Origin of the sequence: Rhodococcus sp. IEGM 1341 (assembly GCF_030056895.1) — a bacterium.
Lineage (GTDB): Bacteria > Actinomycetota > Actinomycetes > Mycobacteriales > Mycobacteriaceae > Rhodococcoides.
In genome coordinates this window covers 168,583-283,925 of sequence record NZ_JASHKV010000005.1, presented here as the reverse complement: position 1 = coordinate 283,925, position 115,343 = coordinate 168,583, and the positions used below count along the sequence as shown (strand labels likewise).

Annotated in this window: 109 protein-coding genes (1 of these 109 running past the window's edge); 50 read left to right on the top strand and 59 right to left on the bottom strand. The window is 65.2% G+C overall.

Annotated features, from left to right (window positions below; translation table 11 throughout):
• The first annotated feature begins 273 nt into the window (after positions 1–273).
• The 5 genes from QM615_RS14410 (at position 274) to QM615_RS14390 (ending at position 6,934) form a co-directional block, all read left to right on the top strand.
• Positions 274–2,100: a DUF4012 domain-containing protein gene (locus QM615_RS14410; RefSeq protein ID WP_283347478.1), complete on the top strand. Its 1,827-nt coding sequence runs from the start codon at positions 274–276 to the stop codon at positions 2,098–2,100.
• 25 nt (positions 2,101–2,125) lie between these two features.
• Positions 2,126–2,794 (top strand): SGNH/GDSL hydrolase family protein, encoded by a 669-nt coding sequence (locus QM615_RS14405; protein WP_283347477.1) that lies wholly within the window; start codon positions 2,126–2,128, stop codon positions 2,792–2,794.
• A gap of 161 nt (positions 2,795–2,955) precedes the next feature.
• Complete coding sequence (locus QM615_RS14400) at positions 2,956–3,819, top strand: DUF559 domain-containing protein (RefSeq protein WP_283347476.1); 864 nt, start codon at positions 2,956–2,958, stop codon at positions 3,817–3,819.
• A gap of 451 nt (positions 3,820–4,270) precedes the next feature.
• Complete coding sequence (locus QM615_RS14395; protein WP_283347475.1) at positions 4,271–5,380, top strand: GGDEF domain-containing protein; 1,110 nt, start codon at positions 4,271–4,273, stop codon at positions 5,378–5,380.
• Between the two features lie 339 nt (positions 5,381–5,719).
• On the top strand, positions 5,720–6,934 hold the full coding sequence (locus tag QM615_RS14390; RefSeq protein WP_269595040.1) for an EAL domain-containing protein: 1,215 nt from the start codon (positions 5,720–5,722) through the stop codon (positions 6,932–6,934).
• A 144-nt stretch (positions 6,935–7,078) separates the two neighbouring features.
• Here the strand turns inward: QM615_RS14390 and QM615_RS14385 are convergent, their stop codons facing one another.
• From QM615_RS14385 to QM615_RS14345, 9 genes are all read right to left on the bottom strand, one after another.
• Complete coding sequence (locus tag QM615_RS14385) at positions 7,079–7,300, bottom strand: ANTAR domain-containing protein (RefSeq protein ID WP_269595039.1); 222 nt, start codon at positions 7,298–7,300, stop codon at positions 7,079–7,081.
• Between the two features lie 135 nt (positions 7,301–7,435).
• The gene (locus QM615_RS14380) at positions 7,436–7,744 is read right to left on the bottom strand and encodes a WhiB family transcriptional regulator (protein WP_037193923.1); all 309 of its coding nucleotides are present in this window, start codon (positions 7,742–7,744) and stop codon (positions 7,436–7,438) included.
• A 105-nt stretch (positions 7,745–7,849) separates the two neighbouring features.
• A complete protein-coding gene (locus QM615_RS14375) occupies positions 7,850–8,977 on the bottom strand; it encodes a cation:proton antiporter (RefSeq protein WP_269595038.1) in 1,128 nt (375 codons plus the stop codon).
• A gap of 15 nt (positions 8,978–8,992) precedes the next feature.
• Positions 8,993–9,193: a hypothetical protein gene (locus QM615_RS14370; protein WP_068055050.1), complete on the bottom strand. Its 201-nt coding sequence runs from the start codon at positions 9,191–9,193 to the stop codon at positions 8,993–8,995.
• Between the two features lie 152 nt (positions 9,194–9,345).
• Complete coding sequence (locus QM615_RS14365; protein WP_269595037.1) at positions 9,346–10,380, bottom strand: zinc-dependent alcohol dehydrogenase family protein; 1,035 nt, start codon at positions 10,378–10,380, stop codon at positions 9,346–9,348.
• A complete protein-coding gene (locus tag QM615_RS14360; RefSeq protein ID WP_283347474.1) occupies positions 10,377–11,849 on the bottom strand; it encodes a bifunctional aminoglycoside phosphotransferase/ATP-binding protein in 1,473 nt (490 codons plus the stop codon). The genes QM615_RS14365 and QM615_RS14360 overlap by 4 nt, the downstream gene beginning before the upstream one ends.
• Positions 11,850–11,894: 45 nt before the next feature.
• Positions 11,895–12,491 (bottom strand): Rv1733c family protein, encoded by a 597-nt coding sequence (locus QM615_RS14355; RefSeq protein WP_283347473.1) that lies wholly within the window; start codon positions 12,489–12,491, stop codon positions 11,895–11,897.
• Positions 12,492–12,609: 118 nt separating this feature from the next.
• The gene (locus QM615_RS14350; protein WP_283347472.1) at positions 12,610–13,494 is read right to left on the bottom strand and encodes a universal stress protein; all 885 of its coding nucleotides are present in this window, start codon (positions 13,492–13,494) and stop codon (positions 12,610–12,612) included.
• A complete protein-coding gene (locus QM615_RS14345; RefSeq protein ID WP_283347471.1) occupies positions 13,488–13,793 on the bottom strand; it encodes a three-helix bundle dimerization domain-containing protein in 306 nt (101 codons plus the stop codon). The genes QM615_RS14350 and QM615_RS14345 overlap by 7 nt, the downstream gene beginning before the upstream one ends.
• A 197-nt stretch (positions 13,794–13,990) precedes the next feature.
• Here QM615_RS14345 and QM615_RS14340 point away from each other — a divergent pair, with 197 nt between their 5' ends.
• Positions 13,991–15,469: a DUF4389 domain-containing protein gene (locus QM615_RS14340; RefSeq protein WP_283347470.1), complete on the top strand. Its 1,479-nt coding sequence runs from the start codon at positions 13,991–13,993 to the stop codon at positions 15,467–15,469.
• Here QM615_RS14340 and QM615_RS14335 read toward each other — a convergent pair.
• The gene (locus tag QM615_RS14335; RefSeq protein ID WP_283347469.1) at positions 15,395–16,168 is read right to left on the bottom strand and encodes a sulfite exporter TauE/SafE family protein; all 774 of its coding nucleotides are present in this window, start codon (positions 16,166–16,168) and stop codon (positions 15,395–15,397) included. The two genes, QM615_RS14340 and QM615_RS14335, sit on opposite strands and share 75 nt — an antisense overlap.
• Positions 16,169–16,298: 130 nt before the next feature.
• Between QM615_RS14335 and QM615_RS14330 the strand changes: the two genes are divergently transcribed.
• The 4 genes from QM615_RS14330 (at position 16,299) to QM615_RS14320 (ending at position 18,875) form a co-directional block, all read left to right on the top strand.
• A complete protein-coding gene (locus QM615_RS14330; RefSeq protein ID WP_283347468.1) occupies positions 16,299–17,678 on the top strand; it encodes an MBL fold metallo-hydrolase in 1,380 nt (459 codons plus the stop codon).
• A gap of 29 nt (positions 17,679–17,707) precedes the next feature.
• A complete protein-coding gene (locus tag QM615_RS22460; RefSeq protein ID WP_502941880.1) occupies positions 17,708–17,881 on the top strand; it encodes a DUF8730 family Cys-rich protein in 174 nt (57 codons plus the stop codon).
• A gap of 65 nt (positions 17,882–17,946) precedes the next feature.
• The gene (locus tag QM615_RS14325; RefSeq protein ID WP_143536621.1) at positions 17,947–18,378 is read left to right on the top strand and encodes a hypothetical protein; all 432 of its coding nucleotides are present in this window, start codon (positions 17,947–17,949) and stop codon (positions 18,376–18,378) included.
• Entirely contained in the window at positions 18,375–18,875 is a 501-nt protein-coding gene (locus QM615_RS14320; protein WP_283347467.1) for a flavodoxin domain-containing protein, read from the top strand. Before QM615_RS14325 ends, QM615_RS14320 begins: the two co-directional genes overlap by 4 nt.
• On the opposite strand, the gene QM615_RS14315 is transcribed toward QM615_RS14320, so the two are convergent.
• Positions 18,850–19,302 (bottom strand): DUF1003 domain-containing protein, encoded by a 453-nt coding sequence (locus QM615_RS14315; protein ID WP_094670288.1) that lies wholly within the window; start codon positions 19,300–19,302, stop codon positions 18,850–18,852. The genes QM615_RS14320 and QM615_RS14315 overlap by 26 nt on opposite strands.
• A 256-nt stretch (positions 19,303–19,558) precedes the next feature.
• Here QM615_RS14315 and adhP point away from each other — a divergent pair, with 256 nt between their 5' ends.
• The 3 genes from adhP (at position 19,559) to QM615_RS14300 (ending at position 22,187) form a co-directional block, all read left to right on the top strand.
• Positions 19,559–20,569: an alcohol dehydrogenase AdhP gene (gene adhP, locus QM615_RS14310; protein ID WP_283347466.1), complete on the top strand. Its 1,011-nt coding sequence runs from the start codon at positions 19,559–19,561 to the stop codon at positions 20,567–20,569.
• A 115-nt stretch (positions 20,570–20,684) separates the two neighbouring features.
• Entirely contained in the window at positions 20,685–21,449 is a 765-nt protein-coding gene (locus QM615_RS14305; RefSeq protein ID WP_094670287.1) for a GAF and ANTAR domain-containing protein, read from the top strand.
• Positions 21,450–21,599: 150 nt separating this feature from the next.
• Positions 21,600–22,187 (top strand): hypothetical protein, encoded by a 588-nt coding sequence (locus QM615_RS14300; RefSeq protein ID WP_283347465.1) that lies wholly within the window; start codon positions 21,600–21,602, stop codon positions 22,185–22,187.
• A 22-nt stretch (positions 22,188–22,209) separates the two neighbouring features.
• Here QM615_RS14300 and QM615_RS14295 read toward each other — a convergent pair whose 3' ends face one another.
• Genes QM615_RS14295 through QM615_RS14280 form a run of 4 tightly spaced genes read right to left on the bottom strand, consistent with a single transcriptional unit; the run spans position 22,210 to position 23,900 of the window.
• Positions 22,210–22,635, bottom strand: coding sequence for a VOC family protein (locus QM615_RS14295; RefSeq protein WP_283347464.1), 426 nt, complete (start codon positions 22,633–22,635; stop codon positions 22,210–22,212).
• Between the two features lie 10 nt (positions 22,636–22,645).
• Positions 22,646–23,089, bottom strand: a complete 444-nt coding sequence (locus QM615_RS14290; protein WP_283347463.1) for a universal stress protein — start codon at positions 23,087–23,089, stop codon at positions 22,646–22,648.
• Complete coding sequence (locus QM615_RS14285; RefSeq protein ID WP_283347462.1) at positions 23,086–23,643, bottom strand: flavodoxin domain-containing protein; 558 nt, start codon at positions 23,641–23,643, stop codon at positions 23,086–23,088. The genes QM615_RS14290 and QM615_RS14285 overlap by 4 nt, the downstream gene beginning before the upstream one ends.
• A gap of 38 nt (positions 23,644–23,681) precedes the next feature.
• Positions 23,682–23,900 carry an SHOCT domain-containing protein gene (locus tag QM615_RS14280; RefSeq protein WP_283347461.1) on the bottom strand — a complete coding sequence of 73 codons (219 nt, stop codon included), beginning with the start codon at positions 23,898–23,900 and terminating at the stop codon, positions 23,682–23,684.
• A gap of 263 nt (positions 23,901–24,163) precedes the next feature.
• On the opposite strand from QM615_RS14280, the gene QM615_RS14275 reads away from it, so the two are divergent.
• Together QM615_RS14275 and QM615_RS14270 are read left to right on the top strand one after the other, a co-directional pair.
• Complete coding sequence (locus QM615_RS14275; protein ID WP_283347460.1) at positions 24,164–24,658, top strand: DUF5994 family protein; 495 nt, start codon at positions 24,164–24,166, stop codon at positions 24,656–24,658.
• Entirely contained in the window at positions 24,655–25,551 is an 897-nt protein-coding gene (locus tag QM615_RS14270) for an alpha/beta fold hydrolase (protein ID WP_283347459.1), read from the top strand. The genes QM615_RS14275 and QM615_RS14270 overlap by 4 nt, the downstream gene beginning before the upstream one ends.
• Here QM615_RS14270 and QM615_RS14265 read toward each other — a convergent pair.
• The 5 genes from QM615_RS14265 to QM615_RS14245 form a co-directional block, all read right to left on the bottom strand.
• Positions 25,548–26,186, bottom strand: a complete 639-nt coding sequence (locus tag QM615_RS14265) for a hypothetical protein (RefSeq protein ID WP_283347458.1) — start codon at positions 26,184–26,186, stop codon at positions 25,548–25,550. The two genes, QM615_RS14270 and QM615_RS14265, sit on opposite strands and share 4 nt — an antisense overlap.
• A gap of 31 nt (positions 26,187–26,217) precedes the next feature.
• A complete protein-coding gene (locus QM615_RS14260; protein ID WP_283347457.1) occupies positions 26,218–27,057 on the bottom strand; it encodes an ABC transporter permease subunit in 840 nt (279 codons plus the stop codon).
• Positions 27,054–28,001 (bottom strand): ATP-binding cassette domain-containing protein, encoded by a 948-nt coding sequence (locus QM615_RS14255; RefSeq protein ID WP_283347456.1) that lies wholly within the window; start codon positions 27,999–28,001, stop codon positions 27,054–27,056. Before QM615_RS14255 ends, QM615_RS14260 begins: the two co-directional genes overlap by 4 nt.
• 51 nt (positions 28,002–28,052) lie before the next feature.
• Positions 28,053–28,337 (bottom strand): DUF4342 domain-containing protein, encoded by a 285-nt coding sequence (locus QM615_RS14250; protein ID WP_094640774.1) that lies wholly within the window; start codon positions 28,335–28,337, stop codon positions 28,053–28,055.
• Between the two features lie 87 nt (positions 28,338–28,424).
• On the bottom strand, positions 28,425–29,360 hold the full coding sequence (locus tag QM615_RS14245) for a universal stress protein (protein ID WP_283347455.1): 936 nt from the start codon (positions 29,358–29,360) through the stop codon (positions 28,425–28,427).
• Between the two features lie 196 nt (positions 29,361–29,556).
• Here QM615_RS14245 and QM615_RS14240 point away from each other — a divergent pair, with 196 nt between their 5' ends.
• The 4 genes from QM615_RS14240 to QM615_RS14225 all read left to right on the top strand — a co-directional run bounded on the left by QM615_RS14240 (position 29,557) and on the right by QM615_RS14225 (position 33,768).
• Entirely contained in the window at positions 29,557–30,225 is a 669-nt protein-coding gene (locus QM615_RS14240) for a response regulator (RefSeq protein ID WP_068055658.1), read from the top strand.
• The gene (locus QM615_RS14235; RefSeq protein WP_283347454.1) at positions 30,218–31,924 is read left to right on the top strand and encodes a sensor histidine kinase; all 1,707 of its coding nucleotides are present in this window, start codon (positions 30,218–30,220) and stop codon (positions 31,922–31,924) included. Before QM615_RS14240 ends, QM615_RS14235 begins: the two co-directional genes overlap by 8 nt.
• Positions 31,925–32,044: 120 nt before the next feature.
• Positions 32,045–32,887, top strand: a complete 843-nt coding sequence (locus QM615_RS14230; protein WP_283347453.1) for a universal stress protein — start codon at positions 32,045–32,047, stop codon at positions 32,885–32,887.
• Positions 32,884–33,768 (top strand): universal stress protein, encoded by an 885-nt coding sequence (locus QM615_RS14225; RefSeq protein ID WP_283347452.1) that lies wholly within the window; start codon positions 32,884–32,886, stop codon positions 33,766–33,768. The genes QM615_RS14230 and QM615_RS14225 overlap by 4 nt, the downstream gene beginning before the upstream one ends.
• A gap of 17 nt (positions 33,769–33,785) precedes the next feature.
• On the opposite strand, the gene QM615_RS14220 is transcribed toward QM615_RS14225, so the two are convergent.
• Together QM615_RS14220 and QM615_RS14215 are read right to left on the bottom strand one after the other, a co-directional pair.
• Positions 33,786–36,176 carry a phosphoketolase family protein gene (locus QM615_RS14220; RefSeq protein ID WP_283347451.1) on the bottom strand — a complete coding sequence of 797 codons (2,391 nt, stop codon included), beginning with the start codon at positions 36,174–36,176 and terminating at the stop codon, positions 33,786–33,788.
• Entirely contained in the window at positions 36,173–37,051 is an 879-nt protein-coding gene (locus tag QM615_RS14215) for a universal stress protein (RefSeq protein WP_068055612.1), read from the bottom strand. The genes QM615_RS14220 and QM615_RS14215 overlap by 4 nt, the downstream gene beginning before the upstream one ends.
• A gap of 151 nt (positions 37,052–37,202) precedes the next feature.
• Between QM615_RS14215 and QM615_RS14210 the strand changes: the two genes are divergently transcribed.
• The 3 genes from QM615_RS14210 (at position 37,203) to QM615_RS14200 (ending at position 39,717) form a co-directional block, all read left to right on the top strand.
• The gene (locus QM615_RS14210; protein WP_283347450.1) at positions 37,203–37,598 is read left to right on the top strand and encodes a DUF6153 family protein; all 396 of its coding nucleotides are present in this window, start codon (positions 37,203–37,205) and stop codon (positions 37,596–37,598) included.
• A gap of 76 nt (positions 37,599–37,674) precedes the next feature.
• Complete coding sequence (locus tag QM615_RS14205; protein WP_283347449.1) at positions 37,675–38,301, top strand: DUF305 domain-containing protein; 627 nt, start codon at positions 37,675–37,677, stop codon at positions 38,299–38,301.
• A 108-nt stretch (positions 38,302–38,409) separates the two neighbouring features.
• Positions 38,410–39,717, top strand: a complete 1,308-nt coding sequence (locus tag QM615_RS14200; protein WP_283347448.1) for an NAD(P)/FAD-dependent oxidoreductase — start codon at positions 38,410–38,412, stop codon at positions 39,715–39,717.
• Between the two features lie 79 nt (positions 39,718–39,796).
• Here the strand turns inward: QM615_RS14200 and QM615_RS14195 are convergent, their stop codons facing one another.
• A complete protein-coding gene (locus tag QM615_RS14195; RefSeq protein ID WP_094687134.1) occupies positions 39,797–40,192 on the bottom strand; it encodes a hypothetical protein in 396 nt (131 codons plus the stop codon).
• Positions 40,193–40,491: 299 nt separating this feature from the next.
• Between QM615_RS14195 and QM615_RS14190 the strand changes: the two genes are divergently transcribed.
• On the top strand, positions 40,492–41,457 hold the full coding sequence (locus tag QM615_RS14190) for an alpha/beta hydrolase (RefSeq protein ID WP_373455116.1): 966 nt from the start codon (positions 40,492–40,494) through the stop codon (positions 41,455–41,457).
• Positions 41,458–41,562: 105 nt separating this feature from the next.
• On the top strand, positions 41,563–41,859 hold the full coding sequence (locus tag QM615_RS14185; protein ID WP_032376174.1) for a hypothetical protein: 297 nt from the start codon (positions 41,563–41,565) through the stop codon (positions 41,857–41,859).
• A 49-nt stretch (positions 41,860–41,908) separates the two neighbouring features.
• On the opposite strand, the gene QM615_RS22375 is transcribed toward QM615_RS14185, so the two are convergent.
• From QM615_RS22375 to QM615_RS14165, 4 genes are all read right to left on the bottom strand, one after another.
• Complete coding sequence (locus tag QM615_RS22375) at positions 41,909–42,499, bottom strand: CsbD family protein (protein WP_317810000.1); 591 nt, start codon at positions 42,497–42,499, stop codon at positions 41,909–41,911.
• A 186-nt stretch (positions 42,500–42,685) separates the two neighbouring features.
• Entirely contained in the window at positions 42,686–43,708 is a 1,023-nt protein-coding gene (locus tag QM615_RS14175; RefSeq protein WP_283347447.1) for a YdcF family protein, read from the bottom strand.
• 19 nt (positions 43,709–43,727) lie between these two features.
• On the bottom strand, positions 43,728–44,372 hold the full coding sequence (locus QM615_RS14170; protein WP_283347446.1) for a TetR/AcrR family transcriptional regulator: 645 nt from the start codon (positions 44,370–44,372) through the stop codon (positions 43,728–43,730).
• 73 nt (positions 44,373–44,445) lie between these two features.
• A complete protein-coding gene (locus QM615_RS14165; protein WP_283347445.1) occupies positions 44,446–44,604 on the bottom strand; it encodes a hypothetical protein in 159 nt (52 codons plus the stop codon).
• Positions 44,605–44,801: 197 nt separating this feature from the next.
• On the opposite strand from QM615_RS14165, the gene QM615_RS14160 reads away from it, so the two are divergent.
• The 3 genes from QM615_RS14160 to QM615_RS14150 are packed head-to-tail and all read left to right on the top strand — an operon-like array spanning position 44,802 to position 47,854.
• Positions 44,802–46,337: a flavin-containing monooxygenase gene (locus tag QM615_RS14160; RefSeq protein WP_283347444.1), complete on the top strand. Its 1,536-nt coding sequence runs from the start codon at positions 44,802–44,804 to the stop codon at positions 46,335–46,337.
• 21 nt (positions 46,338–46,358) lie between these two features.
• Positions 46,359–47,180 carry an alpha/beta fold hydrolase gene (locus QM615_RS14155; protein WP_283347443.1) on the top strand — a complete coding sequence of 274 codons (822 nt, stop codon included), beginning with the start codon at positions 46,359–46,361 and terminating at the stop codon, positions 47,178–47,180.
• Positions 47,177–47,854, top strand: a complete 678-nt coding sequence (locus QM615_RS14150) for a TetR/AcrR family transcriptional regulator (protein WP_283347442.1) — start codon at positions 47,177–47,179, stop codon at positions 47,852–47,854. The genes QM615_RS14155 and QM615_RS14150 overlap by 4 nt, the downstream gene beginning before the upstream one ends.
• A gap of 4 nt (positions 47,855–47,858) precedes the next feature.
• On the opposite strand, the gene QM615_RS14145 is transcribed toward QM615_RS14150, so the two are convergent.
• Entirely contained in the window at positions 47,859–49,268 is a 1,410-nt protein-coding gene (locus tag QM615_RS14145; RefSeq protein ID WP_283347441.1) for an ABC1 kinase family protein, read from the bottom strand.
• Positions 49,268–50,356: a ferredoxin--NADP reductase gene (locus tag QM615_RS14140; RefSeq protein ID WP_283347497.1), complete on the bottom strand. Its 1,089-nt coding sequence runs from the start codon at positions 50,354–50,356 to the stop codon at positions 49,268–49,270. The genes QM615_RS14145 and QM615_RS14140 overlap by 1 nt, the downstream gene beginning before the upstream one ends.
• A 217-nt stretch (positions 50,357–50,573) precedes the next feature.
• Here QM615_RS14140 and QM615_RS14135 point away from each other — a divergent pair, with 217 nt between their 5' ends.
• From QM615_RS14135 to QM615_RS14105, 7 genes are all read left to right on the top strand, one after another.
• The gene (locus QM615_RS14135) at positions 50,574–51,476 is read left to right on the top strand and encodes an alpha/beta hydrolase (protein ID WP_283347440.1); all 903 of its coding nucleotides are present in this window, start codon (positions 50,574–50,576) and stop codon (positions 51,474–51,476) included.
• Positions 51,473–52,351: an SDR family NAD(P)-dependent oxidoreductase gene (locus tag QM615_RS14130; RefSeq protein ID WP_283347439.1), complete on the top strand. Its 879-nt coding sequence runs from the start codon at positions 51,473–51,475 to the stop codon at positions 52,349–52,351. Before QM615_RS14135 ends, QM615_RS14130 begins: the two co-directional genes overlap by 4 nt.
• A gap of 1 nt (position 52,352) precedes the next feature.
• On the top strand, positions 52,353–53,273 hold the full coding sequence (locus tag QM615_RS14125) for a reductase (RefSeq protein WP_094686922.1): 921 nt from the start codon (positions 52,353–52,355) through the stop codon (positions 53,271–53,273).
• Positions 53,270–54,805 carry a flavin-containing monooxygenase gene (locus QM615_RS14120; protein ID WP_283347438.1) on the top strand — a complete coding sequence of 512 codons (1,536 nt, stop codon included), beginning with the start codon at positions 53,270–53,272 and terminating at the stop codon, positions 54,803–54,805. Before QM615_RS14125 ends, QM615_RS14120 begins: the two co-directional genes overlap by 4 nt.
• Before the next feature lie 80 nt (positions 54,806–54,885).
• Complete coding sequence (locus tag QM615_RS14115) at positions 54,886–55,620, top strand: MerR family transcriptional regulator (protein ID WP_256980747.1); 735 nt, start codon at positions 54,886–54,888, stop codon at positions 55,618–55,620.
• Between the two features lie 79 nt (positions 55,621–55,699).
• A complete protein-coding gene (locus QM615_RS14110; protein ID WP_094640793.1) occupies positions 55,700–55,906 on the top strand; it encodes a hypothetical protein in 207 nt (68 codons plus the stop codon).
• Between the two features lie 50 nt (positions 55,907–55,956).
• A complete protein-coding gene (locus QM615_RS14105; protein ID WP_283347437.1) occupies positions 55,957–56,532 on the top strand; it encodes a YdcF family protein in 576 nt (191 codons plus the stop codon).
• 10 nt (positions 56,533–56,542) lie between these two features.
• On the opposite strand, the gene QM615_RS14100 is transcribed toward QM615_RS14105, so the two are convergent.
• Together QM615_RS14100 and QM615_RS14095 are read right to left on the bottom strand one after the other, a co-directional pair.
• A complete protein-coding gene (locus tag QM615_RS14100) occupies positions 56,543–56,908 on the bottom strand; it encodes a CrcB family protein (protein WP_283347436.1) in 366 nt (121 codons plus the stop codon).
• Entirely contained in the window at positions 56,905–57,309 is a 405-nt protein-coding gene (locus tag QM615_RS14095; RefSeq protein ID WP_283347435.1) for a fluoride efflux transporter FluC, read from the bottom strand. Before QM615_RS14095 ends, QM615_RS14100 begins: the two co-directional genes overlap by 4 nt.
• 125 nt (positions 57,310–57,434) lie before the next feature.
• Here QM615_RS14095 and QM615_RS14090 point away from each other — a divergent pair, with 125 nt between their 5' ends.
• The 3 genes from QM615_RS14090 to QM615_RS14080 are packed head-to-tail and all read left to right on the top strand — an operon-like array spanning position 57,435 to position 60,068.
• Entirely contained in the window at positions 57,435–57,770 is a 336-nt protein-coding gene (locus QM615_RS14090) for an STAS domain-containing protein (protein ID WP_394855405.1), read from the top strand.
• 24 nt (positions 57,771–57,794) lie between these two features.
• Positions 57,795–58,247, top strand: coding sequence for an ATP-binding protein (locus tag QM615_RS14085; RefSeq protein ID WP_283347434.1), 453 nt, complete (start codon positions 57,795–57,797; stop codon positions 58,245–58,247).
• Positions 58,248–58,277: 30 nt separating this feature from the next.
• Positions 58,278–60,068 carry an ABC transporter ATP-binding protein gene (locus tag QM615_RS14080; RefSeq protein ID WP_283347433.1) on the top strand — a complete coding sequence of 597 codons (1,791 nt, stop codon included), beginning with the start codon at positions 58,278–58,280 and terminating at the stop codon, positions 60,066–60,068.
• A 15-nt stretch (positions 60,069–60,083) separates the two neighbouring features.
• Here QM615_RS14080 and QM615_RS14075 read toward each other — a convergent pair whose 3' ends face one another.
• Both QM615_RS14075 and QM615_RS14070 read right to left on the bottom strand, forming a co-directional pair.
• Entirely contained in the window at positions 60,084–60,467 is a 384-nt protein-coding gene (locus tag QM615_RS14075) for a hypothetical protein (RefSeq protein WP_283347432.1), read from the bottom strand.
• Positions 60,468–60,557: 90 nt separating this feature from the next.
• Complete coding sequence (locus tag QM615_RS14070) at positions 60,558–61,067, bottom strand: arsenate reductase/protein-tyrosine-phosphatase family protein (RefSeq protein WP_283347431.1); 510 nt, start codon at positions 61,065–61,067, stop codon at positions 60,558–60,560.
• A gap of 142 nt (positions 61,068–61,209) precedes the next feature.
• Between QM615_RS14070 and QM615_RS14065 the strand changes: the two genes are divergently transcribed.
• On the top strand, positions 61,210–62,568 hold the full coding sequence (locus QM615_RS14065) for a DUF7159 family protein (protein ID WP_283347430.1): 1,359 nt from the start codon (positions 61,210–61,212) through the stop codon (positions 62,566–62,568).
• 22 nt (positions 62,569–62,590) lie between these two features.
• On the opposite strand, the gene QM615_RS14060 is transcribed toward QM615_RS14065, so the two are convergent.
• Positions 62,591–63,529 carry an endonuclease/exonuclease/phosphatase family protein gene (locus QM615_RS14060; RefSeq protein WP_283347429.1) on the bottom strand — a complete coding sequence of 313 codons (939 nt, stop codon included), beginning with the start codon at positions 63,527–63,529 and terminating at the stop codon, positions 62,591–62,593.
• Between the two features lie 358 nt (positions 63,530–63,887).
• Here QM615_RS14060 and QM615_RS14055 point away from each other — a divergent pair, with 358 nt between their 5' ends.
• Complete coding sequence (locus QM615_RS14055) at positions 63,888–64,892, top strand: DUF1839 family protein (RefSeq protein WP_094686915.1); 1,005 nt, start codon at positions 63,888–63,890, stop codon at positions 64,890–64,892.
• On the top strand, positions 64,889–67,309 hold the full coding sequence (locus tag QM615_RS14050) for a glycoside hydrolase family 2 protein (protein ID WP_283347428.1): 2,421 nt from the start codon (positions 64,889–64,891) through the stop codon (positions 67,307–67,309). The genes QM615_RS14055 and QM615_RS14050 overlap by 4 nt, the downstream gene beginning before the upstream one ends.
• Before the next feature lie 43 nt (positions 67,310–67,352).
• Here the strand turns inward: QM615_RS14050 and QM615_RS14045 are convergent, their stop codons facing one another.
• The 12 genes from QM615_RS14045 to QM615_RS13990 form a co-directional block, all read right to left on the bottom strand.
• The gene (locus QM615_RS14045; RefSeq protein ID WP_269595004.1) at positions 67,353–68,315 is read right to left on the bottom strand and encodes a glycosyltransferase family 2 protein; all 963 of its coding nucleotides are present in this window, start codon (positions 68,313–68,315) and stop codon (positions 67,353–67,355) included.
• Positions 68,312–69,163 carry a glycosyltransferase family 2 protein gene (locus tag QM615_RS14040; protein ID WP_411567339.1) on the bottom strand — a complete coding sequence of 284 codons (852 nt, stop codon included), beginning with the start codon at positions 69,161–69,163 and terminating at the stop codon, positions 68,312–68,314. Before QM615_RS14040 ends, QM615_RS14045 begins: the two co-directional genes overlap by 4 nt.
• 219 nt (positions 69,164–69,382) lie before the next feature.
• A complete protein-coding gene (locus QM615_RS14035) occupies positions 69,383–71,632 on the bottom strand; it encodes a hypothetical protein (protein WP_269595002.1) in 2,250 nt (749 codons plus the stop codon).
• The gene (locus QM615_RS14030) at positions 71,613–72,899 is read right to left on the bottom strand and encodes a glycosyltransferase family 2 protein (RefSeq protein ID WP_255183129.1); all 1,287 of its coding nucleotides are present in this window, start codon (positions 72,897–72,899) and stop codon (positions 71,613–71,615) included. Before QM615_RS14030 ends, QM615_RS14035 begins: the two co-directional genes overlap by 20 nt.
• Before the next feature lie 47 nt (positions 72,900–72,946).
• Positions 72,947–73,927: a glycoside hydrolase family 16 protein gene (locus QM615_RS14025; RefSeq protein WP_283347426.1), complete on the bottom strand. Its 981-nt coding sequence runs from the start codon at positions 73,925–73,927 to the stop codon at positions 72,947–72,949.
• Positions 73,924–74,634 (bottom strand): DUF998 domain-containing protein, encoded by a 711-nt coding sequence (locus tag QM615_RS14020; protein ID WP_283347425.1) that lies wholly within the window; start codon positions 74,632–74,634, stop codon positions 73,924–73,926. Before QM615_RS14020 ends, QM615_RS14025 begins: the two co-directional genes overlap by 4 nt.
• The gene (locus QM615_RS14015) at positions 74,631–75,911 is read right to left on the bottom strand and encodes a hypothetical protein (RefSeq protein WP_283347424.1); all 1,281 of its coding nucleotides are present in this window, start codon (positions 75,909–75,911) and stop codon (positions 74,631–74,633) included. Before QM615_RS14015 ends, QM615_RS14020 begins: the two co-directional genes overlap by 4 nt.
• Positions 75,908–77,590 (bottom strand): lipopolysaccharide biosynthesis protein, encoded by a 1,683-nt coding sequence (locus QM615_RS14010; protein ID WP_283347423.1) that lies wholly within the window; start codon positions 77,588–77,590, stop codon positions 75,908–75,910. Before QM615_RS14010 ends, QM615_RS14015 begins: the two co-directional genes overlap by 4 nt.
• Complete coding sequence (locus QM615_RS14005; RefSeq protein WP_283347422.1) at positions 77,587–79,359, bottom strand: alpha/beta fold hydrolase; 1,773 nt, start codon at positions 79,357–79,359, stop codon at positions 77,587–77,589. The genes QM615_RS14010 and QM615_RS14005 overlap by 4 nt, the downstream gene beginning before the upstream one ends.
• Before the next feature lie 43 nt (positions 79,360–79,402).
• A complete protein-coding gene (locus tag QM615_RS14000; RefSeq protein WP_283347421.1) occupies positions 79,403–80,350 on the bottom strand; it encodes an amino acid--[acyl-carrier-protein] ligase in 948 nt (315 codons plus the stop codon).
• On the bottom strand, positions 80,350–81,504 hold the full coding sequence (locus QM615_RS13995; protein WP_149407377.1) for an acyl-CoA dehydrogenase family protein: 1,155 nt from the start codon (positions 81,502–81,504) through the stop codon (positions 80,350–80,352). The genes QM615_RS14000 and QM615_RS13995 overlap by 1 nt, the downstream gene beginning before the upstream one ends.
• Positions 81,505–81,508: 4 nt before the next feature.
• On the bottom strand, positions 81,509–81,766 hold the full coding sequence (locus QM615_RS13990) for an acyl carrier protein (protein ID WP_032396368.1): 258 nt from the start codon (positions 81,764–81,766) through the stop codon (positions 81,509–81,511).
• A 268-nt stretch (positions 81,767–82,034) separates the two neighbouring features.
• Between QM615_RS13990 and QM615_RS13985 the strand changes: the two genes are divergently transcribed.
• Together QM615_RS13985 and QM615_RS13980 are read left to right on the top strand one after the other, a co-directional pair.
• Positions 82,035–83,435, top strand: coding sequence for a DUF7159 family protein (locus QM615_RS13985; RefSeq protein WP_283347420.1), 1,401 nt, complete (start codon positions 82,035–82,037; stop codon positions 83,433–83,435).
• A gap of 175 nt (positions 83,436–83,610) precedes the next feature.
• The gene (locus QM615_RS13980) at positions 83,611–85,581 is read left to right on the top strand and encodes an Hsp70 family protein (RefSeq protein WP_269594995.1); all 1,971 of its coding nucleotides are present in this window, start codon (positions 83,611–83,613) and stop codon (positions 85,579–85,581) included.
• A gap of 6 nt (positions 85,582–85,587) precedes the next feature.
• Here the strand turns inward: QM615_RS13980 and QM615_RS13975 are convergent, their stop codons facing one another.
• A complete protein-coding gene (locus QM615_RS13975; RefSeq protein ID WP_068055430.1) occupies positions 85,588–86,112 on the bottom strand; it encodes an Lrp/AsnC family transcriptional regulator in 525 nt (174 codons plus the stop codon).
• A 116-nt stretch (positions 86,113–86,228) separates the two neighbouring features.
• Between QM615_RS13975 and ald the strand changes: the two genes are divergently transcribed.
• The gene (gene ald, locus QM615_RS13970; RefSeq protein ID WP_269594994.1) at positions 86,229–87,311 is read left to right on the top strand and encodes an alanine dehydrogenase; all 1,083 of its coding nucleotides are present in this window, start codon (positions 86,229–86,231) and stop codon (positions 87,309–87,311) included.
• Positions 87,312–87,381: 70 nt separating this feature from the next.
• Here the strand turns inward: ald and QM615_RS13965 are convergent, their stop codons facing one another.
• A complete protein-coding gene (locus QM615_RS13965) occupies positions 87,382–88,743 on the bottom strand; it encodes a YibE/F family protein (RefSeq protein ID WP_269594993.1) in 1,362 nt (453 codons plus the stop codon).
• Positions 88,744–88,968: 225 nt separating this feature from the next.
• Positions 88,969–90,219, bottom strand: a complete 1,251-nt coding sequence (locus QM615_RS13960; RefSeq protein WP_094686906.1) for a pyridoxal phosphate-dependent aminotransferase — start codon at positions 90,217–90,219, stop codon at positions 88,969–88,971.
• A gap of 87 nt (positions 90,220–90,306) precedes the next feature.
• Here QM615_RS13960 and QM615_RS13955 point away from each other — a divergent pair, with 87 nt between their 5' ends.
• Positions 90,307–91,011: an SOS response-associated peptidase gene (locus tag QM615_RS13955; RefSeq protein WP_269594992.1), complete on the top strand. Its 705-nt coding sequence runs from the start codon at positions 90,307–90,309 to the stop codon at positions 91,009–91,011.
• Between the two features lie 4 nt (positions 91,012–91,015).
• Here QM615_RS13955 and QM615_RS13950 read toward each other — a convergent pair whose 3' ends face one another.
• Entirely contained in the window at positions 91,016–91,243 is a 228-nt protein-coding gene (locus QM615_RS13950; RefSeq protein ID WP_149407371.1) for a DUF3263 domain-containing protein, read from the bottom strand.
• A gap of 100 nt (positions 91,244–91,343) precedes the next feature.
• Between QM615_RS13950 and QM615_RS13945 the strand changes: the two genes are divergently transcribed.
• Positions 91,344–93,257, top strand: coding sequence for a dipeptidyl-peptidase 5 (locus tag QM615_RS13945; RefSeq protein ID WP_283347419.1), 1,914 nt, complete (start codon positions 91,344–91,346; stop codon positions 93,255–93,257).
• Here QM615_RS13945 and QM615_RS13940 read toward each other — a convergent pair.
• From QM615_RS13940 to QM615_RS13930, 3 genes are all read right to left on the bottom strand, one after another.
• On the bottom strand, positions 93,250–93,519 hold the full coding sequence (locus QM615_RS13940) for a hypothetical protein (RefSeq protein WP_068055411.1): 270 nt from the start codon (positions 93,517–93,519) through the stop codon (positions 93,250–93,252). The two genes, QM615_RS13945 and QM615_RS13940, sit on opposite strands and share 8 nt — an antisense overlap.
• 89 nt (positions 93,520–93,608) lie before the next feature.
• Positions 93,609–94,601, bottom strand: a complete 993-nt coding sequence (locus QM615_RS13935) for a type IV toxin-antitoxin system AbiEi family antitoxin domain-containing protein (protein ID WP_269594990.1) — start codon at positions 94,599–94,601, stop codon at positions 93,609–93,611.
• Between the two features lie 170 nt (positions 94,602–94,771).
• Entirely contained in the window at positions 94,772–98,032 is a 3,261-nt protein-coding gene (locus tag QM615_RS13930) for a (Fe-S)-binding protein (RefSeq protein ID WP_283347418.1), read from the bottom strand.
• 587 nt (positions 98,033–98,619) lie between these two features.
• Between QM615_RS13930 and QM615_RS13925 the strand changes: the two genes are divergently transcribed.
• Together QM615_RS13925 and QM615_RS13920 are read left to right on the top strand one after the other, a co-directional pair.
• Complete coding sequence (locus tag QM615_RS13925) at positions 98,620–99,282, top strand: DUF8020 domain-containing protein (RefSeq protein ID WP_094686903.1); 663 nt, start codon at positions 98,620–98,622, stop codon at positions 99,280–99,282.
• Between the two features lie 170 nt (positions 99,283–99,452).
• Positions 99,453–100,571 carry a GNAT family N-acetyltransferase gene (locus QM615_RS13920; RefSeq protein WP_094686902.1) on the top strand — a complete coding sequence of 373 codons (1,119 nt, stop codon included), beginning with the start codon at positions 99,453–99,455 and terminating at the stop codon, positions 100,569–100,571.
• Here QM615_RS13920 and QM615_RS13915 read toward each other — a convergent pair.
• The 6 genes from QM615_RS13915 to QM615_RS13890 form a co-directional block, all read right to left on the bottom strand.
• Positions 100,568–101,689, bottom strand: a complete 1,122-nt coding sequence (locus QM615_RS13915) for a S1 family peptidase (protein WP_283347417.1) — start codon at positions 101,687–101,689, stop codon at positions 100,568–100,570. The two genes, QM615_RS13920 and QM615_RS13915, sit on opposite strands and share 4 nt — an antisense overlap.
• Before the next feature lie 87 nt (positions 101,690–101,776).
• A complete protein-coding gene (locus QM615_RS13910; RefSeq protein ID WP_068055327.1) occupies positions 101,777–103,075 on the bottom strand; it encodes a S1 family peptidase in 1,299 nt (432 codons plus the stop codon).
• 75 nt (positions 103,076–103,150) lie between these two features.
• Positions 103,151–104,791 carry an Hsp70 family protein gene (locus QM615_RS13905; protein WP_283347416.1) on the bottom strand — a complete coding sequence of 547 codons (1,641 nt, stop codon included), beginning with the start codon at positions 104,789–104,791 and terminating at the stop codon, positions 103,151–103,153.
• Complete coding sequence (locus QM615_RS13900) at positions 104,788–105,927, bottom strand: hypothetical protein (RefSeq protein WP_283347415.1); 1,140 nt, start codon at positions 105,925–105,927, stop codon at positions 104,788–104,790. Before QM615_RS13900 ends, QM615_RS13905 begins: the two co-directional genes overlap by 4 nt.
• 42 nt (positions 105,928–105,969) lie before the next feature.
• Positions 105,970–108,480, bottom strand: a complete 2,511-nt coding sequence (locus QM615_RS13895) for a helix-turn-helix transcriptional regulator (RefSeq protein ID WP_283347414.1) — start codon at positions 108,478–108,480, stop codon at positions 105,970–105,972.
• A gap of 7 nt (positions 108,481–108,487) precedes the next feature.
• A complete protein-coding gene (locus tag QM615_RS13890; RefSeq protein ID WP_231893841.1) occupies positions 108,488–110,302 on the bottom strand; it encodes an Hsp70 family protein in 1,815 nt (604 codons plus the stop codon).
• Between the two features lie 210 nt (positions 110,303–110,512).
• Between QM615_RS13890 and QM615_RS13885 the strand changes: the two genes are divergently transcribed.
• The 3 genes from QM615_RS13885 to QM615_RS13875 form a co-directional block, all read left to right on the top strand.
• A complete protein-coding gene (locus QM615_RS13885) occupies positions 110,513–112,942 on the top strand; it encodes an IniB N-terminal domain-containing protein (protein WP_283347413.1) in 2,430 nt (809 codons plus the stop codon).
• A gap of 165 nt (positions 112,943–113,107) precedes the next feature.
• Positions 113,108–114,916, top strand: a complete 1,809-nt coding sequence (locus tag QM615_RS13880) for a dynamin family protein (RefSeq protein ID WP_068055887.1) — start codon at positions 113,108–113,110, stop codon at positions 114,914–114,916.
• On the top strand, positions 114,913–115,343 hold the beginning of the coding sequence (locus tag QM615_RS13875) for a dynamin family protein (RefSeq protein ID WP_094669503.1). The gene runs 1,030 nt beyond the window's last position; 431 of the gene's 1,461 nt are visible here — the first part of the coding sequence; the start codon lies at positions 114,913–114,915; its stop codon lies off the right edge, out of view. Before QM615_RS13880 ends, QM615_RS13875 begins: the two co-directional genes overlap by 4 nt.

Sequence of the window (115,343 nt, the reverse complement as noted above, 5' to 3'; positions counted from 1 at the left end):
TCGTAGGTCCGTCTGTATCCCGTCGGGGGTACTTCACAACAGGAGTAGTTATGGACGCATTCATCGCCAAGATCATCGTCGACGTCATCCTCGGGCTCATCGGCAGCGGAAGCGCCGAGAGCGGCAGCACCGCAGTGAGCGCATTCCTCGGTTCCTGACGTTCGAGGGCTGCGCCGGTGCGACGCCGGCGCAGCCTGCTCCGACAGAGTCGTGTCGCGCTGCGACGGCACCGTTTGTACTCTTGGCCGGAGCGAAAGGGGCCCGCACCACGCCATGGGCTACGACAGCGACAACCTGGACGGTGACGGCCCTCGCGGTCGCAGTAGGCATCGACGAGCCGGGAAGAAGAACTCCGGTCGACGCATCCTGCTCGGTTTCGGTGTGTTCGTCGTCGTGGCGCTCGGACTCGGTGCCTGGCTCGCTTACACTGCCAATGCCGCATACACCTCCCTCGATCAGGCCCGCGAGCATGCCCAGGCGGCAAAAAGTGCACTATTGACCGGGGATACGCAGAAGGCCGACACCTCCGTGTCCGACGCGGTGCGTACCTCGACCCAGGCGAAGGACGCCACCGATTCGTTGATCTGGACGGCGGCCGCCGCAATTCCGTACGTGGGCCAACCGCTGGACGTCGTCTCGCAGATCACCGACGTCGTCAACGGGTTGAGCGTGGATGTGCTGACACCCTCGGTGGAGGTGGGCACCACCCTCGATCCGAGTCGGCTGCGTGGGCCCGACGGTTCCATCGACATCGCCGCCCTGCGCGACGCCTCGCCTGCGCTGTCTCGGGCGGCGGCTGCAGCGGAGGTACTCGATGCCCAGGCCGAGGCAATCGAGGAACCGACATTCGTCGATCGGGTCGGTGAGGCGCGAACTCGGTTGCAGGATCAGACGCACGAGCTGACGTCCCTGCTGACGAACACGAACATCGCGGCCGAGGTTCTTCCGGCGATGCTCGGGGCGGACGGCCCGCGCAATTACTTTCTCGCCTTCCAGACACTGTCGGAATCCCGCGGAACAGGCGGATTGATAGGCGGATTCGGCATCGTGCGCGCCGTGGACGGGAAGGTCGCGGTCGACTCGCTGGCCAGCAATGCCGAGCTTCGGATTCCGTACGACCCCATCGATCTCGGCCCGGACTTCTTCGACTTCTACGAGAGCCGCTTTCAGCCCACCCAGAACTGGCAGAACAGCAACGTCAGTCCGCACTTTCCGTACGCGGGTCGGATCTGGCAGTCGATGTGGGAGCAGGAAACAGGCGAGCGTCTCGACGGCGCGTTGGCCACCGACCCGGTCGCCCTCGGTTACATCCTCGACGCCGTCGGACCCATCACGATGGGCGACGGCGAAGTGATCGACGGATCCAACGTCGTCCGGATCACGCAGTCCGACGCCTACTTCCGCTTCCAGGACGACAATGCCGCACGGAAGGCCTACCTGCAGGACATCGCCGCCCGGGTGGTCGCGAAGATGCAGGGCAACATCGGCTCTCCCAGTGCGCTGCTCGAAGCGCTCGGCAAAGCCACTAGTGAGGGCCACATCTCCGTGTGGAGCGCGGACCCGGCACTCCAAGCGATCCTCGGTCCGACCGAGATCGGCCACGAAGTTCCCGACAGCCCCGACCCGTACGCCGCGGTGGTGGTGAACAACGGTGCGGGCGGCAAGCTCGACTACTACCTGCAGCGCAAGGTCACCTACTCCGCGCAGTCCTGCGACGGCCCGACGCGTACCACCCGCGTCGTCGCCGAGACTACCAACAACGCTCCGCTGCAGGACTACACCACCTACATCGCCGGCAGACAGAACGACTCCACCCGATACGACGGACCTCCGGGAACCAACCGATCGGTGGTGGCACTGTACGCAACTCGGGGCGCAACGTTGACCGACGCCACGATCAACGGAACTCCACTGTTTCTGCTGACCGCTGCCGAACGGGGCCATCCGGTGTTCTACGTGCCGGTCGTCATCGAACCGGGACAGACCAAGACCATCGAGTACAACCTCGTCGAACCGACTGTCGCCGGCGAAGCGCAGGCACCGGTTCAGCCGCAATCGGCTCCAGCACCGACGGAAGTGGACTTCCCGGACTGCTCGTGATCGCCGGTAGGGCAGAATCCCCGGCGTGCGAAGAACTCGACTGTGGATCGCCGGGGCACTCGGGGTGGCTCTGGTCGCCGCGCTCGTGGCAGGACCACTGAAGAAGCCGGCGCTGACGGTCCGCAACGCACACTGCTTCGGGTGGAGCGTCAACGACACCGGCCCACGATTGGTGACGCTGGGCGACTCGATGGCGCAAGGCAATTCACGCGTCGACTGGGGGATTCACGGCAACACGTCGTGGTACTCGTATCTCGTGTGCGGAGACGATGCCCGCGCAGCCGACGGTGGCAATCTGGGAATCAACGGCGCGACGACGACGCAGATCCTCGCCCGAACCGACGACGCACTGGCGGCGAACCCGGACATACTCGTCGTCAACGGAGGCACGAACGACCTCGCCCGGTCGGTTCCGCTTCCCCGGATCGTCGACAACCTACGCACGATCCTGGACCGGGCACGCGACGTCGACACGGTCGTGATCGCCACGGTGCCGTCGTCGCGCACGGTCAGCGCCGACGACCTGAACGACGACATTCGAGCACTGGCCGCCGAGCGCGGCATACCCGTCGCCGAATTCGCGCCGCTGCTCGACCGGCCGGGAGCCACCTTCGACGGGGTGCACCCCACCGCGAGTACGGCTGCGGCCATGGCGGCCGCGGTGGCTGCGGCAGTGGACGCATCGCGGACGTAGCCGGTTGGCAGCGTTCAGAAGCGTGCGCCGAACGCGGGATTCCGCCGATGAGAGTCGGTACTGAACGCTGAGGTGCGGGCTGCCTGTGGATAACCCCGAACTATCCACAGGTTTCGAAAACAGCACTGGCGCAGGCGTCGTCGATCGTTCACCGTATCGGCATGGGGGTACACACAGCGGTCGACCTGATGGCTCGGGGGATGAGCCGCAGCACCATCTCTCGGAGAACGGCGTCCGGGCAGCTGATTCGAGTGCTGCCCGGAATCTATGCGACCAGCAAACCCGAGTACATCGACCTGTGCACAGCGGTTGCTCTGTGGAAGCCCGGCGCTGTGCTCAGTCATCTGACCGCTGCGTGGGTGTGGGGGTTGATCGACGAGGAGCCGACGCAGGTCACGGCGACAGTGCCGACCTCGACCCGGCAGCACGCGCCGGAGTGGGTGAAGATCCATCGACGACGCGTCCCCGAGGCGGACCGGTGCCGAGGTCTTCCGGTGGTGACGTTGGCCCAGGTGTTCGTCGACGTGGCGGCCACTCTGACGGGTGAGGAGTTGGAGCGGTTCTTCGACACGGCGATCGCGCGGCCGGCTCTGCGACGTCGAATCGCGACGGAATGCGAACGATCTCGCGGGATGCACGGCATGAAGGCAGTACGGAGACAATTGCGACTGTGCTGCCTCGGCACCCGATCCGAGGCCGAGCGAGTGGTGGCTCGGGCACTGTCCGCTCGACAGTTCTTCATGGAGATCAACGCGCGGGTTGGTCCGTATTTCGGCGACCTCGTGGACTTCCGGGCACGGGTGATCGTCGAAATCGACGGACGCGAGTTCCATACGTCGAGCCGAGCGTTCGACGGCGATCGTCGACGCCAGAACCGGCTGGTACTTCAGGGGTGGCTGGTTCTGCGCTACTCCGCTGTACAGGCCTTGGGCGAAACGCGACGCGTGGTCGACGAGATCATCGAGGTGGTCCGGCGTCGTCGACGTTCGATCGATGCAGTCGGCCGAGCGCTGCCGCGGACGTGAGCGTTCAAAAGCGTGCGCCGAACGCGGGATTCCGCCGAGGAGAGTCGGTAGTGAACGCTGAGGTGCGTGATCAGAGGCGGCCCTGTTGGACCGCGATGACGACGAGGGCGATCACAGCAATCGTGAGGATTGCTAAGAGCGCCAAATGAACTGGATCAGTGGAACCTGGCGGTCGAACCCCGTTCGAACCCCTTTTCTGGAGCATGTCACAGACTGTAGGTCACTTTCTCGGTTTGTGCACAGTATGAGTGGTACAACCGAAAACCACTCCTTTGCGAGCTCGCACATATGTTCGACAATAGGTACAGTCGAGTGCGGCGGAGCTGGGAGGGAAGCCCGGCTCCGCCGCCCGATCCGTGCCCCGCAGGCAAGTTCTCGAGTTCGCAGACCGGGTGATTCGTCTGTGGTTGACTTGGCCCTCCAGGTCGGGATACCAGGAAAGCTCTGCAAGGTGAACGGTCTTCGTCAGTGGTGGTCGCTTCCCGTCGACTACGGGTGGAACGTTGCGTATGCGCGTTCGCAACGAGGATTGGACATCACCAGGGTTCTCATCGGAATCCTGTGTTGGCTCTACGGCGGTGCCGCGGCGATCGCTCTGACCATTCCGGGGTTCGCCGACAGCAACTTCGCGCGCTGGCCCCTGTGGTTCACCGTCGTCACAACGGTCCCGGTGGGGTTGATCTGGTTGATCGGCGGCTGGCCGAGCTGGCGCGTGTCGATCGCATTCGTGCTGTACGCCGACATCGTGCTCGCGGCTGTTCTGCTCACCACCGATGGACCGTCCGCAGTCCTGCCCATTGCAGCCCTGTTCACGGTCATGGGCGCTTATGTCGCGGGGTTTCACGGGCCCAAGTTGTTGGCGGTCCATCACGGCTTCGCATTCGTCACCGCCGTCACCATCTACGTCTCGGCAATGGTGAACGACCCGGCGGAGCGTCTACAGACCAGTCTCTACTTCGTCATGCTGATCCTGGTGATGTTCGCGGGACCGTTGATCGGGCATTCCTTCCTCATGCTGTTGCGCCGAGACGCCACCGGCGCGTTCTACGATCCGCTCACCGGCCTGCGGAACCGTCGGGGATTCGATGCGGCGATCGGCAACCTGGAATCTCGATCCGGTGCGAACATGTCGCTGGTCGCCGTGGTCATCGACATCGACAACTTCAAAGCGGTCAACGACCGATACGGCCACGAGCATGGAGACGCGGTCATCCGGACGACCGCGAATCGCATCCTCGAGGTCTTCCCGGCACCGGCAGTCACGGTTCGACTGGGCGGCGAAGAATTCGCGGCCGTGTGTGTCGACGGCCTCGATACGGTGGTCGAACAATCCGAGCGATTACGAGTTCGTCTGTGCGACGGCACCGACCCTGCACCGTTGACCGCGTCGTTGGGCATTGCCCGTGCCGTGGTCGAGACGGGGGACGTCGAGTCCGCTGTCAACGAACTGCTGGGCCGCGCCGACGAGGCGATGTATCAAGCGAAAAGGCTCGGCGGCGACCGCGTCGCCCTCTACGGAGGCGATTCGCTGTCGAGCGGTGACGTGAACGAACTGCAGTGACGACGCCGAGCCGAGGTCCGCGTCGAAATAGTCACAATGCGGTCGGTACGTTTGTTGTTTGCCGTGGTAACAAAATTGGGCTTCGGTTCTGAAAGTCCACTCCGTCATGGGTTTTCGGCCCGATTTCGAGCCCTGAGGGTTCCGAGCCGCGCGGTCGACTCTGGGAAAGTTCCGTTATCGGAGCGTTATGCAAAGTTATCCAAACGAGATAGTTGTGGTGTCTGTCGTGACACCTCCGTCGTCCACCATTAAGACAGCGAGAAGAAACTACGGAAATCAGGTTTGAAGATCAGCCAACCCCCACGTGACGGGGGTCGTTTTTTCGTGTCAAACTGTGGTGTGACGTTCGCGCTGGCCGAAGCAGGATCTGCAGTCGACACGGACACGGGAGAGCTGACGGTGCAACCGTATTTCGCCCCGGTCTGTCGGCTGGACAACGGCGCGCTCGCAGCGATCGAAGTTCAACTGCGAGGTCCGCAGAACGGCCCGCTCGCCTCCGCCGACGCGCTTAAGCGCGCCGCGAGAGCAATGGACGCCAAGCGGGAACTCGACGCCCTCGCGTGGGGAGTGGCTCGGATCAATCAGTCGGTGCGGTTGCCGATGCTCGTCTCCATGGACGTCGACTCCCTTGCTGCACTCGATTCCGCCACCGAGGAACAGTTGCGCCGCGACATCGTGGTCGTCACCGAGGCGGCACTCGTCGACAGTCCGGCCCGCACCCTCGCCGCGATCGACAAGGCCAGGCGTGACGGCAAAGTGGTGGCCGTAGACGACGTCGGTCGTCGGCCGCAGTCGATGACCCTGCTGCCGCTCATCGAACCCGATGTGATCATCCTCGCCGGATCGATGGTCTCCCGGCGTCCCGATCTCGCCACCGCACGTACCGCGCATGCCGTCTCGGCTCAGGTGGAACGAACCGGCGCGGTGGTGGTGGCCAGCGGAGTCGACACTGCACTGCACCGCACTCGCGCACTCGGACTCGGAGCGACCTACGGGGTGGGTGAGCTGTATCCGGCGGCCGAGACCACCGAGGAGCTCCCCGCGGACGCCGCGGAGGTGATGCCGCCGTTCCCGACCTCGAGTACGCCCGCTGTCGCCGCCGAGTCGCCGTACGCCATCGCGTCCGCAGGAAAGACAGCCACCCGCAGCACCAAGCGTCTACTGGTGGCGATGAGTACGTCTCTCGAGATGCAGGCTGCGGCCGCAGGGCCGGAAACGTTGGTGCTCGGTACTTTTCAGCGAGCAGAGCACTTCACCTCGACCACCCGTGCTCGTTGGGTCTCGATGGCCGAGCAGATCTCGTACGCCGGCGTGTACGGCGTTGGCATGGGCTACGTACAAGAGGGCGGCATCATGCATGCGCCCCTCGATCCGACGGATCCGCTCGTGGAGGAGTGGAACGTGGTGGTGTTGGGTCCGCACTTCTGTGGAGTGCTCGCAGCGATCGATCTGCACCGCGGGGAAATCGACGCCGATCGTGAGTTCGACTATGTGATGTCGTACGACCGCGCGACAGTAGTTCGTTGTGCGCGTGCGATTCTCGCGCGTTTCTGACACGACGACGACCGCGTTCCCGGACGGAATGTTTCGGGCAGCCATGGCAGGGCATACGGCACAGCAGGTAATGAAGTAGTCCGGACTGCCGCATTGCTCAGGCCCCGTGCGTTGAAAAAGCAGCGTACGGGGCTGCCTGAACAGTTACCGCGCCGACGAAGCCGTGTCCACCAACTCCTGCGCGATGTCGCGAAGCTTTCGGTTTGTGCCCTGAGATCGGTCGACGAGCAGCGCGAACGCCGCATCGGCGGTGATGCGATGTATTGCCATCAACATTCCCTTGGCCTGTTCGATCGGTGCTCGTTGCGAGAGTGCCCGTTGAACATCGTTCGGTAGCCCGAAGTCGGTTGCGTTCGCTGCGGTCATGCAGACATTGTTGCGCGACTTGCTCCGACGCAGGTCAGGCCCGAGAAGACGCGCCGAAGACCTGCCGAACAGAGCTGTCCACGTTACCGACTTCGTATTGTTCCGTGATCGCGGTGTTACAGAACCTCGGCGCTGTCAGGCGGCGGGGTTGGACAGCGGCCGTCCGATCAGGAACTCGAGAGTGCGGTAGGCGTCGGTCCGCCGCCCGTTGCTCGCATTGTCGTGATACGCGGCACCGGCGACGACCACGCCGACCGGAATACGGCCAGACTCGATATCGCGCGCGGTCTGCTCGGCGCAATTGCGCAACACCGGGCAGTCGGCGCACAAGCGCCATGCCTTCTCTGCGCGCTTGCGTCCGTGCCGAGGAAGTTGTTGCGAGTCGTAGGCATCCATGTCTTCGATGCACGCACCCTTGAGGCGCCAGACCTGGTCATCCGTCATCGTCATGATCCGTTTCGCGTCGTGCCGATCGTTCCAGGACCCATGTTCCCCGTCACGCGGAACTCGAAACACCCAAATGCCTTGCGCCGCCGCAGGCCCGCAGGGTCAGACAGGACGACGAGCGGCGACCCGCGACGCTGCGGCGGCCGCCGCGATGGTCACCAGTGCGCCGAGCACGATGGCAGGGCCTTCACCGGGAGCCAGGACTCCGCTCTGCGCGCCGAGTGTCACGGCCGAGACCGGAACGCCCAGCTGGGCTGCCGCGAGTATCCCGAGTCGGGTGGGCTGGCCGGTCAGGCGCATCGCACCGTGCACCGCGATGGCACCGAAGCCCAGGACGAGTCCCAGCACGATCATGTTCGGGTGACTGGCAAGTGCACGCAGATCGAGGGATGCACCGAGCCAGACGAAATACAGTGGTCCCAGGAATCCTTCGGTGATGGCGAACAGCTGTTTGGCAAGGCGTCGCGGTTCTCCGATGGCGGCAACCGCAACGCCGAAACCGAAACCGGCCAACATCACCGAGGCGTGGGTGTGGACGGCGAGTGCCGCGAGGCCGAAGAGCAGAACCAGGTTGAGTCGCAGTTCGAGCGCGAGTTTGCGCTGAGCAGACACCCGATGCACGCGGCGGCGCAGTCCCGAGATGTCGAAGTGTCGCAGGACGACGAAGATCACCGCGGCAGCGAGCAGAACCGTCGCAGATCCGAATGCGGCCGGACCGGCCCGCTGTGGATCGATCACGAGGGGCAGCGCGACGATGCAGACGGCATCGGCGAGCGCGATCTGCGGCAGGAGGGCCATCAGGCCCGGAGCGGTCATCGCGGTGGATTCGACGATCGGCATGATGACTGCGGCCGAGGACGACGCCATCAACACCGCGTACAGACCGAGGTGAGGCGGATCGAACGCGGCGGACACAGCCCAGCCGAGCGCGGTTGCCAGCAGCCCGACGGCCACCGCCCGTGCAGTACCGACCCCGAGGCCGATGCGCAGTCGCGGATCGCGAATCGGAACCTGACTGCCGGCCACGAACATGACGAGCGCAAAGCCCACCTGCGCGAGGAAGCTCAGCGTCTGCTCGCTCGGGTCGACTACGCCGAAGCCTGTGTAGCCGAGTGCAATTCCGGCGACGAGTTCTCCGATGACGACGGGTATCCGAAGCCCGCGTGGAAGCGCCAGCAGTGGGCCGAACAATCCCACCGCGGCACACAGGGCGAGCGTCTCGAAGGTCATGCGCCCGCGCCGGTGTCAGGCAGAGTTCAGCGTCGGGCGTCGACTCGACGGCAGCGCCGACGCAACGAGATCACGAGGATGCAGCGCCCCCTGCTCGGTCATCATCACCCGCATCCGATACTCGACCACACGCAATTGCGCAGCCAACGGGCTACGCATCAGCGCGAACTCGTAGTCCGTACCGGCGGAGCGGAATTCGGTGTCGAGATCGGTCATGTCATCGTCTCCTCGAACGTGGGTGATTCGTGTCGACGAGTTCAAGGACGACAGTCTCGAGCGTACGACGGCACACGCGCCGTGCCGTCGGCACAAAGGCTCTCTTTTCGAGGACACTCGGCCCTTCTCGTGGTGATCGGCGTTGCCGACGTTCACATCACGATGACTGCGGCGCCCGCGAACCGGCCGTGCCGCAGATCGCGCAGGGCATCCGGTGCTCGCGAAAACGGGTACTCCGTGGTCTGCACCGTCAAGTCGATTCGACCGCAGATCTCGAGGAATGCCCGTGCATTCTCCCTGGTGTTCGCCTCGACACTGCGCAAACGTTTTTCGTGGAACAGGTGCCGCTGGTAATCCATGGCAGGGACATCGGTCATGTGGATACCGGCCAGGACGACGGTTCCGCCCGGCACGAGTGCCTCGAGCGCTGCGGGGACGATCTCACCGACCGGAGCGAACACGATCGCTGCATCCAGTTGCTGCGGCGGGGCGGCGTAGGTGTCCTGTGCCGAGTCGAGACCGAGGGACAGCGCGAACTCGCGCGCAACAGGATCCCTGGTCATCACATGCACCGTGGCACCGGCCGAGCGGGCGAGCTGCGCGACGATATGGGCGCTGCCGCCGAATCCGTAGAGGCCGAGTACGCCTTGTTCGGGGAGCTCGGCAAGCAGCAACGCTCGGTAACCGATGATTCCCGCGCACAACAGGGGCGCGAGTTCGGCATTGCGGTATCCGTCCGGCAGCGTGAGAGCGTAGTCAACGGGGACAACCGCCCACTGCGCGAAGCCTCCGTCGTGATCCCAACCGGTGTAACGGGATTCGGCGCACAGATTCTCCTTTCCAGCGGTGCAGAACGAGCAGGTCCCACACGTGTGCCGAAGCCACGGAACCCCAACTCGATCTCCGATGCGAAAGGCAGTGCCGCACTCCTCGCCGAGGGCGGCAACGACCCCGACTATCTCGTGCCCGGGGACGACGTGAGGTTCGTGTACCGGAAGATCGCCCTCGACGACGTGTAGATCCGTCCGGCACACCCCGCAGGCCTGCACCGCGATCAACAATTCTCCCGATGTGGGGACGGGACGAGGTTCGTCACACAGATGCAGCGGAGAGTCGTCGACGGAGCCAGGAACGCTGGTGCGCCAGAGCTTTCCGCGTTCTTCCGTACCGGGGATCGAAGAGTTCACGAAGTGGCCACCGCGGCAAGTGAGTCGGCAATCGTCCCGGAGGTGTCGATCACGGTTGCACTCGGCCAGGGGCGTCGGGCACCGGCCATGGCGTCGTACACGGCCTGCGACGCGTCCGAAGCGCCGCGTGGGCGGGTCGCAATACGTTCGAGGGCAACATGTTCGGGCGTTCGGCATTCGAGCTCGACAAGATCGCTGTGGGTGCCGGCGGCCAGTTCGAGCGCGTGCTCGCGCGACTTCTCGTCGTTCCACGAGGCGTCGATGACGACCGAACGGCCCATCCCTACCTGCTCGCGCGCTCGGTGCATCAATTCGGCATAGGTGGATGCTGCCTTCTCGGGGGTGTACAGCCCGCATCCGACTGCCGACGGATGCGGAGACCGTGGATCGAGTCCCGCGCTCTCCTTGCGCACCACATCGCTCGACAGCACCACCGCCCCGGTGCGTTCCGCGAGTGCGGCGGCCACCGTGCTCTTGCCGGTGCCGGGCAGGCCTCCCACCAACGTGATGGTGATGGCCGACGACGCCAGGTGGTCCAGCGCGAGTCGCATGTGGGCGAGCGCGTCGGTCTGCGAGGCCGGATGACCCTGATGAAAGCGAAGGCAGGCGACCTTCGCGCGAACCGTTGCGCGGTAGGCGATGTAGTGATCGATCAGAGAGCAGGGAGGATTGTCCTCGGTCGCCTCGAGATACGACGCCACGAAGCGGCGAGCCGCGTCGGGGCGTCCTTGGAATTCGAGATCCATTGCCAAGCAGGCGACGTCGTCGATTCCGTCGAGGAAGCGCAGTCGGTCGTCGAAATCGAGACAGTCCAGTATTCGTGGGCCGTCCGGTAGGCAGAAGATGTCGTCCGAAAGAAGGTCCCCGTGCCCGTCGACTATGCGGCCCCGCGAGATCCGATGGTCGAAGAGGGCCGCACGACCGGCGACGTAGCGAAGAGATCGATCCTCGAGCTCGTCGACGAGTGCGGTGTCGATGACGCCGACCGCGAGTGTGCGCAGCTCGCGAATGTTGTTGCGCCACCGCTCGTCCAGAGCGCTCTGTCGCCCCTCGTCGTCGATGCGGGTACTTCGAGGACTGTTCCGATGGGCAACCGCGACAGTCTGCGCGACGAGGTCGACGACGGTGCCGATATCGTCGCCTGCCGCGGCGCGGGTGGACAACCGGGTGGAATCGGGGAGGCGTCGCATCTTCAGCAGTGGTTCGGCAGGCCCGCCGCCCGGATCGGTGAGCTCGGCGATACCGATATATACATCGGGCGCGAATCGGGAATTCAGTACGAACTCGCGGTCGCATGCGGTCCATCGGGAATCGACGGTACGGAAGTCGAGGAAGTCCGTCTCGATCGGCTTCTTCATCTTGTAGGCGACATCACCGAGTAGAAACACGTAGGCGCTGTGCGTTTCGTGGACCTCTGCGGTGCCGACGACCGCCGGGCCTGTTCGGTCGCAATCAACTACTGCAGGCATTGTGCATCCTTCGATGGTTTATGGAAAAGAACAAGATCGACGGCACTACCGCGAAGGATGGTCGCGGTCCTGTAGAAAGTGTTGCCAGTCCCTGTCCCACTGCCGCATTCGTGAACGTTCGCCGGCCCTGGTGGTGAGATAGACGAGACCACCGACGACGACTGCACCGAGGAACCACACGAACACGGCCGTGGCAGTTCCGTTGACGACGGCACCGGCGGCGGTCTCGGGAGCGCGTACGCGGTTTCCGTCCGCGTCGCGCCAGATCGGAGTCGTCTCACCGATCTGCACAGCGGACGGCACCTGGGCCGATCCCGACCGGATGGAGCCGTCCGGCGCGCTCCACTGCACAGTCGCGGTACCGCTGGCGGGCACGGCACCGTCCGTCTCGGACCGCTCGGTCCTGACGGAGTCGACCACCCGGGCATCGACTCGAACGTATTCTGCGCGTTGCTGTTGCGCCCGCAACGACAGGTCGCTGTACGTCACCGAACCGATCGTCGCTGCCACGGGAATCAGCAGCAGGAGCACCGCGATCCCGACGGCGAAAGCCGCTCGTTCGATCCTGTCCGGCAGCCGCATCAGTGGATTGGAGATCCACGGACTGTGTCGCCACCACCGGTGCGCGAGTTCCGAGAACATGGCCGTCACCTACTCCCACCCGAAGTGCATTCGTCTACTACGAGTCTCCGGCGTCGAGCAGCGGATCCGGAAGGGCACAAGGTCCCGATGACCCGGGGGCTGTCGGCAGTTCGAGGACTCAACGCACCACGAGAATCGGGCAGCCCGACGCATGCACCAGCGACTGGCCGACCGATCCGGTGAACGGACCCGTCCATGGCCCTGGCCCGCGGCTGCCGACCACGAGGAGGTGTGCGGTGGCCGATGCGAGTCGAAGCTCGTGCTCCGCGGACGCGTCGAGCAGATGCAGGTGCACGTCGACCGTGGGATGCATGGACTTGGCAGCGTCGAGGCGTCCGCCCAGCCATTCGAGTGCTCGGATCTGTTCCAGCTCAGCGTCGTTCGTGACAGGCCGACGGTGGGGCGATCCGACGTGCAGCGCGGTGAGTGGGACCTCGAGTGCATCGGCGAACCAGAAGGCCGCCTCGATCGCTCGGGTGCACGAGTCGGAGTGATCGACGCCGACGACAACCGGAGAGGTCGGCGTGAGATCCGCGTGCTGGGGGCGCCACACCAGGACCGGACACGACGATTCTTCGACGATGCGAGTTGCATTGCGGCCGAACAGCACATCTCGGATCGGGCCCGATTCACGACCTCCGATGACGATCAGATCAGCAGTGTGCGACAGCGCGCCGAGAACGGAGGCGATGGGATCGTCCGTCAGAATCGAATCGATTGCGATGCGGGGATCGAGACCGAAGAGTTCACGGCGAGCCGATCGGAGAAGGCGTCGACCGTGCAGTCGCTCCAACGACCGGGCCGATTCGCGGGAGGTGAGTGCGTGCACTAGCCGAATGCGTGCCCCGGTGACAGAGGCCAGGCCCGCGGCCCAGGACAGGGCGTCGCGGGACTTCACGGTGCCGTCGAGCGCGACGACGATGTCACCCCACTCGTGCTTCGTCCAGAAGCCGGGGGCGACCGGGTTGTCCGTGGGTTGGTGTCGCGGCTCTGCGCTCACCATGACCGGCCTGCCATGGGCGCCAGGGTACGGCGTATCTCGGCCGAAACGGTCTTCAGATCGTCGTCGATTGTTCGTTCCGCGTGCAGGCGCTCTAGTTCGACACGGGCACGATTGGACGTCAGTGGGAACAGGTGGCCGTGGACGCGCGCGGTGGCGTACAGGCGGTCGTAGGTGGTGCGGACTGCGTCGTCGACGACTGCGCGCGTCAGATCGGGGAACCTCGCGGCGAGCATCGCGGCAATCGATGTCAATTCGTCGTGCAGCAGTCGGGTGGTCGGTGGTGCGTCGGTGATGGTCATGAAGATCGGTTACCTCGCGCTCGTGGAGATGGAGTGCTCCTGCCTCGAGCGTGCCCGGCGCGCGTCGTGCGATGTAGGGCCTTTTGTCGACGAGCTCGTTACCGAAGGCCCCTCTGTCCTGTGATGCCGCCTCGTAGCGTCGTCCACGCTGCACGATGACCCGCGCCTCACGAGCTGTACCGACCGAAGGGCCCGTCATGGGAACGAACAGAGTTTTTGCACTCGTCATCGGATGTGTGGTCTCACTCGTCGCCTTCGCCGTGCTCGGCGTCGGCGTGCTCCTGTTCTTCGGTTACGTCGCGCAGGACGACGAGGGGCGAATCAGTTTGCCGACTGCACCGTTGACGACGGCCTCGAGCGCACTCGTGTCCGAGGATGTCTCCCTTGTCGATTCGATCGACCCGCAGGTATCGGACCGGGTGACGGTCTCGGTCCGAGTCGCTTCGTCCGATCCCGCGCGTGAGGTGCTGATCGGGATCGCTCCCACTGCCGATGTCCGCGACTACCTCCGCGGTGTGGCACACACCGTGGTGACCGATGTCGAGTTCTTTCCCTTTCGGGCCGGATACGACAACGTCACCGGAAGTGACACCGCTGCTTCGCCGCTGGATCAGCCGTGGTGGTTCGACCGTGCAAGTGGCACGGGGACAACAGAACTGGAGTGGAGGCCGCAGGGCGGCTCGTGGACGATGGTCGTCATGAATGCCGACGGGAGCGCCGGCGTCGACGTGGACGTGAGGGCAGGCGTTCGAGTGCAGTCACTCGGACCGGTGGCTGCTTCCGTACTGGCAGCGTCGGCGCTTCTTCTGGTGCTCGGTGTCGGGGCGATCGTCTTCGGCGCCTCCGGGCTCGGCAGGCGAACGGCTTCCGAGACCGCGGCTGAATCGAAGCCGCTCGACGAACCGGACACCCTGCTCAGCGCTACCGAACAGTCTCGATATCCGGTGGTGCTCACAGGCACACGCCCGGAGTCGCTGTCCCGGGGGCTGTGGCTCGTGAAATGGATTCTGGCAGTGCCGCACTACATCGTGTTGGTCTTTCTCCTGGCAGGCTTCTTCGTCACGACCTTCGTCGCAGGGTTGGCGATCCTGTTCACCGGGAGGTACCCGCGTGGGTTGTTCGACTTCAATGTGGGAGTTCTCCGCTGGGTGTGGCGTGTGCAGTTCTACTCGTACTCCGCGCTGGGTACCGACCGCTACCCGCCGTTCACGCTGCACCGTACGGATCATCCCGCCGACCTCGTGGTGGACTACCCCGAAAAGCTATCGCGCGGCAAAGTTTTGGTGAAGTGGTGGCTGCTGGCGATCCCGCACTACCTGGTGCTCTCCCTGCTGGCGGGAGGCTGGTACGCGGGCTTCCGCATAGCGGGTAACGGCGGGGACGCCGGGGTTACGGGCCAGCCGTACATCTTCGGCTCCGTTCTCGGCGTGCTCGTCCTCATCGCCGGAATCACGCTCCTGTTCACCGGGCGCTATCCGCGAGGCCTGTTCGACCTGGTGCTCGGCATCAACCGGTGGGTGTTTCGCGTCGCGGCCTATGCGGCTCTGATGACCGACGAGTACCCGCCGTTCCGGCTCGATCAGGGGCCGGACGAGGTCGAATCAGCTCAAAAAGACCGCGTCGACGACGACGTATCCGGCCACGGCGAACACGAGGTAGGCGAACAAACGTTGTAGCCGTGCGGTATCGACTCGACTTCCGAAGTGCGCGGCCACGAGGGAGCCGACGATCGCGGTGCCTGCGAAGGCGAGGGTGATCGACCAGTCGATGGTCGTACCACTCAGGTGTGAGAACAGACCTGCGACGGAGTTCGCGACGATGATGACCAGCGAGGTTCCGACAGCGACCGACATCTCTATGCCGAGCATCAGCACCAGTACCGGAATGATCAGGAAGCCGCCTCCGACGCCGAACAGCCCGGTCATGAATCCGACGGCAAGACCGGCCGGAATCGAACGTGGTGCGCAGCGTCTCCAGTTGATGCCCGATGTCGATGTCTTGCAGGCTGTTCCGATATCTCCCCGCTCGGCGAGCATCCGCGCTCCTGCGGCAACCATCACGGCGGCGAAGCCGAGCAGCAGAACCCTGTCCGGAAGCAACCGGCCGAGTGCACTGCCGGCGAACGTGGCGGGAATGCCGGTCGCAGCGAACACGGCCGCCAGCCGCCATTCGACTCGGTGGGCTCGCAGCTTCGGTATCACTCCTACTGCGGAGGCGGTGCCGACGACGATCAGCGAGACGGGGATCGCTTCCTCCACGCCGAGGCCGAGGGCGAACACGAACACCGGGACCGCAAGAATCGATCCGCCTCCACCGAGTAGGCCGAGCAGAATTCCGATCACTGCACCGAATCCGAGCGCCAGCGCCAACGTCATCGTGTGTTCACTCCCATGGTTGCTGTTCTCTTTATACCCCAAGGGGGTACTTGACATACCCTAGGGGGTATTGCACACTGTGTCTACCGCCCCGCGAAATTCGCCCGGAGACAGCCAGATGGAGGAAATCATGATTCTCGAGCAGTACTACCTCGAATGCCTTTCCCACGCTTCGTATCTGATCGGTGACGAGAGCACCGGACGCGCGATCGTCGTCGATCCTCGTCGCGACATCGCCGAGTACCTGGACGATGCGGCGAAATACGGCCTCACGATCGAGGGCGTCGTCAACACCCACTTTCATGCAGACTTCGTCTCGGGTCACCTCGAATTGGTCGACGCGACCGGCGCGTGGATCGGCTTCGGTGAATCGGCCGAGACCGACTACCCCATTCGAAGACTGCGCAACGGGGAACGTCTGTCCCTCGGCGAGGTCGAACTCGAGATCTTGTCCACTCCGGGTCACACCTGGGAGTCGATCTCGGTCTTGGTTCGCGAGCATCCCGGGGCCACCCCGACCGCCGTGCTCACCGGAGACTCCCTGTTCATCGGCGATGTCGGGCGACCCGATCTCGTCAATCTCGGGGACGGGTCCACCACCGACCTTGCCAGAGCGATGTATCGGACGGTCCACAACACACTGCTGACGCTGCCCGCCGAGGTCGTCGTCATGCCCGCCCACGGAGCCGGCTCGTCCTGTGGCAAGAACCTGTCCACCGAGTTGACCTCCACCATCGGCGAGCAGCGGGCGACCAATCCGTCGGTGCAGCCGATGACCGAGGATGCTTTCGTTGCGCTGGTCACCGAAGGTCAACCGGCGGCTCCGTCGTACTTCTCCGCCGACGCCGCGATGAACAAGCAGGTGCACCCGCTGCTGTCTCCGAGCCGCACAATTCCTGCGCTGACGCCGGAGGAGGTCCGAGGCGAACTTTCCGCCGGCACCCGAGTGCTCGACGCGCGGAGTGTGGACGACTTCGCGGCCGGTCATCTTCGGGGATCGGTCAACGTGGGTTTCGACGGTCGCTTCGCCGAGACCGGCGGCATGGTCGCGGAGATCGGCGGACGGATCGTTCTCATCGCGTACCCGGGGGACGAGCAGGAAGCCGCGCTGCGGTTGGCCAGAGTCGGCTCGGACAACGCGATCGGCTACCTGGTGGTGGACCGAGACGGAACCTTCCCTGCGGAGCTGACCGAACTGGTCGAGACCGCTCCACGCACCACGGTGGAGCAACTCGACGCCATGCTCGCAGCGGACGAGGTGACATTGGTGGACATCCGTAATCCGGGTGAACGCGACCTCGGCACGATCCCGGGAGCGACACCGATACCCCTGGCGCAGCTGCGAACTCGACTCGAACAAGTTCCGACGGGTAAGCCGATCGTGGTGCACTGTGCAGGCGGCTGGCGTTCGAGTGTGGCCGCATCCTTGCTCCGTGCTCAGGGATTCGAGGACGTCTCGGATCTGCTGGGTGGCTACAACGCCTGGGCCGACGCCCACGTTCCGGCCTGATATTTCACCGAATCGTAGAGGAGAGAATCATGTGTTATCCCGTCACTTGCAACACCTGCAACAAGACCGGCTGGGGTGGTTGCGGCAACCATGTCGACGACGTCATGGCCACGGTGTCCGTGGCCGACCGCTGCACCTGCGGTGAGGCATCAGCGTCACCCGTCTCTGAGCGTCCGAGCATACGGTCGTTGTTCGGTCGCTGAATCACCCTGGGCAGCAGGGACCTTGTGCCCTAGTTCAGGCGGTGCGCTGCAGCCAAGCTGAACCGATGATATCGACAACGCGGGTGGCCACCGAACGCACTCGACGCTGGCCGTGGCTCGGCGCAGTCTGCGGAGGTGCATCGATCAACGCGTTCGGTGCCGCGATCGGATTGGTCTCGGGTGCAATCGATCCAAGTCCTTACGTGCAGGGGACGTTGCCAGTCACGCTCACAGCGCTCTCACTGGTGTTGGTCGTCGGCATACCGATGGGGCTTGCTGCGGCGTCTGCCTTCGCAGGCGGCGGACGGTCGGGCCCGATGGCTCACATCGCCGGCGTGCTCCTCGTGGCCTGGATTGTGGTTCTAGCGGCCGTGACCGGTGAGACGAGTTGGCTGCTGGGATCGTTCGGTGTGCTGGGTCTCGTCATTGCTCTGCGCGGTTGGCGGATGACGGTTGCCGCGGGAAAGTCCGCGTATCTTTTGTCGGACGACGTATGAGGTTGCTGATCTGCACCGCGGGTCGGCATGGCGCGACCCACAGTCTGGGCCAGGAAATGGGGCGAGTCTTCGAGCACGAGGGCGTCGACGTCGACATCCAAGCCCCGGAATCCGTGACCCGCGTGGACGGTTACGACGCGGTGATCATCGGAAGCGCCGTCTACTCCGATCGCTGGGTTCCGGCCGCCAAGGCTTTGGTCGACAGGGTGTCGAGATCCGAACATCCACCCATCTGGCTGTTCTCCTGTGGACCGCTGCACTCGAGCGACCGGCCGGTCAACGTCATTTCCGACGCGGCACACGCGGTGTCGGTGTTGCATGTCATCGCTCACCGAACGTTTCCCGGAAGGCTTGATCCCGACAAACTTTCGGTGGGGGAGCGTCAGATCTTCGACAACTCCGGTGCAGTCGCCGGAGACTTCCGCGACTGGGTGCTCGTATGCAACTTGGCCCGAGAGATACTCGCCTGTCTCACGGCTGGGACACCGGGCTCGTGACCTTCTGAGATCTGCCTGTACCGAGACGCTGAGCGGATGGGCAGACGTGCTCGTGTATCTCGGCTGCCAACTGCGCCACCGATTCGGTCAAGACCGTATTGGCCTCGATCATGTCCTGGAGTAGCGCGGTGTTCGAAAGGGTATGTACGGCAACCTCACTGCTCACCGAGTCCGCACGTTTTGCCGAGATCAGCAGAATCGCTCCCTGTAGTCCCGCGATCATCGACAGGAACAGGTTGAGCAGGATGAAGGGGTAAGGGTCGAATCCGTCGCTCTGGTTGTAGGCGGCCCACAGCGCCATGGTGCCCAGGAACAGGAACACGAACGGCCAGGAGCCCATTCCGTTTCGGACGTAATCCGCCGCTCGCTCACCGGTGGTCAGTGCGTCACCGGTTCGGACCCCGGGGTGTCGTCGCCACAGGTTCATTGCTCGCAGGTGTTCGATCGGGAGTGTGCAGCAGTATCCATGCTGCCGAGTGTGGCCGAGGTCGGCGACCAGTGCCAGGGACGAAAGCCCCTGCTTCTCGGGCCTTTCTGCTCCCGACCTGTCGGTTCGGGATACGTCCCGAACCTGCGGTGACTTCCGGCCCTACATGCCGAGTGTCGCAGCGCCGACCATCGACGGTGTGCATTGCTCGATGGTCGAGAACGGCATTGGTTTCGATAGTTGGAGGAAGTCCACGATGAAAGCTGCTGTTGTCACCGAGTTCGGCGGACCCCTGGTCGTCAATGACATCCCGATTCCGGAACCGGCACCCGAGCAGGTGCTGGTGAAGATGGAGACGTGCGGGGTCTGTCACACCGATATCCATGCTGCGCAGGGGGATTGGCCGGCCAAGCCGACCCTGCCGTTCGTTCCCGGGCACGAAGGCGTCGGAGTGATCGAAGCAGTCGGATCCCAGGTGTCGAAGGATCGAATCGGCGAGCGGGTCGCGATCGCGTGGCTCGGTTCGGCCTGCGGCGAATGCGATCATTGTGTATCGGGCTGGGAGACACTGTGCGAGAGGCAGCAGAACAGTGGCTACTCGATCGACGGGGCATACGCCGAATACGCTGTGGCCCATGCGAAATACGTCGTCCGCGTTCCCGACGGCATCTCCTCGTTCGATGCCGCTCCGCTGACCTGCGCCGGCGTCACCACGTACAAGGCAGTCAAGGTCGGTGGCGTCACACCGGCACAGCGCGTGGCCATCTTCGGCGTCGGCGGACTAGGTCACATGGCAGTGCAGTACGCCAAGATCGCCGGAGGATTCGTCACCGCCGTGGACATCGAGGACGAGAAGCTCGAACTCGCTCGTGAACTCGGCGCAGACCACACCGTCAACTCGGCGACGACCGATCCGGTGGCGGCCATCCAAGATCTCGGCGGAGCCGACGTCGCCATCGTGCTGGCCGTCATCCCCAGCGTGTTCGATCAGGCATTCCGGTCCCTGCGACGCGGCGGACGGCTGGTGTGCGTGTCGATGCCCGCGCACGGTGTGTTCCCGGTTCCGATCTTCGAGACGGTGGTCGGCGGTATCTCCGTCCTCGGTTCGATCGTCGGCACCCGAAAGGACCTGCGTGAGGTGTTCGCATTGCACGAGGCCGGGCGCACCACGGTATCTGCCGTCTCGCGCAAACTCGACGAAGTGAACGAGTGCTTCGACGACCTCATGGGTGGCCGCGTCACCGCTCGTCAGGTGTTCGAGTTCTGAGCGCGCATGGCCCCGATCTCGGGTCGATGTTCCCGTAATGTCCGAAACGCCGTAGGGTTCGGAAGGGCAGACACGTGCTCGATCAGCATGTGTGCTCACTACGAATCGAGCAGCGATGCACGCGGAGAACCCCGCCCCGGAGCAACCCGTCACCGACGAGTTCGACGACGATTTCGCCGCCGCCCTGGCCGGGCTCGGTCGGTTGGCGATGAGCACGATGTCGCTACCGGAAACCCTCTCGCACGTCGCGGAATTCGCGGTGCGTGCCATCCCGGGTGCCGATGGAGCCGGGTTGACGTTGTTGCATCCCAACCTTCCCGCCACGATCGTGGCCAGCGAGGATTTCGTCCGTGTGGTCGACGACATCCAGTACGGACTGGGCCAGGGTCCGTGCATCACCGCAGCGAAGGAGGGCATCACCGTTCGGTCGGGTTCGCTCGACGCCGATCCGCAGTGGCCCGAGTTCGGACCTCAGGTGGGCCGGCTGGGTGTGCACAGCGTGTTGTCGCTGCCGCTGATCACCAAGTCGGTGGTACTCGGCGCGATGAACGTCTACGCGCACAAGCCGAACGCCTTCGATGATCGAGCAGCCGAACTGGGCGAGTTGTTCGCAGTGCCCGCGGCGATTTCGGCTCAGAATGCCCGTGCGTTGGACAGTGCAGTGCAGCTGACCGAGCAACTGGAAAAGGCATTGGGCAGTAGAGCCGTGATCGATCAGGCCATCGGCATACTGATCAGTAGAACCGGATGCAGTGATGCCGAGGGATACGACAAGCTTCGAGACATCAGTCAGACCGAGCACAAGAAGATAGCTGTAGTGGCCCAATCCATGGTCGCCGAGGCGATGAAGGTGGCACGCGCGCGTCGCCGACGCACATAGACCGGACAAAAGCGCGTAGCGTCGACTATGCGGGTGCAATCGAGGCATGGACTCCGACTTTGGCCTCGCGCCTGCACCGGACGATGGAGATCCATCGTGGCAGGATTCACGGAAGAATCGAACAGGCGGTCGGGCCGCACGGGATTCTCGATGAAATTGCAGCCTCGTCTGCTCGCCGATCTGGCGCGATTGACCACAGCACTCGACAGCTCCACCGTCGACCTCGCACAACTGGTGGACCGACTGTCCGCGGATATCGACGCGGCCGTATCGGCCGTGGTCTCGATAACCCTCACCGTGATCGTCGAGGGTGAGTACTTCGAGGTGTCGGCGTCGACCGGGAACAGTGCCGACCACGAGCCGGCATCATCGCTCAGGCTCACCCTCACCGACCCGCTCAGCATCGGGACCGAGAAGTATCTGCTCATTCTGTCCGGCACCGCAGGCGCTCTCGTGGACTTCGCCGCCGATGTGAGTTTCACACTCGGACTCGGCGGCGACTCCGCAGTTCTCGATCGACACCTGCGCGGTGCGGGCGAAGAGGGGTCCGCTCACGCGCTCGCGTCGGTGAGCGAGGTGAATCAGGCGATCGGAGTGCTCATCGCCGGCGGGCGCAGCGCGGCGGAAGGCCGTGCCGAACTGCACCGATTGGCAGCGCAATCCGGGACGCCCACAGCCGAAGTGGCTCGAAGAACCCTGCGTGACGCACGCGGATGGTTTCCGCGGCAGGGTTCCTGACCCACAGTGTCACCGCCGGGATTCAGCGGAAACGATGCTCGATGACGCTGCGAGGCAACTGCAATGGGCTCGGGTAGGCCACGAGAACCCTGTTGCCGTCCGGATCGCACCCGTGGACGAAACTGACTCCGTCGGCTGTGTGAATGTACGTGGACGGATAGTGCTTGCGGAGCCGAGCCCCGATCTCGTTGAGTGACTCGGCGCGTTGAGCCGACCACATGATCTCGCTGACTCCCAGAGCTGTCACCGGTCGCGGCAAAGACAGTGGGTCGGCGTGCAGATAGATCTGAAAGCCGTTTCGCGCCAGCAACAGTGCGGCGTCCGCTTCTCGGAGGGAGACGGTGAACTCGAACACCGAGCAGTAGAAATCGATGGACCGCTCGAGTTCCCGCACCCTGATCAGCGCCGATGCCACGGCCACCGTCGCAATGTGCGACGGTGTGGGCACGGCGGCCCCGCTAGTGATGGTCCCTCGCATGAACCACCAGCACTGGGCAATGTGCATGCTCCGCGCACTGCGAGCTGACAGATCCGAGGAGCAGTCCGACGAATCCGCCGTGCCCTCGGCTGCCGACAACGAGAATCTCGGCGTCATGGCTGGCCTCCAGCAGGACTTTTGCTGCAGAACCCTGTCTCACAACCTGTTTCAGGCCTGCGGGCAGATCGGTGCCGAACGCAGCAGCGGTAGCCTCGGCGAGAATCGTCTCAGCGTTCTTCGCGGGCTCGACCTCGACGACATAGCCGGTGTCCATGTACGGCTGGTACTGCCAGACAGTGACTGCCTCCAACGTGGTCGACAAGGCGGTGGCCAACTGCTGCGCACGTTGCAGGGCGAGGATCGACGAAGGTGATCCGTCGACTCCCACCACGATGGGTCGGCCGGTCGGCTCGGTGTCGGTCATGAGGATGGGCCTTTCTCGGGTGATGAATCTCTGTCGACGGCGGAGGTGGAGGGTGAAAGCCGTTTTGCGAGGACACCGCTGATGTCTCCGGCCCACTCGTCGACCTCGGCGCGTGATCTGTCGTCTCCGTCGCCGGCGTTGATCATTCGGACCACCGCGCGCTCGAACAACGACAACGTCGATCGATCGAGCTTGCCGCCGAACACCTTGTGTTCGATTGCCCAGGACGCCTCGCTCCACTTCGACTTCGCAGTGGGCGGTGTCCCGCTACCTATGGGCCCGCTGGAGAACAGCCACACCGGCCTGGTCTCGAGTTCGGATTGCTCACGGGCGACGAGCGATCGGGCATCACCGAGCCAGCGGCCCATGTAGACGCCACTCCCGAGTACGACGGCGTCGTATTCGGCGATGCTGTCCACATCGGCTGCGTCGCGGACGTCGACCGTGGCCGCCGTGGCGGTGTCGGACAGTCTCGCGGTCAGCGCCGAGCCCAACCACTGTCCGAGCTCGCGGGTGGAACCATGACGGCTTGCCGTTGCGATCAGGATGCGCATGATGCCTTCTGCTTTCATTCTCGAGGTTCGGCGTTCGGTCAGCAATGGAGTTGTGCTGTCAAGAGATCCACGGACTTGCGGTACTGAGCGAAGTCGATATCGCCGCGTGCGTACCGGGCGGCGAACAACTCCTCCAACGTGTCGGGACCGGCAACGGCGCGCGCTCTTGCCCAGGCGGGAGTGCGAGCACCGGACCGCAGCACTGCGAGCAAACACAGTGCTGCGACAGCGAAAGCGAATGTGAGGGAGAGTGTCATGCCGGTCGGTCCTGTCGGTGGTTGCTCGTGAGGATCACTGACGACGACTCTGCCGCGCGGGAGCGCCTGGAAACAGGGACTTAGGACCCTCACCGGTCGCCGAAGGTGTTCGCCGTGAGCGGCCGAATGGATCTGCACCACCGGGTGTTCCGCCGTCCGACGCCGGTCCCTGGCGATTGGGTACTTCGTACCCTTCCGGGCCCGGTCGACGCCTCGATAGCGTGCAAGGGGACTACAGAACACCCCACAGAGAAGGGCCCGTCATGACAGGAGCAACATCGAGCGACACAGATCAGGCCCGATACTCATTGCCCTCCGACAGCGATCGACGACTGACACTGACCCCACCGGACCCGACGGTCCGATCCGCCGGCGAGGTTGACGGTGCCTGGCTCTCGGTCAGTGACGACCTCGACTTCGAGGCACCCGAGCTCGTTGCCGCCCTCGCTCGGCGACTCGGTCCGATCGATCGAGTGCTCTACCGCCTCGACGAGTGGCAGAAGGCACCCCGGCGCGTCACCGTAGGCGCACGAAGCATTCACCTGGACGGCTACCGGTTTCAGCCACATCACACACTCGGTGTTCGCACTCGCGACGGTGACAGTGTGACGCTGCTCGTCGTCCCGCCGTTGATGAGTGGGCCTGCGGCGCAGGTACTGCTGCACAGTGCCGGTGAGCGCGGAAACACCGAGACGGTGCAACAGTTGCTCGGATTGACGTTGACCGACGCCTCCGGCGGCAACAGCGAAGACAAATGACAGTTCTGGTCCCGACCGAGGACGGCCGCAGCCTCGAAGTACTCGATACAGGGCCGGCCGATGCGCTTCCACTTGTCTATCACCATGGCACCCCGCAGGGTGCAGTACCGTTCCCGACGCTCGAACGGGCCGCTGCTGCACAGGGATTGCGGGTCGTCTCCTACTCGAGGCCGGGGTACGGAGCATCCTCCCCACGTCCGGACGGTGCGACCACCGCTACGGTGGCGGACGACGCCGCCGACACGGCGGCAGTGCTCGACCACCTCGGCATCGGCGAATTTCTGACGATCGGCTGGTCGGGTGGCGGGCCGCGTGCATTGGCCTGTGCGGCAGTGCTGCCCGGGCGGTGCCTCGCTGCCGCCTGCTGCGTCGGGATCGCACCCGCCGCCGACTACGACGGCGACATCCGCGACGGAATGGCCGAGGAGAATATCGACGAGTACACGGCCGTGTTCGCCGGCGTCGAAGCCTTGGAGTCGTTTCTCGATATCCGAAAAGGGTTCTTCGGTGTCACCCCGGACCAGGTAGCGGCAGGATTGGGAGCGTTGGCTCCACCGGTCGACCGCGCCGCGCTGACCGAGGAACTCACCGAGTACCTCGCCGCATCGGTCAACGCGGCCGGACGTCAAGGCATCGTGGGCTGGCGTGACGACGACCTGACCCACACGCGCCCATGGGGATTCGACCTGAGCGAGATCAGCACACCGGTGTCGATATGGCAGGGCAGTCTGGACACGATGGTTCCGTTCGCCCATGCTCGTTGGTTGGCGGCGAACGTCGCAGGAGCGCAGGCCCATCTGATCGAAGGAGAGGGACACATCTCCCTGATGAGCCGGGTCAACGACATTCTGGACGATCTCCGCCGACTGGGCGGGGTGTTCTCGAAAGGTTAGGCGTGTTGGGCCGTCGCAGCATTTGCTGCGATGGTGCGCAGCATCTTTCTGCTCATGACGAATCCGATTGGCTCGACGAAGTAGCGCCCGAAGACCAGGCGACTCTTCAATGTTGCAGCGTGCGAATATCGTCCGCGCTCGATCAGTCGAGTTCTTCCACCGGGCAGGGCGCGCAGATGAAACGACCAGAGCGCTCGATCGGCCGAGTCGGGGTCTGCACCCAGCAGCACGAAGGCGGTGCCGTCGTCGATCAGCGTCACCGCCAGAGGTGGTGACTGCGGATGCAGGAGCACGGAGTCGCCGACCTCGAGAGTCTGGAATCGAGGGTCGATCCCCGTTGCCGAGGTGATGTTGCAGCCGACCAGGTTCTCGAGTCCGCGATAGCTGTAGAAGCCTGCACGTTGCTGACCGAGCTGAATCAACCATGGCCACACGAGATCAGGCGTCGTGTCGACATCGATTGCATGGGTGTATGTCCACGCCGGGTGTGGCACGCTCTCGTCACCGGGCAGTGTTTCGTTCACCTCGGCCGGCGTCGCGCCCCACGTCGTGCGCCACTTGCGCAGAGGAATCGAGGCCAGGACGTGGAACGCGATGAGGCCTGCGCCACCGGCCGATTCGGCGAGTTCGTTCATGGTGATTTGTCCCCCTGTTGTGAGATCGATGTCAGGCATCGCGTCGGCGAAGGAGATATGCCGCGAGGGCGAGCAGCAGGACCGTCCACAGCGCTGCGACTCCGAAACCCTGCCAGGGAGTGAGCAAGTCGGAGGGAGCTTGCCGGGGTGAGGCGATCAGACTGCCGGCCTGCGAGGGCAGGTACGCCTGGATGTGCCGTCCGACGGTGCCGGGGATCAGTTGGGTGAGCGGTGCCAGTACGAGAACGAATCCGATCATGCCCGTGATGGCTCCCGCGGTATGTCGGACGATGGCACCGACGGCGACAGCCATGGCACCGAGCAGCGCGAGATACAGGCCGGCGCCGATGACCGCTCGCAGCACGCCGGGATCGCTCAGCGACACAGATGCTTTGGAGTCCATGATTGCCGAACCGAGGAAGAACGTGGGGAATGCCGTGATCTCGCCGATGACGAACACGACCACCATGAACACTCCGGTTTTGGCCACCAGCATTGGCACCCGTGCCGGGACCGCCAGCAGACTGGCCCTGATCGTGCCGCTCGAGTATTCGCTCGTGACCACGAGAACACCGAGGACGCAGACCGCCAACTGGCCGAGTTGGAACCCTGCCCCCAGGATCTGGCGTGCCGGGTCGGAGACGATCTGAAGCTGGGAAACCGGATCGACGTTGTCCCAGTATGCGACCGTGAACCAGGTGAAGAATCCGGTGAAGCCCACCGTGACGATCACCAATGTGGCCAGGGACCAGATCGTCGATCGCAGTGAGATCAGCTTCGTCCACTCCGATGTCGCAAGTCCGAGAACATCGTCGCGATGATGTTCGCGCTCGGGGGGCTTGGTTGCGGTGGGCGGTGCGGTGATGCTCATGATGTCGCCTGTCCGCGAGAGTGAGTGACGAGGGGACGGCCGTGTTCGACGTCGTCGAGGTGGGTGAGTGTCATGAACGCTTCTTCCAGCGATGCCTCCTGCGGGGTCAGCTGATAGATCGCGATGTTCTGCTGTTGGGCGAGCTCTCCGACCCGGTGTGCCGAGAGATCGTGGACGGTGAGTCCATCGTGGTCGAGTACGTCGGTGGTACCTCCGGCCGCTGCGATCGATGCGGCGAGACTCGTCGAATCGGAGGACGAGACCAGCACCGACGCTCGACTGCTGCGAGCTATCAGCTCTGCGGGAGTGCATTCGGCGATCAGCTTGCCGTGATCGATGACCACAAGATGGTCTGCGGTCTGAGCCATCTCGCCCATCAGATGGCTGGAGACGAAAACGGTTCGTCCCTCTCCGGCCAGGTTCTTCATGAGGTTGCGCATCCAGCAGATGCCGTCCGGGTCCAACCCGTTGATCGGTTCGTCCAGAATGAGCACCGCCGGGTCGCCCAGCAGGGCTGCAGCAATCCCGAGTCGCTTCCGCATGCCGAGCGAGAACGATCCGGTACGTTCGCCGCTGACGTCGCGAAGCCCGACCAGCTCCAGAACATAGATGATCCGAGACGTTGGAATGCGTTGCGTACGAGCCAGGTACAGCAGATGGTTGTAGGCCGATCGCCCTGGGTGGACGGCCTCGGAGTCCAGCAGGGTTCCCACGGTGAGCAGCGGCTTGTTCAACTGGGCATACTCGACGCCGCCGATCAGTGCATGGCCGGCGTCGGGTCGATCCAAACCGACGATCAACCGCATCGTGGTGGACTTGCCCGACCCGTTCGGGCCGAGAAATCCTGTGACAGTGCCAGGTTCGACAACGAACGACAGATCGTCGATGACGAGCTTGTCGCCGTAGCTCTTGCTCAGCGCGCGTACTTCGATCGGATAAGGCATGGTGTTCGTTCCCCTGTGGCGGCGAGTCGTTCGGAGTGAGCAGAGGTGCGCTCAGGCGGCGGGACGGTGTTCGTCGACGCGGTGGACCTCGATGGTGCAGTCGTCCAGCACTGCGGCGATCGCAGCGACCGCGACGAGGACGGGTGCGACGATCGCGACCGCTACACCTGCAGTCACCGGTATCTCGATGATGGTGTGCCCCTGATCGTTCTTCACCACGATTCGCCGAATGTTGCCGTCGTGCAGCAACTTCTTAACCGTTTCGGTCAACTTCTCACCGCGAACCCGGAGAGTGTCGGTGGTCGGGGTGGATGGGGTGCTGTCGGATTCGCTCATGGCTACAGCCTCCAGTCCTGGGCTTCGCTCGCGTAGGGCATTTGTACCCCCGTTCGTTGGCGAACGACAGTCCGCGCGCGGGCAGGATCACTCGGGATCTGCCAGTGCCACTGCCGTTGCGGTGATCCGCGCGAGGCGGCGGGCGGGCGACGGAACGACGGTGACCGGGCAGTGCGCACGCGCCAGCACCGACCGGCTGGTCGAGCCGAGCATCATCTCTCCGTAGCCGCCGCGCCCGTGACTGCCGATCACGAGGAGTTGAGCGCCCTGTGCGTGATCGAGAAGCGCCTGCACCGGCCGGTCCTTGACCACCACGGTGCGCACCGCCACCGTGGGATGGCGACGTGTGTGCGGCTCGAGCATCCGGGTCAGTTGATCTGCCGCTGCGGGCCGATTGGCCGGCCATTCCAACCCTCGAATCGGAAGCCCGACCGTCAGATCCGCGTCGGACCAGCTGTGCACTGCCGTGAGCGGAGCCGACCGCGCGGAGGCCTCCTCGAATGCCAGCGCCACCGCCGCCGCGCTCGCTCTCGTTCCGTCCACCCCGACGACCACCGGATGCGTCGTGTCCAGGCCGTCGCCCGACCAGCCACGGACCACCGTGACCGGGCATCGAGCATGGGTGGTGACGGCGAAACCGATCGACCCGAGTGATCGTTGCTCGGCCCCGCCGAGACCGCGGGTGGCGATGACGACCATGCGGGCGGTGGTCGAGAGGTCGAGCAACGTGGCAACGGCAGGATTCTCGGACGAGACGGTGTCGATGCCGATCGGACCGGCCGTCGCGCTCACGCGGGCCGCCAGCGCCCTGGCCTCGTCCAGAATCGTTCTGATTTCCGATCTCGATTGCTCGACAACGGGTTCGGGGAGTATCCCCACCCCCGTCAGCGCCTTCGGAAGTGGCATCGCCGAGACGAGAACCAGATCGGACCTGTGTAGGTGTGCGTCGAGAACTGCCCAGCGCACTGCATCCAACGCTGCAGCTGATCCGTCGACTCCGACGACGGTCGGTAGTGAACCCATCGTGCGACCTCCTCGGTCGTGGTGTCGGAACATCCATCAGACGCCTCGCACAGCCTCGGGCGCGGCAGGACAACAACACCGACACGAAGGACTTTGGTCCATTGATTCGGTGACGAAAGGTCAGGCCGGCCGTACCTCCGACCCGTAGGCTCGGAAGTCGAGGCGCCCAGTGTGGACGCAGGTGAGGGGTGTCGCCGTGGTCACGGTGTTCTTGGTGGACGATCACGAGATCGTGCGGCGTGGTCTGATCGACCTGATCGACTCCGATCCGGACCTCGAGGTCATCGGTGAGGCGGGCAGTTGCGCTCAGGCGCTGGCCCGAATTCCGGCCCTGCAGCCGGACGTTGCCGTGCTCGACGTGCGCCTGCCCGACGGCAACGGCATCGAACTGTGCCGCGAACTCCTCGATCGCCTGCCGCTCCTCAAGACCATGATGCTGACCTCGTTCACCGAGGATCAGGCCATGCTCGACGCCATCCTCGCGGGCGCGAGCGGCTACGTCGTCAAGGACATCACCGGCATGGAGCTCACGCGCGCGATCAAGGACGTCGGGTCCGGTCGGTCGCTGCTGGACAATCGTGCAGCAGCGGCGCTCATGGACAAATTACGAGCCGGAACGGCGACCCCAGGACCTATCGACCACCTCACCAGCCAGGAGCGCACGCTGCTGGATCTGTTGGGAGAAGGCCTCACCAACCGGCAGATCGCAGCCAGGATGTTCCTGGCCGAGAAGACGGTGAAGAACTATGTCTCTCGGTTGCTGGCCAAGCTCGGGATGGAGCGGCGTACCCAGGCTGCGGTGTACGCGTCGAAGCTCGCCGATACCGCTCCGTCGGCCGGACAACCGGGGTCGCGGGATGGATGACCATCGCGCGGAGACCTCTTCCTCGTTGCCGCAGTTGCGACTCGGTGAATTGTTGGCCGAGGTTCAGGACCGGATAGGCCGAATCGCCGATGCCAGAGTCCAGGCCGACGGGCTGCTCGACGCCATGCTCGTCATCACCTCCGGCCTCGATCTGGAAGTGACACTGCGCTCTATCGTGGAATCGGCCGTCGATCTCGTCGATGCTCGGTACGGCGCACTCGGCGTTCGCGGCGACGGTCACGGGTTGAGTGCGTTCATCAATCACGGCATGGACGAGGACACTCGGGTGGCGATCGGCCCGCTCCCCACCGGGCGCGGGGTGCTCGGACTGCTGATCGACCAGCCGAAAGTGCTGCGCCTCGAGGATCTCTCGGCGCACCCGGAGTCGGTGGGATTTCCGCCGAACCACCCGCCGATGAAAACTTTTCTCGGCGTCCCGATTCGGGTTCGTGACGAGATATTCGGCAACCTCTATCTCACCGAGAAGAAGGACGGCAAGCAGTTCACCGAGGACGACGAGGTCGTCACGAAGGCGCTGGCGTCCGCGGCCGGCATCGCCATCGAGAACTCGCGACTGTACGAGGACTCACGGGTACGCCAGGCTTGGATGGAAGCAACTCGGGACATCGGCACCGAGCTGCTCGCCGGGACGGACATCGACGAAGTGCTGCAGATGGTGGCGCGGAAAGCATTGCACCTGACCGGTTCCGATGCGGCGTTCATCGCGGTTCCCGAGGACGGCGACCAGCCGTTCGAGGATGTCACCGAACTGGTCGTCACGGTCAGCGAGGGGTTCGGATCCGATCGCATGATCGGAGCGGTCATTCCGATCGAGGGTTCGAGCTCGGGATCGGCATTTCGACGTCGAACACCGTTGCGCAAGGAGCGACTCGAGTACGGTGCCAAGGAATTGGGCTCGGCTTTCGGGCCCGCACTGATTTCACCCTTCCGCGTCGCCGAGGGCGTGAGCGGCGTTCTGGTGGTGCTCCGCACAGAGGGGCGGGGGCCGTTCGACGATTCCCAACTCGAGCTGGTCTCGAACTTCGCCAATCAAGCCGCATTGGTGATGCAGATCGCCAATTCCAGCCGCCGGATGCACGAACTCGAGGTGTTGTCGGACCGGGACCGAATTGCCCGCGACCTGCACGATCACGTGATTCAGCGAATCTTCGCCGCCGGATTGGCGCTGCAGAGCACTCTGCAACGCACCGAGTCCGAGGAAATCCGGGTGCGACTGTCCAGGACGATCGACGACCTGCAGGACACGGTGCAGGACATCCGGACGACGATCTTCGACTTGCAGAGCACGTCCCACTCGGCCACGCGATTGCGTCAACGCATCAATGCGGCGGTACTCGAACTCACCGAGAACGTCGATATCCGTGCCGTCGTGCGGATGTTCGGACCTCTGTCGGTTGTGGACACCAAGCTTGCCTATCATGCCGTTGCCGTCGTTCGCGAGACGGTCAGCAACGTCGTCCATCATGCGCAGGGCGACACTGTGACCGTAACCTTGTCGGTGGGCGACGAGTTGCAGATCGTCGTGTCCGACAACGGGATCGGGATGCCCGAGGACACCACCGCCAGCGGACTGTCCAACCTCGGTGCTCGTGCTGTCGAATGCGGTGGGTCGATGAACATCGGTCCCGGCTCCTCCGGACGCGGCACCGATGTGACCTGGTCGGTGCCGCTGCCCTGACGGGTGCAGTCGTTCGTCACCTGTTTCGGTGACCTCCGGCCGCTGCGTCGGGTGGGTGTGCGCTCGTAGCGTTCTCGGTGAAGGTGCAGAACTTGTAGTCGCACCACCGAGAGGAACCCGATGAACATTGCACACACCACCGGACCCGTCGTGGTCGGTATCGACGGATCGGAGACCGCGCTCGATGCGGTCCGGTTCGCCGTGCAGGAGGCACGTGGGCGGGGGACGTCGCTTCGTTTGATCCACGTGATCGCCGGCCACGCCGAGCCCGAAACCGTCTACGGCGCTCCGGATGTCGACGGCGACTATGCCCGCACGGCATTGAGTCGCGCAGCGCATGTGGCCGCATCGATCGATCCGGCCGTTGCCGTGGAATCGGTCGTCGCACACGGGCGGCCCGAATCGGTGATGTCGACCGAAGCGGGATCTGCGTCTCTGCTCGTACTGGGGACCACGACCGGCAGTGCGGTGACCGCCTGGGTACTCGGATCGATGGTCGGAGCCGTGGTCGAAGCATCGCCCAATCCCGTTGCGATCGTCCGGCATTTCGACGCCGAACGCCGCGGACCGGTCGTCGCGGCCCTGGGTGATGCCGACATCTCACAAGCCGATGTTGTTGTCGCTCAGGCATTTCACGAGGCGTCGATCAGGTCGGCCAGCGTGTTGGCGGTGCACACCCAGGCTGTCTCCTCTATTCTCGCGTCCGCCCTCAGTAGCCCCGGTGACGGGTTACACCCCGAATCGGCAATGGACGTTCGGCTCGAACCCTTCGGCGCGGACTACCCAGACATCCGCGTGGCGTCGGTGTACGCCGAGGCCGACTCGGGATCGGAACTGGTGGCGGTCTCCGAGACGGCCCAGCTGATGGTGGTCGGTCACGAGCGAGACCGAGTGCCGGGACGAACACTGACCGCCGTACTGCGGCATGCCCATTGCCCAGTCCTCGTCGTCCCGCACGCATGAGTACCTCGAGGCAGTCTCCGATCGTCGTCGGTGTCGACGGCTCCGGCTCGTCGCTCGATGCAGTCGGGTGGGCCGCTCATGCGGCCGAGTTGCGTGGGGTACCGGTGAAGCTGGTGTCCGCCTATCAAGTCAAGGCTCTGTACACCAGCTTCGTCGCGCTGCCGTCTCACATCGGCTCCGAGGAGCACAAAGCCGCCGAGTCGATCCTGGCCTGGGCTTCGTTGGTTGCGCGACGTTCGGTGAAGGACCCGGACGCGCTCGCCATCGAGAGCGAATCGATTGTGGGACCGACGATTCAGGCCATGCTGGAGCAGTCCTCGAGTGCCTCGATGATGGTGGTGGGCTCGCGCGGCAACGGCGAGTACTTCGCCGAACTGCTCGGCTCGGTGAGCACGGCAGTGGCCGTTCAAGCCCACTGCCCTGTGGTCATCGTGCCGGGAAGCGTGGAGCTGCACTCGTCAGGAGGCCCTGTTGTTCTCGGAATCGACGGGTCGCCGCACAACCAGAACGCTGTTCGGTTGGCATTCGACGAAGCCTCACTCCGGGGAGCAGAATTGGTCGCAGTTCACGTGTCGACGGACGAACTGATCTCCTCGCCCGACGCGTCCGCGGCCGACAGGTCCGAGGCGATCGTGTCGAACGGTCGAACCGTGTTGGCAGAGAGCCTGTCCGGCTGGAGCGATCAGTATCCGGACGTAGTGGTACAGCAAAAGGTATTGCGCGGCAATGTGGTCGAGAAGATCCTCGAGGTGTCACCGCGCGCCCAGGCCGTGGTCGTCGGTTCGAGCGGACGCAACGGTTTCAGCGACAGACTTCTCGGATCCACGGTTCGTTCACTGGCCCACCGCGTCGACTGTCCGTTGATCATCGCCCGCGGGTAGCTCGTCGGGTCCGGCAGTCACGACCACCGCCACTGCCGGATCTCGGGGAGGTCCTCGAAATGCTCTCGGATGTAGGCGTCGTGTCGTGCCAGTTGGTCCTGGCAGTGTTGCCGTAGTGCCTCGGCACCGGTCGACGTGGTGGTTGCCCGGTCGAGTGCCGCGAGGGCGAGATGGTAGCGACTGATCTTGTTGAGCACCACCATGTCGAACGGTGTTGTCGTGGTGCCCTGTTCGATGAATCCGCGCACGTGGAACCGCTGGGCGTCCGGTCGGCCGTGCACCAGTTGGTGCACCGCACGGGGATACCCGTGGAACGCGAAGACCACATCGACCGAGGTGGTGAACAGGTCCACGAACTGCTCGTCGGAGAAACCGTGCGGATGATCGCCGACGGGGAGCAGCGCCATCAGATCGATGACGTTGACCACCCGAACCTTGAGCTCGGGAGTCCACGTACGCAACAACTCTGCGGCAGCGAGGGTTTCCTCGGTCGGCACGTCGCCTGCACACGCCAGAACGATCTCCGGATCCTCCTCGGCGTCGACCGATTCGGTGCCGGCCCAGTCCCAGCGGGACGCACCTGCCGCTGCATGCGCCCGCGCCTCGGGAAGCGTCAGATACTGCGGGTGACTCTGCTTGTCGACCACCAGAACGTTCACGTGACCTCGACTGCGGAAGCAATGATCGGCAACCGCGAGCAGCGTATTGGAATCCGGCGGCAGCCACACGCGCACCACATCCGGTGCCAGAGGAATGACCGCGTCGATCAATCCTGGGCCCTGATGGCTGAATCCGTTGTGGTCGTTGCGCCAACACGTGCTGGTGAGCAGCACGTTGAGCGAGGCGACGGGTGCCCGCCACGCGAGTGTGGCCGCGTGCTGAAGCCACTTGGTGTGCTGGATCAGCATCGACACGCTCACCATGGCGAAGGCCTCGTAGCTGGCGAACAGGCCGTGTCGACCCGACAGCAGGTACGCCTCCAGCCAGCCCTCGCACAGATGCTCGCTGAGCACCTCCATCACGCGACCGTCGGGACCGAGATCGTCGTCGAACTCGGTGGTCGGCAACTGCCAGCATCGATCGGTCACCTCGAACACGGCCTGGAGCCGGTTGCTGGCGGTCTCGTCGGGACAGAACAGGCGAAAGTTGCCGCCGCCGTGGGGTTGTGCGTTGTCGAGGTAGATGTCACGCATCATCTCCCCGAGCACGGTGGTCGTCTCGTGCGAGGTGCGCCCCGGGGACTCCACGGTGAGCGCATAGTTCTCCAGATCGCGAATGACCAAGGGCTGCAGAAGTAGTCCTCCGTTCGCATACGGAGTGGCACCGAGACGTTCGGTGCCCGACGGAGCAAGCTCGCGAATCGAGTCGACGGGAGCGCCGTTGTCGTCGAACAGCGATCGGGGATCGTAGGAGAGCAGCCACTTCTCGAGCTGCGCCAGATGCGACGGGTTCTCGCGGACTCCCGACAGCGGTACCTGGTGCGCCCAGTGCGTGCCCTCGATGAGCTTGCCGTCCACCTCGTGCGGGCCGGTCCAGCCCTTGGGGGTGCGTAGAACGATGGCGGGCCACTCGATGTCGTGCTGTGGTTCTCCGTTGCGGGCGGCGTGCTGGATTGTCTCGATCGCGTCGTGAGCTCGGGTGAGGGCAGCGTGGAGCGCCGGAAACATCTCTCGTGGGTCGTCGCCTTCGACGAAGAGGGGTGCCCACCCCTGGCCGCTGAGATAGTCGGCTACCGATTGATCGGTGCTGCGTCCGAGAACCGTCGGTCCGGAAATCTTTCCGTCGTTCAGATGCAGGATGGGCAAGACGGCGCCGTCGCGAATCGGGTTCAGAAAGGCCGGGATCTTCCACGAACCGGACAGGGGACCGGTTTCGGCCTCACCGTCCCCGACGACACAGGCGACGATCAGATCGGGATTGTCGAACGCGGCACCGGCGGCGTGGACGAGGGCGTAACCCAGCTCGCCGCCCTCGTGAATGCTGCCCGGAGTCTGGACGCTGACATGGCTCGGAATGCCCCCAGGAGTGGAGAATTGACGGCACAGCCGTCGGACGCCCTCGTTGTCGAGTGAAATGTTCGGGTAGATCTCGCTGTAGGTTCCCTCGAGGTAGGTGTTCGCCACCAGCGCCGGACCGCCGTGGCCGGGACCGGTGACGTACAGCCAATCCGTATGGGTTCGACGAATCATCCGATTGAGGAGGGTGTAGATCATCGAGAGTCCGGGACTGGTGCCCCAGTGTCCGAGCAGCCTCGGTTTGATGTGCGCCACCTCCAGAGGAAGGCGCAGCAATACGTTGTCCTGAAGATAGATCTGCGCCACCGTCAGATAGTTCGCCGCAGCCCAGTAGCGCAGGTCCGCGTCCAATTCGTCCGAATTGTAGGAAGACTCGATCGACTCCACGCTCATCGATCGGTGGGAACGACGACGACGGGAACATCCACCGAATGCAACACCGCACGTGAGGTGGAACCGAGAAGCATCGATGCGAATCCACCCCGGCCACGGCTTCCCACGACGATCAACTGCGCTGCCTCGGACGCTCGGACCAGCTCACGAACAGGCCTGTCCTGAACCACCACTCGATGGATGGTGACGTCCGGGTAGTCCTCCGACCAGCCGGCCAGACTCTCCGCCAACGACGTCTTCTCGGCCAGTTCGGAATCGACCCACGGACCCTCGTCGTCGCGCGTCAACACGCTGCCGAGTTCGAGGTCGCTCCAGGCGTGTACAGCGACGAGGTCGACGCCGCGCAGTGACGCTTCCTTCAGAGCGAATCCGATCGCGGGCTGACTGTTGGCGGTGCAATCCACCCCGACGACGACCGGACCATCGCTGACGATGTTCGATTTGATCACCGCAACAGGGCATTTCGCATGCGTGACCACTGCGGTACTGACCGACCCGATCAAGCCGCCGGTGAACTCACCGAGCCCCCTCGAGCCCACGACGATCATGGCGGGAGCGACGTCGAAGTGCGTCAGGTTCCGTGCAGCAGAGCCGTGTTCGAGGCGCGTGTCGAGAATGAGCGAATTGCCGGCGGCAGTCTTGTGCGCAACATCTACCGCTGCGGTCAGCACACGCTTGGCCTCGACGTCCGGGTCCGAGAATGCACCGATCCGGAGACTGATGGCATCCCCGTAGGTTCCCGGCGCGAACAGAGACGACGTGACCAACTCGAGCGGAGCGTGGCGTCGAACGGCCTCGCGCGTTGCCCAGCGGACCGCGTCGAGCGATGTGGCAGATCCGTCGACTCCGACGACTACCCGGCTCGATGCATTCATGACGAATTCCCGTCCATTGACTTACGTGTGCAGATACCCACCGAGCATGGCTCGGATCGGCTCGTCGCCGACAGAGGCGGAAGTCCCTCGGTGCGAGGCGGAAGTCCCTGCCGGCTACCCCTAGGGGGTATGTCTTGCTATCGTCGGAGACATGCACTCAGTGATCCGATGCCGTCGCCCGGGCTTCGCCTCGGCGACCGGATTGCTGATCGCACTGACGATCTTCGGGGTGCTGCTGATGCACTCGGTGACACCGACCGCGTCGGCGAGCACCGACCATGCAGCCATGGCGTCGACGATGCACCACGAGGGGCCGGTGCAGGTGGCGGCCGGTAAGCATGACTGCCCGTCCGCGCATCAGATGATGCATCCGTGCGCGGGAACCACGGTGTCGTGGGCGGCGCTGTCGGTTCCATCGACGAGCGTCGATGTAGTCCACTCGCCGATGTCGGAGGACGGTATCGGTGGGCGCACCGACTCCATCTCGGAGCGTGCTCCGCCGTGGACGCTCTGGGAGCTGGACAGATCGGTGACCTTACGAGTGTGACAGGGAGCCCGGTGAACGTACGACCACCGGCGGATTCACTCATCCCTGTATTTCGCACTCGTTCAAGGAGTTTCACATGCGTACAACACTCGTCGCTTCGCTGGCTGCTGCCACCGTGAGCGCATTTCTCGTCGCAGGCTGCAGCAGCGACACCTCCGACTCGTCGATGGACGGCCATTCGATGGGCTCGTCGAACTCGTCGTCGGCGTCATCGACCCAGTCCGACGCGTCGGCAGAATTCAACGATGCGGACGTGATGTTCGCGCAGATGATGTACCCGCATCATGCGCAGGCGGTCGAGATGGCGGCAATGGTCCAGGGCCGCACCGACAATCCGGACGTCGTGGCGTTGGCGTCGGCGATCGAGGCCGCGCAGCAACCGGAAATGGACCGGATGACCGCCTGGCTTGCCGAATGGGGTCAGCCCGCGCCCTCGTCCGACATGGGTGAGATGAGCGGAATGGACCACAGTTCGGGCATGGGCATGATGACCCAGCAGGACATGGACGCGCTGAGTGCGGCCACCGGTGCCGAGTTCGACCGCCAGTGGCTGACGATGATGATCGAGCACCATGAGGGCGCAATCGAGATGGCGAACATCGAGATCGCCGACGGCTCGAACCCGGACGCGCAGGAGATGGCGCGCACGATCGTGGCCTCGCAGCAGCAGGAAATCGACACCATGCGGACGCTGCTCGGCTGACCCGGATCGACACCGAGGGCCGCACTCCTGACCAGGGGGTGCGGCCCTCGAGTAGGCTGGCCACTCGGAGAGTCCTTCTCTGCGGTCGGTCCGAGGGAGAACGTTCACATGGCACGTCCACGGGTATTGGTCATCGGCGGAGGGTTCGGCGGGCTGCACGCGGCCCGGCGTCTGCGTAACGAGGACGTCGATGTCACCGTGCTCGAGCGCGGCACCTCCCATGTCTTTCAGCCGCTGCTCTACCAGTGCGCCACCGGTCTTGTGTCCGAGGGTTCGATTGCCAGTCCGCTGCGGCACCTGCTGCGTAAGCAGAAGAACGTCTATGTGGCGCTGGGTGAAGCGACCTCGGTGACCGCGGTGGGTGACGGTGGAGTAGTGACGGCCAGTCGGTTCGACGGCTCGACCTTCGAGCTGCCCTACGACTACCTCGTCGTTGCTGTCGGAATGCAGCAGGCCTATCACGGCCACGACGAATACGTGCAGTGGGCACCGGGGATGAAGACCCTCGACGATGCCCTCGCGATCAGGCGAAAGCTGATCTCCGCCTTCGAGATGGCGGAGTCTCTGCCCACCGCCGAGGAACGCCGACCATGGCTCACGTTCGCCGTCGCAGGGGGAGGCCCGACCGGAGTCGAATTAGCCGGTCAGATAAGGGAACTCGCGACTCGGGCGCTGGCGAAGGAGTTCGACACCATTCACCCGTCGGAAGCGCGAGTGCTGCTCTTCCACGGCGGTGACCGCGTCCTCGAATCGTTCCCCGACTCCCTGACGAAGAAAGCGCAACGCACCCTCGACGAGGTAGGCGTGGAAACCCATCTCGGGGTTCACGTCACCGACGTCACGGCCACCGACGTCGAGGTCACGGCCAAGGCCGAACCCAAGACCGTCACTCGCTACGACACCCACACCGTGCTGTGGACCGCAGGCGTCGAAGCCGTTCCGTTCGTGAAACAACTCGCCGACGCGATGGGCGTCGAACAGGATCGCTCCGGACGCATCGCCGTGCAGCCGGATCTCTCGATCCCGGGACACCGCAACGTCTTCGTCGTCGGAGACATCATGTCGCTGAACAAGCTTGCGGGAGTTGCGGAAGTGGCGATGCAGGGCGGACGCGCGGCGGGCGCGGCCATCGCAGCAGACCTGTCCGGTTCTGCTCGTAAGGATTTCAAGTACCGAGATCTCGGCACCGCGGCCTACATCGCCCGCGGTCACGCACTGGTGCAGGCCGGACCGCTGAAGATGTCGGGCTTCGTGGGCTGGGTGTCGTGGGGAGTCATCCACATCGCATTCCTGGCCGGCAACCGCAATCGCGTCGGGACGCTGATCAACTGGGCCGCAACCCTGGCCACCGGTACCCGACGCGAACGCGCCATCACCTACGGCGACCCGGAAACGGCGCGTAAGCCGTACAACTGAGCGAACGCCAGCGTTCAGTACCGTCGCCGATCGGCGGAAATCCGCGATCGGTCGACGATAGTGAACAACCAGGTGCGGGTCAGCCGATGCCGGGAATGAAGCCGGGGTAGACGAAGTGCCCGGGACCTCCGCCGGGCAGCAGCTGACCCGTCGAACCCGGATAGTTCATGTTCAGCAGAATCAGCTTGTGCGGGTTGCCATTCGAATCGGCCTGCCAGCAGGAGCCGAGTACGCCGTGAAATCCGGTGCACACGATGCGGGTGCTGTTGCCGTAGGGCGAGGTCAGTCGATTCTTGCTGACGAACGGATTCCAGTAGTCCGGATCCTGCGGGGTGAGGAATCCGGTGACATCCTGTGGAGCCGACGGACTCGGATACGGCGGCGGAGTGGGCCACTCGTCGGCTGCGGCCGTTCCCGTTCCGAAGGCAGCGGCACCTGCAATGACGCAAGCAATGACAGCGGTGCGACGAAACATCTCGATCGACTCCTTCGCGGGACGGGCACCCAATAGACCACAGACACTCGTCTCGCGGGAACACTTTTGCGTCGCGCCGCCGAGAGCATCACGATCGCGTCTCGGATTCGTCCGGTCCATAACGCTCGGGACGTTTGCTCGAGGTAACGTCACCTCATCTTCGGCCGATGTAGAGACTCGACCGGTGTAACTCGACGAAAAGGTGAAACAGCGTGCCACGATCTCGACGACACGGCTTCCGGCGAATCGGTTCGGCTACGGCCGTCGCCCTCGCAGTGGCGATTCTCCCGACCGCGCTGATGACGCCCGTCGCGTCCGCGGAAGAGCTGCCTGCGGCTACGACGCAGTCGAGCAACGGATCGAGGATCGAGTCGGTGAACACCCTCGAGAACCGCCAGGTCCAGCTCCAGGTGTACTCGGCGTCCATGAACCGCACCATTCCCGTGACGGTGCAGAAGCCGGCCGACGACAGCGTGTCCCGCCCGGTGCTGTACCTGCTCAACGGCGCAGGTGGCGGCGAGGATGCCGCATCGTGGCAGTCGCAAACCGACGCCGAGGCCTTCCTGTCGGACAAGAACGCCTACATCGTGACTCCGCAGAAGGGCAAGTGGTCCTACTACACCGACTGGCTCCAGGACGATCCGAAGCTCGGCAGCAACAAGTGGAGCACCTTCCTCGGTGAAGAGCTGCCCCCGCTGATCGACGCCCAGTTCGACACCAACGGTCGCCAGTCACTCGCAGCGCTGTCCATGACGGGCACCTCGGTTCTCAACATCGCGATCAAGTACCCGGGCAAGTTCACCGGCGTCGCGGCGTACAGCGGCTGCGCTCAGACCTCCGACCCCATCGGTCAGCAGTTCGTCAAGCTCGTCGTCGAGACCTACGGCGGCGGCAACGTCGAGAACATGTGGGGACCGCTCGACGGCCCCGTGTGGCGCGAGAACGACCCGCTGCTCAACGCAGAGAAGCTCCGTGGAACGCAGATCTACATGAGCACCGGCAGCGGCCTGCCCGGTGCCCCGAACGACACCTTTGCCAACCCGCGTCTGAAGAACGACCCGGCGACGCTTGCCAACCAGGTCATCGTCGGCGGTGGCATCGAAGTTGCCACCAACTTCTGCACCTCGAACCTGGCCAAGCGCCTCGATCAGCTCGGTATCCCGGCCACCGTGGACTTCCGCCCGGTCGGAAACCACTCGTGGGGCTACTGGCAGGACGACCTGCACAACTCCTGGCCGTTCCTGGCGGGATCGCTCGGAATCTGATCTTTTCAGCACCGAACAACGGCCACCTGCACCTCGTGTGCGGGTGGCCGTTCTTCGTTGTCCGGGGCGGTGGATCGACGTCCTGATCGAACGTATGATCGAACGATGGCACGGCGCGCACAACCTCGACCGGCGTCTGCCGTGCGCCCGTTCAAGCTGCTCCGACCACCGCTGAAGGTGTGGATCGACCTGAACATCCTCTACCCGCTGCCGCCGCACCACGCCTCGAAGTTCAATCCCGAGGGATTCGATGTGCGACGCGTCGTGCCGGGAGATCTGGTCGAATGGTCCATCACCGTGGACGGAGATTGGCTGGGCCGCGTCACGTACGAGTTGATGTCACGAGACCGCAGCGAAACCGTCACTCACTGGGTACCCAGCCGGGCACTCAAGCCGCTGTAGGACGCAGAAGGCCCCGCCTCGATCGAGGCGGGGCCTTTCGTCATCACCTTCAGAAGCTGTGCTTGCGGGCCTTCTTGGCGAGCTTGCGGGTGGTGCGCTTCGACGGAACGAACAGGTGCGCAGCGCTACGGCGACGGTTGCGTCGTCGAATCAGTACGAACGCGACGGCACCGGCTGCGGCTGCGACGGCTGCGATGATCGGAGTGCCGACCTTCGCCGCCTGGGCGACATCCTCGGAGTCGATGTTGCGAACCGTGTTCTTCACGTCGTCGGCGACGGCGGAGGCCTTGTCGGCTGCCTTGTCGGCGACCTGGGAGGCCTTCTCCTTCACGTCGTCGGCATCGACGTTCGAGAACTTGTCCTTGACGGTGTTCTTGACGTCCTCGGCCACGTCGGACGCCTTGTCGGCGACATCGGCGGCTGCGTGCTTGGCCTCCTTGGCGGCACCGGCTGCGGAGTCGGCGGCGCTTTCGGCGACGTCGGAGACCTCGTCGGCGGCCTGATGAGTGTTGGCCTTCGCCTGATCCTTGGCACCCTCGGCGCGAAGGCTGTCGTCACCGGTGGCCTCGCCGGCCTTCTCCTTCGCAGTCCCGGCCAGTTCCTCTGCCTTGTGCTGAGCCTTGTCGATGAAGTCGGCCATCGGTGCGTACCTCTTTCGTGTAGGTCGTCTCCGGATACCCGGAGCTGGGGGCGTCGCGGACGACGCCGTTAGGTATGAGTCGAAATCGACGCTCCGAAACATACGTCCGACGGGCGTGTTCCGGGTCACTATCGGTGGGGATGCTCGGTGGCGCGCAGTTCGCTGGTGCCGTCGGGCCCCGCATTGTCAGTTCACGTGTTGGAGAATCACCACGATCGAAGCGATGCCGACCAGCAGAGCGATGTTGGGCTTCCGGTAGCGATGCAGGATTGCGACGAACTCGCGCAGGAACGCCGTCGGTGCGTAGAAACGTGCCGTGTCGGCTCCCGTCACATGAGCGTCGAGACCCAGATCGCGAGTGAACGCGGCCGTTCGCAGGACGTGAAAGTTGCTGGTCACCACGATCATCGGCTCCGATCTCAGATCCGACGACTCCAGAAGGTCCCTCGTCATCGTCAAGTTCTCCCGAGTGTTTCGCGAGCGCGCCTCGGCGAGGATCAGTTTTTCGGACACACCCTTGCCGACCAGGTACTTCTTCATCGCCGTGGCCTCCGCAGTCTCCTCGTCGGATCCTTGTCCGCCGGATACGACCAGGGCCGGGCGATGTCCGGACGCCACTTCGGCGTTGTACACATCGAGGGCGCGGTTCAGTCGGCTCTCGAGAAGAGGCGTCACGGTTCCTCCCGAGCCCAGCCCGCATCCCAGAGCAACAACGGCTGAACTTCCTTTCGGTGGCTCCAAGTGTCCGTAGATCAGCGCGTGGACAGAGAACGCGGCGAGCTGGACGCCGAGGCAGACCGAGAACAGCACCCCTGTCCAGACCGCGGCCAGCAACCACAGGGGCAGAGTGTGCGTTTCCAGCACGGCCGCCACTGCGACGAACAGCCCGACGCCCAGCGTCACCGCAACCGCCAGAGCAAGTGGCAGTGCGGTCGAGAGCCGGAGCCCTTCGCGCCTGATCACCACCAGCCCATTGATGGCCGCTGCGCCCACGAGTCCGATCGCCGTCAGCAGGATTGCCGACAGCACCGCAACGACGAGAATCGCCTCGACCCGGGCGTCCAGCCGATGCAGCAGACTCAGCGATCCGATCGCCAGCGCAGCGAGAGCCGCAATGACAGTCAGGCCGTTGGAAAGCCGACGCGGGTCTCGCCGGATACGGACGAACGACGTGAGGACCAAGACGACGGCCAACGCGAGTAGGAGCATGGTTCGAACCTGGTTCCGGTCAGGGCAGTGGTGTCGTCAGTGCAGCGGTGACCAACTCGACGAGCGTGTCGATGTACGGGGTGAATGTGTCATCGGTGGTTCCGACGTCGGAACTGCGGCTCAGGGCCCATTCCTGGGCGAAGATGTTGGCGGCACCGATGATGGCAAGAATGACCAGGCGATAGTTCCTGTACGGCAGTTCTCCTCGTGCTGCGGCGGTGGTTGCAAGGGAGTCGAACATCTCGACGATGACGTCTCGCTGGTTCATGCGCCACAGTTCGATGTCGGTACTGACGCCGACCACTTCGACGTAGCAGACCCGAGCCGACATCCTGGTGCGACACGTGACGCCGAGGTACGCCCGGATTGCGGCGTCGATCGACGCCAACACCGGTTGCCGACCGTCGGCGGTCAGTGCCTCTCGTGCAGCGTGCTCGCCGTCCTCATTCATGGTGGTGACGATCTTCTTGAGCAGCTCCGACCGGCTTCCGATCTCGCGATAGAAGTGACGGGTCGACACGTTCGATTCCGCGCACAACATCCCGATCGTGGTCGCCGCGTACCCGTGGCTGCCGAACAGAGCGATCGCGGTGTCCATGAGACGGGCGATGCGTTCGGAGGATCGCTCCTCGGGCGACCTGCCTGCGTACTTCCGATCGCCCATGGGGTCGAGAGTACTGACCGGGCCCGCTGCCGTTGTCGACGTCACGGAACGGAATGGACCGCTCGCGAGCTCGTTACGTGCGTCGGCGCGTGACCGGTCGCTTCGGCCACTTCGAGCGCGGCGGCTTGTATGCGCCGGACAGGGCACGTCGCTCGAAGTCCAGGCCCGATCCCCTCGACGCCAGGAGGACGAGAGCGATGACTCCTGCGGCCCCGACCGCCACAGCAGTCATCGGATTCTGGTTCCCTGTGCTGTGCGGATGCAGGCAACAGGTGGTGTGTGGTTCATGAGGGGTTCCTGTCTTCGGTGTGCGGTGAACACTGTCATTGACACCGCCACTCGTCAATGACACATTGTGTGATGTAAGTCGCGATCCGCCGCACAGTCGGGCCGATCCGCGAGGTGTTCGGCGAGACAGCGAGGCGCGACGTGACGACAAGCCGAGGACGATGGCCCGAGTTCGACGGCTCCGTCGACAATTTCCAGGACGTTCTCATCATCGGTGCAGGCATATCGGGCGTCGGAGCCGCATATCGCCTGCAGCAGATGGCACCTGAGCTCAGCTACACCATCCTGGAAGGTCGCGAGCGCGCAGGCGGTACCTGGGACCTGTTCCGATACCCCGGAATTCGGTCGGACAGCGACATCTTCACGTTCTCGTTCCCGCACACGCCGTGGCAGGGAGACACTCTGCTCGCGCACGGCGAAGACATCCGCAATTACATCGTCGATACCGCGTACGCGAACGGTATCGACGAACACACCGATTTCTCGACGTCGGTCGAGGCCGCGAACTGGGACTCGTCGACGGACCTGTGGACCGTCGAGACGCTTTCGAGCGGTGTTCCGAAAACCTATCGCAGCCGATTCGTGTTCCTGTGCACCGGATACTTCGACTACTCGGGCGGGTACACCCCCGATCTTCCCGGGGCCGACGAGTTCACCGGGCAGATGGTGCACCCTCAGCAGTGGCCCGAGGATCTGGACCACTCGGGCAAGAGGGTCGTCGTGATCGGAAGTGGAGCAACCGCAATCACTTTGGTGCCCTCACTCGCTGCCGAGGCCGCGTCGGTGACGATGCTGCAGCGATCGCCCACCTACATCGCGTCGCTGCCGATGACCGACCCGTTCACCACGCTCACTCAGCGCGTACTGCCGGACTCTCTGGCGCACAGTGCATTGCGGTGGCGTAATGCGCTGTTGATGGTCGGCTCGTATCAGTTGTGTCGACGCGCACCGAAGACGGCCCGCAGGGTGTTCCGGGCCATGACGAAGGCGCAATTGCCGCGGGGATACGACGTCGACAAGCACTTCGATCCGACGTACGCCCCGTGGGACCAGCGGTTGTGTGTGGTGCCGGACGGCGACCTGTTCAAGGCCATTCGCTCCGGTCGTGCGACCGTGGTGACCGACCGAATCTCCCGCGTGACCGCCGACGGTATCGTCCTGGAATCCGGAGACGAGATCCCGGCCGACATCATCGTCACTGCAACGGGATTGAAGCTCAAAGCTTTCGGCGGCATCGCGCTGTCACTGGACGGACAGCCGTTCGCGGCGCACGACAAGTTCGTCTACAAGGGTCATATGCTCGAGGACGTGCCCAACGTTGCCTGGTGCATCGGGTACACGAATGCATCGTGGACGCTCAAAGCCGACATGACGGCCAAGGCGGTGGCGAAACTGTTGGTGTACATGCAGTCTCACGGCTACACCCACGCGATTCCCGACCGAGCGGGCAAGCCGGTGGAATCTCGACCGGTCGTGGACCTCGCATCGGGATACGTCACGCGATCCTTGGACGAGCTACCCAAATCGGGGACCGAGCGGCCCTGGTCGGTGAGGCAGAACTATATTCTCGACAGAATAGACGCGCGTTTCGACGATCTCACCGAATCGATGACGTTCGGGCGGACCGTGCCTGCACGGGTGGCCGGCCCCGAAGCAGTCGACGCTCGCACCGGATAGACGAGAACAGATCGGACCGCAATGACTTTCGATATCGGGGGCCCCGCGCTCGCGCACACCATCCGCGGCGAGGGACCGACACTGGTGCTGATCCATGGGATAGTTCATCGGCAACACGCCTGGGACAGCGTCATCGAGACACTCGCGCAGCACCGGCGAGTGGTGACGGTCGACCTGCCCGGCCACGGTGATTCACCCGAACTACCCACCGAGGAGTTCGATCTCGGCCCGTGGATCGTCGCCGAACTGGAGCGGTTCCTCGAGCACGTGGCGGTGGACGGCGAGAAGCCGCACGTGGCCGGAAACTCGTTGGGGGGATACTTCGCCCTCGAACTCGCCGCCCGCGGATCGGTTGCCTCGGCCACCGCGCTCTCGCCGGCCGGATTCTTTCGCGGACACTGGGATCAGACGCGTGCGCTGCTCGTGTTCCGATTGCTGCGCGCGTTGTCCCGAGTGATCAGCCCGATCGCACCGGCCGTCATGCGTTCGGTCGTCGGTCGCACGATCGCCAACGGTGTCTTCTACGCCAAGCCGTGGCGAGTTCCCGCCGCGACGGCCACCATCGACGCGCTCAGTATCACCACGAACCGGGCGATCGACGCAGCGGGTAACGCATTGCCGCGCTTCAGTATTCCGGTCGACGAGGATGTTCCTGTCACCGTCGCGTGGGGGCGTCGCGACTGGGTTCTGCCGGTGTATCAGGCACCGCTGGTGCGTCGAACCTTTCCGCAGGCGGACGTGACGACGTACGCGGGGCTCGGGCACGTACCGATGTCGGACGATCCGGAGCTGGTGGCGTCGATTCTGTTGAGGGGATCACGAACCGTCTCGCAGTCGGCGTGAGCGTTCCGGAGAAGGTCGACGGCCGAAGCCACCGGTGGCGCGATCACCGGATCACGCGGCGGCGTGAACTGCTCGACCGCACTCTCGACACGATCCGACAGCAGGGTCACAACATCGGCATGGACGACATCGCCTCTGCGAACGGAGTCTCGAAAACTGTTCTGTACAAGCATTTCACCGACAAACGGGGCCTGACCGACGCTGCCATGGCGCGATACGTCGAGACCGAGCTGGTGCCTCGGATCAAGGACGCGATGTCCGAGGACCTCGACGAGTATCACCTCACCCGGGCAGTGATTTCAGCCTACGTCTCGACGGTCGACACGGATCCCGAGATCTACATCTACGTCCACGCCAACAACGCCGTCTCGGGCAACCAGGACGTCATCACCGCCGCGGAGGGGCTGATCGCCGAGCTCCTGGCCACCGTCATCGCCGACAGATTTCGGAAGCGTGAGTTCTCCACGGCCGGTTCGATACCCATCGCCTTCGCCATGATCGGTGCCGTTCGGCTGGCGTCACACTGGTGGATCTTCGATCGAACCATGACGGCCGACGAGCTCGTCGACTACCTCACCATGATGGTCTGGAGCGGAATTGCGGGCATAGCGCGCGCCGCGGGCTCGGTCGAGCGATTCGCGTCGGAATCTCACCCGTTGATCGACGAGCCGTGAGGGCTCAGTCCGGGAGCGCGATGTTCCTCGCGGCCACCGCTGCGGCCACTTCCTCCGGGAGAATGTTCCTGAACAGGAACAGGTCTCGACCCAACACCCATTCCGGTGCGAGGGCGGCCGAGTAGCGCTCGAAGTAGCCGAGCTGCTTGCCGAACAACACCAGTTCCTCCGGTGTCGCGATACCCCAGCGCCTGCCTGTCTCGACCAGAGACGCGACGAGTTTGCTCAGGTCGACGCGGGCGGCTCCTCTACCCAGAATCGGCTCGAACAACTTCCTCAGCTGCAGACCGATCAGCTTGTCGCCCAGAGTTGTTCCCTCGGTGATGCCGAGCATGCGGATGCGTCGCGCAGCTTCGGTGTAGTTACCGTCGAACAGGGACGCACGGAACATCTCGCGAAGTACCTCGCGCCACTGCTCGGGTAGTTCCCCGACGATTCCGAAGTCCAGGAATCCCACCCGGCCGTCGTCCAGTGCCCACAGATTGCCGGCATGCACATCGCCGTGGAAGGGGCCGTGCAGCACAACTGCTTCCAGCCAGACCTTGACGCCGCGACGCAACTGCAGCTCGGAATCGAGCCCGGCGAGATCGCCCGGCGTGATACGGCCCACCGGGGTTCCTCGAACCCGTTCCATGCAGATCAACCGAGGTCCGCAATGGCTCCAGTAGATGTCCGGAACCATCACGTGAGAATTGTCCCCGAACACATACAGGTTGTCGCGAAAGCGTTTCTGACGCAATGCTTCTGCAGCACTGTCGAGTTCCTCGGCCGTCAACTCGTCGAGGTCACGGACGACGGCCGTCGCGTTGGCGATGCGGAAGACCTCGAAGAACCTCTCCAACAACGACGCACCGGTGAAGGCCACCCGTAGATCGACTCGCATGCGACGACGGATTTCGGGCCGCTGCACTTTGACGACCGCCTCGCGCCCGTCGGGTAGTACGCAGGCGTGGACCTGCGCCACGGATGCGGCCGAGAGCGGCACATCGTCGAACGAGGTGAACAGTTCCGCAATAGTGCCACCCAGGTCGCGTTCGATGACACGGCGAGCCTCGAGGGCAGGGACGGGTGGCACACCGTCGAGCAATCGCAGACACGCATCGGCAAGAACCGGGGGGAACACACCGGGCGACGACGCCATGAGTTGTCCCAGTTTGACGAACGTGGGCCCCAGCGCCTCGAATCCTTTGACCACGCCCTCTGCGAGCGCGACCGTGAAACGACGGCGTTTGGCGAGCCAGGACACCGGCCAGCGAACGACGGCGATCGCTGCGGCAGCCAGGAGTACCACGGTGATCCACGCGGCCCGGCCCAACTCTTCGAGTCCGAAGTGTGTGAGGTCGGGATACGCGATGTCGAGGGCCTCGGTAGGCGCTCCGTCGGAGTCGGTGTCACGGCCCATCGCGTCGGGCATCAGCGGTCGAACACCGCACGGATCGACTGGGATTCGGGCACGGATTGGCATGCCAATCGAACCCCGTGTTCGAGCTCGTGCTCGTCGAGTGTCTCGTTGGCGAGCATGGTCACAGTGCCCTCGGTGAGTGTGTACGCGCATCCGCCGCAGGTCCCTTCGCGGCAGACGTAGGGCGGATCGAGACCGAGTTCGAGGAGTCGGTCGAGAAGCTTGGTGCCGGAATTCCAAGCGAATTCGGTCTCTGTTCCGTCGATCTCGACCTGAGCGGTGACGGACTGTGCGTCCGATTCGTGAGCCGACGCGGTGTTTTCGCTCCGGAACGGATTGGAGTCGAAGGAGGAGAACACCTCTCGATGCGTTCTGTGTGTGACCGTTCCGGTGCGGGCGAGCCACTCCTCGGCGACGTTCATGTACTGCGGCGGGCCGCACAGGAAAGCTTCGCACTCCGCCGGAACGGCCGCGTTCATCGTGGCCAGCCCTGCAGCAGTGGGCAGCCCAGAGTCCGACGCGTACCAGTGATGCACGTCGAGTCGATCGGGAAAACGAGACTGCAGTTCGGTCAGCTGTTCCGCGAAGATCACCGAGTCGCGGTTCTGATTGGCATAGACGAGGGTGATGCGGTTCTCGTGCCGCAACAGTGCGGTTTTGATGATGGACATGATCGGGGTGATGCCGCTACCGGCGGCCAGAAGTACGAAATCGACGCCCCAGTTCTCCGGTCCGAACATGCCCGACGGCTTCAGCGCCTTCAGTCGCATCCCTCGAACTGCGTTGTCGTGCAACCAGTGCGACGCGAGCCCGTCCTGGATTCGTTTCACGGTCACGGTGGGAAACGGGTCGCGTACCGGCGAGCTGGAGAACGAGTAGCAGCGGGCCACCGAGCCGCCGTCGGTGCAGGGGATCTCCAGTGTGAGGAACTGTCCCGGCGCGTATCGAAAGTGTGTCTCCGCGTGCTCGGGGACCGCGAATCCGAGCGAGACGGCGTCCTCGGTCTCGTGGGTCACCTCGGTGATTTCCAGCTCGAAGATTCCCGCCTCGGGATCGCTGGTCGACGTACCGAGGTTCGCCGGTGGTGCGCTCCTGAACATCGTCACTTGTTCCCTCTTTCGGGCTCGTTGCGTGTCGGTCGTCACTGTCGCATACATCGCCACCGATTAATAGGCCATTGACAAATGGCGAATAGCGGGTCATGGTGGCGAGGTGACTTCGACCACAGATCGCGACCACTTGCCTCGTGGCGCATTTGCCGCAGGATCCCGGCGAACTCGTCTGGCGGCCTTGATGACTCGGCTGACACTTCGTCCGATGACCAACCTGCTGCCCACGTCCCGCGGCGGCATCGAGTTCTCCCGACGCCTCGTCGCCACCTCGATGAACCTCTTCGGTCCGGTGCCGAAGGGGACGAGGGTGGACATCGTGGCCGACGTCCCGGTGCGCGGCGAATGGGTGCGCGCACCCGGCCTGGCCCCGGATCCCCGGGTGATTCTCTACATCCACGGCAGCGCGTACGTCATCTGTTCGGCACGGACCCATCGTGGCCTGACCGCGCGATTGTCCAGCGCGACCGGCCTGCCCGTGTTCACGGTCGACTATCGGTTGGCCCCGGAACACCCATTTCCCGCTGCCGCCGACGACCTCGAAGCCGCCTACCGCTGGCTACTCGGCCAGGGGTACAACGCGGCGAACATCGTCATCGCCGGAGACTCCGCCGGCGGCCACCTCGCTGCCGACCTGCTCATCGAGAACGACCGGACCGGGACGCCGCAGCCGGGGGCGATGGTGTTGTTCTCACCGCTGATCGATCTCGACTTCGAGCTGTCGGCCCGGATGGAGCGCACGCGCAAGGACCCGATGATCTCGGCGAAGGCGGCGCGAGGACTGGTGGCGCTGTACACCGAAGGCCACGACACGAACCTTCCGCGATTGCGGCTCGACCTCGCGCTCGTACGCGACCTGCCACCCACCCTGATCCAAGTCGGCGGAGCCGAAATGCTGCGCGGCGACGCGCGACACCTCCACTCCATGATCGACGCGGCAGGCGGACGAAGCGAACTCGAGATCTGGCCCGACCAGATGCACGTGTTCCAAGCTCTCCCCAGATTGATTCCCGAGGCCGGCCACGCGCTCGAGCATGCCGCCGAATTCATCGCGCATGCACTCGACAATCCAGTTGTACAACATGATTCGAAGGAAAAGGTAAGTCGATGATAAGCAAGAACGGAAAACCCTCGTACGGGTCGAGAGCGGTAGTGACCGGCGCGGGCAGCGGCATCGGCCGGGCGTTCGCACTCGAACTGGCTCGTCGCGGAGGAGCCGTCATGTGCGCCGACATCTCTCTGCCGCGAGCGCAGGAGACGGTAGCGATGGTGAACGCCCTCGGTGCCACCGGATACGCCGTCGAGTGCGATGTGTCGATCCGCGAGAACGTCGAGGAGTTGGCGCTACGTGCCGGCATCGAATTCGACGGACCGACGACGGTGCTGATCAACAACGCCGGCGTCGGGATCGGTGGAAAGCCCGTCGGCAACATCGGTTTCGAGGACTGGAACTGGGCCCTGGGAATCAACCTCTGGGGAGTGATCCACGGCTGCGAGGTGTTCACCCCGGCGCTTCGGGTCGCCGGTGAAGGCGGAATCATCAACGTCGCGTCCGCCGCAGGCTTTGCCGCCGCGCCGCTGATGGGTCCGTACAACGTCGGCAAATCCGCGGTGATGTCGCTGTCGGAAACGATGGCGGCGGAACTGTCGGGTACCGGTGTGCGCATCTCGGTTCTGTGCCCCACGTTCGTCAAGACCAACGTGGCCGTCGACGGCCGAATCACCGCGAGTTCGTCCCGGCTGGCCGAGATCGCGATGCGGTGGACCGGACGCTCGCCCGACAAGATTGCTGCTCGCACCCTCGATGCATTCGACAAGGGCCGGCTCTACGTGGTGCCTCAATTCGACGCCAAGGCCGTCTGGCGATTCAAGAGACTGCTGCCCGCTGTGTACGTGCGCTTTCTCGGGTTGCTCAATCGTGTGATGCCCGCCGAGCAGGAGCCGGCGAAGAACGAATCCCGTACAACCACAACCACAGGAGCCTGACATGGCAATGGACTTCGAAGACATGTTGACCAAGATCAAGGACCGTCAGTGGGCGTTGGCGGACATCGATTGGGACGGTCCGGGAGCCGACACCATCAGCCCCGAACTGCACGCCAAACTCAAGCCCTTCATGTCCGACCTGATGTGGATCGAGAACGTGGGCGCTCGCGGCTTCGCCGCCATGGCGCTCAAGGCACCGAACGAGACGCTGGCGGAGATCTACCGCTACTTCCACGCCGAGGAGCAGAAGCACGCCAACGCCGAACTTGCTCTCATGCGGCGGTGGGGCATGCTCGACGGCGACGAGATGCCCGAGCCCAACATCAACGTCAAGCTCGTCATCGACTGGCTGGACAAGCACTCGGACGGGCTGTCACTGGCCGTACTGGGCACCGTCATTCCGATGCTCGAGGTCGCATTGGACGGTGCGCTCGTGAAGTTCATCATGGACGAGATCGACGACCCGGTGTGTCAGGCGGTGTTCAAGAAGATCAACTCCGACGAATCCCGGCACCTTGCAGTCGATTTCGCAGTCATCGAGCTGCTCGGGCATTCGCGGATGCGCAAGATTCTGGTCGACACCGTCGGCGCGTGGATGAACCCGGCCCTCATCGTCGGAACGCTGCGGTACATCCCGCTGCTGAACAAGATGCGCGACAACATCGTCGAGATGGGTGTCGACGAGGAGCGCCTGTACACCGCGATGAAGCGGTTCAAGAGTGTCGGTCAGCGCAACCCCGTTGCGTTGCGGGTTCCCATGTACCGCATCGTGCAATGGCACGGCAGCATCGTGATCAATCGCAAGCACCCGTACCACCTGCTGGCGGACGGCCTGGTGAAGCTCACGCGCCGCTACCCCACGAAGACTCTCAATTCCGAGCCGACCTGGGCCAAGGAACTGACCTACGAGCCCGTCGCATGAGCGAGTTCGATGTGCGCGACGGTGTACTCGATGCGGTGATCGTCGGCGCAGGGTTTGCCGGAATCGGTTCCGCTATCCGACTGCGCAACAAGGGTATCGACAACTTCGTCATCCTCGAACGCGGAAGCGCAGTCGGAGGAACCTGGCGCGACAACACCTATCCGGGCGCTGCGTGCGACATCCCGTCCAGGTTGTACTCGTACAGTTTCGCGCCCAACCCCAACTGGTCGCACACCTACTCCGGCAGCGGTGAGATTCTCGAGTACATCCACACGATGGTGGGGGAGTTCGACATCGAGTCACGTATTCGATTCGGCCACAACGTGGTCGACATCATCTGGAACGAGGCGGCCGGGCATTGGCACCTGAGCATCGACGGGCACGCCGACGTCCGGGCCCGCACGGTGGTGATGGCGTCGGGTCCACTCGCCAATGCCAGCCTGCCGAACATCCGCGGCATCGACACCTACGAGGGACACAAGATTCACAGTGCTCGGTGGGACCACGACTTCGACTTCACAGGCAAGAAGATCGCAGTCGTGGGAACCGGGGCGAGCGCGGTGCAGATCGTTCCCGAACTGGTGAAGATCGCCGACTCGGTCAAGGTGTTCCAGCGCACCCCGGGCTGGACGCTTCCCAGATTGAATCGAAAGGTGCAGGCCGGCACCAAGCGTCGGTATGCTCGGTTCCCACAGACTCAGACCCTGGCGCGTTCGCTGTGGTTCTGGGGCCACGAGTCCGTCGCCCTCGGTGTCGTCTGGAAGACTCCGCTGACGCGCATCGTCGAACTGGTCGGTCGGGCGCATCTGCGACGCCAGGTTCGTGATCCGTGGCTGCGACGCCAGCTGACCCCGCGGTTCCGGGCCGGCTGCAAGAGGTTGTTGATGACCAGCGACTATTACCCGGCCTTGCAGAAGCCGAACTGCACGCTGGTGACGTGGCCGATCGCAACGCTCTCGCCCAAGGGAATTCGGACCGTGGAAGGCGTCGAGCATCGGTTCGACGCCATTGTGTTCGCCACCGGATTCGATGTCTCCAACACCGGAACCCCCATCCCGATCACCGGGCGTGACGGCCGGGTACTGGCCGACGAGTGGAGTGCAGGAGCCAAGGCGTACAAGAGTATTGCGGTCTCGGGCTACCCGAACATGTACTTCACCTTCGGTCCGAACTCCGGGCCCGGGCACAGCTCGGCACTGGTGTACATGGAGGCCCAGATCGACTACCTCGTCGAGGCTATCTCCCTGGTGCTCGACGGCAATCTGCACAGCGCCGATGTGCGCCAGGACGTTCAGGATGCCTACAACGAGGAGATGCAGCGCAAACTCGCCAAGACGACATGGAATTCCGGTTGCAGCAGCTGGTATCTCACCGAGGACGGCTTCAACGCCACCATGTTCCCCGGTTTCGCCACCCAGTACGTCAACCAGCTCAGAAGCGTCGAGCAGGGCGATTTCACCATGACTCCGCGCCGCGTCGAACGGCCGCGAGAACCGCTGCGGATGCACGAGAGCGCGCTGCCGTTGCGATGACGTTCGGCTTCGGGTCCGCCTTCCGCCGCGTGGTCGACGTATATCCTGTGGGTCGACGCGCGGCGGAGGTAGGGAGCTCGGTGGAGTATCGAATCGACGACTTGGCCCGAGAGGCCAAGACGACCACTCGCAATGTGCGGGCGTACCAGGAACGCGGACTGCTTCCGCCGCCCACGCTCCGAGGTCGCGTCGGTATCTACGACGACGATCACCTGACTCGACTCAAGGTGATCGACTCGCTGCTGCAACGAGGGTTCACCTCGGCGCACATCGCGGATTTCCTCTCGGGCTGGGAGCAGGGCAAGGACCTGGAAGAAATCCTCGGCCTGCAGGAAATCGTGACCCGCAAGTGGTCGTCGACCGAAACCACGGTCATCCCCGTCGAACTGATTGCGCAATTTCTCGGTGAGGACAACGACGACATCGTTGCCCGACTCATCGAAGCGAAACTGATCAGAATCGACGGAGATCAGGCCGAGATACTCGATCCCACTCTCCTCGAGGTGTTCGTCGATCTGAGCCAGTACGGCTTCACCCTGGAAGAACTCCTCGACCAGCACGAGAGAACCGCATCGAAGATGAACGCCATCGCCGAATCGATGGTGGGGAGCGTGACCGACCATCTGGCCGCGAAACACGGTCCGGGATGGCTCCCCAAGTCGGGGGAGGTGGCCGAGACCACCGAGATGTTCGAGAAGATGCGCAGCCTGGCGATGAAATCGGCACAGGCGGAGTTGGCGCGTGCCCTCGATCGCGTCCAGGAACAGGCACTGAGTGACTACCTGTCGCAGACACTGTCCAGGCGGAGCGAATGACTGCGGTTTGAACACTGCGACAATCGGACATACGTCACTCTCGACAGCCGAACGGCGGCTGACCGCCTAAGGGGGCACCATGAGATTCGTTACGTTGATCGTTCTCGTCTGGCTGATCATCGGCGCATTCGCGTCGTACCAACGTGGATACTTCGAGAGCGCACCCGAGAACTGCGGCGGAGCGGGCACCATCGCCCTCACTGTCGTCGCAGGACCGCTCAACTACTTCGGCATCAACCCCGAGGTCACCGACTGCAACGTCACCGTGCCTCAGCCCAGTGAGTGATCCGAGTCTCTGACCGCGCGCCCGCGGTGCACCTTCCTTAACCTGGTGAGGTGTTCCGCGGACGTCTGTTGCTGTTTCTGGCCTTCGCGATCCCGGTTGTCCTGGTGTCTGCGATCGGTGTCGGCGGCTACGTCGCGTTCACGAAGGCCCGCGTCGATCCGATGACCACGGCCGACGCCATCGTCGTACTGGGCGGCGAACACGACGGCCGCGAGGCCTACGGCATCTCGCTCGCCGAGCAGGGTCTGGCGAGGACGGTGGTGCTCTCCGATCCCTACGGTTCCCGCGACCCGACCATGAAGAAGTACTGCGCGGCATCGACGACCGAGTTCGAGGTGCTGTGCATTCCGCCGACTCCGTCGACCACACGCGGAGAAGCGATATTCACCGAGGAACTCGCCCGCGAGCGAGGGTGGAATCACGTCATCGTCGTCACGTGGCGCTACCACCTACCCCGCGCCCGGTACATCTTCGACCAGTGCTTCGACGGAACCGTCACGATGCGTCCGACGCCACGTGCCTACGACTTCTCCCTCGTCGAATGGGAGTTCACCTACCTCTACCAAATCGCAGGCTTCGTCAAGGCGGGCGTACAGGGACCGTGCGAGAACTCGGCGGACGACTGATCCGAGCGGGTCAGAAAATCTTGTGATAAAGCGTGATTCCGGACTTCCACGCCAGGAATCCGAACATCACGGCAGCGATTCCGCCCACCACATTGGCAGCGAAAAATAGTGCAGCGCTGCGATATTCCTGGTTTCTGGTGAGCCGAAGCGTAGCCAGCGCCACCGTGGCCAAGGGGGTCACCGACGCCAGAAATCCGATGCCCACCAGCGAACGAAACCGGTCCGGTGGATCGAGAGCGAACACCAACCCCAACGCCGCACACGCCAGCAGATTGAGTGCGGACAACCGTCGCCTGGACCTGATGGCGTACGAGAACACGAACTGCCCGAGCGCAGCCAGCCCACCCCCGACGGCCACCAGAATCATGGTCGTCATCGAATGCTGCTCGGCCTCGGCTTGGTGATCGCCGCGCCGAGTGCCATGGCGATCAACGCGATGATCGGCGTTCCCACCAGGTACACCACCGAATTCCATGCACCGCGATGCGTCACCGCTTGGAACGCGTACAGGCTGAAGGTGGTGAACCCGCACGCCAGCCCGAACAGGGCCGCGCGGGCAACCGGGGCGGGCCGTCCCCACAGGTAGCCCAGGGCAGCGCCGACGACGAGGCACCCGAACACGTTGACGCCGAACGTGCTCATCAACAGCCACCTCGGCGATCCTCGCCACGTCCAGACCTCGTATCGCAACGCCGCACCGACCCCGCCGCCGACGGTCACCGCAAGGTACTCACCGAACGATCGACGACGGTCCGCTCTCTGCAGTGCCTCGATCATCGAAGCGAGCCTAGTGGGAGTCGGGCCACTCGGCCGAGTGGAAGAAGGTCGGCCAGGGTGGGCCGGGGTAAAGTCGGCGTGTGACTGCGGACGACACGGGCCTCGGGCCCCAGCACTTCGATGTGATCGTGGAATGGCGTGACCAGGACGTGGTTCTGGCGGTATCCGGTGAACTGGATCTGGTGACTGCTCCCGATCTGTCCGAGTCGGTCGCTCTCGTACTCGAGAAATCGCCGACGGCTGTGGTGATCGATCTCAGTGATGTGGGATTTCTCGCGTCCGCCGGCATGTCCCTGTTGGCGTCGACGCATCAGCAACTCGGCGGCGCAGCCGGGTTTGCCGTGGTCGCGGACGGTCCGGCCACCGGTCGTCCCCTCACTCTCGTCGGTCTGGACGAGGTATTCGGTATCTATGCAACGGTCGACGAAGCATTCGTTGCACTTCATGCGGGTAGATCCTGAACTTTTGGGTAGACGGGATTCATGATGGCGACTCTCTTCGGAGGTGACGACTCACGTACCGACAGTTCGATCTCGACGGCAGGTGCGCGAATGGAAGAACTGCTGTTCACCGGCGAACCTGCCGACGCCGATCGAGCGTCGGAACTTCGTCGTGAGCTCGGTGACTGGTTGGGCAATGTGGGCGTCGACCCCGATCGTGCGTACGACGTGGTGCTGGCCACGTACGAGGCGATAGCGAACAGCGTCGAGCACGCATATCGAGACCACACCGACCGCGGAACACTCGACATTCGAGTCTCGTGTGCCGCGGAGGGGCGAATAGAAGTGAAAGTCACCGATCGCGGCGACTGGGCATCGCACAACTCCGATCCCAACCGCGGGCGGGGTGTGCCGCTCATGCGGGCGTTGGCCGACAGTGCCGCCGTCACCTCGGATCAGAACGGTACGACCGTGCACATGATCTGGGACGCGACCTAGCCCGACCGCCCTATCCGGCACACTGGTGGGATGGTCGATGTGCAGATCGCTACCGCAGAGAAGAAGAAGATAACGGTCCCGAATCTGCGTGTGCTGTGGCAGTTCGTCCGCCCGCACCGTCGCACCCTGTCGCTCGGCATGACACTCGGCCTCATCGGCACCGGAGCTGCACTGGCGACGCCGATGGTAGCCAAAGGAGTGCTCGACGGCCTCGGCACCGACGCCTCCTTGATCCAGCCGGTGCTGATTCTGGTGGCTCTGCTCGTGGTGGGCTCGCTGGTGCTGTACCTGCAGTGGATCGTGCTGGGGGTCCTTGCCGAACGTGTGGTCCTCGACGCCCGCAAATCCATTGTGCGCAAGTACTTCGGTGCCACGGTGGGAAGTCTGGGCACTCGGCCCACCGGAGAACTCGTCACCCGGGTCACCTCCGATACCGTTCTGCTGCGCGAGGCCACCTCGAATGCCTTGGTGGCCATAGTCAACAGTGTGGTCGGCCTCGTGGGCGCACTGATTCTCATGGCCGTGTTGGATCTGGTGCTGCTCGGCGCGATCGCCTCGGCCATCATTGCGATCGCAGTGTTGTTCGCCCGCCTGATGCCACCTATCGCCGTCGCCCAGCGGCAGTCCCAGGAAGCGGTGGGCCGCCTCGGTGGAATTCTCGACGGCACTCTGCGGGCGATTCGTACCGTCAAGTCCAGCAGGGCCGAGACCCGCGAATCGGAGCGAGTCATCTCCGAGGCGCGAATCTCCGCTCAGCACAGCGTCAGAGCGGTCAAGATCTCCGCGTTGGCCTGGACGTTCGCCGGGGGCGGAGTGCAGTTGGCGATCATCGGAATCCTCGGTCTCGGCGGCTATCGCGTCAGTACCGGGGCATTGGCCGTGTCCAGCCTTATCGCATTTCTGCTCTACGCATTCCAGGTGATGGGCCCGGTGTCCACCCTGGCGACGAACATCACCGCATTGCAGGCCGGAATGGCCGCGGCCGCCCGTATCCGCCAGATCGACGACCTGGTCACCGAAAAGGGTGAGACCGGTCCCGCGAGGTCGGCGAAGACCGAAGCGCCCGCTCCGGCTCTCGAATTCCGCAGCGTCACAGCCCGATACGCACCGGGTAGGGAGCCGGCCGTGCGTGGTATGGACCTCGCGGTGCCTGCGCGTGGACACACCGCGATCGTCGGACCGTCGGGAGCAGGCAAGACCAGCGTCTTCTCGTTGATCCTGCGCTTCCTGACCCCCGAGTCCGGCGAGATCAGGCTCGGCGGAACCCCGTACGACGAGCTGAGCATCGACGAAGTGCGAGCGCGGTTGTCCTACGTGGAGCAGGAGACGCCGGTGCTGCCCGGCTCGATCCGCGAGAACCTCCTGTTCAGCCATCCCGAGGCCAGCGAAGCCGACATCTGGGCGGCGCTCGAGTCCGTGCACCTGGACTCGGCGATCCGCGCCCTGGACGAAGGGCTGGACACCGACCTGATCGGATCGACCGTCTCCGGAGGGCAGCGTCAACGAATCGCGTTGGCCAGAGCCATCGTTCGTCGTCCGGAAATTCTTCTGCTCGACGAGGCCACAGCGCAGGTCGACGGCCGCACCGAGGCGGCAATTCACGAGGTGATCCGATCGATCGCGACCGACTCCGCCGTCGTGACCATCGCGCACAGGTTGTCCACCGTGCTCGACGCCGACACGATCCTGGTGATGGAGGACGGGGTGGTCCGCGCCAGGGGCACGCACTCCGAGCTCATGAACACCGACTCGCTCTACCGAGAGCTGGTGGCCGCGTTGCGAATCGGCGACAACACCGCGCTGACGAAGCCGGGCCGATAACCCGCGGCCGGTGCCCTAGCGCCCGGAGTCGGATTCGGTGGTGCTGCTCTCGTCGTCGGAATCGTCCGAATCGTCCGCGGAGGTGGTGGTGGTCGTCCGATCCGAGGACGAAGTTCGGCGCGGGCTTCGCGTCGTGGTCTCGGACCGATCCGGAGTGGTCGTCGTGGGGCGAGCAGTGGTGGGTACCGCGACCTGCCAGGTGGGCGAGGGCGGCACGATGACGATCGTCGACGTCGGTGTCGTGTCGACCGAACTCAGACTGTCCGACTTCAGAGCGGGCGGACGAACGGTTTGGCTCGTGTCGTCGAACGCGCCACCGAGAGCACCGATGGTCAAGCCGACTGCGACTGCCACTCCGGCGCTCGCCACTGCTGCCGACGCGATGACCTTGTCGCGCATGCACAGACCCTAACGCCGTGGCCGCACCCGGATGGTCGGCAATGATGCGAGAACGTTACCTCAGCGAGCGGGGCGGTGAGAGATGGACGTTCACTGCGTCGACAACCGCAGAACATGGGGCAGCGCCTCCGCGATCGACTCCCCGGCCTGCTCGTACACCGAATGATCACGCCGGTACGGATCGCCGATGTCGAGTGTGTCGACACGGTGCACCGCCCGTGCGTCGGCCAGGGTCGCGATGGACTGCGCGCCCGATGCGGCGGCGAGGCCCGACGCCTCCAGCAGAGTGAAGGTGCGACGCATCTGCCGCGGTGCGAGAGCCAGGACGGCGTCGCGATGTGCCGCCGTCATCGTCAGCACGAGATCTGCGTCGGCAGCGATCGCGGGCGTGAGGCGTCGGGCAACGAAACCGTCCGGATCACCGCCGAGCTGCGTGAGCACCGTCGCCGCCGTCGGATCCATGGCGTGCCCGGTCAAGCCCTGCGTTCCGGCGCTGCTCGCGGTGAGCTCGAAGCCACCTTCTCGCGCGAATGCAGCCGCAAGGCGCTCGGCTGTGGGCGATCGACAGATGTTCCCGGTACAGACGAACAGAACGCGCATGCCCGCAACTGTAGTGCTGTGCTCGGGTGCCGCACTGAGCACCGAGGGACGCGCTACAGTGTGCCATTGGCGGGGGATCGAGACTGGTTCGTGACATCCAGTCTCGGCGTGTGTTCACGGGGAAGTCGACCGAAGGCGGGTAATGACCGAAGTTCTCGGTGTGTCGGTGGGGGCCAGTGCTGTGCGCATGGCTCGTCCCGACGCGCGCCCTCAGGATTCGGGTCGCCTCGATTTCCATCACGACACCGTCGACGCCTACTGGGACCGCGCAGAGGAATTGGCCGCCGAGTCGATCGGAGTCGTGCTCTCGCAGCCGGGCGACGGCGGACCGGTGCAAGCGACAGGTGTCGCATATCGGGACCAGCAACAGTTCGGCGAGATCCAGCAGGCCATGGCGAGCCAGCGGCTCTACAACTATCGACTGGTTCCCGAGGCACGAGCAGCGTTGCAGTACCTGGAGGCCTCCGGCGAGCTGGGCCACTTCGGCACCATCGCCCTCTACGATCTGGGCAGCTCCGGATTGACGATCAGCGTGATCGACCGCGGTACCGGGCAGGTTCTGCTCGCCGAACGCACCATCGACATCAGCGGCGACGACTTCGATCGGCTCATCTCGGACAACCAGCTCGCCAAGCAGGGCGTCGACATTGCCGACAACCAGGAACTGAGCGAGTTCACCGCGCGGTGCCGGGTGGCCAAGGAGCAGCTGTCGACGAGTGGCGCGGTGTGCCTGCCCGGTGACGGCGGCGTCATCCTGATCTCGCGTGAGTCGTTCGAGTCTCTGGTGACCGTCCCGATCGAGTACTCGGCGCGGCTGGTGCGGGACGTGATCGGTCGTTCACCCAAGCACGTCGACGCTCTCTTCCTCATCGGCGGCGGGGCGCGCATTCCTCTGGTGGAATCCATTCTCGGTGCGTGGATCGGCCTCCCCGTGGTGACTCCGGCGGACCCGGAGTCGGTGGCCGCACGCGGTGCAGCTCTGCTCGCGACTCCGGTGGCCGATGCGCCGCGTCGACCGAGCCCACAACCGGGCGTTCGGCAGTCTCCGTCCGATCCCGCGTCGTTGACCGGGGCTCCGGATTGGTTGAGCCCCGAGCCCACCGGAGACAAGCCCGCCGACTCCAAGCGCAAGGTGCGCGGCGCAGTGCTCGTCGCAGGGGGTCTCGTTGCCATCGCCGCACTCGGGTTGTCCCTCGGGTACGGCGGCAGCTCCGCGGAACCGACGAGTTCACCGGTCGAGACCAGCGCGCCTGTCACCGCAGTGCCCACGACGCCGAGGACCACCGCACCGCCCACTACCGCGCCCCCGACGACCACTGTGCCGCCGACCACCGAGGCCGCTCAGGCCCCGGCTCGCACTTATTCCGAGCCGGAATACGTGCCGCCCGCCGCACCTGCGCCTGCTCCCGCGCCGCCGCCACTGATTCCCGGCCTGCCGCAGATTCAGCTGCCGCAGATTCAGTTGCCGCCTGCACCGGTCATCGAGTTGCCGCGGTTCTGACCGGCATCCGCGGCCACCCGGATCAGGGCAGCTGCAACTGCGCGAGAACCGCCAGATGATCGCTGTCCGGGATTGGTAACGGCTCGACCGACCGGGCGCGGACGTTCTCACTCGTCACCACGTGATCCAAGCGCGCCAGTGGACGTTCCGACGGGAACGTGCGGAACAGGCCCGCGCCGGCACCGGCTGCCGCGTCGGAGAACGGGGACGATGCCAACGTGCGGAACTGCCGGTGGTCGTTGGTGGCGTTGAAGTCGCCCGCGACGAGCACGGTGCCCTGGTAGGTCTCCATGATCGACCGCATCCTGGCCAGATCGGCGGCCCACTCGGTGGTGTGGCGCGGTGTGGCAGGCGACATCGCGTGGAAGGAGACGACGGTCAGATCCTGTCCGTCGACGGTGGTTTTCGCCTGTACCGGTACGAATCCGAAGTTGTCGAGGCGGATGCCGTCGGTCAGCGGAGTGCGGCTCCACAACCCGGTGCCATCGGCCACCGGGAGCGCAGCGGTGAAGGCGAACGGCAGAAGGTCGTCGATGCCCGCGGCCTGCAGGTCGTCCACTTCCTCCGGGGTCAATTCCTGGACCGCGAGAATGTCGACGTCGTTGCTCCGCACCGCGTCGACGATGGACGCGGCGTCGGCGTCGCCGTGTGCGACGTTGACCGTCAGGACCGACAGTTGCGGGCCGGTGTTGTCCGGTCCGTCGGGGAGGAACATCGGCACCTGAACGCCGACGACGGCAACGGTGATCAGTACTGCGACGGCCGATCCGATGCGGGAGCGCGCTGCGGCGAACAGGATCACGGCGACGATCGCGGCGACCCCGAGATACGGAGCCCCCACGACGAACGCAACAAAAGTGATCTCGGTCACACCGACTTGGCGAACGAGGAACATTCCGGCGACGCCTGCGAGCAGGGTCCAGCCGATGACCAGCGCTGCGCTGGATGCGAAACGGCGCATCGCGCTCGTGCCTCCTCTTGCCTGCCCGAGTTGGGCATGGATGTGTCAGGTGTTGTCTACACTCGGCATGTGCCCAGCTCAGAGCCATTGTGCAAGTGTCATCACGAACAAGCTGCGCACCGGCATTACCGGCGCGGAACCGACTGCTCGCTCTGCGATTGTCCGCGTTACCGGAGTCGGGTATCGCTGCTGTCGAGATGGTGGCCCTGGAAATAGTTTGCCCGGGCAAAAACAATCTTACCGTCCGATCGAATGCGAAGAACAAACCGATTCGTTAGGATTAGGGGCCTGGATACAGGCAATACGGACAAATGCGGCTCGGGGACCGTCCGACATTCGATCCGGTAGGAGAGGCTTCATGTCGAACGATGCAGTGCTGGACAGGCTCGGTACCAGCCTACGAGTCCTCGAACTCGAACCCATCGGTTACCGACCACACCCGATACACAATCACGACCGCATCTGGACCGAGACCAACTGTTACGTCGACCTGTGGATCGAAGTTCTGCACTCGTTCGGTGCAGATCCCACTCCGGCTCTCGCCTTCGTGCTGAGCGCCGGATGCGACGGTCGACAGTGGGATTTCGTGAAGATCGCCCCCGAGGACCTACGCAGCCTGTACGGCATCGGCGTCGCCGAGATGAACGTGTGGCGTCCCGTACTCGAGCACGTCGTCGAAGGCCTGGAAGACGGCATCCACGTCACCGTGGAGGTCGACGGCTTCTGGCTGCCCGACACGGCGGGAACCAGCTATCGCAACCAGCACACCAAGACCACCATCGTGCCGAATCTCGTCGATCGCGACGCCAAGGTGATGGGGTACTTCCACAACCGCGGCTATTTCGAGCTCACCGGAGCCGACTTCGACGGGATATTCAATCTCGCCCCCGAGCCACACGCGGAGGTGCTGCTGCCCTACGTCGAGCAGATTCGAGTGGATCCCGCAGTACTCGACGCGGGTTTCGGTGATCGAGACCTCGACGTCGCTCGCGCTCATCTGGCGCGTCGAGCTCCTGGCAACCCTGTCGACGCTCTGGCTCGCCGCATCGTCGCCGATATCCCGCTCGTACAGACTGCGGGACCCGACGCATTCCACCTCTGGTCGTTCGGCCTGCTCCGGCAGTTCGGTGCCACGGCGGAACTGGCGGCGAACTACGTGCACTACCTCGAAGGTCGTGGCATCACGGGAGCCGCTGCGGCAGCGCCGCACTTCCTCGATGCCGCCTCCGGCGCCAAGGCCGTTCAATTCCGGATGGCGCGCGCCGCACGTGGCCGGGATGTGGTGCTCGACGAGCCTCTGATCGAGATGAGCAAGAACTGGGCTGCCGCCATGGACATCGTTGCAGGTGCATTGGGCACGTGATCGATCTGCTCGACGGCGCTCGGTGGCGGCTGGCCCGAACCGACGCCGGCTCTGTTCTCGACCCTGCCGACCTAGGAGACGATCTCGACTGGGTCGACGCGGTGGTGCCGGGCACGGTTGCCACTGCGCTCGGACACTCACTCGCAGTGGACCCCGACGAGCACGACTGGTGGTTCGTCACTCACGTCTCCACCGGTGACCATCGCCGGGTGCGAGTGCGCTTCGGCGGCATCGCGACCCGCGCCCGGATCTGGATCGATGGCGTCCATCGCAGAACCGTGACGTCGATGTTCGTTCCCGAGACCCTCGATCTGACGGACTGCGGTGACACCGTCACCATCGCCGTCCACATCGAATCGCTTGCAGCCCAACTGAAGTCCCGACGCCCCCGCGGTCGGTGGCGATCGTCACTGATCGCCGCGCAGGGGCTGCGACACGAGCGAACGACGATGCTCGGTCGCGCACCCGTGTACGGACCCCTTCCGGTACCCGTCGGACCGTGGCGTCCGGTGACGATGACCCCCATCCCCGACGTGCGTCGCGTCCACCTGACGACGGAGGTATCGGGAACCGACGGCATCGTCACACTGCGCGCCGACCTGGGCGCTCCCGGGGTGGCTCGAATCCTGATCGACGACAGGGCCTTCGAGCTCGGCAGGGTCGAGCGCGTCGACACAGCGGTGACGCTGCCCGACGTCGAACTCTGGTGGCCCCATACACACGGCCGACCGCGAACGTATCGCGTGGCGCTCGAGGTCGACGGCACCGTCCATCCCCTGGGCGTCGTCGGTTTTCGTACGGTAGAGCTGGACCGTACGGCAGGCGGCGCAGTACTGACGGTCAACGACGACCCCGTCTTCTGCCGCGGAGGAACGTGGACCCCGCTGGACCCGGTGCGGTTGTGGTCGCCCGAGCCCGAGCTGCGGGCGGCGCTCGTGCAGCTCCGATCGGCGGGTCTGAACATGGTGCGCATCGTCGGCACCCTGGTGTACGAGCAGACCGAATTCTGGTCCCTGTGTGCAGAATTGGGCATCATGGTGTGGCAGGACGTCATGTTCGGCACCGTCGACCCGCCCACCGACGATACGTACACCGCAGCGGTCACCCGCGAGCTCGACGCGTTCGCCGACACGGTCTCGGCCAACCCTGCCCTGATGGTCGTCAGTGGTGGAAGCGAGACGCAGCAGCAGCCCACGATGTTGGGAATCGCAGCCGAGGACCAGCGAATGGTGATGCTGGACAGCGTTGTTCCTGATTTTCTGGCAGATCGCCTGCCCGCTGTGGCGTATGTGACATCTAGCCCGTCCAGCGCTCAGGGGGAATTGCACACGCACGTCGGCGACGGCATCGCGCACTACTTCGGGGTGGGCGGCTATCTCCGACCACTGTCCGATATCCGCACTGCCGGAGTACGTTTCGCGGCGGAGTGCCTGGCCTTCGCAGTTCCCCCGGAACGGGCGCAGGTGGAGAAGTTCTTCGGGTCCGCGGCCGTTGCCGGTCACCACCCCGACTGGAAAGCCGCCGTCCCACGCGACCGCGGCTCGTCCTGGGATTTCGAGGACGTGCGCGATCACTACGTACGCACGATCTTCGGCGTCGACCCACACCTGATCCGGCGCGACGATGCAGAGCTGTATCTCGATTACGGTAGAGCGGCGATCGTCGAAGCGTTCACCGAAGCGTTCGGCCACTGGCGTCGAGCATCCTCGGGGTGCGCCGGAGCCCTCGTGCTGACGCTACGAGACACCGTCCCCGGTGCGGGCTGGGGCATCGTCGACACCGCCGGTGTGCCCAAGGCACCCTTCTACGCGTTGGCGCGGGCCAGTGCCCCGGTGGCACTGCTGTTGTCCGACAACGGACTCGACGGCTATTCGGTGGAACTGGTCAACGACGGACCGGCTCGATCGGGCACTGTTCGAGTGGTGCTGCACGCCTCCCGCGGCAGCCACGAGTTCGAACGCACGGTGAGCGCCCCGGCGAACGGATCCATCGCACTGACGGTGGATTCCATCGTCGGCACGTTCACCGACGTCAACCACGCCTACCGCTTCGGCAGCCGCACCTACTCCGCCGTCACGGTCCTGTTTCTGGACGACAGCGGCGTCGAGGCGGCACGAACCACCGCGCTCGTCGGCGCGCAGAGTCGTCAGAACACGGTGGGCCTCACGGCGAATGTTGTCGAAAAAGATTCTGGAACATGGGAACTGATCGTCCGATCCGACTGGCCGGCGCAGTACGTCTGCGTCGACATCGACGGCTTCGAGGTATCCGACTCGTGGTTCCACCTGGCACCGAACGAACCTCGTACGCTGACGCTCGTCGGTCGCGGCGGGGGTGCACCGCGCGGACACGTGCGCGCTTTGAACTCCGTGGAGCGGGCCTCGGTGGCACCGAAGGTCGTGAGCGGTAACTCGTAGTGGACTACGAATTCAGTCGATGGCCCAAGCTGTGCACGTGCCGCTAGCGGCTCGTGCTGAGTTTTCCTCGGGCATAGCCGATTCCGGCCGCACCGACGCTGGCCACCACGGCCATCGCACCCCACGCGCGCGCGGGATTGCCGCGGGCCGCTGCGCTGGTCTCCCGGCCGACCGCGCGAGGAAGAATCTTGGCGGTGTAGGCCCGCTCGGAGGACAGTGCGTCCTCGGCCCCGATCAACCGGGCGATCGCTGCCTTCGATACGCCCTCGGCGTAGCTGCGCGTGATGAGATAGCGCGGACGAGTGCGATCTGCGCTGACGGTGTGATCGACGACGATCGAGGGATCGAACACGATCTGGGCGTCGGGATGCGTCTGACGCAGACGGATGCACAGCTCCGTCTCCTCGCAACCGAGCGGCACTCGACCGATCCGGCCGATGCCGGAGACGAACCCGCCGAGTGCGACGACGGGCTCACGGCGGAACGACATGTTCGCGCCCATGAGATTGCGGACCTGAGCGGTTTCCGTTGGCTGCCCGCGGTAGGTGCACCCGACGACCCAATCGAGTTCGCCGGGTTCACCCACTACCTCGGCCGGCAAGAAGGCCGGACGCTTGTCCGGCCATACCGGGTATGCAGAGCCCCCAACGGCGTACACGGCATCGTCCGAGTAATGGGACAGAATGGCTCCGAGCCACTCTGTGGTGCGCGGTGAGGCGTCGTCGTCCAAGAAGACGACGATCTCACCGGTCGCGAGGTCGAGCGAGGTGTTGCGCGCTCCGGAGAGGCCACGTGGGTGGTTGTTCTCCACCACGTTCACGGTCCGGTGCAGCGGCGAGAACTCCTCGCGCGCACGTTCGGCCAGTTGCGCATTGTGATCGATGACGATGATCAGTTCGTCCGCCGGAACGACCTGATCGAGGACGGCACGCACGGCAGCCTGTAGTTCGGACCACCGAGCCAGGGTGTACGCGCAGATGACGACCGAGGAAGTCGGCAGACTCACGCCGTCTTCTCGCGGAGTTCGAGAACCTCGTTGTACGACTCCAGGGCCTCGAACTCGAGGTCCATGTCGGTGCGGGCGTCGACCGACTCTCGCAACGGCCGAACGATGGACTTGCGCTTGATCTTGCGGGCACGCATGCGCTCGGTCATCAGGGTGCGCAGCACCCGGAAGCCGTCGGAGAAGGTGCGCAGATTGCTCTGACCGTAGATGCGAGCCGACTCGACGCTCGGCACCTCTTCGATGCGCACGGACGCCTCGGCGAAGCGGCAGTTGATGATGGTCTCGATCTCGAAACCGTCGCCCCAGAGCATCATGCCCTCGGCACCGGGCTGATCGACGACGGGGAGATCCAGCACCGGCACCAGGTCGCGCCAGAAGGCGTTGTAGCCGTAGCAGAGATCCGAGAAGCGAGTCCCGAAGAGGGTGTTGGCCACCAGGTGCAGGCCACCGTTGCCTGCACGGCGCAGCGGGGTGATGTCGTGGCTTCCGCCGCCCTCGCAGAACCGGCTGCCCTTGGCGAAGTCGGCACCGGCGAGCAGGGCGTCGACGAAGCGCGGGATCTCGGCGGCATCGGCCGAACCGTCGGCGTCGAACATGACGATGATGTCCCCGGTCGCGGCCTCGAAGCCGCAGGCGAGAGCGTTGCCCTTGCCCTTGCGGGTCTGCTTGATGATGCGAATGTCACCGCGGATCTCGCGCGCCGCGTCGATGGTGCCGTCGACGGATCCACCGTCGACCAGCACGAGCTCGTAGTCGTGCGAGAGCAAGGGGAGGACGTGACGAAGGTTCGCGGCCTCGTTGAGCGTCGGGATGACGACACTGACGCGGGGATTCTGACGATTCAACATATCCATTCCACATGGGTCGAGTGCGATGGGCAGATGTCTCCGAACTCCGTGAATCGACCCCCGCCGCATCCACAGACAGTGTCATAACGCTCGTTCTCAAGCGTAAGAACCTGTTTCCTTTGACTGAAAGCAAGCTTAAAAGAAGCTACGAGTTTGTCAAGCCGCGAACAAACCAACTGGGAGATTGTTTGGAGATACACGTCATAGTTTGTGACGAGATCAACGTGATCGGTACTGGTAGACGATCGTGTTGGTGTCCTGATACCGCACCGACCACGCCGAGTTGGTGGCGAGCCACTGCCGGAAACGTGCGACCGCATCGTCGGCGACGAACCCGTAGTACTGCATCGCCTCGAGCGACTGACGGGTCAGGACCATGTAGGTGGGTGTGTCGCTGACCGACGCGTTGTAGTCGATCTGGCCGAGCTTCTCCGGCGTCGGGAAGCCTTCCATGTACTCGGGGCCCAGCGCGTAGAGCGGGACGTCCCAGTACTCGTTGGCCTCCGTCAGGCGCCCGTAGTCCGACGTCGACCGGGCCGGGTAGCCCGAGGAGTACAGCATCGTGACTGCGGTGCCGGACGGTGACTGCGCGGCGACCGCGCGGGCGTCGTCGATCTGGTCGCGGTGTTCGAGCACGATCGGCCACAGGCCGAAGTAGCTCTGCAAGCCCAGCACGGCACTGCCGAGTGCCCCGGCCGTGGCGACCGCAACCGATGTCCGGGCGGTGAGCCTGCGGGCCCGGGACGGGCGATCCTGGGAGGGCTTGCGATCGAACAGGGCCAGGAACAGCGGCGTGATCAACAGCACGCAGCCGGGGATCGCGTACAGGTACACCCGGAAGATCGCTTCGCCGCCGTAGCTCTGCCCGGCGAGCAGCATGATCGATCCGAACGCCATCACCATCGGTGCCCAGAACGTCTTCTTGGTACGCCAGGCGTAGATCGCCGAGACGAACGCCAGCACGAACACCCCGCCGGACAGTGCGCGGCAGACCAGGGACGTGATCTGTTTGCCGAGCACGCCCTCCGCCTCGACGTTGCTCGCGGCGTTCTGTACGGGGTCGAACCCCTGGAAGAGTCCGTACGGTGCCACGATCGGCAGTCGCGGATACAGGTATCCGAGCAGGATGATCCCGAGAGGAATCATCAACCACCACGGCTTGGCTCGCCGCGTCACCAGCAGCACGCCGGTGACGGCCATCAGCCAGTACGGCGTCAGCTGGTGCGTCGGGACCAGGGCCGCGAACGGAACGATCGACAGGAACGCCGCGGACCGGGTGAGCGAGGAGGACATCAGCAGCGCCAGGAAGCCCACGGCGAGCAGAACGGCCCACGCCTGCGGTGAGTAGTAGTCCTGGCCCACCCAGTTGATGACCTCGGCGAGCATCGCCGCGGTGATCGCGGCGCGTTTGTCGAACTTCATGACCCGCGCCAGTCCGTAGACGGCCGCCGCGAGCACCACGTGGATCATCGGCGCGAACACGTGCGCCAGAGCCAGCGTGTCGTATCCGGTGACGTGCTGGAACCAGGCCGAGACGAGGAAGAAGCTGGGCCACTCGCTGTAGATGTCGACGCCGCTCGGAGCCAGTCGGTTCAGATCGAGCACGAACTCGGTGACGGCGACGTGCTTGTACGTCCAGTCGTAGATCGGAGCGGAGGTGACGAGGGTGACGGTGAATCGCTGGACCACGATGGCCAGGCCGATGGCGACCAGCATGGTGCGCAGCTGATGACGACGCAGCGCGATCAGGAACGCCGCCATGATCAGCACCATGCACAGCACCAAACCAGGGCCGGTTCCGGCGGTCAGCAGCCCGAACTGCGAGTACGTTGCGCGCTCGAGACCGGGCAACAACGGCAGCCACAGAAAGAACGCCAACGCCAGAATCAGGCCGGCAACATTGCGTCGCAACGTCTCTCGGTCGGTCAGAGCGAATTTCACGGAAGCGAGGGCGGACGTTCGCGACGACGGCGAGACGACCTCACGTGCCTGCGCCACCCAGACCGGCAGGTCGGGACGGCCGTGCTTGCGGTACCAGAGCACCGACGAGCCGATCAGGGCCAGACACAGCCACAACGTCCACATCCGGGGCGACCAGCGGTAGCCCCACATCGCCGCCGACACCATCAGTGTCACCACCGAGATACTCAGAATCGGCAGGGCGGCAGGAACCGCGGTGCGTGGGATGCGCACCCACGACAGGATCGCGGCACCGGGTCCGAAGAACAGCAGGACCGTCAGAAGCACGACGCGAACCAGCGTCGGCAGCGCGATCATCGAGGCCAGGCCGGACAGGGCGGCGAGGACGCTGATGTCCGAGTAGCGCAATCGGCTACCCGCGCGCCGCCGCGTGCCTGCAGCGAAGTCGGTGGTGCCTATGGGCCAGTCGGTCCAGTCGGACGGGACGAACAGCTTGTGCCGCAGATCCGCGATGGACCGGTATCTGGAATCAGTCGAGGACGGGTTCACGGCTCACCCCCGCCAGCGGAGTGCGTTCGCGACCTTCGCGCCTGCTGCGCCGGATGGCCGCGGGGCCCTTGGCGATGGAGAGCAGTTCCATCCGGCCGATGCCGTCGGGCAGGTCGGCAGCGAGATCGTCGGGAGGGGAGGCGACCTTGCTCATCTTGGCCGACAACCGAATTGCACTGCCGAGTCGGCGGGCGGCAACCTTCGCCGCGAGGCTCGCGGATCTGCGGTCGGTGGCGACCGTGTACAGCCACGCGCCGAGCCCGAGCCCGTACCCGCGCGCCTGGACCGCCAACGCCTCGGGATCGGCGCGGTGACGGTGCCACACGATGGCCGCAGGCTCGTACACCAGCTTGTCGCCGGCCATCAGCACCCGGAAGAACATGTCGAGATCCTCACCGCCGTTGGTCGGCGATCCCACTCCCAATGCCTCGTCGAATCCTCCCAGATCGAACATCCGGCCGCGGTCGACCGCGAAATTGGCTCCGGTTCCGTACATTCCGACCTGGAACGGAAACAGCGGCACGTCGGCCGGAGGGTTCTTCAGGTCGTAGACCCGGGGCGTCACCGAACTCGCCCACCCGACGCGGCGATCGAAGTACGCCTGCGCCTGAGTGCGGATCTCCCCACTCGGCACGATGCCGGACACGCACGTGACCCGCTCGGCCCGCCCGAAGCCGCGCGCGATGCTGCGCAACCACCTCGCGTCGACGGCGACGTCGTCGTCGGTGAAGGCGACGATGTCGTGCCGCGCTGCCCGTAAACCCGTGTTCCTGGCCCTCGACAGACCCGCCGTCGGCTCGGACACGACGCGAACACGGGAGTCGTCCAACCCCCGAACGTACTGCTGCGTGGCATCGGTCGGAGACGCATTGTCGACGACGACCACCTCGAAATCCGGGTAGTCCAGAGCGGACACCGACGCGAGCGCGCCCTGCAGATGATCGACTCGGTCACGAGTGCAGATCACCACGGTGATCGGCGGCAACGCTCGATCGGTCTCGGGCACAGCATCGGGCATCGGAACCTGGGCGAGCGACATCGCCGCCCTCCGTGCATCGTCTGCCGCGACCGCGCCGTCGACGACATCGAGTTCGACGAAGCCGAGGGGGTCCGGTCCGCGTCGGATCAGCAACCGGGCACGGTGGTAACCGTCGGAACCGTCGAGGACGAGAGAGTCCGGAAGATCCTGCTCCAGGTCGATGTCACCGATCCACACGGCACCGTCCCATTCGGGAGACTGCAGTCTGGGGAGCGCGGGAGGTAACACGGGGAGGGTCCTTTCGAGTGACACGTACGGGCAGGTGGGGCGGGGTCTCAGTCGGCGCGATACCGCACCCAGTCGACCGCCATGGTCGCCGGGAACGGCGTGGAGTTGTCGGTGGGGCCGGGCCAGTCACCGGCGACGGCGACGTTGAACAGCAGGAAGAACGGCTTGTCGAAGACCCAGTAGTCGTTGCCGCCGGTGAGGTCTGCCGGAGTGATCGTGGCCAAGGTGGTGCCGTCGATGCCGGTGGTCACGCGGCCGGGAGAGCGCTCGACCCAGTAGGTGTGGAAGTTCTCGGACAGTGGCTCGGGCGGAATCCCGCCTGCGTCCACCTTCTGGCTGGTCAACGAATCAGGTTGGGGGGCATGGATTCCGGTGTGGTACTGGTCGGCCTGGTTCAACGTCTCCATGATGTCGATCTCGCCGGACAGCGGCCAGCCGACCGAGTCCAGGTCGGTACCGAGCATCCAGAACGCCGGGTGCAGTCCGGCTCCGGCCGGCATCTTGATCCTGGCCTCGATGCGGCCGTAGGTGAACTCGAACTTGTCCTTGGTGGTCACTCGGGCCGAGGTGTACCCGTCACCGTTGCGCATCGCGTTGATGACCATGTGGCCGTCACCGTCGAGAGACGAGTTCTCGGTCGAATCGGTGTAGTCCTGCTTCTCGTTGTTGCCCCAACCGGTCTGTCCGACATCGTGACTCCAACGGTCGTCCGACATGGCATCACCCGCCGTGCCCGAGAAGTCGTCGTAGACGGTGAATCCGGGCTTGGCGGCTTCGGTATTCGACGCCGACGTCGTGGAGGTGGCGTCGACGGTGCCCTGCGCAGTGGAGTCGGGGTCGGCTCCGTCCGAGCGCTGCGTCAACCCGTACACGGTTCCGGTGACGACCAGACCCAGCACGACGAGGAACGCCAGAACGGAAGGCCAGCGTCGACGTGGAGGCTCGACGATGAGCCCGGTTCCTGGCAGCCGCGAAACCTCGACGGTCCCCGTTCCGGACTCGTGGCTCGATGCGGCATGACGACTCACGCGGTCTCGTCGACGTTCTTCGGAACTCGCGTCGCGTTGAACTGCGAGACCGAGAGCACGACTATGCCCACGAGAAGTGCATAGGTGGCGATGCGTTCCATGCTGCCGATACCGAGACCGAACTCGTGACCGCTCATGTAGGCGAAGTAGCCGGCCAGACCGACGGCACCGAGCGCGGTCACGACGATGCGGATACCACGCGGCAGACTCCGGTGCCCGCCCGCGACGACGAGGCCGAAGTTTCCGAAGATGAAGAACGCGGTGGCTCCGAACGAGTGAATGGGGTAGTTCACGCCCTGGTTGATCACGCCGGCGGTCGTGGCACCTGCGCCGGCCACGAGGAAGAACGACGCGGCCCTGCCGTCGATCCGGCGAACGATGTACCACGATGCGCCCACCGCGGCGATCGCCACACCGAACAGCACCATCGAGGCGTTCAGCAGCACGTAGAGCTGGCTGCACGGCCAGTTACCGGTAGGTCCGCAGAAAGGAACGCCGAGCTCGCTGATGTAGTTGTTCCGGTAGCTGTAGAGACCACGCCACGTGGCCGAGACGATGTACTCGACGAGGACGAACTGCACCACCGACAAGCCCGCCCACCGAGCGACGTGGGCAACGAAGACCGATCGCTTCGTTGCAGGCGCACCGGTGCTCGACGTCGGACTGTTCGCTTCGGGTTCGGTGGGGCGCTTCGCTTCGATGGTCATGCAGTTTTCTCCTGAGGGGCCAGCAATGCGAGGGGGTTCGCTGCTACGAGATCGAGTGCGGCTTGCACTGTGTGGCGATCGAAAACATTGTCGTGGAACGACGCCGAGACGAACACGACCGAACCGATGGTCTCCATCGTGATCATCACCGACTCCGGTAGTCCCGGATCGGCGATCACGAAGAAGGCGCGGTCGGCGGGATCGGCAACCCAGGAGACCTGCTCCAACTGCCTGACCCTACCGAGATCGGAGTACATGAGCTGAACTCTGGGGCGAACCGGAACTTTGTCTCCGAACACCCCGGAGACGGCCTTGTGTTCACGCTTGTACCTGATGGTGCTGATCGTCGCGGATGCGATGGGACGGCCCTTGGCGATGGCACCGGACAGTGCCCCGTGCACCTCCCCGGCCGAGGTGGGATCGATGTCGGAGAAACGGATCCCGGCCGCGAAGTTGCCGAGCACTACCGTCGACGGCGGAAGGTAGCGGCGGCAGTCGAACAGAAACGCCGCGGAACGATCGAGTGACAACGACGTGCGCGCGAACGCCGCAGCCACGGCGGCACACATGACCGCGCTGACACTCGCGCCGGGCAGGTGGGATTCCCGCCACCGCCGGATCGCATCGGTGGTACCCGATTGCGTCACCACGGTGGCCACCGCCGCGGACGGTGCCCACGGCCGAGATGCCGTCGGCGATGCGGTGTCCGGCGCGGCGGTGGTGGCTGCGTATTCCGGGTTCGGACCGGGACGGACGCGGTCGTGGATCGTGTCGAAGACTTTCCTGGGATTTCGAACGATCCAGCGCAACAGTGCTTTTCGGAGAGGGTGACCGTCGATGGCTCTGCTCGCCCACGCCGGAAGCGGGGCGTCGGGACGTGCGTCGGCCAAGTAGGCGAACAGGTCGACCGGCAACAGAGCGTCGCCGATACCGTGATTGAGATCGAGGAACAGGTAGCGACCGGCCAGACGGATCCGCAGAGTGATCTCGGGAACGGACGCGTGCGAGAACTCGGTGAGCTCCTTGGCCAACTGCTCGTGATCGACGGCGGGTCCCTCGACGATGTGCTCGACCACCCGCTCCGGCTCGTAGACCCAGCCGGCCGAAGACTGGTCGGCGCGCAGGCCCAGCCGCGTCGCAGGACCGATCGAGGCCAGTGCGAGTACCCGGCTCCGCACTCGTGCGAGATCACCGAAGTCCGCAGGTCCCAGCACGGTCACGATGCGCGAATCGGACCGAAGCATGTCCAGTGAACTGGCGCGATAGGTCTGAGTCATGGTGCCGTCCTGTGTTGAGCGTGGACAGGGATGCGACGCGGTGACGGTTCGTCGAGCTGCGGCCGGCCGTCCTGTGGCTCGCGGCGAGGCGGTTCCGCGTGGCGGGGTTCGGCGTGGCGTGGCTCGCGATGACGCGATCGAGGTGGGCGGGCATCGCTGTCGTCGATCGGCCCGCGGGGTCCGGGAGAGCCCGACGGGCCCTGGTCGTCACCGGACTCGCCGTTGCTGCCTGCGGACAGCTCACGAATCCATCGGACGAGCGGCACGATCAGAACGACTGCCCCGAACGCCTCCGCGGCGAGGTACGCCCAGCCGACGGCCGCGATGCCCATCGACGACGACAGTGCCACCGAGCCGCCGATGATGATCGAGGTGGCCACCACCTGCACGATCACGGCCAGTCGCATGCGCCGACGGACCCGAGCCAAACCGTCGTACAGGGAACCGACGACGGAGAGCGGGATGGTCAGCGCGGCCAACTGCACGATGATGGTGCCCTGATCGCGATAGCCCTGGCCGATCAGGCCGAGTCCGAACGGTGCAACGAACGCCAGGAAGATCGACCCGCCCACCGCGACGATGCACACGAGGCTCATGAATCGCTTCGTCAGGCGGTGGAACTGTTCGGGGTGGGCGGCGACCTCGGCGACGTACGGTCCGATCAACACGCTGATGAGAATGTACAGAGCACTGACGATCGACCAGGTGAGCGAGAAGTAGGCGTTCTGCTCGGCACCGAGGGTGGCGACGACGATCATCGGCACGAGCAGCGGAGCGAGCGAGCCGAGCGCGGTGATGCCGTACGCCGAACCGAAGTAGGCCCACATCTCACGCCGGGGCGGCAGATCCGGCTTGCCGGCGTACCGCTGTTCGGTGCGGACGTTCTTCAGGATCGCGCGCAGGACGAAGATCGACGCCACGATCGCGGGGACGGCCCAGGCGGAGATGATCGAGGTGCTGCGCTCGGTCGAGAAGAGCGCCAACAACAACACGAACTTGAAGACGGCGTGAAAGACGTTCTTGGCGGCCGCCCATCGGGCGACGCCCAGGCCGGAGGAGGTCTGATCCTGCAGCGCGAACACCGCGAGCACTGCGACGAAGAACGGGAACGAGACGATTTCAGCGGTGTTGGTGAACATCTCATCCACCGGTGCAACCAGCAAAAAGCCGCCGCCGAGCACGAACGCGAACGCGGTGACGGTGAGGTAGCCGCGCACGATGAACGACTTGGCCAACCGGCCCGAGATCGGAAGGAATCGCTCGTACATCGAACCGAGGCTCAGATTGGACAACGTGGAGAGCATCACCGCGGAGGTGATGACCGCCGACGCGCTGCCCACCTCGGCGACGGGGTAGAGCCGACCGGCTGCAGCCCAGAACAGCAGGCCGAGTGCGCCGGTGATGGCCGTCGAGAGCATCAGGGCCATCGAGTTGAGCGCGAGGTTGCGATCGGAGGCCTTCGAACCCGGTCCCGTCTCGGGTGCCGAATGTTCGACGGGGTCGGCGATCGGAGACACATCGACCGACTGCACGGCATCGTGCCGAGGCACGGTCTGCACCGGCATCGTCGGGCTGTTCATCAGACCCAGGTCGAACCGAGCCGGTTCGACCGGATACCACCGAAGTTGTTCGAGCTGTTCGTGCTTGGGCGGCAGGATTCGGGGAGCGCGGTGCTTCACAATCGAACCCGCCCCACTGCGACGGGAGGCGACGGAGCAGTGATCTCGAGGTCGAATGCAGCAGCAGTGACCGCGAGAAGTTCGGCTCGCACGTTCTCGCGCAGGTCGCGGCCGTAGAGCGAGTGATCACCGGACTCGAACGAGGTGACGGTGGGCACCGACGATCGGCGTCGGAGCCGGCGCATTCCCTCCGGGCCACGATTGGTTTCGAACCAGGCGGTGTCGCTGGGGGAGAGCAGAACTCGTGTCTGCACCCGGCGGTCGCTGAGAATGCGCAGCGAGATCTCGGGAACCTGGATCAATCCGCGCCGGCCGAGCCAGATCCACAGGGCATACGGAATTCGCGGCTGCAGTGCATTCTTGGTCCGTACACCCCAGTGGTGCAGACGGTCGAGTGCGCGAGCCTTCAGTCCCGTCTCCTCGATGTGCATCGAGGAACGCTTGACGAATTCGAGTCGACGAGTGGTCCAGTCCAGGGTGTTGAGCAGTACTGCGGCACGAACCCCCAGTTCTCGGGCGGCGAAGCTGGAATACCAGGAGCCCGAGCACATTCCGGCCACCAGGACATTGTCCGGGGTCGACCCCGACTGCCGGACGGCGGTGAGTGCATCCTCGTTGCCCTCGTCGCTGTAGAGCCGGGTCAACTCCGTATCGGACACGATTCCGCTCTCGCCGGTGCCGCGACGATCGAAACGCATCGTGGCCACTCCGAAGCGAGGCAGTAGCCGCGCCAGTTCCACCCACATACGGACCGGGCCGACACGGTGCTCGTTGGCGGTGGGATACAACACCACGGTCGGTCCACCGGGCAGGCACAGATCCGAGGACGACCGAATCGCGAAGAGCCCCTGTGCGCCCAGGTATTCGATGTTCTCGTGGATTCCGTCGACCACGAACCGCGATCGACGCTTCACCGCCACGTCGGCGGTGGGTGTCGCGGGGAACTTCGACGCCGTCCACGTCGCGAGGTAGGAGATGTCGGACGTCGGGATGACGACCTCGAAATCACTCGGCTCGAGAAAGTCGTCGTGCGCGGTCAGAATGTGTTCCTGAGCCGAGAGAGTCTCGACGACCCTGCGTACGGGCTTGGTATCGGCTCGCTCGGCGCGCGTGGCAACCAGCACCGGTGCGTCCGTTCTCGTCTTCGCGGCATCGAGCGCGGAGAAGTCGGCAGCCGAATCGGGATGCAGCACAGCGCCGATGATCGACACCCGCGGATCTGCGTCGGAGTCGGTGGTCACGCTCACCGAATACAGCGCGCGCTGCTCGTGCAGATACGACCGTCCTCTGACCACCGGATCCCACAGCGTCATCGCGGTGAGCGGGCCACACTCGGCGGCGACCGAACACGCCAACAAGGCCCCGACGCGCAGACCGACGAGGCCGACGTCGTTCACCCCGCAACCACGAACGTAGGCGACGGCTTCGACGATGCTGCGCTGCCAGTGCGCCACCGCGTCGGGCTGATCCTGCTCGCCCCACGAATCCCCGGTGCCGTGATAGTCGAACCGCAGCACCAGAAGTCCCTGCGCACACAGCTTCTGCGCGAGCAGGGTCATGCCGCGATACGAATCGACCTGTTCCTTGCCCAATGGTGGGCACAGCACCACACCGCCGCGCGCCCGACCGCCGGACGGCACATGGACGGTGCCGAACAGCGGTGAGTCGGCCGGGCCGAACCACATCGAGTACTTGCCGCCCGCCGTACGCGAAGAGGACTCGGCGAGAACTGAGCCGATGCGCCGGGGAGCGGTGCGGGAACTGTTCACAGGTTTGGTCCTTCGTGTACGTACACGGGTGAAGCGGTATCGATCAGTTGCGCAGTGCGGCAGGCCAGGCCGATCGATCGAGTCCATGGGTGCGGAGCATCGCCAGGGCGATGCGTTCCATGCCGAAGCCGACGCAGGCGCTGTGGGCCGGTTCGCCGTCGACGGTCTCGATGCCGAAGGTGTGCCCGAAGTGATCGCGGTGGCAGTTGCACGAGACGACCGCGGTGCCCTCGTCGAGATCTCCGTAGAGCTTGACGACCAGTTCGGTCTTGAGGTTCTCGTTGCGCTGGTTCGCCGCGAGCATGCGTCCTGCGCGACCGAAGAACGGGTCGTTGGCAATGACCGCCTCGGCTTCCAACCCCAGATCTGCCAGCACCTGAAGACCGCGCGGTACCCAGCGTTCGCGGTGTGCGATCGCGTCGTCGGGGGTGCCGACTCGAACGAACTCGTGCATCCGAAATGCCTGCATCCGAGCCGGATCCACCGCGGGCTCGTGCCGGAAGCAGTAGCCGTAGATGTCCATCAGCGTGCCCTCGTCGGGCAGCGTGCCGGTGAGCATCGAGTACGACGGATGGCAGGCAGCCGAGACCAGCATGGTGCCCGCCGAATGCAGGAAGTGATCCCAGTCCTTACCGTCGGATCTTTCCGCCAACAGCGCCGCGTGTTCCTTGTTGTCGCCCTCGAACGTGTTGATGGCACCGGTGAGGTTGGGGAACGACGCGATGTAGTCGGTGCGCTCGAAGGCTTCCCGCGGGAAGACCGGAGCGAACCGGAATCGAGTGGCCTGACGGCCGTGTTCGGCGACGCCTGCCTCGGTGACGCGGGCATCGACGAACTCGATGATGTCCTCGAATTCGCCACTGCGCCCGTACAATCCGGGGATCGAGCTGGGAACCAGCAAGCCGGCGTCGATGAGCTCGGCGCGGAAAGTGGCTCGGGCCGAGTCGAGTTCGCTGATGTCTGCCTCCGGTGCGGAGTGTGTGGTGGTCATCATTTTCCCTTGTAGACGAGGGAGAGCTGCGAGTTGTGCCCCAGGATGCGTTCGTTGCTGACCATGATCGCGGACCCGTGCGCATCGCGAAGATGACGGCCGATGCTCATCTCGCCGTCCTGGCGGTAGCCGGAGATGCCACAGATTTGCAGTGCCTTGCCGACGATGTCGATGACGAGCGTCGACGCGGTGACCTTGACGTTGTTGATCTTGAGTGCGAAACCGATGGCTCCGAGCTCGGCGGGGCTGTCGGAGACGGCCTCGAACTTGGCTGCGGCACCGAACACCGTGTCCACCAACTGCTCGTGCACCACCATCAGCTCCGCGAGACGCAGCGCGCTCGGCGGCGGCGTTCCCGGAGTCTTGCGTGCGGCCTTCTGCACCGACTTGCGCGCCTTGGTGACCGCCGCGTCGGCGATGCCGAGCCACGCAGATCCCCACAGCACGTGCGCTACCGGAAGCATGGTCTGAGCGGAGATGTCGCCGTAGTTGTCGCCCAGGATGTTCGACGTCGTCGTGCGCGCGTCCAGCATGAAGCCGGGGCTGCAGGTGCCGCGAAAGCCGAGGGTGTCCCAGGTGCCGGTCTTGACGAGCGTCACGTCGGGCTTCTCGCACACCACGAGCACCTGATCGCTCGGCGGGCTGTCGACGCTGCGCCGCGCCGTCGCCAACACGATCTGTGCGTACTCGCCGTAGGAGATGACCGGTGCGTTCTTGCTGAGCGTGATCTGCTCACCGTCGTACTCCACCGCGCAACTGCTCGAGCGGACGTCGCCGCCGATGTTGATCTCGGTGGTGGCCGACGCCACCAGTATGCGATCGGTCACGATCCGACGCTGCAGGTCTGCCATGGCGTCGGACTTGCCGTGGCGGACGATGCTGAGCACCTGTGACTGGTGCATCACGAAGATCATCGCGGTCGATGCGCACTCGGCACCGAGGGCGCGCGAGATCCGGGCTATGTCGGTCAGTGTTGCCCCGCCTCCGCCGAACTCCCGCGGAATTCCGACCCCGAGCAAGCCGGCGTCGCGCAGCGCATCCACCGATTCGGTGGGAAAACGGGCATCGCGATCGACCTCGTCGGCGTAGGTCCGCAGTACGGCCAGCACGTCGGTGATCGACTGGTCGATCGAGCTCTCGTAGACGGTGGTCATGGCCTCAGTCCGTCAGCTGGGCGATGGCCGCGGCGATCGCGTTGATGCTGCCGAAGGTCGACTTCTGCAGCATGGTGTCGGGAAATTCGACGTCGAACTCGTCCTCGAGCGCGATCATCACGTTGACGCTGGCGTGCGAGGTGAGGCCGCTGTCGTAGAGATCGGCAGCTTCGTCGATGCCCTCAACGGGGACCGGCAGCTTTCCGAATTTCTCCAGAACGGTTCGCACTCGAACCACGTCGTGAGCATTGAGCGTCTGCATCGAAACCTCCACCGATCGCGTTAACCACGAGACCGGACGGCCTCGTCGTCGACTCAGGGTCGGCTGGCAGTGCGCCTTTTCGACCCAAAGTCTCCCCAGACCCTCTTAAACAATATCGCAGATTGTTTAGTAGCGTTACCGGGATGCCCGCATCGGGTATCCGAGCCGCCGTACACTTCGAGTGGAGCGGGGGCTCGTACGGGCGCCGGATCGGGCGTCGAAACACAATCTGTGAAGGACTGTCTGGTCTATGGGCGGAGTCTGCGGGGTGTCAGTGGGTACCGGTGCCGTGCGCATCGCGTACATCGCCGACGGCCGCCGCGTCGAGGACTCCATCGACGCAGAGGGCGCACACGACCTGCTGCCCGGCAAGCTCGTCGACCTCGGGCCGTTCGAGGACATCGTGCTCGCAGGATGGGACACCGCAGCCGTGACGGCGCTGCTGGAGACCCTCGGCGACGGCACCGTGCCGAACGCTCGCATGGTCGAGGAGTCCCGCGCCCTGCTCGCCTATGCCCGCACCGTTCCGGAACTGGCCGACAAGGACTACGTCCTGGTCGTGGACCTGGGCAAGAAGGGGTTTTCGGCCACCGCACTCGATGTGGCGGGCGAGTACGTCGAGTGGACCGCACGCACCGTCGACATCAGCGGTGACCGCTTCGACGAGGTGGTCCGCGGCATCGTGATGGCCAAGGGCATTCTGCCGGCTCCGGTCGGCCCCGAGGGCGATCAGGAGTACCAGGCCTTCTTCCGCGAGCTGAAGGAGTTGGTGAGCTCGTCGGTCGGCGTCCGGGCACCCAACCGCGGCCCGATGTTGCTCAGCCGAAAGGAATTCGAGCGAGAGATCACCCCGCTCGTCTCCGACGCCCTGGACTGGGCCTCCAAGCAGGCGCCCGATGCCGTACTGCTGATCGGCGGCGGTGCAGGCATCCCCGCGGTGCGCACCATCATCGAAGACAAGTGGAACGTTCCCGTCCACGTGCCGGACGACCCTGCAATGGCCATCGCCGAGGGTGCGGCACTCGACGAAAGACCCGCCGAAACCCCTTTCGACGGCTCTCTCCATGCCGATGTGGGAATCATCACCGTCCCGGACGACGCGTCGGAGCTGCTCGATGCACCCGAGATGCTCGCCGAGCCGGAGACGCTGGACTTCGACACCGTCGAGGAGTGGATGGTCGACGGCCTCACCGTCGATCAACTCGCGACCGAGGATCTGACGATCCCGTCGACCACCTTCGATACGGCCCCGGCCGACATCGATCTCGACGAACCTGCACTCCTGCAGCCCGAGGTGCTCGAACCCGCGGCACCCGAGCCGGGGGTCGTCGCCGAGCCGGTTCGCCGCGGCCGACGCACCTGGTCGATTCGGGACGCGTCCGTGCTCGCCGCCGTGAGTCTGCTGATCGTCGCGGTGGTGGGACTGGTGTTCACCCGGGGAAACACTCCACCGCCCACTCCGCTGATCGACCAGCAGATTCCCATCGATTCCACGTTCGCCGCTGCGCTTTCTGCCGCCGCGGGTCCGGCCGACGGGGTCGATCCGGGTCCCGCCGAGCTGCCGGTGCTCGGGCCCGTTCGATTGTCCGATGCGGACCTGTACGAGCGGGAGTTCACCTACGCCGGCGAGCTGTACCTACCGACTGTCGATCCGGAGCTGCCGGAATAGACCTCGGGTCCGGTTCGAGCCGGCCGGGTGGGGAGCGCGACCGGTTTCACTGCGCCCGGCTCCGCCCACCGCCGGGGCGCGCGCCCCGCCGATTCGGCCGAAGCGGTAGCCTGGCGCTCTGGACGAGGTGGACCGCGTCCGAAGACAACTGCCGATCGAAATGAGGCCGACAACCGTGACTGTGCTGCTTGGGGTGTCCATGGGGACCCGAGCCGTGCGCACGGCGCAGCCCCGAGCCGAACAGTTCGGGTCACCCGTCGGCGACCCATCCGGCCTGGTCACCGACATCGACCGGCCCTTGTTCTTCCGCAACGAACTCATCGACAGCGTCGGCGGAGACCTTCCGCATCTGGCCGCCGAATCGATCGGTGCCGCAGCCGAGAGCGAGCCCGAACTGGCCACCGGCGTCGCCTACCGCGACCCCCGCCAGGCCGACGCGCTGCATGCTGCCCTCAGCGGTGCGCGCCTGCACAACTACCACCTGGTCCCCGAGGTGGAGGCCGTCGTCGAGTACCTGGCGGCAACGGGCGAAGCCCGCAACTGCAATTCCGTCGCCCTCTTCGACCTCGGAAGTTCCGGACTGACCGTCAGCGTCGTGGACCTGGTCCAGCGCACCGTCATCGCCTCGCAGCGATCCGGTGCGTACAGCGGAGATCTGCTCGACGCCTACGTGCGCAACAATCAGCTCCAACGCCTCGGCAAGCAGCCGACCGACCCCGACATGGCGTTGTTCGAGAAGCGCTGCCGAATTGCCAAGGAACGCTTGTCCACTCAGGACGCGGTATGTCTGCCCGACGCCAGCGGCATGATCCTGCTCTCCCGAGAGAACTTCGAGCTGCTCATCACCGACCTGCTCGACGAGGCCATCGAGTTCGCGCGCGACGTGATGATCGGTGCCAACGTTCCGATCGACGCCGTCGTACTGATCGGCGGTGGAGCTCGCATGCCGATCGTGCAGAAACGCGTCGGACCACTGCTCGAACTCCCGTCGATCGTGCCGACCGAGCCCGAGACCGTCGCTGCACGTGGAGCGGCACTGGCCGCTCGGCCGCATTCACGCACGCGAACCGGAACGAGACGGGCACCGAATCGGCCGGCGACGTCCGCTGCGCCGATGACCACCGAACCCACGTCGCGGGTCCGCTCGGAACCGGCTTCCGTACCGGTGCCGCCGCCGCTACCCGCGCCGGTCCGTCCGGTTCCGGCGAATACCGAGTCCCAGCACGCCGCGCCCGGTGTGCCTGTCCCCGCTCCCTCGCCGGCGCGTCCTGTTCCGGCCCGTCCCTGGATAGCGGCGGGAGCGGTCGGCGCGCACTCGCAGGACACGGTGTCCGAGGTGCCGGTGTCCGAAGTGCCGGTGTCCGAAGGCCCGGCGTCAGAAGGCCCGGCGTCAGAAGTCCCGGCCGATTCCGCCGGTACCTCGGGAGAATTCGCTTCCTCGAGGTTCACCGACTCCGCCGAATCCGGTGCAGTCGATTCGGTTCCGGAGACCTCACCGGTGGTGGAAGATGTTCTCGACGGCCACGTGCAGGGGGCGCGGGTCGACGGGGAGGTCGTTGCGTTGAGCGCGAACACGGGGGATTCGTCTGCCGAGAACTCTGCTGCCAGGCCCGAGGCAGCAGACGACGGCAAGCCGGTTCCGTTCCAGCTGAAGAACGTCTACTGGCTCGACGCCGATTACGACGACGACGACGGCGAGGACGACCGCACCCGGGCTCGGCGCAAGCTCCGCACCGGAGGTGTTCTCGCGCTCGGTCTCGCGTTGGTGGTGGGCGGCTCCGCGTTCATGATCACCCAGCAGAACACACCGCAGGTGGTCGACACCTCGGTCAGTCGGAACCAGACCGAAGCTCCCGTTGCCACCACCACGGTGCCGCCCACGTCGGTGACACCAGCGCCGGTGTTGCCGCCGCCCGCACCTGCACCGGAAACCACGGTCGAACCGACCACCGTGCCACCGGAGACCGAGGTCTACCAGGAGCCGTGGACGCCGGAGCCGACGACGACCACGACCACGGCCGAGCCTGCTCCGCTGCCACCCGTCGAGACCGTTCCTCCGACGACGCAGCAGCCACCACCGCTGATACCAGGCTTCCCGGAGTTCACGCTGCCCGGTTTCCCGCCGATCGCTCCGCCCGCTCCCTGACCCGATTCACTTCTCTCCGTGAGTGTTTCGCGGCCTGATGTGCTCGAAGATCAGGATGGTCTCGGTAGCGGCCACAGCAGGGTCGGCGCTGAGATTCTCGACGACGAAGTCGCGAAGAGTGGCGGTGTCGACGGTTGCCACATGCACCAGGAAGTCGTCCGCACCGGCAATGAAGTAGATGTTCAGCGTCTCCTTCCGTGAGGCGATCTTCGAACCGAATTCGCTGATGCGTCGTCGAGCATCTGCTTGCAGCCGAACCGAGATCATGGCCTGAATGCCCTGGCCGAGTGCCTCGGGGTCTATCTCGGCGTGGAAGCCGCGGATGACGCCGCGTTCGACCAGAGCACGAACCCGCGCCAGTGCGGTCGACGGTGCGATCCCGGCCGCGGCAGCGAGCGCGTTGTTTGGTGTACGGGCGTCGCGGCGGAGCTCGTCGAGCAGGATGTGGTCGATTCGGTCCAGTGGCACCGACCGAACATCGTTCGACCGAGACCCCGCTTCACCCGTCTCGAACGAACTATTGCTCACCATTCTGGGATTGTACAGAATTATATTCACTTCCGTTGCGGGTATTTCGTAGATAATTCATAGTTGGCCTACACGGATGGAGCCCCGGCTTCACATCACCCGCCACCGAGGAGGCCGCCATGAAGATCGGAATTCCACGCGAGATCAAGAACCACGAATACCGGGTGGCCATCACCCCGGCAGGCGTGCACGAACTGGTCTCGCGAGGACACGAAGTGATCATCGAAACCGAGGCAGGAGCCGGTTCGTCGTTCACCGATACCGACTACAAGGCCGCCGGAGCGCAGATTCTCACCGATGTCGCCGAGGTCTGGGAGTCTGCGCACCTGCTGTTGAAGGTCAAAGAACCCATCGCCGAGGAGTATTCACGCCTGAGGAAGGGGCAGGTGCTGTTCACCTACCTGCACCTCGCGGCGTCCAAGCCGTGCACCGATGCGCTGCTCGAGTCGGGTACCACCGCCATCGCCTACGAAACAGTCACTGCTGCAGACGGTTCCCTGCCGTTGCTCGCCCCGATGAGTGAGGTTGCCGGACGCCTCGCGCCGCAGGCCGGTGCCTACCACCTGATGTCCAGTGAAGGCGGGCGCGGAGTTCTGATGGGCGGAGTTCCCGGAGTCCGCCCCGCCAACGTCGTGGTGATCGGAGCCGGCGTGTCCGGAAGGAACGCCACCGCAATCGCTTTCGGCATGCACGCCGACGTCACCGTGCTCGATCTCGATGTGAAGGCGCTGCGCGCCATCGACGATCAGTACCGCGGTGCGGTGAAAACTCTGGTATCCAACGCTTACGAGCTCGAACAGGCCGTTCTCGCAGCGGATCTCGTCATCGGCGCAGTGTTGGTGCCCGGAGCGAAGGCACCGAAGCTCGTGTCCAACAGTCTGGTTCAGCGTATGAAGCCGGGTTCGGTTCTGGTCGACATCGCCATCGATCAGGGCGGCTGCTTCGAGGATTCGCACGCCACCACCCACGCCGATCCCACGTACAAGGTGCACGAGTCGGTGTTCTACTGCGTCGCCAACATGCCCGGTGCCGTACCGCGCACGTCCACCTACGCGCTCACCAACGCCACCCTGCCGTACGTCGTCGCACTCGCCGACAAGGGCTGGGAAGCTGCCTGCGAGGCGGACCCGGGTCTCAAAGCCGGCCTGAGCACGCACAACGGTGCACTGCTGTCGGAGACCGTCGCCGCTGCGTTCGCCTGAGCGGCTGCGCCGCACGTGCACGGAAGTTCGGCTCCTGCTACGAAGTTCTGCTCACATGCGGCGGAGCCGCTCACGCGCTGTGACGGCCGGAGCGCCTGCTCTTGCGGGTGGGTGCCGTCGCCCGGCGCTGCGCTCGGTTGGAGGGCCCGCCCACGTTGATGGGGCGGGCCAACAGCACGGCGATCGCCGTGGTCAGCGGAACCGACAGGGCAAGCGCCACACCGCCGACTGCGGAGCGGACGATCTCGATGGCCACCGAATCGCCGGTGAGCACGTCCTGGATGGACCGGTCGGCGACGCTGAAGAGCAGCAGCAGCGGCAGTGCGCCACCGGCGTAGGCGAGCACGAGGGTGTAGACGGTACTGGCGATGTGATCGCGACCCACCCGCATCGTGGCGGTGAAGATCTCGCGCCGCGACGCCGTCTCGTCCACCGAGGCGAGCTCGAAAGCCGCGGACGCCTGCGTGATCGTCACGTCGTTGAGCACACCGAGCGAGCCGATGATGAAGCCGGCCAACAGTAGACCGGTGACGCTGACGTTGCCGATGTACGTCTGTACGGCGGTGTTCTGTTCCTCGGACAATCCGGTCAGGTGGGTCATGCGGATGGCGACGTACGACAGCACTGCCGCCACCGCCATCGAGGTGAGGGTGCCCAGCAGCGCCGAGCTGGTCCGAAGGTTCACCCCGTGCGCCAGATAGAGCACGGCATACAGAATCACCGCACCGGCGACGAGGGCCACCGGAATGGCGGGTGCACCGTCGAGCAGGGCGGGCAGCATGAACACGACCAGCACGGCGAACGCGATGAGCAGGCCGACCAGTGCGCGGAATCCCCGCCAGCGGGCGACGACGCAGATGACCACGGCGAACACGCCTACGATCAGCGCCAACGGTAGCCCGCGGGAATAGTCGTTGAAGGAGTAGCGGACTCCACCGGCAGGGTCGGTCTGCACGACCAACCGGATGTCCTCGCCGGCACTCAGAGTCGGTTGCCCGGGCCCCGGAGCGATCTCGAGTACCGTGCGCTTGCCCGCGTCCTCGCCCGTGGTGATGTCGACGATGCTGCGCTGGCATTCGTAGGAGTCGTTCACCGCGGGGGTCGGGTCACCGGTGAACGGTCTTCCGGCGTCGGGACTTCCGCAGGGCCCGATGCTCTGCGAGGTGATGGTGCCCGCCTCGGTGGACACTGCGCCACCGCCGGAGGTCTGGAACGGCAACGGGATGTCGACGCTCTGCTGGCTCGGCCACAGAGCGATCGCACCACCGATCACGGCGATGGCAATGGCGACCAACAGTCCGACGACCACCTTGGCCGCCACCGGTCCCAACGGAACCGGAGTATCGCTGTGGCCGTGCCCGTGCCCGTGGCCAGCGTAGGAGTCGAGGCTCGGCTTGGTGCCGTCGGGAGGATTGCCGTGTGGTTCCACCATGCAAGGCTAGTACGGGGCCAGGTTGGTGACAGATGCGAGGAGCTCGGTGGCGGGGAGCAGGGGGGCGTCCCCCGCCACCACCTGACCGACCCGGGGGGGAGGGGACGACCAGGGCTCGCGGGCACCGAAGTGCCGTCCGCCAATGTACAGATCATTCGTCGCCGAGGCGGGATCACGCCGATGTTTTGTGCATCACTTTCAACTACTTTCGAGTAACTTCCGGCGTCACTGCTTGTACGACGCGAGGAAGTTACCGAACCTCTCGATCGCCACCGCCAGGTCTCGCGCCCACGGCAGAGTCACGATGCGGATGTGATCGTGGCCGGGCCAGTTGAATCCGGTGCCTTGAACCACGAGGATTTTCTCCTGCAGCAACAGGTCCTGGACCAGCTTTTCGTCGTCGTAGATTTCGTGTACTTCGGGGTCGAGTCGCGGAAACGCGTACAGCGCACCCCGCGGTTTGACGCACGAGACGCCGTGAATCGCGTTGAGTTTCTCCCATGCGACGTCGCGCTGCTCGAGCAGACGGCCGCCGGGCAGGATCAGATCCTCGATGCTCTGATAGCCACCGAGTGCGACCTGAATGGCATGTTGCGCAGGCACATTGGGGCACAGTCGCGTCGACGCGAGAAGGTCGATACCTTCGATGAATCCTGCGGCGTGCTTCTTCGGTCCGGTGATCGCGAGCCAGCCGGCGCGGTAACCGGCCACTCGATACGCCTTGGACAGTCCGTTGTACGTCAGGCAGAGCAGGTCGGGAGCCAGACTCGCCAGCGAGGTGTGCTGGGCGTCGTCGTAGAGGATCCGGTCGTAGATCTCGTCCGCCAGCAACAGCAGCTGATGCTTGCGCGCCAGATCGACGATGCCCTGCAGCACCTCCTTCGAGTACACCGCGCCCGTCGGGTTGTTGGGGTTGATCACCAGCAGGGCGACGGTCTTCGGGGTGATCTTGGACTCGATGTCGGCCAGATCGGGGTTCCACCCGTTCTCCTCGTCGCACATGTAGTGCACGGCCTTGCCGCCGGACAGTGTCGTCATCGCCGTCCACAGCGGATAGTCCGGGGCCGGGATCAGTACCTCGTCACCGTCGTCGAGCAAGGCCTGCATCGTCATCGTGATGAGCTCGGAGACTCCGTTGCCGAGATAGATGTCGTCGACGTCGAGCTCGGGGAAACCCGGTTCGAGCTCGTATCGGGTGACGATGGCGCGCCGAGCGGACAGAATGCCCTTCGATTCCGAGTATCCCTGTGCCACCGGCAGCGCCGCGATCATGTCCCGCACGATCACATCGGGGGCCTCGAACCCGAACGGGGCAGGGTTACCGATGTTGAGCTTGAGGATGCGGTGCCCCTCCGCCTCGAGCCGGGCGGCATGGGCGTGTACCGGTCCGCGGATCTCGTACAGCACGTTCTGCAGCTTGGTCGACTGCTGCAACGTGCGGTAACGCGGCTGGGAGTGGATCTGCGGAGTGGTCACCCGTCACATCGTGCCAGGTGGGTGCCACGTAATTCCACGAGGTTGTTTCGTCCGACATGTCGGTGGCGGGTGGAACAATCTCGTTCCATGTGCGGACGGTATGCCAGTACCCGGAGTGACAGTGACCTGCAGGCGGTTTTCGACATCGCCGAGACCGTCGGTGCGGAGGTGCCGCCGTCGTACAACGTGGCCCCCACCCAGACGGTCCGGACGGTGATCGAGCGCGCGCCGAAGGACGAACCCGAGGCCGACGCCGTGCGACAACTGCGGTCGGTGCGCTGGGGCCTGATCCCCTCGTGGGCGAAAGACGCCAAAATCGGTTCTCGACTGATCAACGCCAGGTCGGAGACCATCACCGAGAAGCCGTCGTTCAAGAAGGCGGCGAGCCGTCGACGATGCATCGTGCCCGCCGACGGCTACTACGAATGGGAGAAGCGCGACGGCGGCAAAGTGCCGTACTTCCTGCATACGGAAGGCGTGCTCGCGATGGCCGGCCTGTACGAGCTGTGGCGAGACCCCACCAAGGCCGAGGACGACGAGGATCGGTGGGTCTGGTCGGTCACCGTGCTCACCTCGCCTGCAGCCGATGCGCTCGGGCACATTCACGATCGCTCGCCGGTGGTGCTTCCGCCGGAGCTGCGCTCGAGCTGGCTCGACCCCACTGTGACCGATCTCGGCGACGTGCAGGATCTGTTGGCGGCCATCCCCGAGCCGCGGCTCGAGCCCTACGAGGTGAGCACCGCCGTCAACAGCGTGAAGAACAACAGTCCCGAACTGTTGGTGCCGGTGTAGCTGCTCAGCCGAGGCGCAATCGGCAGATGTCGGCGATCGCGGACCGCTCGTCCGGGGACAGGTCCTCGGCGACCGGCGAATCCAGGATGCGACGCAATCGCTGGAAGTAGGTACGCGCGTCGATGCCGAATGCCACGTAGATGTCCTCGTCGCTGCCACCGCCGTATCCCCGCCAGGTTCGGCCGAAGGTCAGAATTTCGTGGTCCACCGAATGGGTAGTGGTCCGGCGCATGGTGTCCCCCTAGTGCTACTCGACTCCCATCATCCGGGTCATGATTGAAGGGCCGGTGAACAACGCGTTACGTGCACGTCAGTTCACTAGGGTGGACGGCGTGACTGCTCTCGCCTTCGGATCCTGGCCCTCGCCCATCACCGCAGCAGATCTGTCGTCGGCGGGCCACCCCGTCGAGGGCGGGCGCTTCGTCGGCAGTGAGATCTGGTGGTCGGAACTGCGGCCCGCCGAACAAGGCCGAACGGCCATCTGCCGGTATGTCGACGGAGAAGTGAAGCCGGTTCTGCCCGCACCGTTCAACGCCCGCACCCGCGTCCACGAATACGGCGGGGGAGCCTGGACTGCGACGGCAGACGGCGACCTGGTGTTCGCCGAGTTCTCCGATCAACGCGTCTACCGACTCACCCCCGGCGGCGCACCCGTGCCGCTGACTCCGAAACCGGCTGTGGCGTCGAGCATTCGGTACGCGGACCTCTCGGTGGTCGGCACCGACGTGATCGCAGTTCGCGAGATGCACGACGCAGGCGCGGTGTCCCGAGACATCGTGGCCATCGATCTCGGCGGCGGCGGGGTGCGCTCGCTGGTGGCGGGTTCGGACTTCCTTGCGTTCCCGAGACTGTCACCCGACGGCACCCGCATCGCCTGGATCGCGTGGAACCACCCGCAGATGCCATGGGACGGAACCGAACTGCGCGTTGCCTCGCTGGCCGATCCGTCGTCCTGGACGGTTCTACTCGGCTCGACAGAGGAATCTGTGCTGCAGCCCGAATGGATCGACGACGAGTCGCTGTACGCCATCGGTGACCGAAGCGGTTGGTGGAACCTGTATTCGGTCACGCTCGACGGGTCGGTCACGCCGCTGCTGACGCTGGACGCGGACTTCGGTGCTCCGCTGTGGCGGTTGGGATCGAGTTGGTACGAGGTACTGGACGACGGGACACTGCTCACCGTGCGGACCGTCGGCACCGACACCCTTGCGGTGCTCGACCCTGCGTCCGGAGTGCTGGACGACATCGCGCTCGACGGTATGACCTCGGTGGGGCTCGGTGGGCGCTCCGGCTCGACCGTGCTGATCAAGGGTGGCGGAGCACACGTGGCAAGCGCGCTGTTCGCACTCAACCTCGAATCTCGTGAACTGACTTCTGTGCGTTCGGGTTTCGAGTCCGTACCCGACAGTGCATACCTGCCCGAGGGGCGTCAGGTGACGTTCCAGGGGCCGAACCGTGAGGTGCACGCCATCGCTTATGCGCCGCGCAACCCCGACTACGAAGGGCTGGACGGTGAACTGCCGCCGTACGTAGCCTTCGTCCACGGCGGCCCCACGGCGCACGTGGCACCCGCTCTGAATCCGTTGTTCGCCTACTTCACCAGCCGCGGCATCGGCGTCGTCGATGTGAACTACGGCGGTTCCAGTGGGTACGGCCGCGAATACCGCAACCGGCTGCGCGGGCAGTGGGGAGTGGTCGACGTCGAAGACACCATCGCCGCGGTGCAGGGGCTGGCCGACAGTGGACTCGCCGACCCGAATCGCTTGGCGATCGAAGGTGGCTCCGCGGGCGGGTGGACGGTCTTGGCTGCGCTGACGTCGTCCGATGTGTTCGCTTGCGGCGCATCGTACTTCGGAGTGGCGGAGCTCGAGCTGTTCGTCGCCGAGACCCACGACTTCGAGTCGCGCTACATCGACGGGCTCATCGGACCGTTGCCGGAGGCCATCGATCTGTACCGAACCCGGGCACCGGTGAACAACGTCGACGGACTCTCTTGCCCAGTGCTGTTGTTGCAGGGGCTCGACGATCCGATCGTGCCGCCGTCGCAGGCCGAACGATTCCGAGATGCCATGGTGAGCAAGGGGATACCGCACGCCTACCTGGCTTATGCGGGCGAGTCACACGGGTTCCGCAAACTGGAAACGCAGGTGAACGCACGCGAATCCGAACTGTCCTTCTACGGCCAGGTCATGGGGTTCACGCCGCCCGGAATCCCCGAGCTGCAGCTGTGGCGTCCCTCTAGCTGAGTGGTGGGTGCGCGCGCTTCGCTTCCAGAAACTCGAGGAGTGCACTGGGGATCGCGCAGTACTTGCTGTTGCCCTCGGACAACTTGCTGCCCACCTCGAACGCTGCCTTCGACGGACCGTCGTTCTCGAGGATGAGTGCACATAGGCGCTCGTCGGTGCGGCCGGATTCGCAACACTGCTCGACGTGCGCTCGGTCGTCCGGCGACAGAGCCGTCCACCACTCGTCGTAGCGGCGAAAGAGCTTGTCCGCGTCGTCGGTCATGCCTGCTCCCTACTTGTCGGTACGCCTTCGCGTCCGACCATACTCACGATGTCCGATTCGGCTACTTCCGAGGGGGGTTCGCGGGAACCTCACACCGCTTGTGCAGGGTGCGCGCCTGCATTTCGATGCGAGGACGGGCGCGCGGTCGGTAGAAAGGTCGCTCGGTGGCGTCGGCCGGCTCTGTCGGCAGCATCGCGGATCATCCGGTCGACGAGCTCGGGACGATCGAGATCCGACCAGGCAATTCGCACCACCTGACGGCCGGTTGCGCGAATGCGATCCTCGCGGCGCTTCTCTTCCCACAACACATCGGCCGCAGATTTACCCTCGGGCACGTAGCGCCCGTACTTCACCTTGCCGTCGAATTCGAGAACAGTCTCGATGTCGGGCAGATCGAAATCCACGCGCCCGACGAAGCCCCGGGAATCCGTGATCGGTACCTGCAGCTGTGGGGTGTAGCCGAGATGATGCAGCACCACACGGGCGCGTGATTCCCCGACACTCTCGGACCGGCCGTCCATGAACTCCGCAACCCGACGCGCCAGCCGATTGCCCGGATGGTTCGGGCACGAATCTAGTGCCGCGACAAAATCTTCGGCAGCGAGTCCGCGTGCTCTCGCCGCGAAGTCCGCGATACAGACAGCCGTCTCGAACGGAAGTGAGCGAGCGCAATCGGCAACTGTGCGCGCCAGAGCGGTGACCCGAACGCCGTCGAAATCCACGACTTCCTCGTCGGTGTACGGCGAGGTGTGCACTGCGCGAACGGCACTGCTCCGACCTCCGCCCCGGGCGCGATTGCGCGTGATGTGCACCCGGCTCAGGTCGGCATTCCACACATCGAGACCGTGGAAGACAGCCGCACTCACATGGCTGACAACGGCATCGGGGGCGATGGTCGCGTCGAACACGGCCTCGGCGATCACTCGATGCTTGTCTTCCCTGGGCAGGGCGTCGAATTCGTCTCTGCTGACGAACCGTCCGGGACGGAGTCGACGCCATGCTCGCGTTCGGCAGTAGCGCTGCAACTCTGCGTCGGAAATTCCGCGGGAGAGTGCGTCGGATCGCGAGACGATGCGGGTCATGAAGAAATGCTTTCGGGCGCAATCGCATTCGACAAGCCCCCAGTGGCCGATTGTGGATAACTCGCTGCCTGTGGATAACTCGTGGGAGTGGACCTCACACCCCTACTGACGAGTGCGCGCCCCTGCTCGGCAGTGAGCAAGGGCGCGCAGTCGGTAAAAGGGGTGTGAGGTTACTTCCGGCGACCCGGAACCTTGGCACCCGGAGCGAATCCGAGTCCACCGGCCTTCGGCTTGGGTGGAGTCCGCTCATCCGAACCACTGGACGTGGTGTCCGACGACTCGGCGGGTGCCTCGGTGCTGGCCGCCTCGGCGGGTGCCTCAGTGCTGGCCGCCTCGGCTGGTGCCTCGGCCGCGGATGCCTCGGCGGGTGCCTCGGTGGTGTCCGACGCCTCGGCGGGTGTTGCCGCTGCCGCACCCGGTGTCCGTGCGCCCGGCTTCTTGAATCCGGACTTCACGGCCAGGCCCTTGGGCTTGACGGTCGGCTTGGATTCGGCGGTAGCCTCGGCGGCGGGTGCTTCCGAAGCCGTAGCCTCGGCAACCGGTGCCTCGGCAGCAGGTGCTTCGGAGACCGGAGCCTCGGCAGCAGGCTTACCCGGTGCCTTGGCTCCCGGCTTCTTGAATCCGGACTTCACGGCCAGACCCTTCGGCTGGACGGTCGGCTTGGATTCGGTTGCAGCAGAAGCCGATTCCGCAGGTGCGTCAGTGGTCGACGGCTCCGTGGCGGGGGCCGCAGTGGCCTCGGCCGGCTTGCCCGGTGCCTTGGCTCCCGGCTTCTTGAAGCCCGACTTCACGGCCAGACCCTTGGGCTTGACGGACGGAGTCGATTCCGAGACCTCGGCGGACGGAGCTTCGGCGGCAGTGTCGGCAGGTGCAGGTGCAGCCGCCTTCGCGCCGGGTGCCTTGTCCTTCATCTGCAGACCCTTGCCACCGGGTGCCTTGCCGCCTGCCAATCCGAGACCCTTGGGCTTGGCCGCGGGTGCAGCCTCCTCCGTAGGCTCTTCGGCCTTGGTGGCAGAACCGGGTGCCTTCGCTCCCGGAGCCTTGGCCAGACCCTTCATCTTCAGACCGCCGCCGGCCTTGGGTGCCGGAGCTGCCGGAGCGGACTTCGCCTCGGCCGGCTCCTCGACGGGGGCGATGCGTTCGGCCTCTTCGACCTCCATCGCCTTTTCGGTCGCGAGCTTCTCCTCCGGAGTGCGCTCGCGGGGGATGACCTTGATGTTCTCGCCCAGCACCGAGGACTCGACGCGGGTGATCGACTCGAGCATCAGCTGCGCGACGTCGACGACCTCGACGCCCTCGTGCGCGCCGCCTTCCTGACGTGCGGTGACACCGTCGGTGAGCATGACGCGGCAGAACGGGCAACCCGTGGCGATCTTCTTCGGATTGGTCGCCAGTGCCTCGTCGACCCGGTCGATGTTGATGCGCTTGCCGATGTTCTCTTCCATCCACATGCGAGCGCCACCGGCACCACAGCACATGGACCGCTCACCGTGGCGCGGCATCTCCTTGAGATTGGAGCCCGACGCGGCCATCAGCTCACGCGGAGCGTCGTACACCTTGTTGTGACGGCCGAGGTAGCACGGGTCGTGGTAGGTGATGTCCTGGCTGACCGAGGCCACCGGGATCAGCTTCTTCTGGCGCACGAGGCGGTTGAGCAGCTGCGTGTGGTGCACAACCTCGTAGTCGCCGCCGACCTGCGGGTACTCGTTGCCGAGCGCGTTGAAGCAGTGCGCGCAGGTGACGACGATCTTGCGCTTGCTCTGCTCGACACCGTCGAACACGCTGTTCAGCGTCTCGATGTTCTGCATCGCGAGCTGCTGGAACAGGAACTCGTTGCCCGCGCGGCGAGCAGAGTCGCCGGTGCAGGTCTCGTCCGCGCCGAGCACCATGAACTTCACGCCTGCGGTGGCGAGCAGCTCGGCGACGGCCTTGGTGGTCTTCTTGGCGCGATCCTCGTAGGCACCGGCACAGCCGACCCAGAACAGGTACTCGTAGTCCTGGAACGAATCGGCGTCCTGGCCGAAGACCGGGATGTCGAAGTCCATCTCGTTGATCCAGTTGAGGCGGTCCTTGGAGTTCTGGCCCCATGGGTTGCCCTTGTTCTCGAGGTTCTTGAACAGACCTGCGAGCTCGGACGGGAACTCCGATTCGATGAGCACCTGGTAGCGACGCATGTCGATGATGTGGTCGACGTGCTCGATGTCCACCGGGCACTGTTCGACGCAGGCACCGCACGTGGTGCAGCTCCACAGCACCTCGGGATCGATGATGCCGCCCTCGATGGCGTCGGCGACGAGCTTGCGATCGGCCTCGTCCCGAGCGTTCTGCGGGATGGCGTCCAGCGCCTTCTGGTCGACGTTGCCCTCGGAGTCGACCAGTCCGACCTCGTCGCCCGCCATGTCCTTCTTGCCGCCGGCCAGCAGGTACGGGGCCTTGGCGTGGCTGTGGTCGCGCAGCGACATGATCAGCAGCTTGGGGGACAGGGGCTTGCCGGTGTTCCAGGCGGGGCACTGCGACTGGCAGCGTCCGCACTCGGTGCAGGTGGTGAAGTCGAGCCAGCCCTTCCAGCTGAAGTCCTCGATCTTGCCTGCGCCGAACGCATCGACGTCGGGGTCGGCCTCTTCCATCTCGAGGACCTTGCCGCCGGACATCATCGGCTTGGCCGGGCCGAGGGCGACTGTACCGTCGTCCATGCGCTTGAAGTAGATGTTGGGGAACGCGGTGAAGCGGTGCCACGCGATACCCCAGTTGATGCGTGAACCGACGATGTAGAGCCAGATCATGCCGGACATCAGCTTGATGAACGCGAACACCGCGACCATGTTCGAGTTGGCGGGCAGCAGCTCGGCCAAGCGGATCGTGAAGAAGTCCGTGTACGGGTTCCCATGCCCGTAGGTGGCGATCTTGCCTGCCTTGACGAACACCATGCCGAGGCCCTCGATGAGCACGACGGCCTCGACGAAGTAGGCGGCTTTGAACCCGGAGCCGGCGAAGCGCGACTGACGCTCGGGCTTACGCGGGTGGTTGAGCTGGCGAATGATGATCAGCGTGGTGATGCCGATGACCGTGCCGAGTCCGAGCAGCTCGTCGATGAGGTGGTAGGCCGCGGTGTCACCGATGATGGGCCAGTGGAACTCGGGGTTGAACGTCTGGCCGTATGCCTCGAACCAGACGATGGCACCGAGCATGAAGCCGATCATGACCAGCCAGTGCGCCCAGCCGACGGTGCGGAACTTGACCATCTTGGTGTGGGCGAGGAACTCGACGACCATCTGCTTGAAGCGAGGGACTATCGGTCGCCAGCGGTCGGGTGCCGGCTGGCCGAGTCGCACGATGTTGAACATCCGCAGGCCACCGCGAATGAAGACGTACCAACACACGAGGCTGAGCAGAGCACCGACTGTGCCCAACGTGATCGTCAGGGCGTTCATGTCGCGGCCTTTCGTTCAGGTGGCAGCTGGGGGCTACCGCGGGTTCGGCCCGTCGAGCCGGCTGACGGACTATGTTACTCGCCAGTAGCAGTTTCGCCGTACTGACGGGTAACTTAGCACCACCGAGTGGAGCGGTGCTGGTGGGTGCGGAAGTGAGGCCGTCCGACGGGTGGGCTGAACTCGTCGGTAGGTTGTCTCGCAGATCACCGTATGCGTAGGCCGTCGAGGTGCTGTCGAGAAGGCAGTCCTTACCTACTCCGTTCGTGTGGCGGGATGTCGCCGACGGGCCGCCTGGGGCCGGTGGGATCACGCGCTCGGTCTTCCTCGATCGGTCGAACGATCGACATCTCCGATCCCAGCATGACGTGACTCGAGTCGCTGTGCTGCGAATATCCAAAATGTTTGTGACAGTGGGTAACTGACAGGTGGAGAACCTGTCACAAAAGGACAACGACCGGTCCGATTCTTACGCTACAATTCGGGCGCACCAAAAGTCGCAAAAGAGTCATCGGGGTGACTTTGCGCTTGACGGCTGCCTAGCGGTACTGCCAAGCACTCAACGCCACAGAAACGGAACTGAACTCCACATGAAACTCAGCAAACTGGTCGTCACGTCGGCCCTCGTCGCAGTCGCGATGGGCCTGGCCAGCGGAACCGCGTACGCACAGCCCGCCGATGAAACGGCCCCCGGTGACACCAACTACACCGTCGATCTCGAAGATCGCACGATCGTCACCACCATCGACGCAGGCGTCTTCAAGGTCGCCGACGACGGCAAGACGGTCGACGTCCTCGACGCCGCCGACAACACCCTGGTGACTCTCCCGCTGTCGTTCAATCTCGGCGGACTCAACTTCCCGTACGAGCAGAACGTCGACGACAACGGCAAGACCCTCCGTCTGATCCCGAACCTCGACTTCACGAAGGCTTCGGCGAACTCGCGCAGCATCGGCGCCACGACCGTCGCCTCGCCCGAGGAGAACCTCAAGGCGCAGCAGAACTTCTCCTCGCAGCTGGGCATCGCGACCGCGATCGGTGGATTCACCGGAACTGCCATCGGTGTAGGCGTCGGCTTCTTGCTCGGTCTCCCCTTGGCGGGTGTCGGCGGGGTTGTAACCATTCCCATCGCTGCCACCGTCGGAGGCATCCTCGGCACCATCGCTGCCGGCGGACCCACCCTCGTTGTTGCAGGCATCGACTTGATCAACACGCTGAACGCGGCACCGGGCACCACGGTCTGGGCCAAGTAAGCAAGTCTTCACCGAAAACCCGCACTCTCGTCGAGGGTGCGGGTTTTCTGCGTTCTGGGTGGGTCGGCGTCGAGTTCGGGCGACCGCCGCACCCGTACGAGCACCGTTGGATCGAGTGCAACGAAGAAGTGCTTTCACACGCTTATTAAACTTTCCGTAAAGTAAATAGCATGGAAACCGACTACGAACCCATTATTGGAGCCGTGGACAGAACGCTGTCCGACGAACTTCGCGACGAGTGGGACGCACTGGCCGAGCGAGTCGGAACGGTCTTCTCTTCTCGCCGCAGTTATGCGTTGAATGCACCGCGACCTGCGGGCAGTGAGCTGGTCTTCGTACACGTGCGTCGAGGTACGCGTCTGGTGGCCCTGGCCCCGATGTTCGTGACGCGACTCGGTCCGCTGAAGGTGGCGAAGATTCTCGGGGCCGGGCAGGGCGTTCCGACGGAACTGCTCAGCGAGGACGACGCGTCGTCTCGTGTCCTGTGGGATGCCGTCGACCGCTGCGGTCTGATCTTCTACGCGGATTCGATGATCGGCGATCGAAACGCCGTCGAGGCGCTCGGTGCGCATCAGCGGTGGCGTTCGGAGTCGATCGTGCGGGAGCGAGTTCCGGTGATCGACGTGCCGGAGGGAAGTACCGCTCGGGACGTGCGTGGGCACAGTTCGCTGAAGCGGCTCGGCAAGTACAGACGTCAGGCCGAGCGGGCCGGGAGTCCCCTCACGATGGAGACCATCCGGGATGCGAAGCACTTCGAACGACGCTGGGCGGACATATCCCGCTTGGCGGCCGCGTCGACGCTCCACAGTGATCGCACCGACTACCTTGCAGAGGAATCGCCCGCCGACCCGTCGGCGTCGGCCAAGGACTTCCTGGCTCGCGAAGCAGCGGCCGGGAGATTGACCCTCTCCGGGGTGAGCGTCGAGGGGCGATGGCGTGCGCATCAGATCTGTGTTCGGACCGGAGCTCGACTCGAAGCCTGGTTGACGCATTACGATCCCGAGGTCGCGAAGTATCAACCCGGGCATCAGATGATGGAATGGTTCGTCCAGAGCCACGACGAGCTCGACGTGACCGTGCTGGACCTGGGCGTCGGTGTCAACGACATCAAGAAGTCCTGGTCCACCTCGGGCTACGACGTGCTGGCCGTGGTGGGCGTCCCCACACGCATGGTCGGGTCTCGGATTCTGGTCGGCCTGGTGCGTCGATGGGAGCTGTCGCCCGGGTTCGCGCATGCGCGAAGAGTCGGCTACGCGGCGCTGTCACGTCTGCGACGGTCCACGCACTAGGACGTTCGGATCGTCAGGCCCGGGTTCTCCGCGAGTACGTCGTTGATGGGGGTGGCGAACAGCTCGGGCCGCTGACCCTGCAGCATGCTGACGACGGTCGCGACCTCGCAGGACGGCTGATCGCCCACGTTCGATGCACTGGCGATGCCGACCGCGAGGGTGCCGCTGACGACAGGGCCACCACTGTCTCCGCGTAGCGCGCAGATGGAGGTGGAGAAGCCACGGTCCAGAACGTTGTCGCCCAGCGCGACGTGCTGGCCCGTGGAAAGAATTGTGCCGCAACTGAATCCGGTTCTGGATCCGGATTTGCAGACCGGTGCTCCCACGATCGGGTCCACCGTCCCGGTGACGTGCAGTGGCCCTGCTCCGGGGACTCGCACGGCGTTGCTCTCGAATTCGGCGGCATTGGCGTCGTCGATGTCGATCAATGCGTAATCGTTGCGCGACTGGCTCGTTCGATAGAACGTTCCGAATTTCGAGCCCACGAGACTGCCGTACATCGGATACGCGCCCGTCAGTGCCGCGGAGCCGGTGTCGGTGGTGTTCGGATTGCAGTGGCCCGCAGTGATGTTGACCGATCCGCGCGTCGGGTCGACGGCATTGAATCCGAGGGAGCACCGCTGACCGAGGCCGGCCGGTGTACCCGCGAGAAAGCTGTCACCGCCGAGATACGAACTCGCACGGATCGGGCCTGCCGTCGGTGACGGATCGAACGGGAGCAGGTCCAACAGCGGCTGGACGGCATCGACAATGGCCGGCGGTAGCTCGATGGGCGACGCGTCGATCCCGAAACCGTTGGCCGACGCGGCATCTGCGACGTCGGCGTGGGCCGGTCCGTCCGCCACCGCGACGACGGGACGTCCGTCCTCGTCCAGCCATGCCCTCGCTACGCCTTCGGAACCGGCGGTGTCGGTGAACTCGGCCAGTCGGCGGGCTGCGTCCGCTCGGTCGAGAAATTGCTGCGGAGACAGCCCGAGGTCGCGGGCAACCGCGTCGGCCAACGCCTCAGGCAGCATCGTGTCGGCAACCGGATCTGCCCCAGCGGTGGGCGCGAACACGGCCGCCATCACCGCAATCGGCACAGCGAACATCGACAGCCGGAACGCTCGGCGACGCATAGAAACCTCTCCCCCCGGGCATCTGCAGATGTGATGCCGTTCACCCGTCGTACGACTATAGGCGGTGGAGGGCTCCCGCCGTACCCACTACTCGGTGCGGAGTGTGCTTCCGGTCGCGCGCGTGACCTGATCGATGGGAATGCCCAGGCTTGCCGTGCCACCGTATTGCGCCAGCGCGAGGTTGGCCTCGTTGCAATCGGGTGCGCCGCCGCTGTTGGATCCGCTGGTGATTCCCAACGCGAGCGTTCCGGTCACGATGGCACCGCCACTGTCACCCGCGAGAGTGCATGCTGTGCTGGCGAATCCGCGAACGGTGCGGGACGTGCCGTCCTCCATGTAGAGCTGTGTCTCGACGCGATCGGCCGCAACCACTCCACAGGTGAACGACGACGACTGCCCGGACTTGCAGACCGGTGCTCCGATGACCGGCGATGCGGTTCCGGTGACGGTGACGGTGCTGCCGTTCGCTCCACGGACGGTGGGGCGGTCGAGTCCCGACGCGATGCCGGTGTCGTTCAGGGCGATGACCGACCAGTCGAGGCCGTCCTCTGCGCCCAGGCTGGACCGATCGAACGACCCGATCTGCGTACTGCGCGAGATGTCGGCCGGATCGGGCAGGTAGACCGGTGCGCCGCCGGATCCGGTGGCCTTGGCGGGGTTGCAGTGGCCTGCGCTGAGATTGACGGCCGAACCGGAGGAGTCGACGGCGTTGAAGCCGAACGAGCAGATGCTGATGTCGGTGGCCGGAGCGTCGGCGATGGGTCCCGAGGTGGTGACGTAGGTGTCGCCGCCCATCGGAGTCGGGTCGACCGGCTTGTTTCCGCCGGGGGAGAGAATGACCTTGATGTTCGCCAGCAGGGTGGGCAGGTTCAGCGCGCTACCGATCGGGCTGTTCACCAGATCGATGACGATCTGGTTGTCGATGAAGTCGATGGCCGTCCCGTTGATCTGCTCGGAGATCTCGCGAGGGAGGCCGGCAATCCAACTGTTGAGGTCTGCCAGCGACTTCTCGAGTCCGTCTGCCGACACCGGCGACTGCGCGGTGGCGTATCCGTCCTTGGCGACGGCCTGCGCCGCAGCAGGTGAGGTGACGGCGACGACGGCATTGCCGTCGGGTCCGATCCAGGCACCGGCGAAATCTGCCGGACGGCTGGCCCGGAAGTCCGATGCGTATTCGGAGAGTTCCTGCGCGCGGGCCGCCCGATCGAGATACTCCTGCGGAGAGATCTTCAGATCTCGCTGCACGGCTTCGACGAGCTCGCGGGGAAGCTGATCGGCGGGTGACTGGACGACGGGTTCTGCTGCTGCTGTCCCGGAGAACGAAGCAAGAAGTACAAAAGCCGTCGAACACAGCACTGCAGCACGCAGCGCCCCGGTGTTACGCATGAAATCCCTTCATCGGGTGCTTGTCATCAGCGCCCCACCCTAGGGCATCGGGCTCGGAATCCGTGATCGCGCAGCTCAGGGTTCTTCGAGCTCTTCGGATGGGGTGGTGGCCGTATCCGAGGTCGTGGTGGTCTCAGCCGGAGTCGTCGTCTCGACCGGGGTGGTCGTCACCGGAGTCGTGGTGACCGCAGGCGTCGTGGTGGGCACCACGGGCGCGGGGGCGGGCACCGGCGCGGGCGCGGGAGCAGGCAGGGGAGCAGGTTCGGGTGCCACGTACGGCTCTTCCGGCTGTTCGACGACCTCGGGTACGAAGACGGGCTCGACGGAGGTGGCGGTGGTGGTCGAGGGTGCGCGCGTCGAGGTGACGATCGGCGAGCCGGCATCGGTGACGGTCGGGGGTGTCGCGGCGGGAGCGTCACCGAACACTCCGCTCAGTGCTGCGATCGCGAGGACGATGACCACGCCTGCTGCTGCACCGGCAACGATGGTGGCGATCGTCCGCGAACGCTCGCTGCGTTCCTTCTTCGCCGCTACCGGCGCCGCGGCGACGGCCGGAGAGTGATCGGTGGTCGAGGTGTTCTCGTCGACCGGAACGATCGGCTCGGATCGAAATTCCGAGGGAGCGAACACCGGAGCGACCGCAGGGATCGCCTCGGAGAACGCGAGGGACGGTGCGGGCGCGACGACCGGGATGGCGTCGGTGTCGAGGGACTCCGTGCCGTCGTTTCGGGTGACGACCGGCGCGGCGCCGGTCACCATGGAGTTGCCGTCGACATCCTCGACCTCGGCCAGCAGCAGGGCACCGCGGGTTGCTGCGAGCGGCTCGACGAGCACCGGGCCCGACGAGCGTTCGGTGATGTCGCTTGCCACCGACGGAAGTGTTGCGCTGCCGCCGGCGAGTATCACGGTGCCGGTCCCCGGCACGTCGAGCCGGCGGAGCAACGGCGCGACGAGGTCTGCGAACTCGGCTCGGGTGACCGTCGTGGACTGCGAGACACCGGGGAGTTCGACCGAGATCGTGGCGACGTCGGCCGTGCTCAAGGTCTGCTTGGCGGCCTCGCACGAGGCGACGACGCCGGCAAGGGCTGCCAGGACGGCCGCGTCGGACAGGTCGATGTGCTCGCGATCGGTCACCACGTGATCGAAGAGAGCGTCGGTGAACGCGTCTCCGCCGACGGCGGTGGTGCGTACCGTCCCACCGCCGGGAAAGGTGGAGATATCGGTGCCGGTGGCCCCCATGTCGACCACGGTGACCGCTGCTCCCGGGCTCGGCTGCGCGAACGCGCTGGCGGCTTTCGCGTCGGGAACCAGGGCGACATCGGTGAGGCCGGTGTGATCGAGGGCGTCACGAAGCAGTGCGACGGCGGCGCGGGTCCACCGCGTCGGGTACGTCATGGTCGTGACGGGCATGTCGCTGGATACGCCGGCCTTCGTGGACACCATCGTGACGAGGCAGTTGGCGGCGTTGGCCATCAAGTCCTCGGCGCGGTAGGCGTCGGCGTCGGGCTCGAGATTTTCCTGCTGACCGACCAGATCGACGAACCGAGTGAACGGTGCCGACTCAGCAGGTTCACCGAGGTGGGCGCGGCCGTCCTCGTCGAATCTCAGAGTCGTCGGGAGGACGACGATCGTCGGTTCGTCCTCGGTCGATGCGCGATAGGCCGCGACGGACCTGGTGTTGCCCACGGTTATTCCGAGATGACCGGCATCGCTCATGGGGTCTCCGCCGATCGGTCGTTCGGTGCGATCTGTTCGGTTACGGACTGCCCGTCGTCCGGGTCGGTGTCGGGGGTGTCAGGGGTGTCGGGGGTTGTTTCGACCGGAAGTTCTGGTCCGACCGGATCGACCGGTTCGACGACGATGGGAGGCTTCTCGCGGTCGTCGTCCTCGGGTGCCTCGAACGCTGGGCGCGTCTCGATCTCGATCCCGGGTTCGATCTCGGTCGGTTCGCTCCGCGGGAGGTCGGAGGTTTCGGTGGGGGTCGTCTCGTCCGTGGTGGTGGTCGCCGTCGACGGGGGGACAGGAACGATCTCGGCGGCCGGTTCGGCGACGACGGTGGGGAAGTCGATCGGGCCACCCGACCCGGTGCCGCTCGACGACGTGCGCGGCACCAGCTGGGCGTTGTCGATGGTGGGGACGTCGGTGTCGGTGGGCGTACCGAGTTGCAGCGCGAAGAGCGCGGCACCGACGGTCAACGCGGCGGCGAACGCTGCCGCAGCGAACAGTGGTCGCCGGTCGGATCTCGCCGGGCTCACCACCGCGAACTGCTCGGTGACGGCGTCGACGGGGAACTGCGCAGCCAGAATCGCAGCACCTCGGGCCGCGGCGATTGCGGTGTCCTTCTTCTGCAGGGTCGGCAGGAGCGATGCGTTCCACGCGGCGAGCGCTTCTTCCTCGGCGACCAGCGCGACGTGTGCGAGCCCGTGCGCGTTCATGGCCGAACGCAGCGCGAACACCTGCTCGGCAGTCCACCGGGCGGGATAGGTTGCCGCCGCGGCAAGATCACCCGGCCGCAGACCGATGGACGACGCCACCTCGGTGAGCAGGCACAACAGGGCCATCGACGTCAGTTGCTCGGCAGGAAAGACGGTTCCCTTGCTGCCGGTGACACCCACGCCGTCGGCGAGGGAGTCGAGAAAGTGTGTGTAGGCCTCGGAGTCGTCGTCGGTCGCATCTCCGAGCGAGACGGTGCCTTCGGGATGGGTGTTGAGCACGGTCGGGTGCAGTGACGCCAGGTGCAGCGACGGTCCGGGCGCGATCGGATGGGACACGGCGGCGACGGCGCGCTCGTCGTCCAGGTAGAGGCCGACGTCCGGTGTGCCGACACTCGCACTGCCGGGCTGCTCGGTCATGGGGCTGCTACCTGTTCTCGATCGGGGAGTGGTGCTCGGCCGTTATGTCGCTCCCGGTCCCCGCACAGTTACAGTGTCCACACTTGTGCTGGTCGAGGCCCCGTACCCCATGGCGCGCAGCATCGAGATCAGCTCCGACCGCGACTGCGCCCCGAGCCTGCGCCGAATGCGAGCCACATGGTGCTCGACGGTCTTCGGGGAGATGTAGAGCCGGCTGCCGACCTCGCGATACGTGACGCCGAGTACCAGCAGTTCGGCTACCTCGGCTTCGCGTTCGCTCAACGAGCCCGTCGGCTGCGGGGTCGATCTGGGGCTGTCGCGACCCGTCGAGCTGGGTTGGCGCAACGACCTGGCGATGTGCAGCAGCGAGGTTGCCGTCGCAGTATCGGTGACGGTCAGGGCGGCCTCGCTCGCCAGGCGGGCACCGTCCCACGGCAGTCCGAAGGCGGTGAGCGTGCGTGCTGAACTCTCCACCTCGGCCGCGTCGGGCCTGCCCTGCAACACGCCGAGCCACGCGCGACCGGCAGCGGCGAGTGCTGCGCTGTACGGATGGGTCGGAGCGGCGGCGGCCAGAGCCTTGGCGTGCGGGACCAACGCGTCGGGAGTCTGTGCCACGATGGCCGCCTGAACCTGATACCAATGCAGCGCCGACGCCCACACGGGTGGATCGCCGAGCGCTGCGAGCAGGTCGGTGGCCTGCGCCACCAGATGCTCGACGCGGTCCACCTGGCCGAGTCGAGTTGCGGCCAAGAGCAATTCGCCCAGGGGCAGCAGCGCGAACAGGTCGGTCGAGTATTCGGCGATCACGTTCTGGGCCTGGGTCCATGCCGTGATCAATGACCCTGCGTCACCGGACCTACGAGCCAGGCCCACTCGAATCGCGTGCAGGAACAATTGGTTGCGCACGTGTGACACCGGAATCCGGAGTGCCTCGATCGCGATGCCTGCTTCGGCGGTATCCCCTCGCAGCATCGACGCCCAGGCCCCGACGAGGCTCAACCTGGTGTGCGCTTCCGATCCCGCACGGTGCTCGGGAAGTGCTCGCGCCACGATGGAATCGACACGAGGTAGGTCGCCGCAGTGGACCGCGTGCAGCGCCGAGACGGCAGCGGCAGTATCCGGGGTGCACGAACGATCGGAAGTAGTGCCCGTCAACGTCACTGCCCGCATCAGCGCGTTGGCGGCGGCACTCGACGCTGCTGCGCTCCGCGAATCGATCGACCCGATCACTCCGGTGACGAGCAGAGTGCCCGACGCGATACTCGACGTCGGTGCGAGGGCAGTCACGGCAGCCATCGAACGGTCGGCGGCGCTGCGATCACCGGCCGCCGCGGCCGAGAGGGCAGCCCACACGGCGTCGGGTCCGAGCCGATCCTCGCCGAGCCACGCGAACAATTGCGCACTGCGCGAGGCCATTCCACGTTGCGCGGCAACAGACGCCGACACCCGCACCGCCGTACGCAGATCCGTCGCATCGAACCCGGCAGCGCCGTCGAGAACCACATCGGCGAATCTCGCCGCTTCGTCCGGATTCCCGGTGGCAGCCGCGACCTCGGACCGTCTCGCAGCCAGTACCGCCGAGTCGAAGCCCGCGTCGACCGCCGCGTCGTACAGGGCACCTGCGGCATCGACAGCAGCCGAATCGGCTTGCTGCACAAGGAAATCTGCGAGACCCGGATGGACGACGCCTCGCTCTGCCAACGCACGTGCCGCGGTGGCGTCGAGCAGGCGGGATCGGGTGGCGATGTCGGTGACGGACGAGAGCAGGGCTCGGCAGCGCGCCTCTCCGATCATTTCGATCAGCGGGGCCTCCGCGGACGGAATCAACGTGCCCGTGGTGTCGAGCAGGCCGGAGCTGCAGGCCAGGTCGACGATCGACTCGACATCGGTCGCGCGTGCCACGATCTGCGCAGCCGACGCAGGGTCGGGTGTGATGCCGAATCGGGCTGCGAGCAGCAGTGCCCGCGTGTCGTCGGTGGTCTCGATCAGCATCCGACGGTGTTGTTCGGCAACGGATTCGGCGACCGCGCGCAGTGGAGCCGGATCGGAACGGTCGCCGCCGAGCGCGCCGATTGCCGCATCGACGGCGGCGAGAATTCCGCCGGTCGCCTTGGCGACGGCACCGGCGAGTGACGCCGAGATCGGTCGAACGGTCGCTGCTGCTCGCGCCGCGATGGCCACCTTGTCCAGCGGAACCAGAGTCAACCGGTTGGAACCGGCGGACGCGACGAGCTTCTCGATGCGGGAATCGAAGCTCCGCGGCGCGGTGGCGACGATCAGGGTGATGTCCGAGCGTGTTGCCGCCGCTGCGATCTCGTCGAGACGCTGCTCCGACAGCAGGTGCGCGTCGTCGACGAGAACCGTCGAGCCGGACGGCGCGTCGGCGATGGTGCCCGTGTACACGTCCACCGTCGACGCCACGGAATCGAGAACCGCGGATCGGCCGGAGCCGTCGACTCCGACGACGATATGAAATCCATTGGCGACGAGCGCATCACGGACGAAGCGATCGGCGCGCTCGATGCCGACGAGCGATGATCGAGTGCTGGTCACCGTCGACCTATCGGCCGGTCAAGCCGCCGAGGGCTCCGCCGAGCCCGTCACCCACGCCGCCGACGACACCGCCGAGCCCGTCACCGACGCCGCCGACCACTCCGCCGAGTCCGTCACCGACACCCTGTCCGACATCGCCGAGGGTGGGACCCTGGTAGCTGGGAACCTGCACGCTCGGTGCTTGCGGAACCTGCACCGCCGGAGGCTGGTAGTTGGGAACGGTCGGAGCGGCGACCGACGGGATGGTCGGCACCGTGGCCGCGCCGTTGTCGGCCGGGGCAGGCGATCCCGCGACCGGAGCACCGGTGGCCGGATCGATCTGCGTCACCGTTCCGTCGGCGTTGACCACCGTGGTCGGCGCACCCTCGGAACCGGGTGCGGCAACACCGTTCTCACCGGTCGCCGGCGTCGTCGTCGCGGCATCGGCCACCGCAGCGCTGGTTCCCGGTGTCTCGGTGCTCGAGATCGAGGTTTCCGCGTTCGATTCGGCCGGAGTGGTGTTGTCGGAAGTCAATGCCGTGCCCACCGACAATCCTCCGCCGGCGAGAAGCGCGAGAGCGAGGACGGATCCGGCCACGACACCGGCTTTCTTGCGACCGGACATTCCTGCGTCGGAGTCGACGGCGGTGGGCGTCGGTGCGGGCCGGGGAGTGGGGCGAGGCATCGGGGCGGCCGCCGCAGCGGACGCCACGGCCGTGGTGGGTGCCGCAGCCAGTGCTGCGGCGTTGTCGGAGGCGGTCGCGTCGGCGATGTCGCTGCCGAGTATCGCGGCACCGACTGCGACGGTCAGTTCGGGTCGCGGTCCGGCCACCACGGGTGCTCGCAGCTCGGACGACATGAGCTCGGCGACCAGTGGGATGGCCGAACTGCCACCGACGAGTACCACCTGGTCGATGTCGGAGACGTCGAGGCCCGCGGCCGTGACGGCGTCGCGTACCACCCCGATCGACGCCAGCAGTGATGCTCGCACCAGTTCTTCGACCTCGGAGCGCACCAGGCGTACCTCGGTGTGCAGGCCCGGGAGGTCGACCGTCAGTGACGTGGACGTGTCGTAGGACAGCTGTTCCTTCGCCTCGCCGCAGCGGGCCCGCAGTTCCACGAGTGCGCCGACAGTATCGGGGTCGAAGGGATCGAACTCGAAGGATTGGCTTCCCGAGACGGTGTCGAGGACGTACTGCATGATCGCGTGATCGAACTGCGCTCCGCCGAACTCCTCCGAATGCACTCCGGTTCCGACGGTGCCTGCCTCGGAGCCGGTGCGCATCAGCGTGACGTCGAGTGCGGTCGCGCCCAGGTCGTAGACCACGGCCAGGCCGTCGGCCTGTGGGCCGCGCGTCACTTCGAGCCACCGCATCGTGGCGACGGACTCCGGTACCAGCGTGACGTCGGTGAGTCCCGCGCGCTCGAGCGCTTCACCGAGAACCTCGGCGGTGTACGCCGTCCAGCGAGTGGGGTGGGTGACGACGACGGTAGGAGCGGCATCGGTCCCGGCGGAGACCTCGGCGACGAGTGCGCGAGCAGCGGTGGCGTACAGGTCCTCGGCTCGGTGACTGCGGCCGTCGTCGTCGATCAGTTCCACCGGATCGCCCACCCGGTCGGCAAATCCGCTGATCAGATTGCGCGTCGAACGGTCCCAGAGCTCTGCCAGACGCGGGGCCTCGCCCGGACGGAGGTCGAGTGCCGAACGCTTGACCACCGAGGTGACGGGTTCGGTGTCCAGAGCAGCCACAGCCGTCACCGAACCGATACGTATGCCGAGCCCTGCGTTCATCGTGGTGTCGCCGCCTTCGTCTCGCACTGCCGTCAGTACTACTGCCGTCACACGCACTGTCGGCAGTGGCCGATTATTCGTTACGTCTCACAGCAGGTTAGAGCGCACAACGAGTGAAATCCCCTAAAGCGCCTAGATCCCCTAACCGAAGTCCCCTGGCAACCCCCGAGGGAGTGGGGGGATCCGCCCCGTTGGGCGGGGGCTCTTCGGTGCCTAGCGTTGTGATCAACCACGAAGCACCACTCGTCAAGGAGACCCACGATGGCTACCAACGCCGTACTCGATTTCATTCTCGGCCTGCTGCGCGACGACCAGGCTGCAGCCGCCTACTGCGCCAACCCCGAGATGACGCTGGCCGCCGCGGGACTCGGCGACGTCACCCACGCCGACATCGTCGCCGTGGCACCCCTGGTCGCCGAGTCGGGACTGTTCGCCGGCGCAGGCAGCCAGCTCTCGGCCATCCTGGGCGCAGGCGGATCCGCCGGCCTCGACGGTGCACTCGCCGGCGGCGCGAGCCTCGGCGGCGGATTGTCGGCCGGGCTCGGACTTGCAGCAGGCGCAGTGGCAGGCGGCGGACTCGCAGCAGGTGGCAGCCTGACCGGCGGAATCGATGTCGCGGGTGAGATCGAGGCATCCCTGCAGGCAGCACTGGCCGCAGCATTGGCAGTCGGAGGCCAGATCGGTCTCGAGCTCGGAACCGCGTTCGGCGGCGCATTCGACGCCCTGCTCGGCGCAGGCGCAGGTATCGGTGGCGGTCTGGATCTGGACCTCGACGGTCTGCTCGGCGGAACCGTCGGGCTCGGCGCTGCACTCACCGGACTGATCGGAGCAGGCGCAGGCATCGGCGGCGAGATCAGCGGAGACATCGCCGCACAGCTGCAGGCAGCACTCGACGCCGCCATCGGCGCGACCGGTGCCGTCGACCTCGGCGCACTGGCCGACATCCAGGGCGGCCTGGCCGGCGCTCTCGGTGCGGCCTTCGGAGTCGGCGGAAGCGTCGGAGCCGATCTCGGTGCCGCTCTCGGCGGAGTCTTCGACGCGGTACTCGGTGCCGGAGCCGGACTGGACATCGCAGGTGACCTCGGTGCCGCTCTGACCGCGGGAATCGGCGGCGCCCTCGGCGGACTGGGAACCATCGGAGCCGATCTGACCACCGACATCGGAGCTGCACTGGACGGCGCACTGGGAGCCGGTGGCTCGTTGGTCGGCGACATCGCCGGTGGAGTCGGCGCGAGCCTCGGCGGGCTCTTCGCGGCAGACGGTGCCATCGCAGGCTCGATCGGTAGCGCACTCGGAGCCGTCCTCGACGCCGGAGTCCTCGCTGACCTCGACGTCGACGCCCTGCTCGCCGCAGGCGGCAGCGTCGGCGCAGTGGTCGGCGGCGCACTGGGAACCGCACTCGACCTCGACACCAGCGCAGTCGGCAGCCTCACCGCCGCTCTCGACGCAGCACTCGAGGGCACCGTCGGAGCAGCAGCAGGCATCGGCGGCGAACTGGCCGGCGGACTCGAAGGCGGAGTGGCAGGCGGCCTCGAGGGCATCCTCGGCACGGCATTCGGCGTCGGCGGCGCAGCCGGAGCTCAGCTCGGAACCGCACTCGAATCGGTACTCGACACCAGCGCCGCACTCGACCTCGGAGCCGCACTCGGAGCCGGAGCGGATGTCAGCGCAGGACTCGTCGGCGCGATCGACACAGCGGTCGCAGCCGGAGCAGACCTCTCGGGAACCGTCGAAGCAGCACTCGCCGGAGTCGGCGGAGTGGGCGCAGACCTGTCGGGCGGCCTGGCCGGACTCGGCGGAGTGGGCGCGGGCCTCACCGGAGGACTCGCAGGCCTCGGAAACGTCGGTGCTGATCTGACCGGTGGCCTGGCGGCCGTCGGAAACGTCGGTGCTGATCTGACCGGTGGCCTGGCGGCCGTCGGGAACGTCGGTGCAGATGTGGCCGGCGGGCTCGCCGGTGTGGGTGATGCAGGTGCAGGCCTGACCGGTGGTCTGGCCGGACTCGGCAGCCTCGGCGGCGGAATCGCAGGCGGAGTTGCGGGCGGCGTCGCAGGCGGCGTGGATGCTGCGGCTTCGGCCGGTGCAGGCCTCGAAGGAGCCGTCTCCGGTGGCATCAGCACCGGACTCGACGCAGCAGCATCCGCAGGTGCGGGCCTCGAAGGTGCCGCGGGAGCTGCAGGCTCGGTTGCCGGTGGCCTCGAAGGTGCCGCGGGCGGAGTCGTCGATGCCGGAACCTCGGTGGGTGGCGAGATCGCATCGAACGTCGGAGCGGGACTCGACACCGGTGCCTCGATCGGAGGCGACTTCGCGTCCACTGTGGGTGCGGGTTTGGATGCTGGTGCGGACGCTGCGGCTTCCGCGGGCGGCGGGTTTGATTCCGCTGCCGACATCGGTGGCCAGGCCGCTGGCAGCCTCACCGGTGGCCTGCAGTCGGGTGTCGAGGGACTGGCAGACGCCGGCGGCAGCCTCTCCTCGGCGGCGTCGGGATCGTTCGATTCCTCCAGCTCGTTCGATTCCTCGGCTACCGCGACCGGCACCGGCTGGTCGAGCGTCGACTCGGACGTCTTCGGACAGGGCGAGACCGAGTCGAGCTTGTTCAGCGAGTCCGGCCTGCACGGTTCGGTGGATTCGGCAGCCGACTCTCTGGGACATGTGACCGTCGATCACGACATCGACCCGATGCAGCCCTGATCGTTCGCCTGCGGGTAGACAACGACATGACTCGGCCCCGAGTGTTCGCCAGCACTCGGGGCCGAGTCGTCGCTAGAGTTCGTTCGGGGCGCGCAGGAGTTTTTCGAGCCTGCGGGATGACCTGGTACTGCGGAAGTCGACGAGAACGGTTGTGAACACGAGCGTATGGACGGGCAATCTACGGAGCTGGCCGAGCTACTGAGCCGTACCGCGGCGGTGGCGACATCGGCGGGAAGATCCGACCTGGTGGATCGAGTCCAGGCGGCGCGCTCGAGAGTGTTGGATCCACGTCGACGCATCATCGTGGTCGGACCGCTCAAGCAGGGCAAGAGCCAGTTCGTGAACTCACTGCTCAACCTGACGGTGTGCTCGGTCGGAGACGACGAGACCACCGCCATCCCGACGGTGGTGTCCAACGCCGAGAGCCTTTCCGCGCAGCTCGTACTCGCCGATCCCGGCAACGAACCGATCCGAGTGGACGTTCCTCCCGAGGAGATCACGACGGTCACCCCGGCAAGTCCGCTGGCCCAGGGCCGGGAAGTGTTGCGTCTGGACATCGGGGTGGCGAGCCCACTGCTCGCCGACGGTCTGGTGCTGGTCGACACCCCCGGCGTCGGTGGCCACGGAAATCCGCACGCTGCAGGCACATTGGGGCTCATTCCGTCGTCCGACGCGGTGCTCGTCGTGTCCGACGCCTCCCGGGAATTCACCGAGCCGGAACTGTCGTTTCTGCGTCAGGTGCAGGGCCTGTGCCCGGCCGTGGCGGTGCTGATCACCAAGATCGATCTCTATCCGCACTGGCGGCAGATCGTCGAGGCCAATCGTGGACACCTGGACCGCGCGGGCATCGACGTGCAGATGCTGCCGGTGTCGTCTCTGTTGCGTTCGCACGCACTGCGTTTGAACGACGAGGAGCTCAACGCCGAGTCCGGCTTCCAGCAGCTCTACGCGTTCCTGCGTGACGACGTGGTGGCCCGGGCCGATGTGCTGGCACGCTCGTCGGTCTCGCTCGACGTCCGTTCGGTCACCGAGCACCTGACGCTGTCGCTCGGCAGTGAGCTTGCGGCACTGAAGGATCCGGAGCGCGCTGCCGCGGCCGTCGCCGGGCTGCAGCGCGCCAAGGCCGCTGCCGAGGAGCTGCACAAGCGCTCGTCCCAGTGGCAGCAGACACTCGGGGACGGTATCGCCGATCTCGCCTCCGACATCGATCACGACCTGCGCGACCGGTTGCGCCGCGTCACCAGGGAAGCCGAGGAAACCGTCGACGAGGGGGATCCGGGCAAGGACTGGCCGCAGCTCGGCGAGTGGCTCGAGGAACAGATCGCTGCGTCGGTGGGCGACAACTTCGTCTGGGCTCACGAACGGGCACTGTGGCTTTCGGAGCTGGTGGCCGAACACTTCGCGTCCTCCGGGGCGGCAGCCCTACCCGATCTCGACGTCGGCGATCTGGACAACGTCCTCGATCCCGTCTCGTCGTTGGCCGATCTGGAATCCGGTCGTATCGGAATCACGCAGAAGGTTCTGGTGGGAATGCGCGGATCCTACGGCGGTGTGCTGATGTTCGGCCTGATCACCACCTTCGTCGGGTTGAGTCTGCTCAATCCGATCTCCATCGGCGCGGGTGTGCTGCTCGGCACCAAGGCGTACAAGGAGGACAAGGAGAACCGCGTCAAACAACGGCGTTCCGAGGCCAAGATCGCGATCAGACGTTTCACCGACGACGTCAGCTTCCAGGTGGGCAAGGAGTCCAAGGACCGACTGCGGCAGATTCAGCGAGTGCTGCGTGATCACTTCACGTCCATCGCCGAGCAGACGCTGCGGTCGCTCAACGAGTCGCTGCGCTCGGCGCAGGAAGCCGCAGCCGCCGACAACACCGACCGCGCTGCTCGCATCGCTGCGCTGGAGAACGACATGCGCGTGGTGGCCGAACTGAATGCTCGGGCAGTGGGACTCGTCAAGGACGTCGCGGTATGAGTGTGGCGGCTCTGGCCAGGGCACGCGACCTCATCTCGGCGGCACGATCGACGTACTCCGGTGATGCCGAGGCATCCTGGATGCTCGACGAATGCCTGTACCGCCTGGACGAGCCGCTGCGGGTGGCACTGGCGGGATCGCTCAAGGCCGGCAAGTCCACACTGCTCAATTCGCTTGTCGGGCAGGATATTGCTCCCACCGACGCAACGGAATGCACGAAGGTCGTCACGTGGTACCGCAACGGTGTCGCTCCCGCCGTCACGGCCTGGTACGACGGTGACCGGGCTGCGAACGTGCCGGTGCAACGGCGGGACGGACGATTGACCTTCGATCTCGGGTCGTTGACGGCCGCGCAGGTCGACCGACTGGACGTCGAATGGCCTGCGAGCGCACTGGCGCAGACGACGATCATCGACACCCCCGGTAC

Bases quoted from the DNA above. Each gene is read 5' to 3' on its own strand.
- QM615_RS14410 (WP_283347478.1), top strand. From the start codon at position 274: ATGGGCTACGACAGCGACAACCTGGACGGTGACGGCCCTCGCGGTCGC.
- QM615_RS14400 (WP_283347476.1), top strand. From the start codon at position 2,956: ATGGGGGTACACACAGCGGTCGACCTGATGGCTCGGGGGATGAGCCGC.
- QM615_RS14385 (WP_269595039.1), bottom strand. From the start codon at position 7,300: ATGACCGCAGCGAACGCAACCGACTTCGGGCTACCGAACGATGTTCAA.
- QM615_RS14380 (WP_037193923.1), bottom strand. From the start codon at position 7,744: ATGACGGATGACCAGGTCTGGCGCCTCAAGGGTGCGTGCATCGAAGAC.
- QM615_RS14375 (WP_269595038.1), bottom strand. From the start codon at position 8,977: ATGACCTTCGAGACGCTCGCCCTGTGTGCCGCGGTGGGATTGTTCGGC.
- QM615_RS14370 (WP_068055050.1), bottom strand. From the start codon at position 9,193: ATGACCGATCTCGACACCGAATTCCGCTCCGCCGGTACGGACTACGAG.
- QM615_RS14360 (WP_283347474.1), bottom strand. From the start codon at position 11,849: ATGCCTGCAGTAGTTGATTGCGACCGAACAGGCCCGGCGGTCGTCGGC.
- QM615_RS14355 (WP_283347473.1), bottom strand. From the start codon at position 12,491: ATGTTCTCGGAACTCGCGCACCGGTGGTGGCGACACAGTCCGTGGATC.
- QM615_RS14350 (WP_283347472.1), bottom strand. From the start codon at position 13,494: ATGGTGAGCGCAGAGCCGCGACACCAACCCACGGACAACCCGGTCGCC.
- QM615_RS14345 (WP_283347471.1), bottom strand. From the start codon at position 13,793: ATGACCATCACCGACGCACCACCGACCACCCGACTGCTGCACGACGAA.
- QM615_RS14340 (WP_283347470.1), top strand. From the start codon at position 13,991: ATGGGAACGAACAGAGTTTTTGCACTCGTCATCGGATGTGTGGTCTCA.
- QM615_RS14335 (WP_283347469.1), bottom strand. From the start codon at position 16,168: ATGACGTTGGCGCTGGCGCTCGGATTCGGTGCAGTGATCGGAATTCTG.
- QM615_RS14330 (WP_283347468.1), top strand. From the start codon at position 16,299: ATGATTCTCGAGCAGTACTACCTCGAATGCCTTTCCCACGCTTCGTAT.
- QM615_RS22460 (WP_502941880.1), top strand. From the start codon at position 17,708: ATGTGTTATCCCGTCACTTGCAACACCTGCAACAAGACCGGCTGGGGT.
- QM615_RS14325 (WP_143536621.1), top strand. From the start codon at position 17,947: ATGATATCGACAACGCGGGTGGCCACCGAACGCACTCGACGCTGGCCG.
- QM615_RS14320 (WP_283347467.1), top strand. From the start codon at position 18,375: ATGAGGTTGCTGATCTGCACCGCGGGTCGGCATGGCGCGACCCACAGT.
- QM615_RS14315 (WP_094670288.1), bottom strand. From the start codon at position 19,302: ATGAACCTGTGGCGACGACACCCCGGGGTCCGAACCGGTGACGCACTG.
- adhP (WP_283347466.1), top strand. From the start codon at position 19,559: ATGAAAGCTGCTGTTGTCACCGAGTTCGGCGGACCCCTGGTCGTCAAT.
- QM615_RS14305 (WP_094670287.1), top strand. From the start codon at position 20,685: ATGCACGCGGAGAACCCCGCCCCGGAGCAACCCGTCACCGACGAGTTC.
- QM615_RS14300 (WP_283347465.1), top strand. From the start codon at position 21,600: ATGAAATTGCAGCCTCGTCTGCTCGCCGATCTGGCGCGATTGACCACA.
- QM615_RS14290 (WP_283347463.1), bottom strand. From the start codon at position 23,089: ATGACCGACACCGAGCCGACCGGCCGACCCATCGTGGTGGGAGTCGAC.
- QM615_RS14285 (WP_283347462.1), bottom strand. From the start codon at position 23,643: ATGCGCATCCTGATCGCAACGGCAAGCCGTCATGGTTCCACCCGCGAG.
- QM615_RS14280 (WP_283347461.1), bottom strand. From the start codon at position 23,900: ATGACACTCTCCCTCACATTCGCTTTCGCTGTCGCAGCACTGTGTTTG.
- QM615_RS14275 (WP_283347460.1), top strand. From the start codon at position 24,164: ATGACAGGAGCAACATCGAGCGACACAGATCAGGCCCGATACTCATTG.
- QM615_RS14270 (WP_283347459.1), top strand. From the start codon at position 24,655: ATGACAGTTCTGGTCCCGACCGAGGACGGCCGCAGCCTCGAAGTACTC.
- QM615_RS14265 (WP_283347458.1), bottom strand. From the start codon at position 26,186: ATGAACGAACTCGCCGAATCGGCCGGTGGCGCAGGCCTCATCGCGTTC.
- QM615_RS14260 (WP_283347457.1), bottom strand. From the start codon at position 27,057: ATGAGCATCACCGCACCGCCCACCGCAACCAAGCCCCCCGAGCGCGAA.
- QM615_RS14255 (WP_283347456.1), bottom strand. From the start codon at position 28,001: ATGCCTTATCCGATCGAAGTACGCGCGCTGAGCAAGAGCTACGGCGAC.
- QM615_RS14250 (WP_094640774.1), bottom strand. From the start codon at position 28,337: ATGAGCGAATCCGACAGCACCCCATCCACCCCGACCACCGACACTCTC.
- QM615_RS14245 (WP_283347455.1), bottom strand. From the start codon at position 29,360: ATGGGTTCACTACCGACCGTCGTCGGAGTCGACGGATCAGCTGCAGCG.
- QM615_RS14235 (WP_283347454.1), top strand. From the start codon at position 30,218: ATGGATGACCATCGCGCGGAGACCTCTTCCTCGTTGCCGCAGTTGCGA.
- QM615_RS14230 (WP_283347453.1), top strand. From the start codon at position 32,045: ATGAACATTGCACACACCACCGGACCCGTCGTGGTCGGTATCGACGGA.
- QM615_RS14225 (WP_283347452.1), top strand. From the start codon at position 32,884: ATGAGTACCTCGAGGCAGTCTCCGATCGTCGTCGGTGTCGACGGCTCC.
- QM615_RS14220 (WP_283347451.1), bottom strand. From the start codon at position 36,176: ATGAGCGTGGAGTCGATCGAGTCTTCCTACAATTCGGACGAATTGGAC.
- QM615_RS14215 (WP_068055612.1), bottom strand. From the start codon at position 37,051: ATGAATGCATCGAGCCGGGTAGTCGTCGGAGTCGACGGATCTGCCACA.
- QM615_RS14210 (WP_283347450.1), top strand. From the start codon at position 37,203: ATGCACTCAGTGATCCGATGCCGTCGCCCGGGCTTCGCCTCGGCGACC.
- QM615_RS14205 (WP_283347449.1), top strand. From the start codon at position 37,675: ATGCGTACAACACTCGTCGCTTCGCTGGCTGCTGCCACCGTGAGCGCA.
- QM615_RS14200 (WP_283347448.1), top strand. From the start codon at position 38,410: ATGGCACGTCCACGGGTATTGGTCATCGGCGGAGGGTTCGGCGGGCTG.
- QM615_RS14195 (WP_094687134.1), bottom strand. From the start codon at position 40,192: ATGTTTCGTCGCACCGCTGTCATTGCTTGCGTCATTGCAGGTGCCGCT.
- QM615_RS14190 (WP_373455116.1), top strand. From the start codon at position 40,492: ATGACGCCCGTCGCGTCCGCGGAAGAGCTGCCTGCGGCTACGACGCAG.
- QM615_RS14185 (WP_032376174.1), top strand. From the start codon at position 41,563: ATGGCACGGCGCGCACAACCTCGACCGGCGTCTGCCGTGCGCCCGTTC.
- QM615_RS22375 (WP_317810000.1), bottom strand. From the start codon at position 42,499: ATGGCCGACTTCATCGACAAGGCTCAGCACAAGGCAGAGGAACTGGCC.
- QM615_RS14175 (WP_283347447.1), bottom strand. From the start codon at position 43,708: ATGCTCCTACTCGCGTTGGCCGTCGTCTTGGTCCTCACGTCGTTCGTC.
- QM615_RS14170 (WP_283347446.1), bottom strand. From the start codon at position 44,372: ATGGGCGATCGGAAGTACGCAGGCAGGTCGCCCGAGGAGCGATCCTCC.
- QM615_RS14165 (WP_283347445.1), bottom strand. From the start codon at position 44,604: ATGACTGCTGTGGCGGTCGGGGCCGCAGGAGTCATCGCTCTCGTCCTC.
- QM615_RS14155 (WP_283347443.1), top strand. From the start codon at position 46,359: ATGACTTTCGATATCGGGGGCCCCGCGCTCGCGCACACCATCCGCGGC.
- QM615_RS14145 (WP_283347441.1), bottom strand. From the start codon at position 49,268: ATGCCCGACGCGATGGGCCGTGACACCGACTCCGACGGAGCGCCTACC.
- QM615_RS14140 (WP_283347497.1), bottom strand. From the start codon at position 50,356: ATGTTCAGGAGCGCACCACCGGCGAACCTCGGTACGTCGACCAGCGAT.
- QM615_RS14135 (WP_283347440.1), top strand. From the start codon at position 50,574: ATGACCAACCTGCTGCCCACGTCCCGCGGCGGCATCGAGTTCTCCCGA.
- QM615_RS14130 (WP_283347439.1), top strand. From the start codon at position 51,473: ATGATAAGCAAGAACGGAAAACCCTCGTACGGGTCGAGAGCGGTAGTG.
- QM615_RS14125 (WP_094686922.1), top strand. From the start codon at position 52,353: ATGGCAATGGACTTCGAAGACATGTTGACCAAGATCAAGGACCGTCAG.
- QM615_RS14120 (WP_283347438.1), top strand. From the start codon at position 53,270: ATGAGCGAGTTCGATGTGCGCGACGGTGTACTCGATGCGGTGATCGTC.
- QM615_RS14110 (WP_094640793.1), top strand. From the start codon at position 55,700: ATGAGATTCGTTACGTTGATCGTTCTCGTCTGGCTGATCATCGGCGCA.
- QM615_RS14100 (WP_283347436.1), bottom strand. From the start codon at position 56,908: ATGACGACCATGATTCTGGTGGCCGTCGGGGGTGGGCTGGCTGCGCTC.
- QM615_RS14095 (WP_283347435.1), bottom strand. From the start codon at position 57,309: ATGATCGAGGCACTGCAGAGAGCGGACCGTCGTCGATCGTTCGGTGAG.
- QM615_RS14085 (WP_283347434.1), top strand. From the start codon at position 57,795: ATGGCGACTCTCTTCGGAGGTGACGACTCACGTACCGACAGTTCGATC.
- QM615_RS14080 (WP_283347433.1), top strand. From the start codon at position 58,278: ATGGTCGATGTGCAGATCGCTACCGCAGAGAAGAAGAAGATAACGGTC.
- QM615_RS14075 (WP_283347432.1), bottom strand. From the start codon at position 60,467: ATGCGCGACAAGGTCATCGCGTCGGCAGCAGTGGCGAGCGCCGGAGTG.
- QM615_RS14070 (WP_283347431.1), bottom strand. From the start codon at position 61,067: ATGCGCGTTCTGTTCGTCTGTACCGGGAACATCTGTCGATCGCCCACA.
- QM615_RS14065 (WP_283347430.1), top strand. From the start codon at position 61,210: ATGACCGAAGTTCTCGGTGTGTCGGTGGGGGCCAGTGCTGTGCGCATG.
- QM615_RS14060 (WP_283347429.1), bottom strand. From the start codon at position 63,529: ATGCGCCGTTTCGCATCCAGCGCAGCGCTGGTCATCGGCTGGACCCTG.
- QM615_RS14055 (WP_094686915.1), top strand. From the start codon at position 63,888: ATGTCGAACGATGCAGTGCTGGACAGGCTCGGTACCAGCCTACGAGTC.
- QM615_RS14040 (WP_411567339.1), bottom strand. From the start codon at position 69,163: ATGTTGAATCGTCAGAATCCCCGCGTCAGTGTCGTCATCCCGACGCTC.
- QM615_RS14020 (WP_283347425.1), bottom strand. From the start codon at position 74,634: ATGACCATCGAAGCGAAGCGCCCCACCGAACCCGAAGCGAACAGTCCG.
- QM615_RS14015 (WP_283347424.1), bottom strand. From the start codon at position 75,911: ATGACTCAGACCTATCGCGCCAGTTCACTGGACATGCTTCGGTCCGAT.
- QM615_RS14000 (WP_283347421.1), bottom strand. From the start codon at position 80,350: ATGACCACCACACACTCCGCACCGGAGGCAGACATCAGCGAACTCGAC.
- QM615_RS13995 (WP_149407377.1), bottom strand. From the start codon at position 81,504: ATGACCACCGTCTACGAGAGCTCGATCGACCAGTCGATCACCGACGTG.
- QM615_RS13990 (WP_032396368.1), bottom strand. From the start codon at position 81,766: ATGCAGACGCTCAATGCTCACGACGTGGTTCGAGTGCGAACCGTTCTG.
- QM615_RS13975 (WP_068055430.1), bottom strand. From the start codon at position 86,112: ATGGTGAGCAATAGTTCGTTCGAGACGGGTGAAGCGGGGTCTCGGTCG.
- ald (WP_269594994.1), top strand. From the start codon at position 86,229: ATGAAGATCGGAATTCCACGCGAGATCAAGAACCACGAATACCGGGTG.
- QM615_RS13965 (WP_269594993.1), bottom strand. From the start codon at position 88,743: ATGGTGGAACCACACGGCAATCCTCCCGACGGCACCAAGCCGAGCCTC.
- QM615_RS13955 (WP_269594992.1), top strand. From the start codon at position 90,307: ATGTGCGGACGGTATGCCAGTACCCGGAGTGACAGTGACCTGCAGGCG.
- QM615_RS13950 (WP_149407371.1), bottom strand. From the start codon at position 91,243: ATGCGCCGGACCACTACCCATTCGGTGGACCACGAAATTCTGACCTTC.
- QM615_RS13940 (WP_068055411.1), bottom strand. From the start codon at position 93,519: ATGACCGACGACGCGGACAAGCTCTTTCGCCGCTACGACGAGTGGTGG.
- QM615_RS13935 (WP_269594990.1), bottom strand. From the start codon at position 94,601: ATGACCCGCATCGTCTCGCGATCCGACGCACTCTCCCGCGGAATTTCC.
- QM615_RS13930 (WP_283347418.1), bottom strand. From the start codon at position 98,032: ATGAACGCCCTGACGATCACGTTGGGCACAGTCGGTGCTCTGCTCAGC.
- QM615_RS13925 (WP_094686903.1), top strand. From the start codon at position 98,620: ATGAAACTCAGCAAACTGGTCGTCACGTCGGCCCTCGTCGCAGTCGCG.
- QM615_RS13920 (WP_094686902.1), top strand. From the start codon at position 99,453: ATGGAAACCGACTACGAACCCATTATTGGAGCCGTGGACAGAACGCTG.
- QM615_RS13915 (WP_283347417.1), bottom strand. From the start codon at position 101,689: ATGCGTCGCCGAGCGTTCCGGCTGTCGATGTTCGCTGTGCCGATTGCG.
- QM615_RS13910 (WP_068055327.1), bottom strand. From the start codon at position 103,075: ATGCGTAACACCGGGGCGCTGCGTGCTGCAGTGCTGTGTTCGACGGCT.
- QM615_RS13905 (WP_283347416.1), bottom strand. From the start codon at position 104,791: ATGAGCGATGCCGGTCATCTCGGAATAACCGTGGGCAACACCAGGTCC.
- QM615_RS13900 (WP_283347415.1), bottom strand. From the start codon at position 105,927: ATGACCGAGCAGCCCGGCAGTGCGAGTGTCGGCACACCGGACGTCGGC.
- QM615_RS13885 (WP_283347413.1), top strand. From the start codon at position 110,513: ATGGCTACCAACGCCGTACTCGATTTCATTCTCGGCCTGCTGCGCGAC.
- QM615_RS13880 (WP_068055887.1), top strand. From the start codon at position 113,108: ATGGACGGGCAATCTACGGAGCTGGCCGAGCTACTGAGCCGTACCGCG.